The sequence below is a fragment of the Streptomyces sp. NPDC033174 genome, assembly GCF_055577795.1.
In genome coordinates this window covers 606,871-718,214 of record NZ_JBVIPQ010000001.1, presented here as the reverse complement: position 1 = coordinate 718,214, position 111,344 = coordinate 606,871, and the positions used below count along the sequence as shown (strand labels likewise).

General features: G+C 72.1%; 101 protein-coding genes, 4 tRNA genes, 1 pseudogene and 1 riboswitch (1 of these 107 running past the window's edge). Of the genes and pseudogenes, 43 read left to right on the top strand and 63 right to left on the bottom strand.

The genetic code is table 11. From position 1 onward, the window contains the following. Positions 1–1,374, bottom strand: the 5' portion of a protein-coding gene (locus ACZ5VC_RS03365; protein ID WP_469118410.1) for an FGGY family carbohydrate kinase. The gene continues 66 nt to the left of window position 1, outside the view; 1,374 of the gene's 1,440 nt are visible here — the first part of the coding sequence; the start codon lies at positions 1,372–1,374; the stop codon falls past the left edge of the window. 38 nt (positions 1,375–1,412) lie between these two features. Further along, positions 1,413–1,712 (bottom strand): YtxH domain-containing protein, encoded by a 300-nt coding sequence (locus ACZ5VC_RS03360; RefSeq protein WP_469118409.1) that lies wholly within the window; start codon positions 1,710–1,712, stop codon positions 1,413–1,415. Between the two features lie 189 nt (positions 1,713–1,901). Here ACZ5VC_RS03360 and ACZ5VC_RS03355 point away from each other — a divergent pair. The 3 genes from ACZ5VC_RS03355 (at position 1,902) to ACZ5VC_RS03345 (ending at position 2,292) form a co-directional block, all read left to right on the top strand. After that, positions 1,902–1,974 (top strand) — tRNA-Asn (locus ACZ5VC_RS03355). 5 nt (positions 1,975–1,979) lie between these two features. Continuing rightward, a tRNA-Asn gene (locus tag ACZ5VC_RS03350) sits at positions 1,980–2,052 on the top strand. A 166-nt stretch (positions 2,053–2,218) separates the two neighbouring features. Next, positions 2,219–2,292, top strand: a tRNA-Ile gene (locus ACZ5VC_RS03345). 132 nt (positions 2,293–2,424) lie between these two features. Here ACZ5VC_RS03345 and ACZ5VC_RS03340 read toward each other — a convergent pair. Continuing rightward, complete coding sequence (locus ACZ5VC_RS03340) at positions 2,425–2,757, bottom strand: hypothetical protein (RefSeq protein ID WP_469118408.1); 333 nt, start codon at positions 2,755–2,757, stop codon at positions 2,425–2,427. Between ACZ5VC_RS03340 and ACZ5VC_RS03335 the strand changes: the two genes are divergently transcribed. Next, positions 2,748–3,905, top strand: a complete 1,158-nt coding sequence (locus tag ACZ5VC_RS03335) for an RHS repeat-associated core domain-containing protein (RefSeq protein WP_469118407.1) — start codon at positions 2,748–2,750, stop codon at positions 3,903–3,905. The two genes, ACZ5VC_RS03340 and ACZ5VC_RS03335, sit on opposite strands and share 10 nt — an antisense overlap. Positions 3,906–3,979: 74 nt before the next feature. Here the strand turns inward: ACZ5VC_RS03335 and ACZ5VC_RS03330 are convergent, their stop codons facing one another. Next, on the bottom strand, positions 3,980–4,393 hold the full coding sequence (locus ACZ5VC_RS03330) for an organic hydroperoxide resistance protein (RefSeq protein ID WP_468705609.1): 414 nt from the start codon (positions 4,391–4,393) through the stop codon (positions 3,980–3,982). Positions 4,394–4,493: 100 nt separating this feature from the next. On the opposite strand from ACZ5VC_RS03330, the gene ACZ5VC_RS03325 reads away from it, so the two are divergent. Next, entirely contained in the window at positions 4,494–4,997 is a 504-nt protein-coding gene (locus ACZ5VC_RS03325; RefSeq protein ID WP_469118406.1) for a MarR family winged helix-turn-helix transcriptional regulator, read from the top strand. 48 nt (positions 4,998–5,045) lie between these two features. On the opposite strand, the gene ACZ5VC_RS03320 is transcribed toward ACZ5VC_RS03325, so the two are convergent. The 3 genes from ACZ5VC_RS03320 to ACZ5VC_RS03310 form a co-directional block, all read right to left on the bottom strand. Beyond that, on the bottom strand, positions 5,046–6,596 hold the full coding sequence (locus tag ACZ5VC_RS03320) for an MFS transporter (protein WP_469118405.1): 1,551 nt from the start codon (positions 6,594–6,596) through the stop codon (positions 5,046–5,048). Next, positions 6,593–7,282 carry an NAD(P)H oxidoreductase gene (locus tag ACZ5VC_RS03315; RefSeq protein ID WP_469118404.1) on the bottom strand — a complete coding sequence of 230 codons (690 nt, stop codon included), beginning with the start codon at positions 7,280–7,282 and terminating at the stop codon, positions 6,593–6,595. The genes ACZ5VC_RS03320 and ACZ5VC_RS03315 overlap by 4 nt, the downstream gene beginning before the upstream one ends. 96 nt (positions 7,283–7,378) lie before the next feature. Next, positions 7,379–8,128, bottom strand: coding sequence for an SDR family oxidoreductase (locus ACZ5VC_RS03310; protein ID WP_469118403.1), 750 nt, complete (start codon positions 8,126–8,128; stop codon positions 7,379–7,381). Between the two features lie 137 nt (positions 8,129–8,265). Here ACZ5VC_RS03310 and ACZ5VC_RS03305 point away from each other — a divergent pair, with 137 nt between their 5' ends. Then, complete coding sequence (locus ACZ5VC_RS03305) at positions 8,266–11,511, top strand: AfsR/SARP family transcriptional regulator (RefSeq protein WP_469118402.1); 3,246 nt, start codon at positions 8,266–8,268, stop codon at positions 11,509–11,511. 224 nt (positions 11,512–11,735) lie between these two features. Here ACZ5VC_RS03305 and ACZ5VC_RS03300 read toward each other — a convergent pair whose 3' ends face one another. Further along, positions 11,736–13,079 carry a carboxyl transferase domain-containing protein gene (locus ACZ5VC_RS03300; RefSeq protein ID WP_469118401.1) on the bottom strand — a complete coding sequence of 448 codons (1,344 nt, stop codon included), beginning with the start codon at positions 13,077–13,079 and terminating at the stop codon, positions 11,736–11,738. Then, the gene (locus tag ACZ5VC_RS03295; protein WP_469118400.1) at positions 13,072–14,520 is read right to left on the bottom strand and encodes an acyl-CoA synthetase; all 1,449 of its coding nucleotides are present in this window, start codon (positions 14,518–14,520) and stop codon (positions 13,072–13,074) included. Before ACZ5VC_RS03295 ends, ACZ5VC_RS03300 begins: the two co-directional genes overlap by 8 nt. Before the next feature lie 121 nt (positions 14,521–14,641). Here ACZ5VC_RS03295 and ACZ5VC_RS03290 point away from each other — a divergent pair, with 121 nt between their 5' ends. Continuing rightward, on the top strand, positions 14,642–15,340 hold the full coding sequence (locus ACZ5VC_RS03290; protein WP_469118399.1) for an esterase/lipase family protein: 699 nt from the start codon (positions 14,642–14,644) through the stop codon (positions 15,338–15,340). A gap of 79 nt (positions 15,341–15,419) precedes the next feature. Here the strand turns inward: ACZ5VC_RS03290 and ACZ5VC_RS03285 are convergent. From ACZ5VC_RS03285 to ACZ5VC_RS03270, 4 genes and pseudogenes are all read right to left on the bottom strand, one after another. Beyond that, a pseudogene (locus ACZ5VC_RS03285) lies at positions 15,420–15,707 on the bottom strand (MFS transporter); the annotation flags it as partial. Between the two features lie 87 nt (positions 15,708–15,794). Beyond that, complete coding sequence (locus ACZ5VC_RS03280) at positions 15,795–17,393, bottom strand: GAF domain-containing protein (RefSeq protein ID WP_469118398.1); 1,599 nt, start codon at positions 17,391–17,393, stop codon at positions 15,795–15,797. Positions 17,394–17,446: 53 nt separating this feature from the next. Further along, on the bottom strand, positions 17,447–18,496 hold the full coding sequence (locus tag ACZ5VC_RS03275; RefSeq protein ID WP_469118397.1) for a rod shape-determining protein: 1,050 nt from the start codon (positions 18,494–18,496) through the stop codon (positions 17,447–17,449). A gap of 127 nt (positions 18,497–18,623) precedes the next feature. Continuing rightward, positions 18,624–19,193, bottom strand: coding sequence for a hypothetical protein (locus ACZ5VC_RS03270; protein WP_469118396.1), 570 nt, complete (start codon positions 19,191–19,193; stop codon positions 18,624–18,626). Between the two features lie 122 nt (positions 19,194–19,315). On the opposite strand from ACZ5VC_RS03270, the gene ACZ5VC_RS03265 reads away from it, so the two are divergent. Next, on the top strand, positions 19,316–20,128 hold the full coding sequence (locus ACZ5VC_RS03265; RefSeq protein WP_469118395.1) for an SCO2400 family protein: 813 nt from the start codon (positions 19,316–19,318) through the stop codon (positions 20,126–20,128). Between the two features lie 126 nt (positions 20,129–20,254). On the opposite strand, the gene ACZ5VC_RS03260 is transcribed toward ACZ5VC_RS03265, so the two are convergent. Beyond that, positions 20,255–20,683, bottom strand: a complete 429-nt coding sequence (locus ACZ5VC_RS03260; RefSeq protein WP_469118394.1) for a MarR family winged helix-turn-helix transcriptional regulator — start codon at positions 20,681–20,683, stop codon at positions 20,255–20,257. 90 nt (positions 20,684–20,773) lie between these two features. Between ACZ5VC_RS03260 and ACZ5VC_RS03255 the strand changes: the two genes are divergently transcribed. After that, positions 20,774–21,793 carry an NADP-dependent oxidoreductase gene (locus ACZ5VC_RS03255; protein WP_469118393.1) on the top strand — a complete coding sequence of 340 codons (1,020 nt, stop codon included), beginning with the start codon at positions 20,774–20,776 and terminating at the stop codon, positions 21,791–21,793. Between the two features lie 63 nt (positions 21,794–21,856). Then, positions 21,857–22,279, top strand: a complete 423-nt coding sequence (locus ACZ5VC_RS03250; RefSeq protein ID WP_469118392.1) for an organic hydroperoxide resistance protein — start codon at positions 21,857–21,859, stop codon at positions 22,277–22,279. Between the two features lie 69 nt (positions 22,280–22,348). Here ACZ5VC_RS03250 and ACZ5VC_RS03245 read toward each other — a convergent pair whose 3' ends face one another. Continuing rightward, positions 22,349–24,886, bottom strand: coding sequence for a M14 family zinc carboxypeptidase (locus tag ACZ5VC_RS03245; protein ID WP_469118391.1), 2,538 nt, complete (start codon positions 24,884–24,886; stop codon positions 22,349–22,351). A gap of 89 nt (positions 24,887–24,975) precedes the next feature. On the opposite strand from ACZ5VC_RS03245, the gene ACZ5VC_RS03240 reads away from it, so the two are divergent. Then, positions 24,976–25,758, top strand: a complete 783-nt coding sequence (locus ACZ5VC_RS03240) for an EI24 domain-containing protein (protein ID WP_469118390.1) — start codon at positions 24,976–24,978, stop codon at positions 25,756–25,758. A gap of 4 nt (positions 25,759–25,762) precedes the next feature. Here the strand turns inward: ACZ5VC_RS03240 and ACZ5VC_RS03235 are convergent, their stop codons facing one another. Together ACZ5VC_RS03235 and ACZ5VC_RS03230 are read right to left on the bottom strand one after the other, a co-directional pair. Then, positions 25,763–26,479: a carbon-nitrogen hydrolase family protein gene (locus ACZ5VC_RS03235; RefSeq protein ID WP_469118389.1), complete on the bottom strand. Its 717-nt coding sequence runs from the start codon at positions 26,477–26,479 to the stop codon at positions 25,763–25,765. A gap of 19 nt (positions 26,480–26,498) precedes the next feature. After that, on the bottom strand, positions 26,499–27,413 hold the full coding sequence (locus ACZ5VC_RS03230) for a LysR family transcriptional regulator (protein WP_469118388.1): 915 nt from the start codon (positions 27,411–27,413) through the stop codon (positions 26,499–26,501). A gap of 58 nt (positions 27,414–27,471) precedes the next feature. On the opposite strand from ACZ5VC_RS03230, the gene ACZ5VC_RS03225 reads away from it, so the two are divergent. Next, positions 27,472–28,269 (top strand): NAD(P)-dependent oxidoreductase, encoded by a 798-nt coding sequence (locus ACZ5VC_RS03225; protein ID WP_469118387.1) that lies wholly within the window; start codon positions 27,472–27,474, stop codon positions 28,267–28,269. Here the strand turns inward: ACZ5VC_RS03225 and ACZ5VC_RS03220 are convergent. Together ACZ5VC_RS03220 and ACZ5VC_RS03215 are read right to left on the bottom strand one after the other, a co-directional pair. Then, positions 28,266–29,513, bottom strand: coding sequence for a pyroglutamyl peptidase (locus ACZ5VC_RS03220; RefSeq protein WP_469118386.1), 1,248 nt, complete (start codon positions 29,511–29,513; stop codon positions 28,266–28,268). The genes ACZ5VC_RS03225 and ACZ5VC_RS03220 overlap by 4 nt on opposite strands. Positions 29,514–29,588: 75 nt before the next feature. Next, positions 29,589–30,176 carry a TetR/AcrR family transcriptional regulator gene (locus ACZ5VC_RS03215; RefSeq protein ID WP_469118385.1) on the bottom strand — a complete coding sequence of 196 codons (588 nt, stop codon included), beginning with the start codon at positions 30,174–30,176 and terminating at the stop codon, positions 29,589–29,591. Positions 30,177–30,339: 163 nt separating this feature from the next. Here ACZ5VC_RS03215 and ACZ5VC_RS03210 point away from each other — a divergent pair, with 163 nt between their 5' ends. Further along, the gene (locus ACZ5VC_RS03210) at positions 30,340–32,781 is read left to right on the top strand and encodes a glycoside hydrolase family 3 protein (protein WP_469118384.1); all 2,442 of its coding nucleotides are present in this window, start codon (positions 30,340–30,342) and stop codon (positions 32,779–32,781) included. 47 nt (positions 32,782–32,828) lie between these two features. Here ACZ5VC_RS03210 and ACZ5VC_RS03205 read toward each other — a convergent pair whose 3' ends face one another. Both ACZ5VC_RS03205 and ACZ5VC_RS03200 read right to left on the bottom strand, forming a co-directional pair. Next, positions 32,829–33,758, bottom strand: a complete 930-nt coding sequence (locus ACZ5VC_RS03205; RefSeq protein WP_469118921.1) for an aldose epimerase family protein — start codon at positions 33,756–33,758, stop codon at positions 32,829–32,831. 8 nt (positions 33,759–33,766) lie between these two features. After that, positions 33,767–34,678, bottom strand: coding sequence for an SGNH/GDSL hydrolase family protein (locus ACZ5VC_RS03200; RefSeq protein WP_469118383.1), 912 nt, complete (start codon positions 34,676–34,678; stop codon positions 33,767–33,769). 260 nt (positions 34,679–34,938) lie between these two features. Here ACZ5VC_RS03200 and ACZ5VC_RS03195 point away from each other — a divergent pair, with 260 nt between their 5' ends. Further along, on the top strand, positions 34,939–35,433 hold the full coding sequence (locus ACZ5VC_RS03195; RefSeq protein ID WP_468705566.1) for a DUF3145 domain-containing protein: 495 nt from the start codon (positions 34,939–34,941) through the stop codon (positions 35,431–35,433). Positions 35,434–35,466: 33 nt separating this feature from the next. Next, positions 35,467–36,054, top strand: a complete 588-nt coding sequence (locus ACZ5VC_RS03190) for a hypothetical protein (protein WP_469118382.1) — start codon at positions 35,467–35,469, stop codon at positions 36,052–36,054. A gap of 60 nt (positions 36,055–36,114) precedes the next feature. Here ACZ5VC_RS03190 and fabF read toward each other — a convergent pair whose 3' ends face one another. From fabF to fasR, 5 genes are all read right to left on the bottom strand, one after another. After that, positions 36,115–37,377, bottom strand: coding sequence for a beta-ketoacyl-ACP synthase II (gene fabF / locus ACZ5VC_RS03185; protein ID WP_469118381.1), 1,263 nt, complete (start codon positions 37,375–37,377; stop codon positions 36,115–36,117). 63 nt (positions 37,378–37,440) lie between these two features. Further along, on the bottom strand, positions 37,441–37,689 hold the full coding sequence (locus ACZ5VC_RS03180) for an acyl carrier protein (RefSeq protein WP_468705563.1): 249 nt from the start codon (positions 37,687–37,689) through the stop codon (positions 37,441–37,443). Positions 37,690–37,757: 68 nt separating this feature from the next. Beyond that, positions 37,758–38,759 carry a beta-ketoacyl-ACP synthase 3 gene (locus ACZ5VC_RS03175; protein ID WP_469118380.1) on the bottom strand — a complete coding sequence of 334 codons (1,002 nt, stop codon included), beginning with the start codon at positions 38,757–38,759 and terminating at the stop codon, positions 37,758–37,760. A 16-nt stretch (positions 38,760–38,775) separates the two neighbouring features. Next, on the bottom strand, positions 38,776–39,714 hold the full coding sequence (locus ACZ5VC_RS03170) for an ACP S-malonyltransferase (RefSeq protein ID WP_469118379.1): 939 nt from the start codon (positions 39,712–39,714) through the stop codon (positions 38,776–38,778). An 89-nt stretch (positions 39,715–39,803) separates the two neighbouring features. Beyond that, positions 39,804–40,985, bottom strand: coding sequence for a fatty acid biosynthesis transcriptional regulator FasR (fasR, locus tag ACZ5VC_RS03165; protein ID WP_469118378.1), 1,182 nt, complete (start codon positions 40,983–40,985; stop codon positions 39,804–39,806). A gap of 86 nt (positions 40,986–41,071) precedes the next feature. On the opposite strand from fasR, the gene ACZ5VC_RS03160 reads away from it, so the two are divergent. Then, a complete protein-coding gene (locus tag ACZ5VC_RS03160) occupies positions 41,072–41,725 on the top strand; it encodes a pirin family protein (RefSeq protein ID WP_469118377.1) in 654 nt (217 codons plus the stop codon). A gap of 6 nt (positions 41,726–41,731) precedes the next feature. Here ACZ5VC_RS03160 and ACZ5VC_RS03155 read toward each other — a convergent pair whose 3' ends face one another. After that, positions 41,732–42,922 carry a L,D-transpeptidase gene (locus tag ACZ5VC_RS03155; RefSeq protein WP_469118376.1) on the bottom strand — a complete coding sequence of 397 codons (1,191 nt, stop codon included), beginning with the start codon at positions 42,920–42,922 and terminating at the stop codon, positions 41,732–41,734. Positions 42,923–43,119: 197 nt separating this feature from the next. Between ACZ5VC_RS03155 and ACZ5VC_RS03150 the strand changes: the two genes are divergently transcribed. The 5 genes from ACZ5VC_RS03150 (at position 43,120) to ACZ5VC_RS03130 (ending at position 49,010) form a co-directional block, all read left to right on the top strand. Next, positions 43,120–44,316, top strand: a complete 1,197-nt coding sequence (locus ACZ5VC_RS03150; protein ID WP_469118375.1) for a lipid II:glycine glycyltransferase FemX — start codon at positions 43,120–43,122, stop codon at positions 44,314–44,316. Further along, positions 44,313–46,025 carry a murein biosynthesis integral membrane protein MurJ gene (gene murJ / locus ACZ5VC_RS03145; RefSeq protein ID WP_469118374.1) on the top strand — a complete coding sequence of 571 codons (1,713 nt, stop codon included), beginning with the start codon at positions 44,313–44,315 and terminating at the stop codon, positions 46,023–46,025. The genes ACZ5VC_RS03150 and murJ overlap by 4 nt, the downstream gene beginning before the upstream one ends. 74 nt (positions 46,026–46,099) lie before the next feature. Further along, positions 46,100–46,783 carry a response regulator gene (locus ACZ5VC_RS03140; RefSeq protein ID WP_469118373.1) on the top strand — a complete coding sequence of 228 codons (684 nt, stop codon included), beginning with the start codon at positions 46,100–46,102 and terminating at the stop codon, positions 46,781–46,783. 44 nt (positions 46,784–46,827) lie between these two features. Further along, positions 46,828–48,387, top strand: coding sequence for an ATP-binding protein (locus tag ACZ5VC_RS03135; RefSeq protein WP_469118920.1), 1,560 nt, complete (start codon positions 46,828–46,830; stop codon positions 48,385–48,387). Beyond that, on the top strand, positions 48,384–49,010 hold the full coding sequence (locus tag ACZ5VC_RS03130; protein ID WP_469118372.1) for a hypothetical protein: 627 nt from the start codon (positions 48,384–48,386) through the stop codon (positions 49,008–49,010). The genes ACZ5VC_RS03135 and ACZ5VC_RS03130 overlap by 4 nt, the downstream gene beginning before the upstream one ends. A 56-nt stretch (positions 49,011–49,066) precedes the next feature. On the opposite strand, the gene ACZ5VC_RS03125 is transcribed toward ACZ5VC_RS03130, so the two are convergent. Further along, a complete protein-coding gene (locus tag ACZ5VC_RS03125) occupies positions 49,067–49,885 on the bottom strand; it encodes a serine hydrolase domain-containing protein (RefSeq protein ID WP_469118371.1) in 819 nt (272 codons plus the stop codon). A 52-nt stretch (positions 49,886–49,937) separates the two neighbouring features. On the opposite strand from ACZ5VC_RS03125, the gene ACZ5VC_RS03120 reads away from it, so the two are divergent. Further along, entirely contained in the window at positions 49,938–50,384 is a 447-nt protein-coding gene (locus tag ACZ5VC_RS03120; protein ID WP_469118370.1) for a MerR family transcriptional regulator, read from the top strand. Between the two features lie 5 nt (positions 50,385–50,389). After that, complete coding sequence (locus ACZ5VC_RS03115; protein WP_469118369.1) at positions 50,390–51,409, top strand: aldo/keto reductase; 1,020 nt, start codon at positions 50,390–50,392, stop codon at positions 51,407–51,409. Between the two features lie 122 nt (positions 51,410–51,531). Here ACZ5VC_RS03115 and ACZ5VC_RS03110 read toward each other — a convergent pair whose 3' ends face one another. The 7 genes from ACZ5VC_RS03110 to ACZ5VC_RS03080 all read right to left on the bottom strand — a co-directional run bounded on the left by ACZ5VC_RS03110 (position 51,532) and on the right by ACZ5VC_RS03080 (position 59,571). Further along, positions 51,532–52,728, bottom strand: coding sequence for an acyltransferase family protein (locus ACZ5VC_RS03110; RefSeq protein ID WP_469118919.1), 1,197 nt, complete (start codon positions 52,726–52,728; stop codon positions 51,532–51,534). 11 nt (positions 52,729–52,739) lie between these two features. Continuing rightward, positions 52,740–53,735 carry an alpha/beta hydrolase gene (locus ACZ5VC_RS03105; protein ID WP_469118368.1) on the bottom strand — a complete coding sequence of 332 codons (996 nt, stop codon included), beginning with the start codon at positions 53,733–53,735 and terminating at the stop codon, positions 52,740–52,742. Positions 53,736–53,986: 251 nt separating this feature from the next. Beyond that, positions 53,987–54,667, bottom strand: a complete 681-nt coding sequence (locus ACZ5VC_RS03100; protein ID WP_469118367.1) for a response regulator — start codon at positions 54,665–54,667, stop codon at positions 53,987–53,989. After that, on the bottom strand, positions 54,664–56,049 hold the full coding sequence (locus ACZ5VC_RS03095) for a sensor histidine kinase (RefSeq protein ID WP_469118366.1): 1,386 nt from the start codon (positions 56,047–56,049) through the stop codon (positions 54,664–54,666). The genes ACZ5VC_RS03100 and ACZ5VC_RS03095 overlap by 4 nt, the downstream gene beginning before the upstream one ends. A 150-nt stretch (positions 56,050–56,199) precedes the next feature. Next, positions 56,200–57,054 (bottom strand): DUF4429 domain-containing protein, encoded by an 855-nt coding sequence (locus tag ACZ5VC_RS03090; RefSeq protein ID WP_469118365.1) that lies wholly within the window; start codon positions 57,052–57,054, stop codon positions 56,200–56,202. 116 nt (positions 57,055–57,170) lie between these two features. Beyond that, positions 57,171–58,382, bottom strand: a complete 1,212-nt coding sequence (locus ACZ5VC_RS03085; protein WP_469118364.1) for an alpha/beta hydrolase — start codon at positions 58,380–58,382, stop codon at positions 57,171–57,173. A gap of 214 nt (positions 58,383–58,596) precedes the next feature. Beyond that, complete coding sequence (locus ACZ5VC_RS03080; protein ID WP_469118363.1) at positions 58,597–59,571, bottom strand: helix-turn-helix transcriptional regulator; 975 nt, start codon at positions 59,569–59,571, stop codon at positions 58,597–58,599. Positions 59,572–59,706: 135 nt separating this feature from the next. Here ACZ5VC_RS03080 and ACZ5VC_RS03075 point away from each other — a divergent pair, with 135 nt between their 5' ends. Continuing rightward, the gene (locus ACZ5VC_RS03075) at positions 59,707–60,102 is read left to right on the top strand and encodes a RidA family protein (RefSeq protein ID WP_469118918.1); all 396 of its coding nucleotides are present in this window, start codon (positions 59,707–59,709) and stop codon (positions 60,100–60,102) included. A 109-nt stretch (positions 60,103–60,211) separates the two neighbouring features. On the opposite strand, the gene ACZ5VC_RS03070 is transcribed toward ACZ5VC_RS03075, so the two are convergent. After that, positions 60,212–60,865 (bottom strand): TetR/AcrR family transcriptional regulator, encoded by a 654-nt coding sequence (locus ACZ5VC_RS03070; protein ID WP_469118362.1) that lies wholly within the window; start codon positions 60,863–60,865, stop codon positions 60,212–60,214. Positions 60,866–60,981: 116 nt separating this feature from the next. On the opposite strand from ACZ5VC_RS03070, the gene ACZ5VC_RS03065 reads away from it, so the two are divergent. Both ACZ5VC_RS03065 and ACZ5VC_RS03060 read left to right on the top strand, forming a co-directional pair. After that, positions 60,982–62,592 carry an MFS transporter gene (locus tag ACZ5VC_RS03065; RefSeq protein WP_469118361.1) on the top strand — a complete coding sequence of 537 codons (1,611 nt, stop codon included), beginning with the start codon at positions 60,982–60,984 and terminating at the stop codon, positions 62,590–62,592. Between the two features lie 150 nt (positions 62,593–62,742). After that, positions 62,743–63,120 (top strand): peptidase inhibitor family I36 protein, encoded by a 378-nt coding sequence (locus tag ACZ5VC_RS03060; protein ID WP_469118360.1) that lies wholly within the window; start codon positions 62,743–62,745, stop codon positions 63,118–63,120. On the opposite strand, the gene ACZ5VC_RS03055 is transcribed toward ACZ5VC_RS03060, so the two are convergent. Further along, on the bottom strand, positions 63,101–63,868 hold the full coding sequence (locus ACZ5VC_RS03055) for a potassium channel family protein (RefSeq protein WP_469118359.1): 768 nt from the start codon (positions 63,866–63,868) through the stop codon (positions 63,101–63,103). The two genes, ACZ5VC_RS03060 and ACZ5VC_RS03055, sit on opposite strands and share 20 nt — an antisense overlap. A 53-nt stretch (positions 63,869–63,921) precedes the next feature. Then, the gene (aceE, locus tag ACZ5VC_RS03050; RefSeq protein WP_469118358.1) at positions 63,922–66,669 is read right to left on the bottom strand and encodes a pyruvate dehydrogenase (acetyl-transferring), homodimeric type; all 2,748 of its coding nucleotides are present in this window, start codon (positions 66,667–66,669) and stop codon (positions 63,922–63,924) included. A 465-nt stretch (positions 66,670–67,134) separates the two neighbouring features. Here aceE and ACZ5VC_RS03045 point away from each other — a divergent pair, with 465 nt between their 5' ends. The 6 genes from ACZ5VC_RS03045 (at position 67,135) to ACZ5VC_RS03020 (ending at position 71,695) form a co-directional block, all read left to right on the top strand. Continuing rightward, on the top strand, positions 67,135–67,566 hold the full coding sequence (locus ACZ5VC_RS03045) for a DUF3052 domain-containing protein (RefSeq protein ID WP_468705501.1): 432 nt from the start codon (positions 67,135–67,137) through the stop codon (positions 67,564–67,566). A gap of 116 nt (positions 67,567–67,682) precedes the next feature. Then, positions 67,683–68,141, top strand: coding sequence for a peroxiredoxin (locus ACZ5VC_RS03040; protein WP_469118357.1), 459 nt, complete (start codon positions 67,683–67,685; stop codon positions 68,139–68,141). Positions 68,142–68,367: 226 nt separating this feature from the next. Then, entirely contained in the window at positions 68,368–68,943 is a 576-nt protein-coding gene (locus ACZ5VC_RS03035) for a TerD family protein (RefSeq protein ID WP_468705497.1), read from the top strand. Between the two features lie 98 nt (positions 68,944–69,041). After that, positions 69,042–69,617 (top strand): TerD family protein, encoded by a 576-nt coding sequence (locus tag ACZ5VC_RS03030; protein ID WP_469118356.1) that lies wholly within the window; start codon positions 69,042–69,044, stop codon positions 69,615–69,617. Positions 69,618–69,694: 77 nt separating this feature from the next. Continuing rightward, positions 69,695–70,843, top strand: coding sequence for a DUF475 domain-containing protein (locus ACZ5VC_RS03025; RefSeq protein ID WP_469118355.1), 1,149 nt, complete (start codon positions 69,695–69,697; stop codon positions 70,841–70,843). Positions 70,844–70,960: 117 nt separating this feature from the next. After that, complete coding sequence (locus tag ACZ5VC_RS03020; protein ID WP_469118354.1) at positions 70,961–71,695, top strand: TerD family protein; 735 nt, start codon at positions 70,961–70,963, stop codon at positions 71,693–71,695. Between the two features lie 23 nt (positions 71,696–71,718). Here the strand turns inward: ACZ5VC_RS03020 and ACZ5VC_RS03015 are convergent, their stop codons facing one another. Next, positions 71,719–72,648, bottom strand: a complete 930-nt coding sequence (locus ACZ5VC_RS03015) for a TerD family protein (protein WP_469118353.1) — start codon at positions 72,646–72,648, stop codon at positions 71,719–71,721. A gap of 190 nt (positions 72,649–72,838) precedes the next feature. Here ACZ5VC_RS03015 and ACZ5VC_RS03010 point away from each other — a divergent pair, with 190 nt between their 5' ends. The 3 genes from ACZ5VC_RS03010 to ACZ5VC_RS03000 are packed head-to-tail and all read left to right on the top strand — an operon-like array spanning position 72,839 to position 77,693. Further along, the gene (locus tag ACZ5VC_RS03010) at positions 72,839–74,005 is read left to right on the top strand and encodes an HpcH/HpaI aldolase/citrate lyase family protein (protein ID WP_469118352.1); all 1,167 of its coding nucleotides are present in this window, start codon (positions 72,839–72,841) and stop codon (positions 74,003–74,005) included. 44 nt (positions 74,006–74,049) lie between these two features. Continuing rightward, positions 74,050–76,827, top strand: coding sequence for a phosphoribosyltransferase (locus ACZ5VC_RS03005; RefSeq protein WP_469118351.1), 2,778 nt, complete (start codon positions 74,050–74,052; stop codon positions 76,825–76,827). Next, positions 76,824–77,693, top strand: a complete 870-nt coding sequence (locus ACZ5VC_RS03000; RefSeq protein WP_469118350.1) for an HAD family hydrolase — start codon at positions 76,824–76,826, stop codon at positions 77,691–77,693. The genes ACZ5VC_RS03005 and ACZ5VC_RS03000 overlap by 4 nt, the downstream gene beginning before the upstream one ends. A 173-nt stretch (positions 77,694–77,866) precedes the next feature. On the opposite strand, the gene ACZ5VC_RS02995 is transcribed toward ACZ5VC_RS03000, so the two are convergent. From ACZ5VC_RS02995 to ACZ5VC_RS02980, 4 genes are all read right to left on the bottom strand, one after another. Continuing rightward, complete coding sequence (locus ACZ5VC_RS02995) at positions 77,867–78,082, bottom strand: FmdB family zinc ribbon protein (protein WP_469118349.1); 216 nt, start codon at positions 78,080–78,082, stop codon at positions 77,867–77,869. A gap of 22 nt (positions 78,083–78,104) precedes the next feature. Continuing rightward, the gene (locus tag ACZ5VC_RS02990) at positions 78,105–78,719 is read right to left on the bottom strand and encodes a DUF4383 domain-containing protein (protein WP_469118348.1); all 615 of its coding nucleotides are present in this window, start codon (positions 78,717–78,719) and stop codon (positions 78,105–78,107) included. Between the two features lie 319 nt (positions 78,720–79,038). Continuing rightward, on the bottom strand, positions 79,039–80,340 hold the full coding sequence (locus ACZ5VC_RS02985) for a hypothetical protein (RefSeq protein WP_469118917.1): 1,302 nt from the start codon (positions 80,338–80,340) through the stop codon (positions 79,039–79,041). Between the two features lie 221 nt (positions 80,341–80,561). Continuing rightward, on the bottom strand, positions 80,562–81,362 hold the full coding sequence (locus ACZ5VC_RS02980; protein WP_469118347.1) for a DUF4097 family beta strand repeat-containing protein: 801 nt from the start codon (positions 81,360–81,362) through the stop codon (positions 80,562–80,564). Between the two features lie 170 nt (positions 81,363–81,532). Here ACZ5VC_RS02980 and ACZ5VC_RS02975 point away from each other — a divergent pair. Then, positions 81,533–81,607 (top strand) — tRNA-Val (locus tag ACZ5VC_RS02975). A gap of 241 nt (positions 81,608–81,848) precedes the next feature. Here the strand turns inward: ACZ5VC_RS02975 and ACZ5VC_RS02970 are convergent. Next, positions 81,849–83,180 (bottom strand): DUF1254 domain-containing protein, encoded by a 1,332-nt coding sequence (locus ACZ5VC_RS02970; RefSeq protein ID WP_469118346.1) that lies wholly within the window; start codon positions 83,178–83,180, stop codon positions 81,849–81,851. 251 nt (positions 83,181–83,431) lie between these two features. Here ACZ5VC_RS02970 and ACZ5VC_RS02965 point away from each other — a divergent pair, with 251 nt between their 5' ends. Then, on the top strand, positions 83,432–83,680 hold the full coding sequence (locus tag ACZ5VC_RS02965) for a DUF2277 domain-containing protein (RefSeq protein ID WP_469118345.1): 249 nt from the start codon (positions 83,432–83,434) through the stop codon (positions 83,678–83,680). Here the strand turns inward: ACZ5VC_RS02965 and ACZ5VC_RS02960 are convergent. From ACZ5VC_RS02960 to ACZ5VC_RS02940, 5 genes are all read right to left on the bottom strand, one after another. Further along, positions 83,640–84,254 carry a DedA family protein gene (locus ACZ5VC_RS02960; RefSeq protein ID WP_469118344.1) on the bottom strand — a complete coding sequence of 205 codons (615 nt, stop codon included), beginning with the start codon at positions 84,252–84,254 and terminating at the stop codon, positions 83,640–83,642. The genes ACZ5VC_RS02965 and ACZ5VC_RS02960 overlap by 41 nt on opposite strands. Before the next feature lie 115 nt (positions 84,255–84,369). Next, complete coding sequence (locus tag ACZ5VC_RS02955; protein WP_469118343.1) at positions 84,370–84,837, bottom strand: DoxX family protein; 468 nt, start codon at positions 84,835–84,837, stop codon at positions 84,370–84,372. Positions 84,838–84,897: 60 nt separating this feature from the next. Further along, positions 84,898–86,967 (bottom strand): FAD/NAD(P)-binding protein, encoded by a 2,070-nt coding sequence (locus ACZ5VC_RS02950; RefSeq protein ID WP_469118342.1) that lies wholly within the window; start codon positions 86,965–86,967, stop codon positions 84,898–84,900. 93 nt (positions 86,968–87,060) lie between these two features. Then, complete coding sequence (locus ACZ5VC_RS02945; RefSeq protein WP_469118341.1) at positions 87,061–88,809, bottom strand: alkaline phosphatase D family protein; 1,749 nt, start codon at positions 88,807–88,809, stop codon at positions 87,061–87,063. Positions 88,810–88,944: 135 nt separating this feature from the next. Further along, positions 88,945–89,589 carry an HNH endonuclease family protein gene (locus ACZ5VC_RS02940; RefSeq protein ID WP_469118340.1) on the bottom strand — a complete coding sequence of 215 codons (645 nt, stop codon included), beginning with the start codon at positions 89,587–89,589 and terminating at the stop codon, positions 88,945–88,947. Positions 89,590–89,773: 184 nt separating this feature from the next. Between ACZ5VC_RS02940 and ACZ5VC_RS02935 the strand changes: the two genes are divergently transcribed. Continuing rightward, positions 89,774–90,517, top strand: coding sequence for an ABC transporter permease (locus ACZ5VC_RS02935; RefSeq protein ID WP_469118339.1), 744 nt, complete (start codon positions 89,774–89,776; stop codon positions 90,515–90,517). 330 nt (positions 90,518–90,847) lie between these two features. Next, on the top strand, positions 90,848–91,432 hold the full coding sequence (locus tag ACZ5VC_RS02930; protein ID WP_469118338.1) for a TMEM165/GDT1 family protein: 585 nt from the start codon (positions 90,848–90,850) through the stop codon (positions 91,430–91,432). Between the two features lie 66 nt (positions 91,433–91,498). Here ACZ5VC_RS02930 and ACZ5VC_RS02925 read toward each other — a convergent pair whose 3' ends face one another. Both ACZ5VC_RS02925 and ACZ5VC_RS02920 read right to left on the bottom strand, forming a co-directional pair. Continuing rightward, positions 91,499–92,194: an HAD family hydrolase gene (locus tag ACZ5VC_RS02925; protein WP_469118337.1), complete on the bottom strand. Its 696-nt coding sequence runs from the start codon at positions 92,192–92,194 to the stop codon at positions 91,499–91,501. Positions 92,195–92,321: 127 nt separating this feature from the next. Beyond that, a complete protein-coding gene (locus ACZ5VC_RS02920; protein ID WP_469118336.1) occupies positions 92,322–92,999 on the bottom strand; it encodes a peptidoglycan-binding domain-containing protein in 678 nt (225 codons plus the stop codon). 675 nt (positions 93,000–93,674) lie between these two features. Between ACZ5VC_RS02920 and ACZ5VC_RS02915 the strand changes: the two genes are divergently transcribed. Further along, on the top strand, positions 93,675–95,723 hold the full coding sequence (locus ACZ5VC_RS02915) for an MDR family MFS transporter (protein WP_469118335.1): 2,049 nt from the start codon (positions 93,675–93,677) through the stop codon (positions 95,721–95,723). A gap of 86 nt (positions 95,724–95,809) precedes the next feature. Here the strand turns inward: ACZ5VC_RS02915 and ACZ5VC_RS02910 are convergent, their stop codons facing one another. The 5 genes from ACZ5VC_RS02910 to ACZ5VC_RS02890 form a co-directional block, all read right to left on the bottom strand. Next, entirely contained in the window at positions 95,810–96,304 is a 495-nt protein-coding gene (locus tag ACZ5VC_RS02910; protein ID WP_469118334.1) for a GNAT family N-acetyltransferase, read from the bottom strand. Continuing rightward, a complete protein-coding gene (locus tag ACZ5VC_RS02905) occupies positions 96,301–96,651 on the bottom strand; it encodes an antibiotic biosynthesis monooxygenase family protein (RefSeq protein ID WP_469118333.1) in 351 nt (116 codons plus the stop codon). Before ACZ5VC_RS02905 ends, ACZ5VC_RS02910 begins: the two co-directional genes overlap by 4 nt. 17 nt (positions 96,652–96,668) lie before the next feature. Continuing rightward, a complete protein-coding gene (locus ACZ5VC_RS02900; protein ID WP_469118332.1) occupies positions 96,669–97,352 on the bottom strand; it encodes an O-methyltransferase in 684 nt (227 codons plus the stop codon). After that, positions 97,349–98,437 carry a DUF2330 domain-containing protein gene (locus ACZ5VC_RS02895; RefSeq protein WP_469118331.1) on the bottom strand — a complete coding sequence of 363 codons (1,089 nt, stop codon included), beginning with the start codon at positions 98,435–98,437 and terminating at the stop codon, positions 97,349–97,351. Before ACZ5VC_RS02895 ends, ACZ5VC_RS02900 begins: the two co-directional genes overlap by 4 nt. 154 nt (positions 98,438–98,591) lie before the next feature. Further along, a complete protein-coding gene (locus ACZ5VC_RS02890) occupies positions 98,592–99,839 on the bottom strand; it encodes a cytochrome P450 (RefSeq protein WP_469118916.1) in 1,248 nt (415 codons plus the stop codon). Between the two features lie 269 nt (positions 99,840–100,108). Here ACZ5VC_RS02890 and ACZ5VC_RS02885 point away from each other — a divergent pair, with 269 nt between their 5' ends. Continuing rightward, the gene (locus ACZ5VC_RS02885) at positions 100,109–101,278 is read left to right on the top strand and encodes a steroid 3-ketoacyl-CoA thiolase (RefSeq protein ID WP_469118330.1); all 1,170 of its coding nucleotides are present in this window, start codon (positions 100,109–100,111) and stop codon (positions 101,276–101,278) included. Positions 101,279–101,395: 117 nt separating this feature from the next. Here the strand turns inward: ACZ5VC_RS02885 and ACZ5VC_RS02880 are convergent, their stop codons facing one another. The 7 genes from ACZ5VC_RS02880 to ACZ5VC_RS02850 form a co-directional block, all read right to left on the bottom strand. Beyond that, on the bottom strand, positions 101,396–101,821 hold the full coding sequence (locus ACZ5VC_RS02880; protein ID WP_469118329.1) for an aggregation-promoting factor C-terminal-like domain-containing protein: 426 nt from the start codon (positions 101,819–101,821) through the stop codon (positions 101,396–101,398). A gap of 255 nt (positions 101,822–102,076) precedes the next feature. Beyond that, positions 102,077–102,913, bottom strand: a complete 837-nt coding sequence (locus tag ACZ5VC_RS02875; RefSeq protein ID WP_469118328.1) for an ECF transporter S component — start codon at positions 102,911–102,913, stop codon at positions 102,077–102,079. Continuing rightward, positions 102,910–104,718 (bottom strand): ABC transporter ATP-binding protein, encoded by a 1,809-nt coding sequence (locus ACZ5VC_RS02870; RefSeq protein WP_469118327.1) that lies wholly within the window; start codon positions 104,716–104,718, stop codon positions 102,910–102,912. The genes ACZ5VC_RS02875 and ACZ5VC_RS02870 overlap by 4 nt, the downstream gene beginning before the upstream one ends. Further along, on the bottom strand, positions 104,715–105,896 hold the full coding sequence (locus ACZ5VC_RS02865; RefSeq protein WP_469118326.1) for an energy-coupling factor transporter transmembrane component T: 1,182 nt from the start codon (positions 105,894–105,896) through the stop codon (positions 104,715–104,717). Before ACZ5VC_RS02865 ends, ACZ5VC_RS02870 begins: the two co-directional genes overlap by 4 nt. Further along, positions 105,896–106,534 (bottom strand): SCO2322 family protein, encoded by a 639-nt coding sequence (locus ACZ5VC_RS02860; RefSeq protein ID WP_469118915.1) that lies wholly within the window; start codon positions 106,532–106,534, stop codon positions 105,896–105,898. Before ACZ5VC_RS02860 ends, ACZ5VC_RS02865 begins: the two co-directional genes overlap by 1 nt. 74 nt (positions 106,535–106,608) lie before the next feature. Then, positions 106,609–107,979, bottom strand: a complete 1,371-nt coding sequence (locus tag ACZ5VC_RS02855) for a prenyltransferase/squalene oxidase repeat-containing protein (RefSeq protein WP_469118325.1) — start codon at positions 107,977–107,979, stop codon at positions 106,609–106,611. Between the two features lie 129 nt (positions 107,980–108,108). Continuing rightward, a riboswitch (cobalamin riboswitch) is annotated at positions 108,109–108,181 on the bottom strand. Between the two features lie 164 nt (positions 108,182–108,345). Beyond that, positions 108,346–109,383 (bottom strand): MBL fold metallo-hydrolase, encoded by a 1,038-nt coding sequence (locus ACZ5VC_RS02850; RefSeq protein ID WP_469118324.1) that lies wholly within the window; start codon positions 109,381–109,383, stop codon positions 108,346–108,348. A 116-nt stretch (positions 109,384–109,499) separates the two neighbouring features. Between ACZ5VC_RS02850 and ACZ5VC_RS02845 the strand changes: the two genes are divergently transcribed. Further along, on the top strand, positions 109,500–110,960 hold the full coding sequence (locus ACZ5VC_RS02845; RefSeq protein WP_469118323.1) for an aldehyde dehydrogenase: 1,461 nt from the start codon (positions 109,500–109,502) through the stop codon (positions 110,958–110,960). Then, complete coding sequence (locus tag ACZ5VC_RS02840; RefSeq protein WP_469118322.1) at positions 110,960–111,193, top strand: ferredoxin; 234 nt, start codon at positions 110,960–110,962, stop codon at positions 111,191–111,193. Before ACZ5VC_RS02845 ends, ACZ5VC_RS02840 begins: the two co-directional genes overlap by 1 nt. Positions 111,194–111,344: the final 151 nt, after the last annotated feature.

The window sequence follows — 111,344 nt, the reverse complement described above, 5'->3', positions numbered from 1 at the left end:
ACCGACCGCCAGCTCCTCGCCCGCCTCGAACACCTGGGCCGCCGCGCCCTGCCAGGCCGGCGGGGCCTGCGGCGACAGCGTTCCCCGGCTCACCCCGAGCGCCCACGCGGCCTGCCGCGCCGCGCCGAGCGCCGCGTAGTCGGCGGGCTGCGGAACGACGACCTGCGCGCCGAACACACTGGGCGCCACGGCCTGCACGGCCGGCAGCTCGGCCGCCGCTCCCAGCAGGAAAACCCGGCGCACCTCGACCCCACGCCCGCGCAGCACGTCCATCGCGTCCGCGAGCGAGCACAGCATGCCCTCGAAGGCGGCCCGCGCCAGGTGCTCCGGCTTCATCGACTCCCGGCGCAGCCCGCTGAGCGTTCCCGCGGTGTGCGGCAGATGCGGCGTCCGCTCGCCCTCCAGATAGGGGAGCAGCACCAGACCGGACGCGCCCGGGGTCGACTTCATGGCGAGCGCGGACAGCTCCGCCAGGTCGTCGACGCCGAGCATCTCCGCGGTGCCGCGCAGCGCCCGTACGGCATTGGAGGTGTGCACGACCGGCAGGTGCATCCCGGTGGCGTCGGCGAACGAGGTGATCATCCCGCGCGGGTCGGCCAGCGCCTCGTGGTGCACGGCCATCACGGAGCCCGAGGCCCCGAGCGACACGACCGCGTCGCCGACCGCCAGGCCGAGCCCGAACGCGGCGGCCATGGTCTCGCCCGTACCCGCGGAGATCAGCAGGCCCTCGGGCGTCGTCCCGGCGGCCTCGGCGGGACCGAGCACCTCGGGGAGCATCGCCTGGTGGCCCAGCGCCAGTTCGACGAGGTCGGGCCGGTAGGCGCCACTGGCCGCCGACCAGTAGCCGGTGGCCGAAGCCGCGCCCCGGTCGGTGGTCCGCCGCGCGGGCCGGCCGAGCAGCTGCCACACCAGCCAGTCGTGCGGCTGCATCAGTACGGCGACGCGCCCGGCCGCCTCCGGCTCGGTGCGCGCCAGCCACCGCAGCTTCGACACCGTCTGCGAGGCCTGGGGCACACAGCCGACGGCCTCGGCCCACGCCTGCCGGCCGCCGAACGCCTCGATCAGATCCGCGGCGGCGACCTGCGCCCGCTTGTCGTTGCCGACGAGCGCCGGCCGCACCAGGGAGCCCTGGGCGTCGAGGGGTACGAGTCCGTGCTGCTGAGCGCAGACGCCGATGGCCTGCACGCCCTCGAGCAGACCGCCGGTCGCGGCCTCGCCGAGCGAGAGCAGCCAGGCCTGCGGGTCCACCTCGACGGCCTTGGGGTCGACGGGGTGCGGCGCATAGCCCTGCCGCAGCACGGCACCCGTATCCGTGTCACAGACGACGATGCGTGTGAACCCAGACGAACTGTCCAACCCGGCGACTATCCCCATGTCTGGAGATTCTGCCGCACGGGCGGGCATGCTCGCCCTCAGGTGTTGGTGGTTCCCCACTCGTCCTCGGTGCCGTTGCCGCGGTCCCGCAGCGCGCGCACCCGCTGGGTCACCGACGCGGGCACCGCGTCACCGACCTTGTCGCTGACCGCGTGGAACGCCTTGCCCGCCACATCCCGGCTCGTGTGCGCCGCCGTCTCGGCGGCGTTGCGGACGGCCGGGTTGTGCGAGAGCTCGCGGGCCGACTTCTTCAACTGTTCGTAGCGCTCGCGCCCGGCCCGTGTGCCGAGGACGTAACCGAGGGCCAGTCCGGCGACGAACGTGAGCTTGTACCGCATGGCTGCCACCCTTCCCTGATGTCGGTGCAGGTGCAGGCCGCCTACCCTGCGGGGCCCGTGATCACCCGGGCTGAACGCATGGGGATACCGATTGGCGGAGCACCCCCCTGCTTGCGCTAATGTATGTGTCGCAGCGAACGCGCGCCGCCCGGGACACCGGAGATGAGTGCGTTCGAGGCAATGCAGCAATCCCCTGTAGCTCAATTGGCAGAGCAGCCGGCTGTTAACCGGCAGGTTACTGGTTCGAGTCCAGTCGGGGGAGCGCGGTCCCCTGTAGCTCAATTGGCAGAGCATTCGGCTGTTAACCGGAGGGTTGCTGGTTCGAGTCCAGCCGGGGGAGCGGAAAGGAAAGAGGGCCCCTCGGGGTCCTCTTTTCTGTGTCCGGGAACCACCCGGCGCGCACGGCAGTCCTCCTGGACGTGCGTCGCCACATCCGGAGCAGGAGATCGTATGAGCGGCTATGCTGCGGCAGACGGCGCGCACACATGTACGCGCCACGCCGTAAAGGGGCGGTAGCTCAGCCGGTTAGAGCAGCGGACTCATAATCCGTCGGCCGTGGGTTCGAGTCCCACCCGCCCCACCGGGCGTCGCGTGTGCAGAATCGATCTGACCAGCGCAGACGCAAGCATGGTGGTCGCCACGCCGAAGTGGCGACCACCGTTCACCCGCCCGGACCAAGATCCAGGGGACAGCCGGGGGACACGAGGCCGGTTCAGGGGGAAGAGACGCCCTCACGCCGCCTTCCGGCGCCCGTTCGACGTCCGGCCCGGGACGCTGCGGGCGGCAGGCATGTCGGCAGCGCCCAGCCGTCCACGTCGTCCGGAGACTCGGAGCGGGCGATCGTGGAGCGCGTGAGCGAGAAGGCGGCTCGCTGATCTTCCGGGTACCGGTCGTCGAAGTTCTCGACCCGGACCAGCTCCAGATCGTTCGAGGCGCAGTGGTCGCCTATCCATTTGACGGCCGCGTCGGCGGCATCATCCTGGCCCGGGCCAGCCAAATTGATCATGCCGAGGAGCTCGGAGCCCGGCTGGGTCTGTGTTCCCACAGCCCAGGTGCCACCTGACTGCCGGCAAGCGCAACGCCGACGGCACCGAGGAACTCGGCGTCTACGGCTACAACGGCCACACCGACGTCGAAACCCTCACCGACACCAGCGGCGACACCCAGTCCACCTACGGCTGCACCGCCCACGGCACCAACAACGACGCCGAGTTCGCCGGCATCGACAAGCCCGACACCGCCCGGCCCGACAAGGAGGCGTACAACCCCTACCGCTTCGACGCCAAGCGCTGGGACGCCGCCAGCGGCACCTACGGCATGGGCTTCCGCGACTACAACCCCGGCCTGAACCGCTTCACCAGCCGGGGCACGTACAACGGCGCCCTCGCCGACATGCGGCTGGGATCGGCTCCCTTCACAGGGAACCGCTATGCCTCCACAGGCGGCAACCCCCGATCAGCAGCGTCGAAATCGATGGGCACAACTGGTGCGAAGGAAGCGCCTGCTGGCCCTACGGCGAAACCTTTGCCGCTGCTTGGGCCGGCGCCGTCACGACTGCCGCCGACACACTTGCAGGCCGTGATTGCCGCAGAGCCGAGATTTCGAGAGAAGTTCTCTGGATGCTGCGGAACTCCCGGTAATCCCAATGGAGTGGATCTGGGATTAATGGGTCTCGGGCAACGGCCCCAAGAGGCGGTGATCACAGCGCGAACCCGTGATGATCCGGCGCTCGGTTCCGCTGGGACGGCTCCCCGCCCGGCCCCGGCCTTCGGGAACCACACGCCGCCCCTGCCAAGAGCCCCTTCGGCACCCACTCAAAGCCCGAAGCGGGCAATTCGGTCCACCATCCCCCTGTGCCTGTTGGGGATGCGACGGCTGACGGGCGCGGTCGCTGACCACAAGGTCGCCCTGCGGTTCGACAGGGGAGACGAGGGGCTGCTCACCGCCGGCGCGTGGGCGCCCCAAGTGGCAGCTGCGGACGCAGAAGAAGCGGTGTGGCGAACTCCTGACGACCCCCGATCGAGCGGGATCGCGTGGGATGCAGTCGGCCGGAAACGGACAGATGTGTCCGATTCTTCGGCGTCTTCGCAGGTGGGACGCGTCACTGAAATGGGTTCGAGCCCCACCCGCCCCACCGCGGGTCGCGCATGCGGGAACGGGCCAGCTGCCGCGACAAGAATGCCCCCGGAGTGACGTACACCACGTACGACACGCCGGGGGCATTCTTGTGACCGTGGCGCGTCCGAAGTGGCGCGCCCGACGGCTCGTTACTCGACGACGAGCTCCACCTGGATGTTGCCGCGGGTGGCCTTCGAGTAAGGGCAGAACGCGTGGGTCTTCTCCAGGAGGTCGCGGCCCGCCTCGCCCTGGAGGTGGTCGGGGAACTCCGCGCGCATGACGACCGCGAGGCCGAAGCCGCCGTCGGTGTCCTTGCCGATGCTGACTTCGGCGGTGATCGAGGCATCCTTGACGTCGATCTTCTCCTGGCGGGCGACCAGGCCCATCGCGCTGGCGAAGCAGGCCGCGTATCCGGCGGCGAAGAGCTGCTCGGGGTTCGTGCCCTGTCCGTTGCCGCCGAGCGCCTGGGGGTGGGCCAGCGGCAGGTCGATGTGGCCGTCGGAGCTGACGGCGCGGCCCTCGCGGCCGTTGGCGGTGGCGACGGCGGTGTACAGCGCGTTCATGGGATTCCTGTCCTCTCGTCCTGCGGTGCGACCCTCTATTGGTACCGCACAATTTAGTTGTGCACAACTGAATGGCTCGCATGTGACGTAACCTGGAGGCATGGAGACGACGCTCGGCACCGTGCGGGACGAGGACTTCCTCCGTCTCGACCATCAGATCTGCTTCTCGCTGCACGCCGCGTCCCGCGCCTTCAACGGCGTGTACCGCGGCGCGCTCAGGGACCTCGGCCTCACCTATCCGCAATACCTGGTGATGCTGGTCCTCTGGGAGCACGGTGAGCTGCCCGTCAAGAAGATCGGGGAGCATCTGCGGCTGGACTCCGGCACCCTGTCCCCGCTGCTCAAGCGGCTGGAGGGGGCCGGGTACGTCGAGCGGCGGCGCAGCGCCGAGGACGAGCGGTCCGTGAGCGTGCGGCCCACGGAGGCCGGGGCCGAGCTGCGCGAGCGGGCCCTCGGGGTGCCGCGCAGGATCGCCGCCGCGACGGGCATGTCGCTGGAGGAGATCCGTGCGCTCAGGGAGCGGCTCTCGGATCTGTCGGCGCGGCTCGACGCCGTCGGACCCGACCTCGCGTGCCTGACCGAGGGCGACGGAACCACCGCATGACCGAGCGCCCCTCCGGGGAGGGGCGCCGGTGTGTCGTCCGGTCTTCCGTCAGCGGGCCACGGCCTCTTCGTGCTCCGGTCCGTGCTCCGGCTCGTGCTCCGGTTCGGCCGCCGACATCCGCGGAACGTGGCGCAGCAGTACGGTCACCAGCACCGCTGTCACCAGGGCGAATCCCGCGCTCAGCGCCGACGCCGTCTGCAGACCCGTCGTGAAGGCCTCGCGGGCCGTGGCCAGCAGTCCCTCGTCGGCCACCGCGCTCGCCGCGCCCAGCGTGTCGCGGGCCTCGGCCGGGGCGCTCGCCGGGATGCCGTCGCGGTACACGGCGACCGCGACACTGCCGGTGACCGCGATACCGAGGGCCAGACCCAGGTCGTACGCCGTCTGACCGCTCGCCGCCGCCGCGCCGGCCTTCTCCGGGGGCGCCGCGCCGACCGCCAGGGCGGTGCCGAGGACGCTGATCGGGGCCGCCCCGAACATGATCAAGGTCAGGCCGAGCGAGGAGACCATCACTCCCTCGGCCAGGGCGACCGCCGCGTACCCGATCAGGGAGATCAGCAGCCCCGTGAGCAGGACGAACGCCGGACGGATCCGGCGGGCGAGGACCGGTGTGAGCTGGGAGCCGGCGATCAGACCCCCGGCGCCGGGCAGCAGCCACAGCCCGGCCTCCAGCGGCGACTGGCCGGCGACCGCCTGGAGGTACTGCGGGACGAGGTACTCGACACCGTTCAGCGCGGTCATTCCGAGCAGCAGGGTGAGCAGGGCGCCGGTGAAGGCGCGGTCGCGGAAGAGGGTCAGGTCCAGGAGGGGCGTGGCCAGCCGGTTCTGGCGGCGTACGAAGGCGACGGCGAAGGCCGCCCCGAGCGCGAAGGACACCGCCGTGTCCCCGCCCGGACCGTGCGCGGCCAGGCTCTTGACGCCGTACACCACCGGCAGGACGGCGAACAGGAAGAGCGCGACGCTCGCCGCGTCCAGACGTCCGGCGTGCGGGTCGCGGTACTCGGGCAGCAGCGCAGGGGCGGTCAGCAGGGCCAGCAGCATGATCGGCACGCCCATCAGGAACACCGAGCCCCACCACCAGGACGCCAGCAGCACACCGCCGATGACCGGGCCGATCGCCAGCCCGACGGACAGCGCGGTCACCCACATCGCGATGGCGGTCGCTCGCCTGTGGGGGTCGGGGAACATATGGCTGATCAGCGCGAGGGTGGAGGGCAGGACGGCGGCTCCGGCGACACCGAGGGCCGCCCGGGCCCCGATCAGGGTCTCGGCGTTGGGTGCGTAGGCGGCGAGCAGGGAGGCGAGGACGAATCCGGCCGATCCCGCCATCAGCAGCTTGCGGCGGCCGAGGCGGTCGCCGAGGGTGCCCATGATTACCAGCGTGCCGGCGGTGAGGAACCCGTAGATGTCGGTGGTCCACAGCAACTGGGGGGCGGTGGGCCGCAGATCGGCCGCGAGATAGGGGGTGGCGAGCCACAGGACGCCGAGGTCGGCGGTCATCAGGGTCACCGGGAGCAGGAGGACGGCGAGGCCGATCCACGGGCGGGCGTCTGCCCGGAAGGATCGGGCGGCGTTTCGCCGGGAGCGCGGGTGCGAAGTCATGGCAGGACCTTGGCGGAGGGTGTTCCGGGTTCGGCTCGGACGGTGTTCGGGTCGGGCGTGTGGGGACGTGTGGAGGGGGCGGGCCGACCGGGCAGTGCCTCGCTCAGGACGGCGTCCGCGCTGATCAGGATGTTCATGACGCGGACGGGGCGCAGCGGCTGGGGGACGCCCGAGAGTTCGGTGCCGTACAGCAGCCGGACCGAGGCGTCCTCGATCCCGCAGAAGCCCGAGACGCCGACGCGCAGCTGGAGGTCGAGAGCGTCGCCGAGACCCGAGGCCTCGTACGCGGCGGCCGGGCTGCCCGCGAGCCCCAGCCAGAGCATCCGCTTCCCGGCGAGCCGCGGCTTGCTGCGGCCGTACGCGAAGCCGTAGTTCCAGACGCGCTCGATCCAGCCCTTCACGATGGCCGGCGGGGCGAACCACCACACCGGGAAGACGACCACGATGTCTTCGGCGGCCGCGATGCGGTCCATGTGGGCGTGCGCCTCGGGGGAGTAGCGCTTCTCGCGGTTCTCCCAGTCGGGTTCGTCGGACGAGGTGAGCCGGGGGTCGAACTCCTCGGCGTAGAGGTCGAGTACGTCGACGTCGTGGCCGGCGCCCGTGAGGCGGTTGTGGACGCGGTCGGCGACCTGGGCGGTGAGCGAGTCGGGGCGGGGGTGGGCGACGACGAGCAGGGTGCGAGGCATGGGAACTCCTGGATGCCGAGCGGGGGCGGGGCGGCGGTCCGGCCGTCGTGGGGCGGGCGGCGGCGGCCGGACCGAGGGCGATGGAGCGCGGGGCGCTCAGATTCCGAGGCCGGAGCCGCCGCTGGCGTCGATGTTCTGGCCGGTCACCCAGCGCGCGTCGTCGGAGGCGAGGAAGCCGACCACATCGGCCACGTCTCCCGGCTGTCCCACCCGGTCGAAGACCGAGAACGCGGCTGCCTGGGCCTTGGCAACCGGGTCGGCCATCCACGGGTGGATGTCGGTCTCGATGGTGCCGGGGGAGACGGCGTTGACCGTGATGCCCCGCGAGCCGAGGGTCTGGGCGAGCGTCAGGGTCAGCACCTCGACCGCGCCCTTGGAGGCGGCGTACGACGTCATGCCGGGGAAGGCGACCTTCGTGACGCCGGACGAGATGTTGATGACGCGGCCGCCGTCGCGGAGCCGGTCGAGTCCGAGCTTGATGATGAAGAACGGCGCCTTGGCGTTGACGGCGAAGACCCTGTCGTACGCGGCCTCGTCGACCTCCTGGATCAGGCCGGGGCCCGCGATGCCGGCGTTGTTGACCAGGATGTCCACGCCGTCGGCGTGCTCGTCGAACGCCTTCCACAAGGCCTCCGCGTCGCCGGGGACGCCCAGTTCGGCACGGATCGCGAAGGCGCTGCCGCCCGCCGCCTCGATCGCCGTGACCGTCTCCTTCGCGGCCGTCTCGTTCTGTGCGTAGTGGACCGCGACACGGGCGCCGTCGGCGGCGAGGCGCAGGGCGATGGCCCGGCCGATGCCGCGGCTCGCGCCGGTGACCAGGGCCGTCCTGCCGGTGAGCTTGCTCATGATGTTCTCCCGCTGATGTGTGGAGGGGTGTGCGCTGCTGACGGGGAACACCATCCGGCGGGGCGGTTCGGATACGGCTCGGGCGGTGTTGCGGGCCTGTTCGGACAGGTGGGCGAAGGCCGGGATAGCGTGGCCCGATGCGATTCGGGGTGTTGGGGGAGACGGCCGTCTGGACCGATGACGGGCGGCCCGTCCGGGTCCCGGAGCTCAAGGTGCGCACCCTGCTCGCGTCCCTGCTCGTCGAGGCGGGCCGGCCGGTCGCCAGGCACCGTCTCGTCGACGACCTGTGGGGCGAGGAGACGCCGGGGAACCCCGTACGGGCCCTGCAGGCGAAGGTGTCCCAGCTGCGGCGGGTCCTGGAGGTGGCGGAACCGGGAGGGCGCGATCTGGTCGTCTCCCGCGCCCCCGGCTATCTCCTCGCGGTCGGTGACGGCGCACTGGACGCCCACCGGTTCGCGGAGCTGGCGGCCACGGCCCGCTCGGCGGTGGACCCGCGCACCCGCGCCGCGCTGCTCGCCGAGGCCCTGGGGCTGTGGCGGGGGCCCGCGTTCGCCGACTTCATCGAGGAAGCCTTCACCAGAGCGGCCGTGAACCGGCTGGAGGAGGAGCGGATCGTCGTCCGCGAGGAACAGGCCGAAGCCCGTCTCGACGCGGGTGAACACGCCCAGTTGGTGGGGGAGTTGGCCGAGCTGGTGGAGCTGCATCCGCTGCGCGAGCGACTGCGCTCGGTCCAGCTGCGGGCGCTGTACCGCTCCGGGCGTCAGAGCGAGGCGCTGGCCGGCTACGAGGACCTCAGGGCCCGGCTCGCCGATGAGCTGGGCCTCGACCCCAGCCCCGAACTGGCCGCCCTGCACCGGTCGATGCTCAAGCAGGCCCGTGAGCTCGACGCGCCGCCCGCCGCCCCCGCCGCCCCCGCCGTGCCCGCTCCTGCCGTCCCCGCCGCTCCCACCCTTGCCGTCCCCGCCGCCCCTGCCCTGCGGCCGCGCTCCCGCATCCCCGCCCCGCTCAGCGGCCTCATCGGCCGCACCGAAGCGGTCGCCGTGATTCGCGAGCTGCTCGCCACCCGGCGGCTCGTCACGCTCACCGGTCCCGGCGGCGTCGGCAAGACCCGGCTCGCGGTGGAAGCCGCCGCGCAGGTCGGGGAGACCTTCCCCGACGGCGCGTGGCTCGTCGAACTGGCGGGCGTCAATGGCGACTTGGCGGAAGTCGTGGCCGCCGCGACGGAACTGCGGGACGACGGCGTGTGGGGCGTACGGCCCGGGGGTCCGCCGGGCACGGCGGAGCGTCTCGCGGAGGCGCTGAGCGCCAAGCGGCTGCTGCTCGTACTCGACAACTGCGAGCATGTCGTCGACGAGGCGGCCGCGCTGGTCGAGCTGCTGCTCCGGGCCGCGCCGGACCTGGTCGTTCTCACGACCAGCCAGGAGGCGCTTGCCCTGGCCGGCGAGACCCTGTGGGCCGTACCGCCGCTGGAGACGGAGGGGGCCGTCGAGCTGTTCGTGGCACGGGCCGCCGCGGCGGCGCCGGGCTTCCTTCTCAACTCGGACAACAGGGCCGCGGTGGAGGGGATCTGCCGCCGCCTCGACGGCATCCCGCTCGCCCTGGAGCTGGCCGCCACCCGGGTCAGAGCCCTCGGTGTACACCGGCTCCTCGAGCGGCTCGACGACCGCTTCCGGCTCCTCAGCGCCGGACAGCGCGGCGCGCCCGCCCGCCAGCAGACGCTCCGCGCGGTGATCGACTGGAGCTGGGAGCTGCTGTCCGAGCCCGAACGGGCCGTGCTGCGACGGCTCGCCGTCCACGCCGAGGGCTGCACGCTGGAGGCCGCGGAGGAGAGCTGCGCGGGCGGCGGCGTCGCGCCCGAGGACGTCCTCGACCTTCTCGTACGACTGGTGGACCGCTCCCTGGTGGTCGCCGTCGATGGCAAGGACGGGCCGCGCTACCGGCTACTGGAGTCCGTGGCCGTGTACTGCGTGGAGCGGTTGAGCGAGGCGGGGGAGAGCGAGGCCGTACGGACCCGGCACCTCGCGTACTACACAGCCCTGGCCGAGACGGCGGAGCCCGCGCTGCGCGGACCCGGCCAGCGGGAGTGGCTGGCCCGGCTCGACACCGAGAGCGCGAACCTGCGGTGGGCGCTGGACGGGGCGCTCGAACGGGGCGACGAGGACACCGCGCTGCGTCTCGTCGACGCGCTCGCCTGGTACTGGATCCTGCGCGGGCGACTCGGGGAGGCACGGCGGTCGGTGACGGCGGCGCTGGCCCTGGGACCGGCGGCCGGCCCCGCCTCGACGCGACGGGCGCGGGCCGGGGCCTGGCGGACCGGGATCGCCATCCTCACCGGAGACGGAACCGACCGTGTCCGGCGGATCGACGAGACGCTCGCGGCCTACGGCGCCGACGACGTGGCGGGGAAGACCTGGGCGCGGTGGTTCCTGGCCCACGCCCTGTCCGGGACCGGCGACCTCTCCGAGGGCGAGGAGCTGACAGCGCGGGCACTGGAGGGCTTCCGGGCGCTCGGCGACATCTGGGGCGAGGCGGCGGCCCTCTCCGACAGAGCCGTCCAACGCCTCCTGAAGGGCGACCTGTCGGGGGCGGAGGCGGACGCGACCCGCAGTGCGGAGCTGTTCGAGGAGGCCGGGGACACCTGCGGGCAGCTGTGGTCCGTCTACCCGCTGGCCTCCGTCGCCGAGATCCACGGCGACTACACACGCGCCGCTCGGCTCCAGCGCGCCGGCCTTGAGACGGCCGAGGCCTTCGGCTTCTCGCCCCGGTCGGCGGACCTGCTCGCCGGGCTCGGCCGGACCGCGCTGCTCACCGGGGACCTGGCGGGAGCGCGGGAGTACCACGAACGGTCACGGCAGCGCGCCGCCGAACTGGGCTTCGTGGCCGGGGAGATCAACGCGGTGCTGGGGCTCGGTCTGGGCGCCCGGCGCGAGGGACGGCTGGACGAGGCCGAGACGCACATGCGGACGGTACTGGAATGGCACCGGCGGGTCGGTCTGGACGGGGCCAACGCGCTGATCCTCGCGGAGCTGGGGTTCGTGGCGGAGCTGCGCGGCGACGCGCGGGCCGCGCTCGCCCTGCACGAGGAGGGTTACGCGACGGCCCTGACGACCGGCGACCCACGCGCCGTCGCCCTCGCCCTGGAGGGCCTGGCGGCGACCCACGTCCTCTCCGCCCGCCCGTGGTCCGCCGCCCTGCTCCTCGGCACGGCGGCCTCACTGCGCGTCTCCACGGGCGCGCCCCTGCCACCGGCGGAACGCGGCGATGTGAACCGGGCGACGGAGTCGGCCCGGGCCGCGCTGGGGGAGGCGGGCTTCGCGGAGGCGTTCGCCCGGGGGGAGACGCTCACGGCGGGCGAGGCGGTGGAGAGCGCGACGGCGGGGTGAGGGGGAAGGCCAGGCCCGCGGCACGCGGGGAAGTGGGGTGGCGGGGGCGAGCCTCTGGCCGGGTGCGGGTGGCGGGTGCCGTCGAGAGCCCGGGGCCTATGGCCGGCTGCGGCTGCGGGTGCCGGACGCCGGGAGCCGGTGGTGGCCGGTGGCGGGTGCAGCGGCAGCCGTGCGCGGACCGCTGGCCGGGAGCCGGGTGACGTGGGCGGGACCTCTGGCTCGGCTCACTCGCCCGGCGTCACGATTCCGCGGACGACCCCCAGTTCCAGCAGGTCCTGGGGGCGCAGCCGGAGCTGTTCGGCGGTTGCCGGGGCCTGTTCGGGCGGGCGCTTGAGGATGGCCGCGGCCAGCTCCGGCGCGATCACCGAGAAGTAGCTGTCCGGCGTGGCCCAGGTGTTGCCGGGGGCCGCCAGTGCCAGGGCTCCGCCCGAGCCGCCCTCGCCGATCAGCAGCGTGGTCACCGGGACCCGCGCCGCCGCGACGGCCGCGAACGTCTCGGCGATCGCGGCGCCCGCGCCGGACCGCTCGGCCTCCGCGTCGTTGGCCGCCCCGGGGGTGTCGACCAGGGTCAGGACCGGGATGCCGAGCCGGTCGGCGAGCCGCAGCAGCCGGGTGGCCGTCCGGTAGCCCGCGGGGCGCGTCGCCGACCCGCACTGGGCGGCGTACGCGACGACCTGCCCGCCCCGCAGACCGAAGCCACAGAGCATTCCCTCGTCCGTGCCACCGCAGCGGTCGCCGCGGATGTCCCGCCGGACGTCGAAGTACGCGTCCAGATACGCGCCGGCGCGAGGCCTTCGCGTGTCCCGGGCCCGCTCCACGGCCTCCCACCCGGTGGCCGGCGGGGGAGTGCCGGCGAGCGCGGCCGGCGGGGGCGCGGGGTGTGCCGCCCCGCCCGTGAGCAGCGTCAGCCACAACCCGGTCGTCTCCCGCAGCTCCCCCGGCTCGACGATCGCGTCGATGTGGCCGGCCGCCCACTGGCCCTCCGCCGTGTACGCCGACGGGTCCGCGTCGGCGGGCCGCACCCGGGACCCGGCGAAGCCGATCTGGGCGCCGGGCAGGGCGAGGACCACATCGGCGCCCGCCCCGACCGTCGCCCAGCCGCCGCCGGTCGCCGGATCGCGCAGGACCGCCACATGCGGCAGACCCGCGTCCCGCAGCAGTACCGACTCCCTTGCCACGCGCTGGAGTTGAGTCAGGGCGATCATGCCCTCCTGCATCCGGCTGCCGCCGGTCGCGACCAGCGACACCAGCGGGAGCCGCCGTTCACGGGCCGTGCGGTAGGCGGCGACCAGCAGATCGCCGGCCCGCTCGCCCAATGAGCCGCCGAGGAAGCGGAATTCGAAGGCGACGATCACACACGGACGGCCGCCGACGACGGCGGTGCCGTGGACCACGGACTCCGACTCACCCGTGCGCTCCACCGCCCGCGCGTGCAACGTGTCATAGCCCGCCCAGGCCACCGGCCCGTCCGGCGCCGCGGCCGGGGCGGTGACCCACGCCGCGTCCGTGAAGTCGTCCGTGAGCAGCGCGATCGCCTCGCGCGCGGTGAGCCTCGGCCCGTCAGCCATGGAGGGCCCGCTTCATGATCTTGCCCATGTCGTTGCGCGGCAGGGAGTCGAGGAACCGCACCGTCCGGGGCCGCTTGTGCGGCGCCAGTTGCGTGGCGACATGGTCCGTCAGCTCCCTCTCGGTCGGTGGCGCTTCCGGATCCGCCACCACCACCCAGGCGACGATCCGCTCACCGAGATCGGGATCCGGCTCGCCCGTCACGGCGGCCTCCCGCACTCCGGGGTGGTCGAGGAGCGCGTTCTCGATCTCGCCCGCGCCGATCTTGTAGCCCCCGCTCTTGATGAGGTCGGTGGCCTTGCGGCCCACGATCCGTACGTACCCGTCGGGGTCGCGGACCGCCATGTCGCCGGTCCGGAACCAGTCGCCGTCGAAGGCCGCCGCGGTGGCGTCCGGCCGGTTCAGATACTCGGTGAAGAGGTTCGGCCCCCGCACCTGGATCTCGCCGACCGTCTCCGCGTCGTACGCCTCGATCGGAGCGCCGTCCTCCTCCACCAGCCGCAGCTCGACGCCGGGCAGCGGCAGCCCCACGGACCCGGGGCGGGGCTTCCCGTCGACGCGGATGCTCGTGTTCATGAGCGTCTCGGTCATGCCGTACCGCTCGACGACCCGCCGCCCGGTCGCCGCCGTGATACGGGCGTGATCATGGAGGGGCAGCGCGGCCGACCCCGACACCAGCAGCCGCGCCCCGGCCATCGCTCGCGCCAACTCCTCGTCGAATTCCAGGACTTCGGCGAGCCGGTGATACATCGTCGGTACGCCGAAGAGCATCGTCCCGCCGTTCCCGAGCTCCCGTGCCACGCCCTCGGTGGAGAACTTGCCCAGGTGCCGCACCTCGCCGCCGCGGCGCAGCGGGCCGAGGACGCCCAGGATCAGGCCGTGCACATGGAACAGCGGCAGGGCGTGCACCAGGACGTCGTCGGCCGTCCACGCCCAGGCGTCCTCCAGCGCGTCCAGGGAGGCGGCGACGGCCCGCCGGGGGAGGACCGTGCCCTTCGGCGGTCCCGTCGTCCCGGAGGTGTAGACGATCAGGGCGGGATGCTCGGGTCCGGGCTCCTCGGGAAGCGCGGCCGTGGCCGTCCCGTCCGTGTCGGTGACGTGCAGGTCCAGGCGCTTCAACCCAGCGAGGCCCGCCGGAAGTTCGTCCGAGGGTCCGGCCAGGACCACGGACGGGGCGCTGTCCCCGAGGATGTGCGCCAGTTCCCGTTCGCCGGTCCTGGGGTTGAGCGGCACGGCCGGCACTCCGGCCAGCAGCGCCGCGACCACCGCGACGGCCGTCTCCAGCGTCGGTGTGGCCCAGACGGCGACCCGCCCGGCCCCGTCGATCCTGGCCGCGGTCGAACCGGCCGCCGCGGCGAGTCCGCCGTAGGTCAGAGCGCGGTCGCCGAAGCGCAGGGCGGGCCGGTCCGACCCGGGGGTCAGGGCCGGGAAGAGTGAGCTCACCCGTCGTCCTCCTCGTGTCGCGGCAGAAGGTGCCGCATGGGGCTGTTCATTCGCACGCACAAGCCCCAGCATTCTCCCCACACCTCGCGTACTCGTGCGTAACTTCGCCGAAGGGGAAGCGATGCAGGCCCTGTCCAGACGACTGATCCCGCTCCTCGCCACGCTGCTGACTCTGCTGATCCCGGCCACGGCCGCCACTGCCGCCGGCGCCGCCGCGCCGCGGTCCGCCCGCGACCCGGTGGTCCTCATCCACGGCTACAACGCCGACCCGGGCGTCTGGGGCGGCCTGCGCGACGATCTGAAGGCGGACGGCTACGCCGACGCGGAGCTGTTCTCCTGGAGTTATGACACCCACCAGTCGGTCAACGAGACCCTCTCCGGCCGGCTCGCCGCCTATGTGGAGGAGGTCCGCCGGCAGACCGGGGCCGCCCGGGTCGACCTCGTCGCCCACTCCTTCGGCAGCCTCGTCGGCCGCTGGTACGTGAAGCACGGCGGCGGGTCCGCGACCGTGGACCGCTGGGTCTCGCTCGCCGGCCCCAACCACGGCACCAGTACGGCGTGGGCCTGCGCCCTGTGGGACCAGGCCTGCCGGGACATGACCCCCGGCTCCTACGTCCAGAAGGGCCTCGCGGAAGGGGACGAGACCCCGGGCACGGTCCGCTACGCCACCTGGTGGTCGAACTGCGACGAGATCGTCAACCCGGACAACAGCGTCCCGCTGAGCGGCGCCGCCAACCACGCGGCCGGCTGTCTGGACCACAACGCCCTCCTCGGCGACGACGGGGTCTCCCAGGGCGTCCGCGCATTCCTCAGGAGCTGAGGCCCACGGCTCCCCGGGTCCCGCTCGGCCGGATGTTCCGCATCCGGCCGTACGCGTACGCACAGCCGGCGAGCGCCAGGTCCGGCATCCGGCCGCCCAGCGGCCGGAACACCACGGTCACCAGCGCGAACCCGGCGGCCTTGGTCCCCGCGTCGGTCGGCGGGAGCGCGTACCAGGTCTTCAGACAGGTCCGTAGGTAGACGCCGAACGCGACGATGCCGCCGAAGCCGATCGCGTACAGCGCCGACAGCTCCCGGGTGACCCGCAGCCGCCCGGCCTGCCCGAGCCGCTCACCGAGCGAGGCGGTCGGCACCGGCCGGTCGGGCCCGTCCGCGATCAGCAGCGCGGCGAGGGCGGCGCACGCGACGCGGCGGCGGTTTCGGCGACGGTGTCCACGGATCCAGTCAAGAACCCCGCCGAGGCCCGGGCGCGCCGGACTGGGCCGTACGTGCGGTCAGCCCGGCAGCTCCCACGCCCAGGAACCCGCGGACTCCCGCTCGTCGTCCCCGCTCTCCCCGCCGTCCCCCTTCCCGCGGTCGTCCTCCTTCCCGCCGTCGTCCGACACGCGTAGTTCGGCGCGCCCGGGGGCGGCGGTGATCTCGACGTCGATCAAGGAGACGCCCGGCCGCCGGTGCGCCGCCGCCAGCGCGCCGCGCAGGGCGGCCAGCAGCCGGCCGGCGACGGGCTCGCCGATCAGCGTGTCCACCGCACCGGAGAAGTGCACGGACGGCTGGAAACCCAGCAGCGCCGCCGCGCCGCCCGTCTCCCGCAGGACCCGACCCCGGAACGAGGCCGGCGCCTCGGCCGGCGGCTGCTGGAGCGCGAAGATGGCGGTGCGGACCTCCTGGATGGTGGAGTCGAGCTCGTCCACCGCCCGCCCCAGCAGAGTGTTCTCGGCGGACGGGGCGGCCGCCCGGCGCCGGGTGGACTCCAGCATCATCTCCGTGGCGAACAGCCGCTGGACGACGAGATCGTGCAGATCGCGGGCGATCCGGTCACGGTCCTCGTAGACCGCCAGCTGCTCCCGGTCGTGCTGCGCGTCCGCGAGGACCAGGGCCAGCGCGGCATGGGAGGCGAACTGCGAGGCCAACAGCCGTTCCACGGCCGTGTAGGGCGCGCCGCCCCGCCGCCGTGGCAGGGCGAGCGTGCCGATGAGCTTCCCGCCGCTCTGCAGCGGCAGCATCATGGAGGGCCCGAACCGGGACCGTACCTCCGTCGTCATCCTGGGATCGGTCGCCGAGTCGTCGATGAACACCGGCTCGCCGCCGAGGAGTTGCTCCAGTACCGGCGAACCCGGCGCGATCGTGGTGCCGACCAGGACGCCCGGATCGTCCCTCGTCGACGCGGCGACGATCTCCATGCCGCCCCCGGCGGTCGGCTGGAGGACGACACCGGCCGAGGCGCCGGCCAGCAGCCGGGCCCACTCGGCGACGGTCATCAGCGCGTCGGCGGCCGGCTCACCGGCGAGCAGCGCTGTGGTGACCGCGGCCGCGCCCTCGATCCAGCGCTCGCGCTGCCGGGCGGTCTCGTACAGACGGGCGTTGCCGATCGCGATTCCGGCCTGGGAGGCGAGGACCCGCACCATGGCCAGGTCCTCGTCGGTGAAGGAACCGCCGCTCTTTTCGGTCAGGTACAGATTGCCGAACACCTCGCTGTGGACCCGGATCGGGACCCCCAGGAAGGACCGCATCGCGGGGTGGCCGCTCGGCAGGCCCGAGGAGCGGGGGTCCGTGGTCAGGTCGTCGAGCCGCAGCGGCCGGGGATCCTGGATCAGCGCGCCGATGAGACCGGTGCGGCCGTCGGGGAGCCGGCCGATCCGCTGCCGCTCGGTGTCCGTCATTCCGGCGGTGAGGAGTTCGGTGATCAGGCCGCGGTCGGGGTCGAGGACCCCGAGCGCCGCGTACCTCGCCGCGGTCAGCTCGGCGGCCGTGTCGACGATGTGCTGGAGGGTGGTCCGCAGCTCGAGGTCGCTGCCGACACCGAGGACCGCCTCCAGCAGCATCGGCAGCCGGCGGGCGGGGTCGTGTCCGCCCGGAGGGCCGGCCGGCTCCATCCGCCCTCACCCCCTTCTCGAACACGTCGTACGCGGGGGCGGGGGCGGCGGGGTCACTCCGGGGTTTCGGCCTTGAGGGGGGCCAGCGTCATGGGCTGGATCCTGCCCTCCAGCATCGCGCCGAGGCCCAGGACGGCGCACACGTCGGGCCGTTCCGCGATGTGCACCTCCATGCCGGTCGCCTCGCGCAGCATCTGGTCGAGTCCGGGCAGCAGCGCGCTGCCGCCGACCATCATGATGCCGCGCTCGCCGAGGTCGGCCACGAGGTCGGGCGGGCAGTCGCGCAGGATCTTGCCGATGCCGTCGAGGACGGCGGTCAGCGGGGTGTGGATGGCGTCGCGCACGGCGGCGGTGTCGACCCGGACCGAGCGGGCGAGGCCGGTGGCGACGTCACGTCCGTGGATCTCCGTCTGCTCGGGGCCCTGGACGGTGAGGCCGTTGCCCCGCAGCGCGAGCTGGAGCGGGCGCACGGACTGGCTGGGCAGCATCAGCTCGTGCTGGTGGCGCAGGTGCTGGATGACGGCGTGGTCGATGGCGTTGCCGCCGACCGGGATCCGCTCGGCGGTGACGATCGCGCCGAGGGAGAGGACCGCGACCTGGGTGGTCGCCGCGCCGCACACCATGATCATCGTCGCGGTGGGCTGTTCCACGGGCAGCCCGCAGCCGACCGCGGCCGCGATCAGGGTGTCGACCAGCTCGACCCGCCGGGCGCCGAGTCCCACCAGCGTCTCGGTGGTGGCGCGCTGGGCGAGCGGGTCGGCGTCGTGCGGGGTGCAGGCCGCGGCGCGCAGCCGGGGCTTGCGGCGCAACTGGCGGCGGAGCTTCTCGCCGAGAAGGTGGCGGAGCATGCGCTGGGCCATGTCGATGTCCACGACGGTGCCGCCGGAGACGGGCCGCACCACCCGGATGTAGTCGGGCGTACGGCCGGTCATCTTCTCTGCCAGCGCGCCGACGGCGATCAGCGCGCCGGTGCGGGTGTTCACGGCGGCGACACTCGGCTCGTCCACGACGAGACCGGCTCCCTTGACGAAGACCCGGGTCCTGGCGGCTCCCAGGTCGACGGCGACATGGCAGCGGCGCAACTGCTCGAGACTGACGGTCACGGCGATCCTCCCAAGAGGCGGTAGTTGTTCGCATCGTCGGGTCGCGGGGCGCCGGGCGCGCGCTGGGCTGCGCCGGTCGGGGGTGCGAGGAGCTGACGGTGCGCCAGACGGGTCGTCGTCCCCGGGATCACAGCACGCGCTGCAGCAGTCCCCAGGTGAACTCGGCGACGCGGGGCGGCCCGTCCGGCGGGGTGAACGCCAGCCGCCACCGCGTGGGCGCGCTGCCCTCCATCGGCCGGACCGGAGCGAAGGCCCTGGCCACCTCGTCCACCGTGCACGACCAGGGCCGCAGATCCGCCGTCCCGCGCAGCTCGGGGCCGGGTAGGCCAGGGGCCCTGACCAGCCATTCGTTCCATACGGCACCGCCCGGGGCGACCAGTACCTCAAAGCGCAGATCCGGCCACAGCGGTACGGGCCACAGCAGCGCGTCGCACTCCAGGTCGCCGATCCGGCGGCGGGTGCTGGACTCGGGTTCGCCCAGGACCGAGCGGTAGCGGCGGAACGCCCCACGGCCGCGCGGTGCACGCACCATGGCCTGCCAGCGGCGATTCGCCTCGCGCATGTCGGCGAGGGAGACGCCCAGTTCGTGCCGTGCGTCCTCGACGAGCCCCGGTTGGTGGTCGGCCATCCGGCGCAACAGGACCAGTTGGAAGTCGAGCGGCCCGAAAGGAGCCGGTTTCGGCGCGGCTGTGTTCATACGGCCATCCTGCCCGGCGCCGTCTCATCGAGTGGGCGCGCCGTGACGGAATGGAGTCCACACAGGATCCACACAGTCCCGGGTATCTCTGTTGTCCCGTGCCCGCATAATCTGCGGGCGCCATGGATTACTGCCTCCAGTGCCGACGGCATCTCAACGGAGCCCTGGCCTGTGCCGGGTGCGGTACCCCCGTAGAGGAGCTCCGGTACCACAGCCCCCTCGCGCCCGAGGCCGGCGCGGCGCCGTCAGGCCCGCCACCGGCCGAGGTCTTCGAGCTGGATCCGGTCGAGCGGCCGTCCGCCGGTCACCGCCGGCCGGTGTCGCGTGCCGACGCGCGCCGCGCCCGGGGCCCGGTGCGCGCCCGCCGTGCCCGGCGCAGGCGCGGCCGCAAGGTACTGATCGGTACGGTCGGGCTGCTGATGGCCGCCGGTGCGCTGAGCCTGGCCGAGCTGGCCCTGGAGCATCCGGGCGAGGGCGGTCCGGCGACCGCCGTACGGCAGGAGGACGTCGTCGAGACGGAGCCTCTGCCGGAGCCGTCGGGCGACACTGACCTTCCCGAGGGCCCGAGCCCGGTGAACGAACCCGCCGCGGCGACCTCGTCGGCCGCCCGTCCCACGGCGACCGGCACGGTGCGCGCCGGCGGTACGGTCGAGGGCACGGGCGACCCGGGCACGGCCCCCGGCACCGGAGACGGCATACCCGGCGGGGACGGCCCGCCCGCCCCCGGCGAGGCCTCAGGGCCGGCGGCTTCCGAGCCCGCCCCCGGCCCCAGCAGCTCACGCCCCCCGGCCGGAAACCCCTCGTCCACGCCGCCCGGGAACCCCCCACCGCCGAACCAGCCCCCGCCGAGCCAGACCGCGGGCAATCCGCCGCCGCCGAACCCGCAGCCGAGTCCGACGCAGACGTGCAGCTGGTTCCTCTGGTGGTGCGTGTAGGTCTTCCTGGCCGGCGCACGCGGTCCGGCCCTGCGGCGCGGCCCCGGGCTCCCCACGATCCGGGGATGCGGGGATGAGGGGATGCGTCAGAGGCTGATCCGGGGATGCGGGGATGCGCCAGAGGGGCTAGCCCTCGCCCAGCATCCGCCTCAGCAGATCCCGCAGGACCGTCCGCTCGTCCTCGGAGAGCTGTGCGAGCGGCTCGCGGGCGAAGCCCAGTGATTCCCGCAGCTCCCGTGCGGTCCGGCGGCCCTCGTCGGTGGCCGCGGCGAGCTTCACCCGCCGGTCGGCGGGGTCCGGGCGGCGTTCGACCAGGCCACGGGTCTCCAGGCGGTCGACGATTCCCGTCACGTTCGACGGCTCGCACTTCAGCTTCTGGGCGATCCTGCGCATGGGGACCGGCTCGAGGGACAGCAGTCCGAGGACCCGCGCCTGCGCGCCGGTCAGGGCGTGCTGGGCGGCCGCCTGCTCGTACTCCTCGTAGTAGCGGGCCACGACTGCGCCGATGAGCTCGACGACCTCGAGGGTCAGGGGATCCGTACGTGTGCTGGCCATGGGCACCAGGATACCCAGATACTTGACAACGTGAAATATCCAGGAGCATGGTTGTTTCAGGTAGTGAAGCTTTTCTAGGAGGCCCCGCACATGTCCGCACTTCCCGCGTCCAGCCGTGAATGGCACCTCGTCGCCCGCCCGCACGGCTGGCCCACGCCGGAGGACTTCGCCCTTCGTGAGGCGCCGGTGACCGCGCCCGCCGAGGGCCGGATCCTTGTTCGCAACCTGCACTTCTCCGTCGACCCGTACATGCGCGGCCGGATGAACGACGTGAAGTCGTACATCCCGCCCTTCAAGCTCGACCACCCCATGGACGGCGGAGCCGTCGGCGAGGTCGTCGCCTCCAACGCCGAGGGCTTCGCGGTCGGCGACCACGTCCTGCACGGCCTCGGCTGGCGCGAGTACGCGGACGTCCCGGCGCAGCACGCCACCAAGGTCGACCCCGACCTGGCGCCGCTCTCCGCCTACCTCGGCGTCCTCGGCATGACTGGTCTGACCGCCTACGCGGGCCTCTTCGAGGTCGCCTCCTTCAAGGAGGGCGACGCGGTCTTCGTCTCCGGCGCGGCCGGCGCCGTCGGCAGCCAGGTCGGCCAGATGGCGAAGCTCAAGGGCGCGTCCCGGGTGATCGGCTCGGCCGGCTCCGACGAGAAGGTCAAGCTCCTCGTCGAGGAGTACGGCTTCGACGCCGCCTTCAACTACAAGAACGGCCCGGTGCGCGACCAGCTCCGCGAGGCCGCCCCCGACGGCATCGACGTCTACTTCGACAACGTCGGCGGCGACCACCTGGAAGCCGCGATCTCCTCGCTCAACGTGCACGGCCGCGCCACCATCTGCGGCATGATCGCGCAGTACAACGACACCGAGCCGGTCCCGGGCCCGCGCAACATGGCCATGATCATCGGTAAGCGGCTGCGCCTCCAGGGCGTCCTCGTCGGCGACCACGCGGCGCTCCAGCCGCAGTTCGTCCAGGAGGTCGGCGGCTGGCTGCGCTCGGGCGAACTGAAGTACCGCGAGACCTTCGTCGAGGGCATCGAGAACGGCGCCGAGGCCTTCCTCGGACTCCTGCGCGGCGACAACACCGGGAAGATGATCGTTTCGGCGACCAGCTAGTCTCGTTCCCAGCCGTCGCGATCGTGGGCGCGAGTCGCGGCGAACCACAGGAGGAAATCCCAGATGACCATCCAGCACACCGACGTCCTGTACACCGCTGTCGCCACCGCGGAGAACGGCCGTGACGGCCGGGTCGCCACGGACGACGGCCAGCTCGACGTCGTCGTGAACCCGCCGAAGGCCATGGGTGGCTCGGGCGCGGGCACCAACCCGGAGCAGCTGTTCGCCGCCGGCTACAGCGCCTGCTTCCAGGGTGCGCTCGGCGTGGTCGCCCGCAACGAGAAGGCCGACATCTCCGGCTCGACGGTCACCGCCGAGGTCGGCATAGGCAAGAACGACGACGGCTTCGGCCTCATCGTCAAGATCTCCGCGACCATCCCGAACGTGGACGTGGAGACCGCCAAGAGCCTCCTCGAGAAGGCCCACCAGGTCTGCCCGTACTCCAAGGCGACCCGCGGCAACATCACCGTCGAACTGGCCGTCTGAGCCGGTCCGCCGAAAAGCCGAAGGGCCGCACCCCGACCGACCGGGGTGCGGCCCTTCGCCGTTTCCGTCCTAGCGGGCCAGCAGGGCCCGGCCGACCTGGGCGAACACGCCCTTCGGGTGGTCCCGGAACAGCGGCTCCGTACCGAAGAGCACCACCGGGACGCCCTTCGCCCGGCCGCTGATCACGGACGCCTTGCCGGCCGCGTCACCCGGACCGCCCTTCCCGTCGGCGTCCGCCCGCCAGTGCCCCGAGACGAGCGGGCTGCCCGTGCCGTACGACTGGTCGGCGCGCACCCCGGCCCCCAGCCCCGTGAACCAGAGCGGCGAGTAGACGAACGTGTGCGCCGGAGCGCCGCCCGTGAGCGGGCCGCCCGCGTTCCTGACCCGTACGACACCGTTCGCGTCGCCGTTGCCCGCGACCGCCGTCACCTTCAGCAGCCCGGCGGCCTTGTTGAACGCGGCGCCGTCCGCGCCGAGCCCCACGACGCCGGCCCCGCTCGCCCCGAACGCCTGCCGCGCGGCGGGCGTCAACTCCCCGTGGTCCAGGCCCTGGGACACGTACAGCACATCGGCCCGTGACCAGTCGAAGCCCGCGTTGAGGATCTCCGTCGACACCGGCACGACCTCGAAGCCCATCTCCCGCAGCGCGAACAGCTCACCGGCCGTCACCGCCGCCGCGACCCTGGTCCGCCTCAGCGGCGTCGCGCCGCGCTCCTTCGTGGCCGTGAAGGCCACGCCGAGCCGGTCGGCCACCACCCGCGCCGCGCCGCGCGCCGACGCCGGTACGATCGCCGCCCCGTCCGCCGTGGCGCGCACGGTCACGCCCTGCGCGAGCAGGGAGTTGAGGGCGGCCAGCTCCCTCGGGTCGTCGAGCCGCAGCCGCAGATCGCCACGCGGCGCCACATACCCGGTCGGGGCGGCCGCCAGTACCCGCCGGCCCGTCACCTTCAGCTCCCCGCGCGCCACCTTCTCGACGCTCGCGCCCCACAGCAGCCCGAGGGACCACCCGGAGATGTCGTACATCGTGGAGACGTCCGCGCTGATGTCCCGGCCCTCGGCCAGGATCACATTGGCCAGACCGCGCTTCGGCTGGCGCATGTCGACGACGTACGACCCCGCGGAGTAGGAACGCCCGCCCAGCGCGAAGCCCTTGGCCGCCCGGATCACCCGCACGTCATTGGCGACCAGATGGTCCACGAGCCGCGCCGCAGCCGTCGCCGAACGCTGCGAGCGCCCGGCCGGAATCACGTAAGCGCGCGGGAACGAGGTCGTGTACACATCCTCCGGACCGATCCCCGGCACGCCGGGAACGGTCTTCTCGGACACCGGCCGCTGCGCCTCGCCCGCCGCGGCCCGCCGGAACGTCTCGATCTGGTCGGCGATCAGCGAGGCGCGGTGCGCGTACGTGTGGTCGAGGGCGGCCGTCATCGCCGCGCCCGCGATGGCCGTGTTGATGACGGCCCTGCGGCGCAGCTCGGCGGCGGGCAGGGTGTCGTACTCCTCGTTGTTCACCGTCATCGGGAACTCGATGGTGTGCGCGGCCACCGCGCCCTGGAACGGCATGTACTGGGGCGTGAAGATCGGCGGCCAGTCGTCCCAGCCCTCCTTCTGGTCGCGGAACGGGATGATCGCCGGTTCGACGCCGTCCTTCGCGGGCGTGTAGCCGAGGCCGTTGACGGCCTTCTCCATGCCCAGCGCGTTAGCGTAGGAGTTCTTCAGGAAGAGGTCGTACTCGTAGTTCTCGCCGTGGGGTGGGGTCGTCGGCTCGATCAGGGTGCCGTTGACGTACCCGTGCAGATCGAGCATCACGGCCGGCTGCTTGTCGATGGCGATCCGCCGGATCGCACGCGCCTCGGGCTGGGAGCCGGTGATGAAGTCCCGGTTGAGGTCGAAGCCGTTGCCGTTGGCGCGGGTGCCGGCGATGCGGCCGTCCGGATTGGCCGTCACGTTGAGATATATCCGGGTGTGGCCCAGCAGGTCGGCCGTCCTGCGGTCCTTCGCCTTCGCCAGCCGCTCGATGAGTTTCAGGGCGGCGTCGGTGCCCTCCCACTCATTGCCGTGGATGTTGTTGTTGAAGAAGACGGGTGTCTTGTACGCGGCCTTCACGCGCCGGTCCTTGGCGGCGGCCCCGGGCGCGTTCTCGATGAGCTCCCGCATCCGCTCCTGTTCACGCGCGGCGGCGGCACTCTCCGGAGCGGTGACCGTGACCAGATACAGCTCGTGGCCGGCGGCCGAGTGCCCGGCGACCTCGACGCTGACCCGGTTGCCCAGCCGCTGCAAGGCGTTCAGCCGTGGGGCGAGCGAGTGGTACGGCGCGAGGCCCAGCTTGATGGACTTGTCCGCGGGGTTCACGGGCGGGGCGGTGAGAACCGTCCTGCGCGGATAGCCGGTGTCTCCCCGCAGAGTGGGCGCGGAACGTTCGGCCGCCCTGAACCCGGCGGCGGACGGCACAACCGGAGGGGCGACGGTGTCGCGGCCGGCTCCTTCGCGTACCGGGTGCGGGGTGTCGCGGCCCGGCGCCGCCGTAGCGGGCAGCGGGGCGAGCAGCAGCGCGCCCACAACAGCGGTAGAGGCGGTGGTGATCAGAACTGGTCTCCGTAACGCCATGTGTGCACGACCTCCGCATGTAAGTGATCAGTACGGAGGGGTCTACCGTGTCGACTCCGGAACAACAAGAGGGCCATAGGATGAGTCGCATGCGTGATCTTGGGGTGGGTTTCGGCTATCTGATGAAGGGCCAGCGCTGGGTCGCCGGACACGGCCGGCGGTTTGGGCTCGGGCTGCTGCCCGGTCTGATCACCCTGGTGCTGTACGTGGCCGCGCTCATCGGCCTCGGCTACGGCGCCGACGACCTGACGGCCTGGGCGACGCCGTTCGCCGACGACTGGTCCTCGCCCTGGCAGGGACTCTTCCGGGGCTTCCTCACCGCGCTGGTCTTCGTCTTCGGCCTCTTCCTCGCGGTCATCACCTTCACCGCGGTGACCCTGCTGGTCGGGCAGCCCTTCTACGAGTCGCTCTCCGAGGCGGTCGACCGCAGCGAGGGCGGCGAGGTCCCCGAGTCGGGGCTCCCGCTCTGGCGTGAACTCTGGATCTCCGCGCGGGACAGCCTGCGGGTGGTCCTGAGGGTCGCGCTCTACGGGATCGTGCTCTTCGGCCTCGGCTTCGTCCCGGTCCTCGGCCAGACCCTCGTCCCGGCGCTCGGTTTCTGCGTCTCCGGGTTCTTCCTCGCCGAGGAGCTGACGGCGGTGGCACTCCAGCGGCGCGGCATCGAACTGAAGGAACGCCTCGGACTGCTGCGGGGCCGCCGGATGCTCACCCTCGGCTTCGGCGTCCCGCTGGCCCTCGCCTTCCTGGTGCCGTTCGTCGCGGTCTTCCTGATGCCGGGGGCCGTGGCGGGCGCGACGCTCATGGCCAGGGACCTGGTGGCGCCGGCGGAGCCCGAGCCCGAGCCCGCTCCCTACGCCCTGCGCAAGGACTGACCGACTAGAGCGCGAGCTCCGCGACAGCCAGGGCCGGCGCGGCCGTTCCGGCGTCGGCGAGCATCGTGCCGTTCGGCCCCCAGACGGCGCTGCCGCCCAGGCACTCGCCCTCCTCGCTCCGCCCGACGGCATTGCCGAGCACCACGTACAGGGCGTTGTCCCGGGCCCGTACGGGATAGACCTTCTCGAACGAGTCGTTCTCGGTGTTCAGCACCGAACTCGCCAGGTAGGCCCGGCAGCCGTCGGCCGCAGCCCGCTCGGCGAGCTCCGGAAAGCGGTTGTCGTAGCAGGTCGCCAGCGCGAAGCGGACACCGTCCAGGGCGAAGCGGCCGTCCTCGGCGCCGGCCGCGAAGACGTCGTGTTCGATCCCGTGCAGGTGCGCCTTGTCGTAGCGGGCGAGGAGTTCGCCGTCCGGCCCGATGACGAGTGTGGTGATGCCGGGGCGTCCCTCGCGCGTGCGGACCGCGCCATTGACGACCGCCGCGGTGGAGGCGGCCCGGCACGCCTCGCGCAGCGGCTCCAGACGCGCGTCGTCCTCGGCCAGCCACAGCGCCGGGTCGTCACCGATCAGCGTCGGCTCGTACCCGGTCGTCGCCAGCTCGGCGAACACGATCACGCGGGCGCCGCGCTCACCGGCGGCCCGGATCAGGCCCTCCATCTGCCGGACATTGGCCTCGATGTCGCCCGCCACGGGCGCGAATTGAGCTGCCGCAATCTTCATGCGCCCCATCATCGCCGTCTCACCGGCCGGGCGGAACCGCGTCGAGCAGCGCGGTCGCCGTCGTCCGGAGGAGGCCGAGGAACGCCTTCGCGGCCTCGGTGGGCGCGGCCGGTGTGGCCGCGTGGACCTGCCGGTACGGCACGTCGTCCGGATGGACCGGGACGAGCATGACGTCCCGCCGTACGCTCAGCGCCGCCAGCGCGGGCAGCAGGGTGACTCCGAGGCCGGCGGCGACGAAGCCCAGTTTGGCGATCCAGTCGTGGGCGATGAGCCCGGTGCGCGGCCGCAGGCCCGCGGCGGCCACCGGGCGGAGCAGCGTGTCCTCCAGCCGTTCGCTGCCGGTGATCCACTCCTCGTGCGCCAGGTCGGCGAGCCGCACCGAGTCCTCTCCCGCGCGGGCGTGCCCCCGCGGCAGGGCCACCAGCATCGGCTCGTCCAGCAGGTGATGGAGCGTCACCCCGTCCGGCAGCCGTCCGCCCGCCGCCGGGCTGACCACCGCCAGATCCTCCTCGCCGGCCACCAGAAGCCCCAGGTGCTTGCGCGAGGGGCCTTCGGTGTGGGTGAGGGCGACGGCCGGGTGGCGGGACCGGAAGGCGGCGAGTGCGCGCGGTACGAGCGCCGCGTTGGCGCTGGAGAACGATCCGAGCCGCAGTCGCCCGCCGTCCAGGGTGCGCAGCGCGGCCAGTTCGGTACGCGCCGAGGCCAGCCGGTCCCGTACCGCCTCGGCGTGCGGCAGCAGCACCCGGCCGGCCTCGGTGAGCCGCACCCCGCGCGGCAGCCGGTCGAAGAGTTCGGCCCCGACCTCCTCCTCCAGCGTCTGGACCTGACGGGACACGGCGGACTGGGTGTAGCCGAGGGACCGGGCGGCGGCGGTGAAGGAGCCGTCCCGGGCGACGGTCAGGAAGACCTCGTACAGACCATGCGAGAGCTGCATGGCAGCCATGCTAGACATTCGCTTGTCGCATGACAGGGGCCCGTCTAGCGTCGAAGCCATGGAGAAGACGCAGAAGATCGCATTCCTGGGCCTGGGTCACATGGGCGTGCCGATGGCCCGCCGACTGCTCGCCGCGGGCCACCCGCTGACGGTGTGGAACCGTACGGCCGCGAAGGCGGACGCGCTGGTCGGCGCCGGCGCGACGCTCGCAGGGAGCCCCGCCGACGCCGTCCGGGACGCCGATGTGGTCCTCACGATGCTCGCCGATCCGGCGGCGGCGCTCGCGGTCGCGGACGCCATGGCTCCCGCACTGCGGCCCGGCGCCGTGTGGATCGACACCTCGACCATCGGCCCGGACACCACCGCCGAGCTGACGGAACGTCTGCCCGACGGCGTCACGCTGATCGACGCGCCGGTGATGGGCAGCGTCGACCGGGCGGCCGCCGGCGAGCTGCTGATCCTCGCGGGCGGCGCCGTGGAGCCCCCGGCCAGGGACATCCTCGCCCGGCTCGGCACGGTCGTCCCGTGCGGTGCGCCGGGCTCGGGCGCCGCCCTGAAGCTCGTCCTCATCAACGCCGTGATCGGCGGGGTCGCCGTCATCGCCGAGGCCCTGCGCCTCGGCGGAGCGCTCGGCCTGCCCGAAGGCCTGGTGGTCGACGCGCTGTCCAAGGGGCCGCTGGCCGGAGCCGTCGACCGGGCCCGGGCGACGGGGTCCCTCTACCCCGTCGCCCTCGCCGCCAAGGACGTCGCCCTGGCGACGGCCGCCGCGAAGCTGCCCGTCCTGGAAGCCGTGCACCTCGGACTCGCGGCGGACCCGTCGCTGGCGCGGCAGGACCTGTCGGCGATCGCGCGCTAGGACGCGGCCGCCACCCCGATGACCGCGCGGACCTGGGCGATGATGTCCAGGCGGTTGCGGACGAACTCCGGATCGGTCACCGCGCCCGTCGCCGGGTCCGTGTTCCCCGCGCCGAACTGGAGCACCGGCGTGTGGACATGCCCTCCGGGCAGGGCCGTCAGGCCCAGCTGGTCGCGCAGCAGGGTGGCGCGATAGGCGATCTCATTGGAGAGGTAGTTTCCGCCGCCACCCGCCCGCGCCGCCGAACCCGCCGTCGGCCCGTCGGGCCGGGCCACCGGCTCGCCGCCACCCGCCGGGATCTCGGTCACCGCGGTGTTGTCGTACACCGGGAAACGGCCGGTGTCCGCGGCGACGATCGCCCGGTACGGAAGCGTCGTCACCGTCCACTGCGGCTGCGACGCCGGATCGGCGACGGGGACCGTCTCCGTACGGCTCAGGTTGGCGTTGTCCGGGAACCCTCCCCGCCAGGCCCCGTTGAACCGCTCGATGTCGAACCGGCCGACCCGTCCCTGGCTCACCGTGGTGAAGAGGTCCACCCGGGGCAGCTGAGGGCGCAGGGTCCGCTCGACCGTGCCGTCGGCGAAGTCCTCCCAGCGGACGGGGAAGACCGCCGTCTCGATCCGCGCCAAGGCGCCGTCGGCGGTACGGACGAGGGTGCCGTCCAGGGCCAGCGCGGTCGCCCCCGACGGGTTGCTGATCCGGGCGTCCCGGTCGAGCGTGAACGGGTCGAAGCCGGTCATCACGATCCGCTTGAGGCCCTTGCCGGCCGGGAAGTTCATCGTGTCCTGGCCGCGCGAGGTCACTTCGAGCCGGTCGAGGAGCCGGGCCCGCGCCTCGTCGGTGAGGGCGAACGCTGGTGTCCAGGCCCGCAGTTCACGGGTCAGGGCGAGCCGCGCCCAGTACAGCGGACGGTCGTCGTCCCGGCTCAGATCGCCCCCGACGGGTCCCCGGCCCTGCGCCCGGTCCACCGCGCGCCGCCACAGCCGCGCGCCCTGCCCCTCGACGGTCCGCTCGGCCTCCCGGTAGGAGTCCGCGTGCCGCAGCGCCCGCGCGAACCGGGGCGCCGCGGAGTCGAATCCGCTGCGCCGCAGGATCTCTCGCGGCGCGGCCCGGTCGAGCCGCGCCTCCTCGACCGTGGTGGCGGGCGCGGGAGCGGGAGCGGAGGCAGGAGCCGCCGCCGACGCCGGGGGTGTCCCGATCACGAGGGTGGTGGCGGCGAGGGCGAGACCGAGCGCGGTGCGCATCCGTGACACGGGAGTCCTTCCGTAGCGGGTCCCGGGCAGTATCCTCGCCCGTCCGCAAATCCCGCTACACCGCCCTCACTTGCCCGTACGGTCCCCCTCACCCCGCAGCAGGGTGAGGAAGTCCCGGAACGCCGCCGGCATGTCGACCGACTCCGGGTCGAGCAGCCACTGGTACTGGAGACCGTCCATCACTGCCGTCAGCAGCGGCGCCGCCCGCTCCGGGGTGAGGCCGCCGGGCAGCCGGTCGCCGTACTCCGCGCGCAGGACGTTCGCCATCTCCCCGCGGACCTGGGCGTAGCGGCGGGTGAAGAACTCCCGGGCCGGATGCCCGTCGGTCACGCTCTCGCCGAGCAGCGCCGAGAAGGTCTGCACGATGCCCGGCCGCATCGCGTTGTACTCGACGAGGGAGTCGAGGAGGTCGAGCCGCCAGCCCTCCCGCCCGCCGGTCCCGCCGCCGCCCGTGTCCCACTGGTCGCGCTCCTCCAGGACCGCGACGAGCAGGGCCTCCTTGGTGGGGAAGTAGTGGAGCAGCCCCTGCTGGGTCAGGCCGACCCGCTCGGCGACCGCGCCCAGCGAGGCGCCGCGGTAGCCGCGCTCGGCGATCACTTCGAGGGCCGCGCGCAGGATCTCCGCCCGCCGCTCCTCGCTCCTGGCCCTCGCCATCACCCCTGCGCCCCTTCCCTGAGTCCTGCCTGAGGACCGTACGCCATCCTCAAGATAACGAGATAGTAACGAAGCCTACCGCTCTACAGGTAAATGGGTCCACCATGGGGCCCACCCGCAGCAACAGCCCACCCCAGCGGGATTTCCACGAGGAGGCACGGCCGTGGCAGACACGAACCAGGAAGACGTCCGCGAGCAGGCCGTCGAGGCGGCGCTCGGCAAGCTCGACCTCGACACCAAGGCGCGGCTGCTCGGCGGCCAGGACATGTGGTCGCTCACGGCCCTCCCGGAGATCGGCCTGAAATCCCTTGTCATGTCCGACGGCCCGATCGGCGTCCGGGGCGTGCGCTGGACCGCCGACGACCCCTCCATCGCCCTCCCGTCCCCGACCGCGCTGGCCGCCACCTGGGACCCGGCCCTCGCCCGCCGCGCCGGCCGCCTCCTCGCCCAGGAGGCCCGCCGCAAGCGGGTCCACGTGCTGCTCGCGCCGACCGTGAACCTGCACCGTTCCCCGCTCGGCGGCCGCCACTTCGAGGCGTACAGCGAGGACCCCCACCTCACCGGCGAGATCGGAACCGGCTACGTCCGGGGCGTCCAGGACGGGGGCGTCGGCACCACCGTCAAGCACTTCGTCGCCAACGACGCCGAGACCGACCGCTTCACCGTCGACAACGTGATCGCCCCGCGCCCTCTGCGCGAGCTCTATCTCGCCCCCTTCGAGGCGATCGTCAAGAACGCCCACCCCTGGGGCATCATGACCGCCTACAACCAGGTCAACGGCGTGACCATGACCGAACACCGCTACCTGGTCAACGAGGTCCTGCGCGGCGAATGGGGCTTCGAGGGCTACAACGTCTCCGACTGGATGGCCGCGCGCTCCACCACCGGTGACATCGAAGGCGGCCTCGACGTCGCCATGCCCGGACCGCGCACCGTCTACGGCGAGGCGCTCGCCGCCGCCGTCAGGGACGGTGAGGTGGAGGAGTCCGTCGTCGACGACGCCGTACGCAATGTGCTGCGCCTCGCCGCCCGCGTCGGTCTGCTGGACGGCGCCCCGCCGGCCGTCACCGAGACCCCGGCCCCCATCGACGGAGAGGCCCTCGCCCGCGAGGTCGCCCGTCGCGGCTTCGTCCTCGTACGCAACGAGGGCGAGGCCCTGCCACTGCGTCCCGGTGGCACGGTCGCCCTCATCGGCGCGGCCGCCCGCGACGCCCGCGTCCTCGGTGGCGGCTCTGCCCAGGTCTTCCCCGACCACATTGTCTCCCCGCTCGACGGGCTCACCGCCGCGTTGCCCGAGGGCGCGCTGACCTACGCGACCGGAGCCGACCCGAGCGACGAACTGGGCCCAGCCGACCAGGGCTTCGTCCTGCGCGCCGTGTGCCGCGACGCCGAGGGCGGGATCCTCGGCGAGGGGACCCTGCCGAGCGGTCAGCTCCAGTGGATCGGCGACGACCTGCCCGCCGGTGTCACCCACGAGACCCTGCACTCCGTCGAGATCACGGGCAGCTTCACCCCGCGCGAGTCCGGCGAGCACGCCTTCGGCACCCGCGGCCTCGGGGCCTTCACCCTCACCGTCGACGGCGAGATCCTCTACGAGGGCGTCCAGCAGATGGGGGAGGAGACCGACCCCTTCGAGGCGTTCTTCGGCGCCCCGGTCGAGCGCGCCAGGGTCACCCTCACCGCCGGCGAGACGGTCGAGGTGTCCCTGCTCCACCCGCTCGACGAGGAGTTCAGGGCCCCGCTTCCCGGGGTGATGTTCTCCTTCGTCCACCTCGGTCCGCGCCGTGACCCCGACGAACTGATCGCCGAAGCCGTCGAGGCCGCACGCTCCGCCGACACGGCCGTCGTCGTGGTCGCGACCACCGAGCGGGTCGAGTCCGAAGGCTTCGACCGCAAGGATCTCGCCCTACCCGGTCACCAGGACGCACTCGTGCGGGCCGTGGCCGCCGTCAACCCGAACACCGTCGTCATCGTCAACTCCGGCTCCCCGGTGGAGATGCCTTGGCGCGAAGAAGTCGCCGCCATCCTGCTCAGCTGGTTCCCCGGCCAGGAGGGAGGCGCCGCGCTCGCCGACGTCCTCCTCGGCGCCGAGGAGCCCGGTGGCCGCCTGCCCACCACCTGGCCGGTCTCCCTGGCCGACGTCCCGGTCGCCGGGGTCACCCCGACGGACGGCGAACTCGCCTACGACGAAGGCGTGTTCATCGGCTACCGGGCCTGGGACAAGGCGGGCACGGCCCCCGCGTACGCCTTCGGGCACGGCCTGGGCTACACCAGCTGGTCGTACGACTCCCTGGAGGCCACCCCGGCCGCGGCCACGGTCACCCTCCGCAACACCGGCACCCGTACCGGCCGCGAGGTCGTGCAGATCTACCTCGCCCCGCGCTCCGACACGGTCGAGCGCCCGGCCCGCTGGCTGGCCGGCTTCGCGAGCGTCGAGGCAGGACCGGGCGAGAGCGTGGAGGTCGAGATCCCCCTCGCGCGCAGGGCGTTCGAGATCTGGGACGAGGAGGCCGGCGACTGGTCCTTCGTCGCGGGTACGTACGAGGTCAGGGCCGCGCACTCGCTCGCCGACGAGCGGCTGAGCGTCACGCTGACGGTCGTCTGACCCGGTGGACCGGCCCCGGGGCGGTCCCTGACAGCCGCCCCGGGGTCCTACCGCACACCGAAGGCGTACGTCGTCCGCGACGTGTACACCTCGCCCGGCCGCAGCACCGTGCTCGGGAACTCCGGCCGGTTCGGCGAGTCGGGGAAGTGCTGCGATTCCAGCGCGATGCCGGGAAGCCCCTCGGCCGCGTACACCTGAAGTCCCGGCTCGGTCGTGAAGAGCGTCAGCACCCGCCCCGACACGCCGGAGTACAGCTCCGCCGCCGGGCCGCCGCCACGGTCCTCGTCCAGGACGAAGTTGTGGTCGAGGCCCACGCCGACCGGGCGCCGCTCACGGAAGTCCAGCCGCGTCCCGGCCACGGGCGACAGCTCCCCGGTGGGGATCGCCCGCCCGTCCACCGGTGTCCACCGCGCGGCGGCGACCCGCATCTCGTGCCCGCCCCCCAGGTCCCAGTACGAGTGGTTGGTCAGGTTCACCACCGTCGGCGCGTCCGTCACCGCCCGGTACGCGATCCGCAGCGCGCCGCCCGCGTCCACGGTGTAGGTCGCCGAGACCTCCAGGCGGCCCGGGAAGCCCTCCTCGCCGTCCTCGCTGACCCGGGACAGCCGCACGCCGTGCTCGACCGGCTCCGCGTCCCACACGCGCTTGTCGAAGCCGCGCGGGCCGCCGTGCAGCGTGTTCGGCCCAGCACCGCGCTCCAGCCGGTGGCGGCGGCCGTCGAGCGAGAAGGAGCCGCCCGCTATCCGGTTCGCGTAACGCCCCACCAGCGCGCCGAAGTACGGGTCCGGATTCTTCAGATAGCCCGTCAGGTCCTGGAAACCGAGCGCCACATGGGACACCGTGCCGTCGCGGTCGGGAGTGGTGACCGACTGCACGATCCCGCCGTAGGTCAGCACCCGCACCCGCGTACCGCCCCGCTCCAGTGTCCAGCGGTGTACGACCGTGCCGTCGTCCAGCTCTCCGAAGAATTCCATGATCAATAATCCTAGGCCGGGGGCTGCGCGGCCGTCACATTGCGATAGGCGATCTCGGCCAGCCGGCGCTGGCCGTTCCTGCTCGGATGGAACCAGTCGATCTGGCTCAACTGCTCGCCGTCGAACCGGAACTCGAAGACAGCCCCGCCGTCGTACCGGCAGCGTGTGTCCCGCGCGCAGACCTCCTTCAGCGCCTTGTTGTACGCCACCACCCGGGCCTGCACCAGAGCCCGCCGGCGGTCGGCCGCTTCGCTCAGATCGTCCGCGTCTCCCAGCATCGACGCGCAGATCCCCAGCTTCCAGATCTGCTTGCCCAGCGGGTTGTCCCGCCCGGTCGACCACAGACGCCTCAGGTCGGGCACGCTCGACACGTACACCTGGGCCTTCGGGGCCGACGCCCGCAGCCGCTTCATCGCCGCGGCGAACGTGGACGTGAACTCCGAGACGGGTGTCATCAGTTCGGCGCTGTCCCGGCAGGCGTCGTTCGCCCCGACCATCACCGCCACCAGCTCGGGCCGCAAGGCGCCCGCCCGCTCCATCTGGGCGGGCAGATCCGCCATCCGCGCCCCGGTCCGCGCCAGGTTCCAGCTGCGCTCCGCCGCGCCCGACGTGCCGAGCAGCCTCAGGGCCAGGCTGTTGACGCCGGCGTCCGTCCCGGTCGCCCAGGACACCTCGGGGCAGTCGGCGAGCAGCGTGCAGGCGTCGAAACCCCGGGTGATGGAGTCGCCGACGGCGGCGACCGAACCGGGGGAGCGGTCCCAGAGCGGGGTGGGCCTCGGGGACGGAGAGGCGGACGCGGACCTGCCGGGTGCCCCGGTGCCCGCGGCCGTGCAGCCGGAGAGCGCGGTCACCGCCAGCAACGCCGCAGCGGTCAGTGCGGTGACCGTCCGTGAACGGCGACGCTCCCCTCGGTTCTTCCGCATTCCCCGGCCCCCTCCATCGGCTCCTCCGGCGTCCTGGCGAGTGAAAGCTTGGTGTCTACCGGCCCCTGGAGCGGTCGTACGTCACCCCAAGGGCGGCGCAGCACGGTAGCTTTTCCCCCGTCGAACCAGAGGCACCTTTGCCGGCCGGCTCCGGTAAATTACATCACGTCACATGCTGTCCCTTTTGCGGAGTTTTGCTCCCGATGCTGTTTACTGAGGCCGCTGGGAAAGGCGAACCTCGTCCCACACTGGAGGTCCCGGTGACGACACGTGGAGTCCTGTACGTACACTCCGCACCCCGCGCGCTGTGCCCGCACGTCGAATGGGCAGTGGCGGGTGTTCTCGGTGCGAGAGTCCAGCTCGACTGGATCCGTCAGCCTGCCGCCCCGGGCACCTGGAGAGCCGAGTTCTCCTGGAAGGCCGAATCGGGGACCGCCTCCAAGCTCGCCTCCGCCCTGCGCGGCTGGCAGATGCTGCGCTTCGAGGTCACCGCGGAGCCCTGCCCGGCCGCCGAGGGCGAGCGCTACAGCGCCACGCCCGAGCTGGGCATCTTCCACGCGGTCACCGGCATCCACGGCGACATTTTGATCCCCGAGGACCGGCTGCGCGCCGCCCTGGCCCGTTCGGCGCAGGGCGAGACGAACCTGGAGGCCGAGATCGCCAAACTCCTCGGCAAGCCCTGGGACGACGAGCTGGAGCCCTTCCGCTACGCGGGCGAGGGCGCGCCCGTGCGCTGGCTGCACCAGGTGGTCTGACCCGGCCCCACCCCTCGGGATGGATTCCGTCCCATGGTGCACAGGGGGTGCGCCGCCGGTGGGGGCTCGCGTGCGTATCCGTACGGTGGCCGGAATCATCGCCACCTTCGTCTGCTCGGCCACGATCGGCTGGGCCGTTCTCTTCCATGTTCTCGGCTGGGCCCGCTCTCTCGCGAGAGCGGCGGCGCCTGTGAGGACACCGACCGCCCCGAGGGCCTGCCGGCCGTCCTCATCCTGGCGTTCGTCTTCACCTTCGGCGGCTTCATCCTGGTCGCCGCGTCCCAGTCCTGGGCACAGGTGCTGCAGGGCGAGAACGGGCCGCAATGGGTGGCCGCGTACTCCGTCAAGGACGGCAAGGAGCGGTGGCGCACCCGGATCGGCGGCAGGATCGCGGCACTTGCCCAGGGGGAGGACGGCCGCACGTCCGTGCTGATGGAGGCGGGCTGGCGGCGCGCGCGGCTCTTTCAGCTGGGCGAGGACGGAGCCGTACGGGAGGACGTCCCCGTCCGGCAGGAGATGACGCTCTCGCTCGACTCCGAACTGATCCCCGCGCAGGGCGGCCATGTCGTCCTGAACCGGTTCCCGGAGGCCGGCCGGCCGCCGGCCTTCGCCCTGCGCTGACCTCGTACGAACACGCCGAAGGCCCCGCCGGAATCCCGTCGGGGCCTTCGGTCAGTGCGCTCAGACCGTACGGAAGGCGAGAACCACGTTGTGGCCGCCGAAACCGAACGAGTTGTTGATCGCCGCGATCGTGCCCTCGGGCAGCGCGCGGGGCTCGTCGCGCACGATGTCCGCGTCGACCGTCTCGTCGAGGTCGTCGAGGTTGATCGTCGGCGGAGCGGTGCGGTGGTGCAGCGCCAGGACCGTCGCGACGGTCTCGATGCCGCCCGCGCCACCCAGCAGGTGACCGGTCATCGACTTGGTCGCGGAGATCGCGACATGGTCGAGGTCGTCGCCGAGCACCTTGCGCAGCGCCTTCAGCTCCGCGATGTCACCCTGCGGGGTGGACGTGGCGTGGGCGTTCAGGTGGACGACCTCCGACGGCTTCAGGTCCGTCGTGTCCAGCAGGTTCTGCATGGCCGCGGCGATACCGCGACCGGTCGGCTCGGGCTGCGCGATGTGGTGGCTGTCGGCCGACAGGCCCTGGCCCAGCACCTCGCAGTAGACCCGGGCACCGCGCGCGGCGGCGTGCTCGGCCGACTCCAGGACGACGACACCGGCGCCCTCGCCCAGGACGAAGCCGTCACGGGCCTTGTCGTAGGGGCGCGAGGCCTTGGTCGGCTCGTCGTTGTTCTTCGACATCGCCATCATGTTGGCGAACGCCGCGATCGGCAGGGGGTGGATGGCCGCCTCGGTACCGCCGGCGACGACCACGTCGGCACGGCCGGTACGGATCATCTCGACGGCGTAGCCGATCGCCTCGGCACCCGACGCGCACGCGGACACGGGGGTGTGGACGCCCGCGCGGGCGTTCACCTCCAGGCCGACGTTGGCGGAGGGGCCGTTGGGCATCAGCATGGGCACGGTGTGCGGGGAGACGCGGCGTACGCCCTTCTCCTTCAGCACGTCGTACTGGTCGAGCAGGGTCGTCACGCCGCCGATGCCGGAGGCGATGACGGCGCCGAGCCGCTCGGGCAGGATCTTGTCGTCCTCACCGGCGGGGGCGTCGTAACCCGCGTCCGCCCACGCCTCGCGGGCCGCGATCAGCGCGAACTGCGCCGAGCGGTCCAGCTTGCGCGCGAGGGGCTTGGGCAGCACCTCACCGGGGTCGACCGCGGCGAGCGCGGCGATCCGGACGGGCAGTTCGGCGAAGCGTTCGCCCTCGAGTGGCCGGACGCCGGAGCGCCCCGCCATCAGACCTTCCCAGGTCGATGCCGTGTCGCCACCCAGCGGTGTGGTTGCGCCGATACCGGTGACGACCACGGTGCGATTGGTCGAGCTCACAGGAATTTTCTCCACGTGTGTAATGGTCGAATGCCGGCGCCACCGCTGGGTGGCGGACCGAGATCAGGCCTGGTGCTTCAGGATGTAGTCCGCGGCGTCGCCGACCGTCTTGAGGTTCTTGACGTCCTCGTCCGGGATCTTGACGTCGAAGCGCTCTTCGGCGGCGACGACGACCTCGACCATGGACAGCGAGTCGACGTCCAGGTCGTCGGTGAAGGACTTGTCCAGCTGGACGTCCTCGGTCGGGATACCGGCGATCTCGTTCACGATCTCGGCGAGACCTTCGACGATCTGCTCCTGCGTGGCGGCCATGTTGGCGCTCCTTCGATGTGTATCAGAGGGTGAAACGGCAAATCCGTCCGGAAGATCCGTACGGCTGCCTAGGGGAGGGTAACGACCGTCGCGGCGTAGACGAGACCCGCCCCGAAGCCGATGACGAGTGCGGTGTCGCCGCTCTTCGCCTGTCCGGTCGCCAGGAGCCGCTCCATGGCGAGCGGAATCGAGGCGGCCGAAGTGTTGCCCGTCGTCTCCACGTCACGGGCGACCGTGACGTGCTCCGGCAGCTTGAGAGTCTTCACCATCGAGTCGATGATCCGCATGTTGGCCTGGTGCGGAATGAAGACATCGAGGTCGTCCGCCGAGATTCCGGCGGCGTCCAGGGCCTGCTGGGCGACCTTCGCCATCTCGAAGACGGCCCAGCGGAACACCGCCTGGCCCTCCTGCGTGATGGCCGGGAACTTCTCGGGACGGCCTGTACGGTAGTCGTCCCACGGCACGGTCTGCTTGATCGTCTCGGACTTGTCGCCCTCCGAGCCCCACACGGTCGGGCCGATCCTCGGCTCCTTCGAGGGGCCGACGACGACCGCGCCCGCGCCGTCACCGAACAGGAAGGCCGTGGCACGGTCCTCCAGGTCGGTCAGGTCGCTCAGCCGCTCCACACCGATCACGAGCACGTACTCGGCGGAACCTTCCACCACCATGCCCTTGGCGAGCGTCAGGCCGTAGCCGAAGCCCGCGCAGCCCGCCGAGATGTCGAACGCGGCCGGCTTGTTCGCGCCGATCTTGTCCGCGATCTCGGTGGCGACGGCCGGGGTCTGCTTGAAGTGCGAGACGGTGGAGACGATCACGCCGCCGATCTGGGCGGGCGTGATGCCGGCGTCGGCGATGGCCTTGCCCGCCGCCTCGATGGACATCGCGGCCACGGTCTCCTCGTCGGAGGCCCAGTGGCGGGTCGCGATGCCGGAGCGGGAGCGGATCCACTCGTCCGAGGAGTCGATCGTCTCGAGGATCACCTCGTTCGGCACGACCCGGGTCGGCCGGTAACCGCCGACGCCCATGATCCGCGCGTACGGGGCGCCCTGACTGGGCTTGATCTTCGACATGCTCTACGGCTCCTTGTCAGGCGCCCGCCGCGTCAGCGGCAGGTGCACCGGTCTCGGCGAGCAGCGTGCGGGCCGCGTCGAGGTCGTCGGGGGTCTTCAGCGCGAGCGTCTTCACGCCCGGCAGAGCGCGCTTGGCGATACCGGTCAGGGTGCCACCGGGGCACACCTCCAGGAGAGCGGTCACGCCCAGTTCCTTGAACGTGTCCATGCACAGGTCCCAGCGGACCGGGTTGGCGACCTGGCCGACCAGGCGCGAGAGCACCTCGGCGCCGGTGGCGACGGTCCGCCCGTCCTTGTTGGAGACGTATGTCACGGCCGGGTCGGCGAGGGAGAGACCCGAAGCGGCCTCCTCCAGCGCGGCGACCGCGGGAGCCATGTGGTGCGTGTGGAACGCGCCGGCCACCTTCAGCGCCACGACCCGGCGGACGCCCTCGGGCTTGTCGGCCTCCAGCGCGGCGAGCTGCTCCATCGTGCCGGCGGCCACGATCTGCCCGGCGCCGTTCACATTGGCGGCGGTCAGACCCAGCTTCTCCAGGTGCGGGACGGTCACCTCGGGGTCGCCGCCCAGCAACGCCGACATGCCGGTCTCGGTGACGGAGGCGGCCTCGGCCATCGCCACGCCACGGGTGCGTACGAAGCGCAGCGCGGCGACGTCGTCGAGGACGCCCGCGAAGGCGGCGGCGGTGATCTCACCGACGCTGTGCCCGGCGACGGCGCCGGGGGTGATGTCACCGAGCGCCGAAGCGGACAGCAGACCGGCGGCGACCAGCAGCGGCTGGGCCACGGCGGTGTCGCGGATCTCGTCCGCGTCGGCCTTCGTGCCGTAGTGGGCGAGGTCCAGCCCGATGGCCTCGGACCACGCGGCGACGCGGTCGGCGGCGCCGGGGAGTTCGAGCCAGGGAGTCAGGAAGCCGGGCGTCTGAGCGCCTTGGCCGGGAGCGACGAGTACGAGCACCCTCACACTCTCTCTTGTGGACGGTCCTGGGCGCCCGTGGGGACTGGGACGAAGAACCGTCAGGGGAATTGTCGATGTCTGACAAAAGTCTAGGACTGCGAATCCGCGTCGGCCAAGCGCCCCAGGATCAGCGCGATCCGGAGCGTGAAGGCGGAGCGCACATCGGAGGGTGACCAGCCGGTGACGTCGGTCACACGTCGGAGCCGGTAGCGCACGGTGTTGGGGTGGACGAAGAGCATCCGCGCGGCGCCCTCCAGGCTGCTGGCCTGCTCCAGATAGACACTCAGTGTTTCCAGGAGCGCCGAACCCGCTTCCTCCAGTGGTCTGTAGATCTCCTCCACCAGCTGCTCGCGCGCCGCGGGGTCGGAGGCGATCGCGCGCTCCGGCAGCAGATCGTCCGCGAGCACCGGCCGGGGGGCGTCCTGCCAGGCCGAACACGCCTTCAGGCCGGCGGCGGCGGCCTGCGCGGACCGGGTCGCGGCCAGCAGGTCCGGGACCACGGGACCGGCGACCACCGGACCGGCCGCGTACGGGCCGATCAGCGACTTCGCCACATGCAGCGGGTTGTCGCTGCCGCCCGCGATGACGACCAGACGGTCGCCGAGGACCCCGGTCAGCACCTGCAGCTTGGCGTGCCGGGCGGCCCGCCGGATCGCCTCCACGGTCAGTTCGCTGTCGCCGTCGGGGGCGGTGCCGAGCACCACACAGACATGCTCCGGCGAATTCCAGCCGAGGGCCGCGGCGCGGGAGACCGCGCCCTCGTCGGCCTCACCCGACAGCACCGCGTTCACGACCAGCGACTCCAGCCGGGCGTCCCAGGCACCGCGTGCCTCGGCGGCCTGGGCGTACACCTGGGCGGTCGCGAACGCGATCTCACGGGCGTACACCAGCAGCGCCTCGCGCAGCACCGACTCGTCACCCGGAGCCGCGACCTCCTCGATCGCCGACTCCATGACCTCGATGGTCGTGCGGACCATCTCGACGGTCTGGCGCAGGGTGATCGCCCGGGTGAGCTCGCGCGGAGCCGTACCGAAGACATCGGTGGAGATGGCCTGGGGGGTCTCCGGATGCCGGAACCACTCGGTGAAGGCGGCGATACCGGCCTGGGCGACCAGGCCGATCCAGGACCGGTTCTCGGGAGGCATCGCCCGGTACCACGGAAGCGTCTCGTCCATGCGCGCGATGGCGTTCGCGGCGAGCCGCCCGGAGGACTGTTCCAGGCGTTTGAGAGTGGCGGCGTGCGGGTGGGCGGCGTTCACGGGTTCTGGCACGGGGACAAGACTGCCTTATCGGGACGGTGCCATGTCCGGGCGGGGCGGTTTGTCCGCGCCCCGGGCGGGGCTACGGTGGGCCGGTGATGTCAGTGCAGCGCTCAGCGGACCGCTACGCCGGGGGCGACCCGGCGGCCGGGATCGAGACCCGGCACGCCTTCTCCTTCGGCCGGTTCTACGACCCCGACAACCTCCGCTTCGGCGCCGTCCTGGCGTGCAACGAGGAACGGCTCGCACCGGGCGCGGGCTTCGACGAGCACCCGCACAGCCACACCGAGATCGTCACCTGGGTCGTCGAGGGCGAGCTGACCCACCGCGACTCGGCCGGGCACGCCACCGTGATCCGTCCCGGCGACGTCCAGCGGCTCAGCGCCGCCTCCGGCGTGCGGCACGTGGAGCGCAACGACGGTGATGTCCCGCTGGTCTTCGTCCAGATGTGGCTGGCCCCGCTGGACCCCGGCGGCGAGCCCGCGTACGAGGTCGTGCGCGGCATCGCGGACGCCACCCCCTACGCCCTGCCGGAGGCCGGCGCGATGCTGCACGTCCGGCGCCTGGCCCCCGGCGAGCGGACCGCCGTGCCCGACGCGGACCTGCTGTACGCCCATGTCGTGGGCGGCGAAGTGTCCCTGGCCGGGGAGTACTTGGGGCCGGGCGACGCCGCACGCGTCACGGCGGCGGAGGGCCTGGAGCTGCGGGCCGACACCTCCTCGGAGGTACTGCTCTGGGAGATGAAGGGCTGACGCCCCTCAGCCCCGCAGGGCGCTCTTGGCCCGCCACTGGTCCCAGGTGAGGTTCCACGCGCCGTAGCCGTTGCCCTCGGCGACGGTCCCCTTGGTGTTCTCGCCCTTGATCTCGAACGGGTCGCCGGCCCGTACCTGCCCGTAGAGGTCCGCGGCGTTCGCCTCGCTCATGCCGATGCAGCCGGAGCTCCTGTTGGCCCGGCCGAAGTGGGCGGAGTTCCAGGGGGCCGCGTGGGCGTACATCCCGGACCAGGTCAGCCGCATCGAGTAGTCGACCATCTTGTCGTAGGCGTTGCCGAGGCCCACCGTCTCCGAGTTCATGTTGATCGTCCCCTCCTTCGCCATCAGGACCGCCGTGCCCCTCCAGGACCGCTTGTCGCCGCCGGGAGTGCCGCCGGACACCGGTATCTCCCGCACCTGCCTCCCGTCCCGCTCGAGGATCAGCCTCTTGCGGTCGAGGTCGACCCGGACGATCTGCCGGGCGCCGACGGTGAACCCGGTCCGGTAGTCGCGCACGAACCAGCCCCCGGCCCCGCCGGAGTCGGTGCCGTTCAACCGCGCGTCGAGCGTCACCTTCGTGCCGGTCTTCCAGTACTCCTTCGGCCGCCAGTCGGCCCTGTCCTTGCCGGACCAGTCGCGCACCCAGCCCCACGAGCCCACGGTGTTGTCGGATGTGGTCACCTTCAACTGCTTCTCGACCTCCGCCTTGTTCGCGACCGGGTGGTCGAAGACGATCGACAGCGGCTGGGCGACACCCACGGTGGTGTTCTTGCCCGGCGCCAGGGTCAGCTTGTTGACCCTCTCCGCCTCGGCGGTGGAGAACGTCGCCCGGGTCGTGTCGGTGCGGCCGCTGCCCGTACGGGTCGTCACCTGCACCGTGTACGAGGCGCCGGGTGCCGCCTTCCGGTCCGACGTCCACGTCGTCCGGTCCGCCGACGGGCGCCCGGTGAGCGCCGCGCCCCGGGCGTCGACGACCGTCACCGTGCCCAGCGTGCCGCCCTTCGCCGTGACGACCACCGGCCTTCCGGCGGCGACGCCCTTCCCGGTGGGCGTCACGGTCACGGTGGCCGGAGCGCCACCGCCGGGCTTGGCGTCGTCCGGCGCGGCACCGGCGGCGCCGCCCCCGCCCGAACAGGCACTGAGCGCCGCGCCCAGAACGACCGCCACGACTGCCGGGCGCATGCGGACAGGACTCATGGAGACCTCCAGAAAGTGGGGAATTGCCGGGACTCTAAGCCGCGGAAAGCGCCGGAAACGGACTCGCGAGCCATGTGACGGCGGCTGCGGAGAAACGGTCATCGTCCGGTCACACACGCCGCGCGACACGGTCATGGACGGCTGTGAACCTCCGGTACGTCCTCCCAACGAGGGGACGGAACACGGAGGCTCACGTTGTGTCAGCGCTGCTCGTGACGGCCGGCCGCGGCCAGGAAACGCGGCTGGGCCCCATCACCGCCGGGACCTACCGCGCGTACATCGCATCCCGCGCGGCGGAATCCGGAGGTCCCAGTTTTCTGCAGTGCCCGTCCTGGGCCGAGGTGAAGGAGGGCTGGCGCCCCCACTTCGTCGGCTGGGAGTCCGCCGGCCGGGCGGACACGCCCGGCGGGCTCTCCGGGGCCGCCCTCGCACTGCTGCGTCCCTTCCCCGGCACCCGCAAGTACTTCGCCTACCTCCCCGAAGGGCCCGTCGTCGACTGGTCCGACCCGGACATCGACGGCTGGCTCACCCCGCTGCTGCGGCATCTGCGGGCCGCCGGTGCCTTCGCCGTCCGTATCGGCCCCTCACCGGCCTTCCGGCGCTGGGACGCCGCCCGGCTCAAGTCCCTCACCGGCAACGGCCGGAGGCTTTCCGACGTCCTCGCCTGCGAGGTGGACCCTCTCGGCACCGCCGTGGCCGAACGGCTCCGCGCCCGCGGCTGGCGGCGCTGCGGGGGCGACAGCCCCGACGGGCCCGCCGACGGCGACGCGCAGCCCCGCATCGTCTTCCAGGTCCCGCTGGCCGGACGCACCGCCGACGACCTGTGGAACGGACTCAACCAGGAGTGGCGGCGCAACGTCCGCCGCGCCCGGAAGTCCGGTGTCGAGGTGGTCGTCGGAACCGCCGCGGACCTTCCCGACTTCTACCGGCTGCTGCGTGTCACCGAGGAACGCGACGGCTTCCGGCTCGGCCGCTCCCTGGCGTACTACCAGCGGCAGTACGTGGCCCTCAACGCCGAGGAGCCGGGCCGGATGAAGCTCTACCTCGCCCGCCACCAGGGCGAGACCCTCGCCGCGCACACCATGATCACGGTGGGCCGCCGGGTCTGGTACCAGACGGGCGCCTCCGCCGACCACCGCCGCGAGGTCCGGCCCTCCAACGCCCTGCAGTGGCGCATGATGCTCGACGCCCACGCCCTCGGAGCCGACGTCTACGACATGCGCGGTGTACCCTCCACCCTCGATCCGGACGACCGCGGATACGGGCTTATGCGCTGGAAACTGGGCACCGGGGGACAGGTCGTCGAAACGCTGGGGGAGTGGGAGACACCGTTGGCAGGCACGACCAACCACACGCTGTACCGGGCGTTCCAGGCCTATCTGGCCCGTCGATGAGCGGGCGTACGGGCACCGCCCCGGAGACGGGTCCGGCGAACACGGCCACGGACACCGCCCCGCAGGCCTCGGCGGCGGGCGCCGACGCCCCGGAACCGGCCGCCCCCGCCGCGTCCGCACTGCGCAGCGGGGCGGTGATGGCCGCCGGGTCCGTGGTCTCCCGCGCCACCGGTTTCGTGCGGTCCGCCACCGTCGCCGCGGCCCTCGGGACGGGGCTGGTCGCCGACGGCTACGCGGTGGGCAACTCCGTCCCCACGATCGTCTACACCCTGCTCATCGGCGGCGCCCTCAACGCCGTCTTCGTGCCCGAACTGGTCAAGGCCGCCAAGGAACACGCCGACGGCGGCCGCGCCTACACCGACCGGCTGCTCACGCTCAGCGTGAGCGCCCTGCTGCTGATCACCGCGGCAGCGGTGCTCGCCGCGCCCGCGCTCGTGGACGCCTACACCGACTACACCGGAGCGCAGGAGACCATGACGGTCGCCTTCGCCCGCTTCTGCCTGCCGCAGATCCTCTTCCTCGGTGTGTTCACGCTCCTCGGCCAAGTGCTCAACGCCCGTGGCCGGTTCGGCGCCATGATGTGGACACCGGTCCTCAACAACATCGTCGTCATCGCCGTGTTCGCGCTGTACCTGACGGCCGTCGCCACCTCGCCCGACGGCACGCTCACCCCCGGCGCCACCGCGCTCCTCGGCTGGGGCACCACCGCCGGCATCGTCGTCCAGGCACTCGCGCTCCTGCCCGCCCTGCGCGCCGCCGGCTTCCGTTTCCGTCCCCGGTTCGACTGGCGCGGCAGCGGACTGACCCGGCCCATGCGCGCGGCCGGCTGGCTCGTCCTCCTCGTCCTCACCAACCAGGCCGTGTACTGGGTCACCACCCGTCTGGCGACGGCCGCGGGCCAGCACGCGGCGAGTCGGGGCATCGACGGCGGCGCGGGCTTCAGCGCGTACAACAACGCCTATCTGCTGTGGATCGTCCCCCACGGGATCGTGACGGTCTCCCTCGTCACCGCGCTGATGCCGCGTATGAGCGGATCGGCCGCCGACGGGGACACCGCGGCCCTGCGCGGCGACGTCTCGTACGCGCTGCGCACCAGTTCCGCGGCCGTCGTCCCCGCGGCCTGTGCGCTGTTCGCCCTCGCCGGACCGGTGATGGCGCTGGTCTTCCAGTACGGCCGGACCGACGCCGACGCCATCGCCGTGATGGCCCCCATCCTGATGGCCTTCGCGCCCGGACTGATCGCGCTGTCGGGCCAGTACGTCCTCTCGCGGACCTTCTACGCCCTGCGCGACACCCGCACGCCCTTCCTCCTCAACCTGGTGATCGCCGCCCTCAACGCAGGGCTTTCGGTGGCCGCTTACCACCTGCTGCCCGCGCGCTGGGCGGTCACCGGCATGGCCGCGGCGTACTCGCTGGCGCTCTGGGCGGGTTGGGCGCTGACCGCGTACGTCCTGACACGACGGCTCGGCCCGGGGGAGGGCCGTGCCCGGTCCGCGCTCACCAGGCTGCTCGCCGCCGCGCTGCCCGCCGCCGCGCTCGGCCTGCTCGCCGCCGCCAAGTCGTCGGGGGCCGGCCCCCTCGTGTCCGCGGCGGCCGGCGCGGCGGTGATCCTCGCCGTCTTCGCGCTCCTGGCCCGCCCCCTGCGGCTGTCGGAGGTCGACGCCCTGCTCTCCGCGGTGGTACGGCGTCTGCGCCCCGCGCGTCGCTGACCCGCTCCCTCGCCGACCACCGCGAACGACCCGACGACCCCGACGACCCCGACGACCCCTGGGATACTGCGCCGATGCCACGCGTGCTGCTGATCGAAGACGACCCCTCGGTCCGGGAAGGAGTCGAACTCGGGCTGCGCCGGCGCGGTCACGAGGTACGGACCGCCGGCACCGGCGAAGCCGGGCTCGCCGCCCTCGGGGAGTTCCGGCCCGACCTGCTCCTCCTCGACCTCATGCTCCCCGGCATGAACGGCGTCCAGGTCTGCCACCGGGTCCGCGAGAAGAGCCAGCTGCCGATCATCATGCTCACCGCGCGCGGCGACGACTTCGACGTCGTCGTGGGCCTGGAGGCGGGCGCCGACGACTACATCGTCAAGCCCGCCCGTACCGAGGTCATCGAGGCGCGGATACGGGCCGTCCTGCGGCGTATCGAGGAGCCGGGCGGCGGCCGGCCCAGTGTCGAGTTCCACGGTGAACTCGCCCTCGACCGCACGGGACTCACCGTCGCCAAGTGCGGCGAGCGGATCGCCCTCGCCCCCTCCGAGCTGAAGCTGCTGCTCCACCTCTCCGCCGCCCCCGAGCAGGTCTTCAGCCGCCAGCAGCTCCTCGAACACGTGTGGGAGCACAGCTATCACGGGGACGCGCGCCTGGTGGACGCCTGTGTCCGCAGACTGCGCAACAAGATCGAGGACACACCCGGCAGCCCCCGCTACATACAGACCCTGCGCGGCTTCGGCTACCGCTTCGGACCGCTGTGAGAACCCCTGGCCGCCGGACGGACACCCGCACCCGGCGCAGGCCGCTGCCCACGCTCGCCGGGCTCCGCCGGCGGTGGCGGCTCGCGCGGTCCGGGTTGCGCACGCGGCTCGTCCTCGCCTTCCTGCTGGTCGCCGCCGTCGGCTGCGGAACCACCGCCACCCTCACCTACCGCGAGGCCCGCAACTCCGTCCTCGAACACGCTCAGGACACCGCGGTCTCCTCGTTCCGCGACCAGATCCAGAGCCTCGGCCTGGTCCTGCCCGTCGACCGGGAAGCCCTCCAGTTCACGCTGCAGCAGATGGCCCGACAGGGGAAGCCCCGCCCGTGGAGGGTCTTCGCCGAGTACGGCTCGCTCCGCGTCTCCTCCAGTACCAGCCCGACGTCCACGGTGATCACGCCCGAGCTCCGCCGCGCCGCCGCCCTGGGCGATCCGCACGGCAGCTTCCAGCGGGTGATCAGCGCCGGCAGACCGTACCTGACCATCGCGGTACCGGTCGTCTTCTCGCCCCGGGCGAAGGTGGGCGCCGACCCCCTGCGCACCGGTCTCGTCCTGTACGCGGTGATGGAACTGGACGCCGAGGAGGCCAACGTCCGGGCCATGCTCCTCGCCGCCCGGGACGGCGCCCTGCCCGCCCTCGCGGTGGCCCTGATCCCCGCACTGCTCGCCGCCCGCAGTGTGCTGCGCCCGGTACGGGAACTTCGCCGCGCCGCGCACCACATGGGGCAGGGCCGGCTCGACACCCGCATCCAGGTCCGGGGAGGCGACGAACTCGCCGACCTCGCCCACACGTTCAACGAGTCCGCCATCGCGCTCGAACGTTCCGTGGAGGAGCTCCAGCGCGCCGAGGCCCGGGCCCGCCGTTTCGCCTCCGACGTCTCCCACGAACTGCGCACCCCGCTCGCCGGGATGCTCGCCGTCACCGAACTGCTCGACGAGGACGCCGAGGGGCTCGATCCGGACACCGCCGCCGCCGTCCGGCTGATCAGCACCGAGACCGGCAAGCTCGCCGTCCTGGTCGAGGACCTGATGGAGATCTCCCGGTTCGACGCCCGCGCCGCAGAGCTGAACACCGACGAGATGGACGTGGCCGAGACCATCCGCCGGACCCTGCTCAACCGTCACTGGACCGACCCCGAGCAGGTGGTGACCGACCTGCCCGACGGCATCCGCGCCCGGCTCGACCCCCGCCGCTTCGACGTGATCGTCGCGAACCTCGTCGGCAACGCGCTCCGGCACGGCCGGCCCCCGGTCACCGTCCGGCTGCGCGTCGGACAGCGGCCGCGGGACCTGGCCGGTGTGCTCGTCATGGAGGTCGCCGACCGGGGGCCCGGTATCCGGCCCGAGGCCCTGCCCCATGTCTTCGACCGCTTCTACAAGGCCGACGGGGCCCGTACGCGTTCGGTGGGCAGCGGGCTCGGGCTCGCGATCACCCACGAGAACGTACGGCTGCACGGCGGCACGGTCAGGGCCATGAACGGCCCTGACGGGGGCGCCGTCTTCCTCGTGGAAATCCCCCTGATCCGTCATGAGCCGAACGGCCGTGAGCAGAGCGGCCGGAGGGCGACCGACCACGAGCCGGCCGGAGACGGGGCGCACACATGAGGCGGACGGCCCGCGGGGCCGCGCTCGCCGGGACGCTGATGTTCACCGGAGCCGTGGGCCTCACCGGCTGCGGGATCCAGGAGAGCGACGTCGTGGAGGCCGGAGGCGCCGTGACCGTGCAGGTGTTTCCCCATCCGACCGACCGCATGCTGCTCTTCTTCGTCGACGAGAACGGCACGGTCCTCCCGGTGGTGCGGCCGCTCGCCGGCTCGTCCCTGCCCGGCGAAGGAGGCTCGGTCGGGCCCGGCGAGGAGGGGACGACGGGCGGCAGCGGTACGGAGGACCGGCCCGTGGCGACCGTCAAGGTGCTCGCCGCGCTGGCATATGGCCCGACCGAGACCGAGCGTGCGGCGGGCCTCACCACCCGGCTGCCTGCCCGCGGGTGGGTCGGCCGGCTGCTGGAAGTCCGCACCACAGAAGGAGTGGGGGAGGGGGAGGTCCCGGACACCACCGGCACGCCACGGGAGATCCGGATCCGGACCGCAGCCGACGTCAAGGACCTGTCGGCGGCCGCCGTCCGGCAGATCGTCTGCACGGCGGTGTACGCGGAGGACCCGTCGGGCCTGGCCTCCGTCGTCCTCACCGGCAACGACGGCCGGCTCCCGGCGAGCCGCTGCACGTAGGGCCTCTCGTTCGGACCTTGGTGGGCTCGCGTGCCCGGCAAGATCCGAACGAGGCCCTAGGCGGCCCGCAGCTCCGCGAGCACCGCGTCCGTGAACGGCGGCCACGCCTCGATGGCCCACGGGCCGAACGGCCGGTCCGTCAGCGCGACGCACGCCGCCCGCGCGTCCGGGTCGACCCACAGGAACGTGCCGGACTGGCCGAAGTGCCCGAAGGTCCGGGGAGAGGACGAACCGCCCGTCCAGTGCGGCGACTTGGAGTCCCGGATCTCGAAGCCCAGACCCCAGTCGTTGGGCTTCTGGTGTCCGTAGCCGGGGAGGATCCCGGTCACTCCCGGATGGACGACCGACATGGCCTCCAGGACGGTACGGGCGTCGAGGAGCCTGGGCGCCTGCACCTCCGCGGCGAACCGCACCAGATCGTCGACGGTCGAGACGCCGTCCTTCGCGGCCGAGCCGTCCAGCGTCGTCGACGCCATCCCCAGCGGTTCCAGAACGGCCTGGCGCAGATACTCGGCGAACGGAATGTCCGTCGCCTTCGTGACATGGTCGCTCAGCGCCTCGAAACCGGCGTTGGAGTAGATCCGCCGGGTGCCCGGCGCGGCCATGGTCCTCGGCTCGTCGGGAGCGAGCCCGGAGGTGTGGGCAAGGAGATGGCGGACCGTGGACCCCTCGGGCCCGGCCGGCTCGTCGAGATCGACCGCGCCCTCCTCGTACGCGACGAGGACCGCGTAAGCGGCGAGCGGCTTGGTGACCGACGCCAGCGGGAAACGCCGGCCGGTCGGGCCGTGCATGCCGACAACGGTCCCGTCCGCGCGTACGACAGCGGCCGCCGCGGTGGGGACCGGCCAGTTCTCGATCATCGCCAGGCTCTGCATGCGGACGAGCCTACTTGCTTGGAGTGCACTCGAAGGTTCTAGCGTGGTGGTCATGACGGTGATCGAGAGCACCCCCCTGGCCCCGGCCGCCATCGACGTCTGCGCCGCCCGGCCGCCGGCCCATCCGCGACCCGACGGGCAGGACAAGTACACGATCAGCGAGGTCGCCGCGTGGACCGGGCTCTCCGCCCACACCCTGCGGTGGTACGAGCGGATCGGCTTGATGCCGCACGTCGACCGGTCGCACACGGGCCAGCGCCGCTTCACCAACCGGGACCTCGACTGGCTCACCTTCGTCGGCAAGCTGCGGCTGACCGGCATGCCGGTGGCCGGGATGGTCCGGTACGCGGAGCTGGTCAGGGAGGGTGACCACACCGTCGGGGAGCGGCGTGAGCTGCTGGAGGCCACGCGGCGGGACGTACGGTCCCGGATCGCGGAGCTCCAGGACACGCTCGCCGTTCTCGACCGCAAGATCGACATGTACTCGGAGAGGGCTTGACACCGATGAGCACGCAGAAGATCGACACAGCACGGCTCGGTACGGACGGCCCCGAGGTGGGAGTCCAGGGCTTCGGCGCCATGGGCATCAGCGAGTTCTACGGCGACACCGACGAGGCCGCCGCCCGGGACACCCTGGACGCGGCGCTGGAGGCGGGCGTCACCCTGATCGACACGGCGGACGTGTACGGGCGGGGCGCCAACGAGGAGTTCCTCGCGCCGTTCGTCGCCGCTCACCGCGACGAGATCACCCTGGCGACCAAGTTCGCCATCGAGCGCACCGACGACCCGCACTACCGCAGGGTCCGCAACGACCCCGCGTACATCAAGTCGGCCGTCGAGGGCAGCCTGCGCCGCCTGGGGGTCGAGACCATCGACCTCTACTACATGCACCGCCACGACCCGGCCGTACCGTTCGCCGAGTCGGTGGGCGCGATGGCGGACCTCGTCAAGGAGGGCAAGGTCCGGCACCTCGGGCTGAGCGAGGTGACCGGCGCGGAGCTGCGCGAGGCGCACGCCGTGCACCCGATCACCGCGCTCCAGTCGGAGTGGTCCCTCTTCTCCCGTGACGTGGAGCGCAGCGCGGTCGGCGCCGCGGCCGAACTGGGCGTCGCCTTCGTGCCGTACTCACCGCTCGGCCGGGGCTTTCTGACCGGGGCGTTCGCCGACGCGACGAAGGACCTGTCCGGCGGCGACTTCCGCCAGTTCCAGCCCCGTTTCTCCGGCGAGAACGCGCAGCGCAACGCGGCGCTCCTGGAGCCGGTCCGCAAGATCGCGGCGGCGCACGGTGCGACGGCCGCGCAGATCGCCCTGGCGTGGGTGCAGCAGCGGGCGGCGGTGCACGGCCTGACCGTGGTGCCGATCCCCGGCACCCGCAAGCGGTCCCGGCTCCTGGAGAACGCGGCGGCGACCCGGATCACGCTGAGCGAGTCGGAGCTGGCGCTCCTGGAGCCGATCGCGGAGCAGGTGACGGGCGACAGGTACCCGGACATGTCGTCCACCTCGGCGGCGCGCGAAAACGTCTGAGGCGAAGCGTCCGACGGGAAGCCGTCCGACGCTCATCCGCCGGAGACTCATCCGCCTAGGCTCATCGGCCCGACGCTCATCCGCCCGAGGCCGGGACATCTCTCCCGGAGAGTTGTCCCGGCCTATGCCAGCCCGAGTGCGAAGACGGCGAAGCCCGCCGCGAGCAGCCCCGCCGCTGCCCGGAGGGCTCCGCCCGCCGTCGTCCAGGGCGACTCGAACCCGCGCGCGTACCGTCCGACGAGGACGAGCAGCCCGGCGAAGAGCGGCATCCAGGCGAGCCGCGCGAGGACCCAGCCGAGGCTGTCCGGGCCGGTCGTCAGCCCCGGAACCGTGCCGAGCGTCAGCGACGCGGGGATCGCCGCCGCGAGCATCGCCGTCTGGTGCCAGCACAGGATCGTCATCGCGCAGAGGTTGACGACGACGACCGGCGCCCACAGCGCGGGACGCCTGAGAAGCGTGCCGATGCGGTCCCGCAGCAGGATCGCGGCGCCGCTCTGAGCGGCGGCCAGCGCCAGGACCAGCAGCGACGGCGGGTGGGAGTTGGTGCGGGCCTCGCCGGGGACGCCGACCATGGACGAGGGGTAGTCGAAGACGGCGAGGAGCGCGGTGAACAGCGCGGCGCCGCCGATCAGCAGCGCCCAGGCGTGACGCCTGCCGAGCCGGCCCTCGCCCCAGGAAACACCGATCTGGTAGGCGAACATCCAGCCCGGAAGGATGTTGACGACGCTCAGCCAGGACGGCACGGCGTCGGCGTACGGGCCGTAGCGCAGGAAGTCGACGACCGCGACCGAGCCGAGCAGCGGGGCGGCGGCCCAGGCGCCGAGGCGCCGTGCGGCACGGACGCAGTACGGAGTGAGCGCGGTGACGACCGCGTACACGCCGACGAACCACAGGGGTTGGACGACCAGCGTCGACGCGGTGCGCAGCGTGTCGCCGGGGACGCCGAACCCGTACTGGAGGAGGGGGATCAGGGCGGCCCAGACGGCGGTGACACCGAGTACGGGCCTGCCGAGCCGGGCCAGCCGCCCCTTCAGCCAGTCGCCCGTGGAGCCCTCGCGCCGGTGGTACGAGAGGACGGAGGCGTACCCGCCGACCAGAAAGAAGATGCCGAGCATCTGGAGCACCCAACTGACCGGCGCCAGGGAGCCGAAGGCCGAGAGCGGGCTGGCGTTGTGGAGGGCGCCGCCGCTGTCGAGGGTGAACCCGCCCAGGAGCCAGTGCCCGGTGGGGACCGCGAGCAGGGCGAGGGCGCGGAGCCCGTCGACCGCGCGGTCCCGGTGGGCCGGCGTGCGGGTCTCGATCGCCCCGGCGGCCGCCATCAGTCGGCGCTTCACCGCTCGTCTCCCCGCGCGATCGCGGCGAAGGTACGGAGGGACGCGGTGCCGGGCGTGAAGTAGCCGTCGTGGCCCTGCGCGTCGGCCGCGGGGACCGCGCGGGCACCGAAGTCCGGGGAGGTGGGGTCGGTGCCGTGGCCGAGGCCGAGGAACCGGACATGGGGGACGCGCGAGATCCAGTCGGAGGGGTTCCTGGCCGCCCAGACGCGCGCGCCGGTGTGCAGATCGGCGACGTTCTCGGCGCGCATCCCCGGGGAGCCGAAGACCACCAGGTCCTTCGCCTTGAGCTGCGGGGCGGCGAGCCCGCACACCACGGAGCCGTAGCTGTGGCAGAAGAGCGACGGCTCGGGGGCGCCGGTCGCCACGAGCCCGTCCGCGAACCGGACCAGCCGGTCCGCCCCGGCCTCGGCGAGGTCCCCGGTGGCGGCGTCGAGCCCGACACCGACCGGCGTGGTGTAGCCGGCCCACGCGACCACCGCCGCCCGGCCGTGGGTGGCGACCCGCAGCGCCTCGGCCTGGGCGTTCAGCGGCGCGCTGTTCCCGGCGTCGATGTCGGAGCCCGGCACGACGACGGCCACGTGCGCCGCGTCCTCCAGATCCCCGAACACCTCGGCGACCTGGCCGCGGCCGCGGGGGTCGAAGGCGAGTATCCGGTGCCCGGCGAGCCGGCTGTACCGCGCGTCGCCATTTACGGCGAGGGAGTTGGCCTCGTACCGCAGAGCCAGGGGAGCACCGTCGAGATTCCCGACGACGCCGGGGTGCCGCCGTACGAGCTCCCGCTGCCGTTCCGCCGACAGCCCCCGGAAGAACCGGGCGACCTCCTGCGGCGTACTGCTCCCCGGATCGGGAAGCCCCTCCGCCACCCAGGCACCGCTCCCGGGCGGCGGCCCGGTCACGACCTGCTGCGCACCCCCGGACGCCCAACCGACCGTCCCCGCGACCACGGTGGTCGCGAGCGCGACGGCGATCAAGGTCCTCTTGTAGCGGCGCATGGGGGTTCTCCCTCTTCGTGTTCCTCGGCTGCGGCGAGAGGAAGGTAGGAAGAGGACGGGCGACGACACGTCACACCGGAGGGCCAACTGACGGGTGATACCTGGGTAGGGGGCGTACGGGGTACGAGAGTTGGCGGGTGCGGGTGCGGGTGCGGGCGCTTTCGGGGCCCCGGCCGGGCGTGCGCGGACGGCGGCCCGGCGTCGTCGCCTGCCCTCGGCGCGACCGCGCGCCCCTGCGGCCCGACGGGCCGCTACGCGGTGTCGCCCGGGGTCACCACGCCCGACTCGTACGCGAAGATGACCGCCTGCGCCCGGTCGCGGAGGTCCAGCTTCGCCAATACGCGGCCGATGTGGGTCTTCACCGTCTGTTCCGCGAGGATCAGATGGTCCGCGATCTCCTGGTTGGACAGGCCCCGGGCGATCAGCTCCAGGACCTCCGTCTCACGCGGAGTCAGCCCGTTCAGCCGAAGGGAGCGGTCCTTGCGGGGAGCCGGGCGCTGCGCCGCGAAGTCCGCGATCAGGCGGCGGGTCACGGACGGGGCGAGCAGCGCCTCGCCGCCCGCCACCACCCGTACCGCTCCGATGAGATCGGCCGGCGGCGCGTCCTTCAGCAGAAAGCCCGACGCGCCCGCGCGCAGCGCCTCGTACACGTAGTCGTCAACGTCGAACGTGGTCAGCATGAGCACCTTCGGCCGGTGGACCACCCCCGGCGGGGGGCTCAAGATCTCGCGCGCCGCCGCCAGACCATCCATCTCCGGCATCCGTACGTCCATCAGCACCACGTCCGGATGCGTCGACCGTGCCACGTCCACACCCTGCCGCCCGTCCGGCGCCTCGCCCACCACATCGATGTCGGCCTGCGCCGACAGCAGCGCGGCGAACCCCGCCCGCACCATGGCCTGGTCGTCGACGATGATCACGCGGATGGTCACAAAGCGTCCTCGGAGGTCAGGGGGAAGCGGGCCGAGACCCGGAATCCGCCGTCGGGCAGCGGCCCGGTGTCCAGCGTGCCGCCGGTCAACCGTACGCGCTCCCGCATGCCGACCAGCCCGTGGCCCGTCCCGGTCGTCTCCAGCGGCGAAGTGAGCCTGTCCGACGGCCCGTTGACCACCAGGACCAGCAGCCACGTGTCGGCGACGGTCACCGAGACCCGCGTCCGCGCCCCCGGCGCGTGCCGCACCACGTTCGCCAGCGCCTCCTGCACGATCCGGTACGCGGAGAGGTCCACGGCCGGTGGTACATGGCCCAGTTGGGCCGGGATCGACAGCTCGGCCGGAACCCCGGCCCGTACCGTCGCCTCCACCAGCTGCTGCACCCGGTCGAGGCCGGGCTGCGGCGCCCGCTCGCCCTCCGTCCCCTCGCTGCGCAGGACGACGAGGAGCCGCCGCATCTCGGCCAGGGACTCCCGGGCGCTCGCCGCGATCGTGGAGAACTCCTCGCGTGCGGCGTCCGGCAGCCCCTCGATCCGGTAGGGCGCCGAATCGGCCTGCACGGTGATCACCGACATGTGATGGGCGACGACGTCGTGCAGCTCACGGGCGATCCGGGCACGCTCCTCCAGCAGGGTGCGCCGGGCGCGCTCGGCCTCGCTGATGGTCTCCTGCTCGACGAGCCGGCGCTGCGCGTCGCCGCGCTCCCGCAGGGTCGCCGTGAGCAGGAGGAGGACACCGGACAGGACGAAGAGAAGGAGGTGGATGCCGTCGCTGTGCTCCTGCGAGAGCAGTTCGCACAGGAAACCGGCGATGCCCGTCACCAGCCAGACGCCGATCAGGGTCCGTCGCGGCTCGCGCAGGCCGAGGGCGAGCATCAGGGCGAGGTAGCCGACGACGATCATCGGCGTCCACGGCCAGGACCTGTCGTCGACACCGCCCGCGCCCAGGAGGACCACCGCGCCCAGGACGTCGGCGCCCAGGATGATCCACCAGGCCTGGAGCGGCCGGGTCACCGCGAGGAGCAGCGGCGCGGTCTGGGCGGTGGCCAGCGCACCCGCGAGGGCGCCGTTGACCTTGTAGTCGCTGACGAGGACGGTGACCGTGACCGGCAGGAGCGCGCAGACGAAGCAGAACGCGAGGACGTACGGGAGCCTGCGCAGCCACCGCGACGAGGCCTGCGCGAGCAGCGGCGCGCCCGGCTCGGTGGGGGTGGCGAGCGCGACCCCGAAGGCGTGCAGCGAGTCCCGTGTCTCGGGCGACGGCAGCATGAACCGCCAGGTGGCGCGTACGGGCGCGAGACGGGCGAAGCGCGCGAGGCGGTCGCCCGGCCGGGAGGGCCCGGCGGACTCGGAGGACTCGGGGGAGGGGGTATCGGTACGCATGGCCCGATCAGCGTAGGCAGAGCGGTACCGGCGGTCGTCATACCGGGGGGTCGAGTGCCGTGTCATACCGAGGTATGAGCGCCCGGAACTCGTGGACGCGTGACCGCATACGACATGAACTCGGGGACGCACGGCCCGGGAACGCGTGTACTAGAGCTCGGCCAGCAGCTCCGCCTTCTTGGCCGTGTACTCCTCGTCCGTCACCAGCCCCGCGCTGTACAGCTCCCCGAGGTGATGCATCCGCTCCGCGATCACCGCCGGGTCGCGGCGCCCGGTCCCCTGCTCCACCACCGGCGCGGGAGAGGCACCCCGGGAGGCCGCCAGGACCGCCGCCGCGAACGGCAGTGACTCGTGCACCGGGCCGTAACCGAGCCCGAAGACCACCGCGTACGGGTCCTGGTCCGCCTGGGCCGGCTGGGGGCCGCCGTCCCGGCGCAGCAGGCGCAGATAGCCGTCGAAGACGTCCGGCGAACGCCACTCGACACCGCTGAGCTCATGGACCGGGAAGCTCTGGTCGCCCGCCTTCCACTTCGCCGACGACGCCCCCGTCCAGAACCATCGGAACGCCACGCGCTTCCCGTCGAAGGACGCCTTGGCGTCGTACGCCTTGAAGTGGAGCGGGGTCGGCGGCGCCGTCACCAGGAAACGCTCGGAGGGCTCCCCGGCCCGTGGCCCGAGGAGGGCCCGCAGTTCGTCCGCGTAGTACTCGGCGAGGGTCTCGCGCTCGGCGGGCAGTACCAGCCGGTACGGATCGCACCCTTCCTTCAGCTGCCCCGCCGCGGCCTCCATCAGCGGATCCGCGCCGGGTCTCGGCACCGCGTGCAGGACCACCGTGCCCCGCTTGCCCGGGGAGAGGGTCACCGACGCCAACGCCTCGTGGGGGACGCGCCGCTCGCGCAGGGACTGAAACAGCTTCGGCGTGCGGATCCCCCGTTCGAAGCGGATGAGCACGGCGTCGGTCTCGAACTCCCAGGTGGCATGAATTCCGGCCAGCACATCACCCATACGCCTCATCGTATGCGGCGAGGGCCCGCGCGTCGCCCCTCGCATCCGGGCGAAGGAGCCCGAAGAAGTCCCGAAGAAGTACGGAGGGGAGGTCGCCGCGCGGCGCTCTACACGTGTCAGGCGTCCGCTCCACCGGAAATTCCACTGCGACAGGCGCTCCCGGCGCCCGCGCACGTGAGGTCGCCGTAGGAACCGACCCCTATCTCGGCGAAGTTGCTGAGGCTCTCCGTACCCGGCTCGAAATAGCCGGCGTGACCGACCGCGCCGGCCGCCGACAGCAGCCGCGCCCCGAACTCCGGCGCCACCGGGTCCGCCCCGTGCCCGACCCCGCCGACCGCCACGTACGGCACGTCCTGGATCCAGTCGTCGGCGTCCCGCATGGCCCACACGCGCGCCCGGGTCCGCAGTTCCGCCGCGCTCGCGACCCGCATCCCGGGGCTGCCGGCCACCGCGACGTCGGTCACCCGCGCGGGCAGCCGGGGCGCCGCGACGCCGCACACCACGGAGCCGTAGCTGTGGCAGAACAGCGAGACGGGAGCCTCGCCGGGCAGCGCGCGGGTCAGGGCGAGCAGCCGCAGGGCACCGAACGCGGCGAGTCTGCCGGTGGCCGCGTCCATGCCGACCCCGACGGGCGCGGTGTAGTCGGCCCAGGCGATGACGGCGGTGGGGGTACGCGGGGAGGCCCGGCGTTCGGCCGCGTACAGCGACTGGGCCATGCCGACGGGGGCGCTGTACCTGCGGTTGGTCTTCTGGAAGGTGAGCAGGTTCGTGTCCACGCCCGGGACGATCACCGAGACCCTCTTGGCCCGGTCGAGGTCACCGAACACTTCGGCGGTCCTGCCCGTGCCGGACGGGTCGAAGGAGAGGATCTGCCGTCCCTTGCGCAACAGCGACTCGAAGCGGTTCATCCGGCGGACCGCCTCGTGGTGGCCGTCGGCGGTGAGCCTGCGGTCCTCCACCCGGCTGCGCTCGGTCCGCAGCGCCCCGTCGAGGGCGGCGCGGTTGGCGCGGTAGCGCAGCGTGACGGGGGCGCCGTTCAGATTGCCGACGACGTACGGGTGCTCGTCGGCGAGCCTGGTGCGCTGGGCGCGGCTGAGCGAGTCGAAGAACGCGGCGAGCGTACGCGGCGGGGAGGCGGGGTCGGGCAGGGCCCGTCCGTCGACCCGGCCGACGCGCCAGGCGGTGAGCGCGGCCTGCGGTGAGCCGTCTGACCCGCGGTGTTCGCGCAGCGCGGTCCAGCCGGTGGTGGCCAGCATGACGAACACGACGGCGAGTGCGAGCAGCATGCGCCAGACGGCGAGTGTGGGGGAGGAGTCGAAGGAAGTCACTGCGGGACACCCTAGGAGACCGGCGAGGGGCGCCGCGAAGACAGTGACGGGGATCACGTCCGTTCGCGGGAATGTGATGGGGGAGTGGTCACTTTCCGTGCCCGTGCCCGGTACCCTCCCGGCGCGCGCGAAGGCAGGGGGCGAGCCCGCTGAGCCCGCGCGCCGCAGATCATGCAGTCACATGAGTTCGCTTCTCGCTCTTCGCTCCTCATTCTCAGGATGAGTCTCCGTAGCGGGTGGCAATCGCGGCGGCTCGGTTGCGCAGGGAGGTGCGCAACGACCGCGGGGACAGGGCTTCCGCGTCCGTGCTGAGCTGCCACAGCGCCCATTCGGCGTGTCGTGAATCCTGGAAGGTCGCCTCCAGTCGCAGCCAGCCGTCTGCGTCGGGTTCTTCCGCGCGGACGGCCAGCGCGGTATCCAGCAGGTCCTCCCGCCGCGCCGGGTTCACCCGTACCAGCACGGTGATGTGGTCGCCGCCGGAAAGAAACCGCGCGGAGCGTTCCCGCCAGATCCGGTCCAGATCGATCCGGTTTGGTCGCTGTGCCGTTTCGGGGAGTTCCTCGGCGGCCAACACCCGCGACAGCCGGTAGGTGCGGTCCGCGCCGGATCTCGTGGCCAGCAAGTAGCCCCGGTCGCGTACGGTGACCAGCCCGATCGGGTCCACCGTGCGCCACTGCGGTGGCCGGCCGGCGGGCGCGTAGTGGATGCGCAGCTTGTGCCCGGCGAGCACCGCGCGCCTGACCTCGATCATCGTGGTCCCGGGCACCTCCTCGGCACCCGTCCGGCGTGAGAGCAGGTCGGTCTCCGGGTCGACGAGAAACCGCTGGGCCGCGTCGCTCGCGGAGGCCCGATGGCTCTCGGGCAGCGCGTCGACCACCTTCCGCATGGCCGAAGCGAGCGCCGAGCCCAGGCCGAACACCAACTCGCCGCGCGCCGATCCGGCGGTCAGCAGGGCGAGGGCCTCATCGTGGTTCAGCCCGGTCAGCTCGGTCCGGAAACCGGGCAACAACCCGAACCCGCCGTGCCTGCCGCGTTCCGCGTACACCGGGACGCCCGCCGCGGACAGCGCCTCGATGTCACGCAGCACGGTACGGGTGGACACCTCCAGCTCCCTGGCCAGTGTGTCCGCTGTCATCCGACCGCGCTGACGCAGCAGCAGCACCAGCGACACCAACCGGTCGGCACGCATGCGTGGACCTTAACGGAATACCTGACTGAGGGTGTCGTGATTCGTTGGGAGGCTCATTGCCGCGACGTCACAGCAGGTGGCTACCGGGCCGAGGGCGTGCGTACTTCCGATGAATCGAATGGAGCTGATGTGGCAGTGGAACGAACGGCGGTCAACCCGGTGTCGTGGTCGGTGGAGTTGGGGTTCAACCAGGGCGAGATCGTCTCCGGGCACACCCGGACCCTGTACATCTCGGGGCAGACCGCGATGAGCGGCGACGGCAAGCCACAGCATGATGGTGACATGGCGGCGCAGTTGACACTGAGCATCGACAACGTGGAGGCCGTGCTCGGCGAGGCCGGCATGGCTCTCGCGAACCTCGTCAGGCTCAACGTCTACACGACCGACGTCGATCTGCTCTTCCAGCACTACGGCGTACTGGCGGCGCGGTTGGGCGCCGTCGGGGTGGCGCCGGCCACCACGATGCTCGGGGTGACGCGGCTGGCGATCCCCGGCCAGATGGTCGAGCTCGAGGGGACCGCCGTCGCGTAGTGCGACCTCGCCGCCCCTGCTACTGGTGCCGGTTGAACCGGCACCAGTAGCAGGCAGAGGGACGATCACCTGTGCCCAGAACCTCATCTGCTCGAGGCGGCTGCCAGTCTCATTCCGAAACGATGCCTTGGGCCCGCGTGCGCCAGTCTGCAGCCAGTGACGGTCCCAGGTGGTCCAGATACCGTTCCGTCAGATCCCGGATCGCGTCGAGCGTCAGGTCCTCGCCCCGGCCCCACAGCTGTCCCGTCACCCGCATCACCCCGCTGAACGCCGCCACCGCCACACGCGGCCGTGGGTCCGTGTCCAGGTCGAGGCCCTCGCGTTCGGCGATCAGGCGGGCGATGCGCTCCTCCATCTCCGTGGAGCGGCGCAGATGGACGGCGAGCAGCGCGGGCGTCGACTCGATCATCCGGAACGTCCGCAGATACAGCTCGACGGGCACGACCTCCATGATCGCCTCACCGATGGTGTCCCAGGCGCTCAGCACCGCGTTGCGCATCGCGTCGAAGGGGCCCTCCTCCGGGGGCCGTTCGCACAGAGCGTCGAAGAAGCGCTCCTCCACCATCTCCTGGACGGCGAAGGCGACCTCCTCCTTGCTGGCGAAGTACCGGAAGAACGTGCGCTGGGAGACATCGACGGCCTCGGTGATCTCGTCGACGGTCGTCCTCTCGTATCCCTTGCTCGTGAAGAGCTCCAGGGCCACCCGCAGCAGCGAGTCGCGGGTGCGCTGTTTCTTCCGCTCGCGCAGGCCGGAAACCGTCACTTCAGGGTCCTCTTTCCGCCACCTCGACCCGCTCAGCGTACCTGTGAGCTAGATGACAGTTACCGACGTGTGAATTGCTTTGTCAATTGTCAGTGGCTGACATTAGCCTCGACGGCATGACTAGTCAGACCACCGTCGACAAGGCGTCGCAGGACCGGAGCACCGTCCCGGCGCCGCCCAAAGGACTGCGCGGCCATCCCTGGCTGACGCTCTTCTCCGTGGCCATCGGCGTGATGATGGTCGCGCTCGACGGCACGATCGTCGCGATCGCCAACCCCGCCATCCAGAAGGACCTCGGCGCCTCGCTCGCCGACGTCCAGTGGATCACCAACGGCTACCTCCTCGCGCTCGCCGTCGCACTGATCACCGCCGGCAAGCTCGGTGACCGCTTCGGCCACCGCCAGACCTTCCTGATAGGCATCGCGGGCTTCGCCGCCGCGTCCGGGGCGATCGGACTCTCCGACTCCATCGCCCTGGTGATCGCCTTCCGGGTGCTCCAGGGCCTCTTCGGCGCCCTGCTCATGCCGGCGGCGCTCGGCCTGCTGCGCGCCACCTTCCCCGCCGAGAAGCTGAACATGGCCATCGGCATCTGGGGCATGGTCATCGGCGCCTCGACCGCGGGCGGCCCCATCGTCGGTGGTCTCCTCGTCGAGCACGTCAGCTGGCAGTCGGTCTTCTTCATCAACGTGCCGGTCGGTGTGCTCGCGCTCGTCTTCGGCCTGGTGATCCTCAAGGACCACCGCGCCGAGAACGCGCCGCGCTCCTTCGACCTGCTCGGCATCCTGCTGCTCTCCGCCGCCATGGCGTCCCTCATCTGGGGCATCATCAAGGCCGGCGAGTCCTGGGGCTGGGCGAGCGGCAACACCTGGGGCTTCCTGGGCGGCGCGGTCGCGCTCTTCGCGATCTTCGCCTTCTGGGAGACCCGGGTGAAGGAGCCGCTCATCCCGCTGGGCATGTTCCGCTCCGTCCCGCTGTCGGCCGGTGTCGTACTGATGGTGCTGATGGCCTTCGCCTTCATGGGCGGCCTCTTCTTCGTGACCTTCTACCTCCAGGGCGTGAAGGGTCTGAGCCCCGTCGACAGCGGTCTGCACCTGCTGCCGCTGACCGGCATGATGATCGTCTCCTCGCCACTGGCGGGCGTCCTGATCACCAAGTTCGGTCCGCGCATCCCGCTGGTCGGCGGCATGGTCTGCACGGCGGTTGCCATGTTCGGCATGATCAGCCTCACCGCAGGTACCGGCACGCCGGCCATGTCGCTCTGGTTCGGCCTCCTCGGCCTCGGCCTCGCGCCGGTCATGGTCGGCGCCACCGAGGTCATCGTCGGCAACGCCCCGTTGGAGCTCTCCGGAGTGGCGGGCGGCCTCCAGCAGGCCGCGATGCAGGTCGGTGGCGCACTCGGCACGGCCGTCCTCGGCGCCGTCATGTCCTCCCGGGTCAGCAGCGAGTTCGCGGAGAACTGGCAGAAGGCGGGCATCCCCGTCCCGGCCGACCCCAAGCTGGAACAGGCCGCCGAGTTCGGCATCGTCCCGGCCGAGCTGGCCAAGGCGCCCGGTATGACCCCGGACCTGTTCGCCAAGATCGGCGGCGTCATCCACGACACCTTCATGTCGGGCATGGGCCTCGCCTTCACCGTCGCCGGTGTCGTGGCGGTCGTCGCGGCGCTCGTCGCCACGCTGACCAAGCGTGGCGCCAACGCGGAGGCCGGCGCGGGCGGAGCCCACATCTGACGTCAATCGCGTACGTGCCACAGCCCCGCCGGGCCCTCCGGCGGGGCTGTCACCTATCCGGGTGGATCACCCGGAACCCCCTTCCCGGCGGCCCGCCGGCACCCCCAGGCTCACGCCAAGTGATCAACAACGACACGGGGGTTCACCGACATGCGTACGAAGACCGTCCTCGCCACGGCCGCCATCGCCGCCCTGGCCGCCACCCAGCTCCTCACCGGCACGCCCGCCGCCGCCGCGCCTCCCCGCCTCGGCGCCTGCGAGGCGGGACAGCTCTGCCTCTGGCCGAGGAACGACTTCCGGGGCGCGGCCCTGGTCCATGAGCTGACCGACACCGACATCGAGAGCTGTGTCGTCCTGCCGGCCGGCACCACCGCCCAGGCCCTCGCCAACCGCACCGGCCGTCCCGTCACGACCTACCAGTCCGCGGAGTGCGGCGAGACCGGCGAGTTCGAGACCTATCCCGGCGGCGGTACGTGGGTGCCCCGGTCTCCCTATCAGGTAAGGGCGTTCAAGATCTGGGAGACATAGGAGCGGGCTCGTCCTGCTCGGGGACGACGGCGCCCGCCGTCGTCCCGGCCATCCGCGCGACCTCCGCCCGCAGCTCCCTCACCTCATGGGTCAGCGCTTCGAGGAGCGCCGTCTGCCGGCGCTCCGCCTCGTCGTCCCGGTCGAAGCGGGAGATGAACCAGGCGGCGATGTTCGCGGTGACCACACCGAGCAGGGCGATCCCGGACAGCATCAGGCCCACCGCGAGGACCCGCCCCAGTCCGGTGGTCGGCGCGTGGTCCCCGTACCCGACGGTCGTCATCGTGGTGAAGGACCACCACACCGCGTCGCCCAGCGTCTTGATGTTCCCGTTCGGCGCGTTGCGCTCCACATGGAGCACGGCCAGCGACCCGAACATCATCAGACCCACCACCGCGCCCGCCACATAGGTGGTGAGCGTGATCTGCGGGGCCATCCGGGCCCGCCGTCCCACCAGGAGCAGGGTGGAGACCAGCCGCAGCAGCCGCAGCGGCTGCACCAGCGGCAGCAGTACGGCCACCAGGTCGAGCGGATGGCTGCGGACGAATGGCCACTTGGCGGGCGCCAGCGCCAGCCGTACGAGGTAGTCGACGGCGAACGCGGCCCACACCACCCACTCCACGGTGGTGCAGACCGTACGCACCCAGGGCTCCGCGTCGGGCGCGACGACCGGCACGGCGTAGGCAAGGCCAAACGCCACTGCCAGGATCAGCAGTGGCGTTTGCATGCGCTCTTCCCAGCGTTCCTTCATGCCGGGAATGCTATGGGGGGTGCGGGGGGTCGAAATCCCCCCCCGCACCTTCACTACGCGTCGCCGCCGGCGGCGCCCGGGTCGGCCGCCGTCACATCGAGCAGCTGGTAGCGGTCCACGGCCTGCTTCAGCACCGAACGGTCCACCTTGCCGTCCCGCGCGAGCTCCGTGAGCACCGCGAGGACGATCGACTGGGCGTCGATGTGGAAGTAGCGACGGGCCGCGCCCCGCGTGTCCGCGAAGCCGAAGCCGTCCGCGCCCAGCGAGGTGTACGTGCCCGGAACCCAGCGCGAGATCTGGTCCGGAACCGAGCGCATCCAGTCCGAGACGGCCACGAACGGCCCCTGGGCGCCGGAGAGCTTCTGCGTCACGTACGGGACGCGCTGCTCCTCCTCCGGGTGGAGCAGGTTGTGCTCGTCGGCCTCGACGGCGTCGCGGCGCAGCTCGTTCCAGGACGTCGCCGACCAGACGTCGGCCTTGACGTTCCATTCCTCGGCGAGGATCCGCTGGGCCTCGACGGCCCACGGCACGGCCACGCCCGACGCCATGATCTGCGCGGGGATCGCGCCGGCCTCGCCCGCCTTGAAGCGGTGGATGCCCTTGAGGATGCCCTCCACGTCGACGTCGGCCGGCTCCGCCGGGTGCTGGATCGGCTCGTTGTAGACGGTCAGGTAGTAGAAGACGTCCTCGCCGTGCGGGAATTCGGCCGTCGAGCCGTACATCCGCTTCAGGCCGTCCTCGACGATGTGCGCGATCTCGAAGCCGAAGGCCGGGTCGTACGAGACACAGCCCGGGTTCGTCGAGGCGAGCAGCTGCGAGTGACCGTCCGCGTGCTGGAGACCCTCACCGGTCAGAGTCGTACGACCGGCGGTCGCACCCAGCACAAAGCCGCGCGCGAGCTGGTCGGCCATCTGCCAGAACTGGTCACCGGTCCGCTGGAAACCGAACATCGAATAGAAGACGTACACCGGGATCAGCGGCTCGCCGTGCGTGGCGTACGCCGAACCGGCGGCGATCAGCGAGGCGGTGCAGCCGGCCTCCGAGATGCCGTCGTGCAGCATCTGACCGGTCGGCGACTCCTTGTACGCGAGCAACAGCTCACGGTCCACCGCTTCGTACTGCTGACCCAGCGGGTTGTAGATCTTGGCGCTCGGGAAGAACGCGTCCATGCCGAAGGTGCGGTACTCGTCGGGGGCGATCAGCACGAAGCGCCTGCCGATCTCCTTGTCCCGCATGAGGTCCTTCAGGATGCGGACGAACGCCATGGTCGTGGCGATCGACTGCTGGCCCGAGCCCTTCTTGGCCGCCGCGTAGGTCTTCTCCCCGGGCAGGGCCAGGGGCTTCGAGCGCACGACGCGGGTCGGGACGTACCCGCCCAGCGCCTTGCGGCGGTCGTGCATGTACTGGATCTCCTCCGAGTCGCGGCCCGGGTGGTAGTACGGCGGAGCGCCTTCCTCGAGCTGCTTGTCGGAGATCGGGATGTGCAGCCGGTCGCGGAAGCGCTTCAGGTCGTCGACCGTCAGCTTCTTCATCTGGTGCGTGGCGTTGCGGCCCTCGAAGTTCGGACCGAGCGTCCAGCCCTTGACGGTCTGGGCGAGGATCACCGTCGGCTGGCCCTTGTGGGCCTTGGCCGCCGCGTACGCCGCGTAGACCTTCTTGTGGTCGTGGCCACCGCGGCCCAGGTGCTGGATCTGCTGGTCGGTCATGTTCTCGACCATGGCGCGCAGCCGGTGGTCGTCGCCGAAGAAGTGGTCGCGGATGTACGCGCCGGTCTCCGTCGCGTACGTCTGGAACTGGCCGTCCGGCGTGGTGTTCAGCTTGTTGACCAGGATGCCGTCGCGGTCCTGCGCGAGCAGCGGGTCCCAGGAGCGGTCCCAGACCAGCTTGATCACGTTCCAGCCGGCACCCCGGAACTGCGACTCCAGCTCCTGGATGACCTTGCCGTTGCCGCGCACCGGGCCGTCGAGGCGCTGCAGGTTGCAGTTGACGACGAAGGTGAGGTTGTCGAGGCCCTCACGGGCGGCGATGGAGAGCTGGCCGAGCGACTCGGGCTCGTCCATCTCGCCGTCGCCCAGGTAGGCCCAGACGTGCGACGCGGAGGTGTCGGCGATGCCGCGCGCCTCCATGTAGCGGTTCATGCGCGCCTGGTAGATGGCGCCGAGGGGGCCGAGGCCCATCGAGACGGTGGGGAACTCCCAGAAGTCGGGCATCAGCCGCGGGTGCGGGTACGACGACAGACCGTTCGGGAACTTCGACTTCTCCTGGCGGAAGGCGTCGAGCTGGGTCTCGCTCAGCCGGTCCAGCAGGAAGGCGCGGGCGTAGATGCCCGGCGAAGCGTGGCCCTGGAAGAAGATCTGGTCGCCGCCGTCGCCCTCGTCCTTGCCGCGGAAGAAGTGGTTGAAGCCGACGTCGTAGAGCGAGGCGGAGGACGCGAACGTGGCGATGTGACCGCCCACGCCGATCCCGGGGCGCTGCGCGCGCGACACCATCACGGCCGCGTTCCAGCGGGTCGCGTTCAGGACCTTGCGCTCGATCTCCTCGTTCCCGGGGAAGAACGGCTCGTCCTTGGTGGCGATCGTGTTCACGTAGTCCGTGCTGCGCATCTCGGGCACGGCCACGCGCTTCTCACGGGCCCGCTCGATCAGCCGGAGCATCAGGTAGCGGGCCCGCTCGCGGCCCCGCTCGTCAACGGCGGCGTCGAGGGAGTCGAGCCATTCCTGGGTCTCTTCGGGATCAAAATCCGGGACCTGACTGGGAAGGCCGCCAATGATGATCGGGTTGCGATCGGATCCGGAAGCCACGCTGTTCCTTCTGTTCGGTGGTGCCTACGGGGTGTCTGCGAGCGTTCTGCACAGCTGTCGCGCCGCCACCATCGTGTACCCCGGGGACGCAAACGTCATCTCTACCGAGGGGTAACCCTCACGGTCGAGACATCCCGTCCGAACGCCGGTTCTGGGTTCGGCCAAATCGCAACCTTACGCCCAAGCCGACCATGTGTTCCGTCCGCCCGTTCGGCGCTCACACGGCCGGGGGCGGCATACTGAAGCTGAAGAAGCGCGCAAAGCGGGGCAAGTGGAGTGGCATGGCTCACGGACCGGGCGGGGCGCGCGCCGGAAGTTGCGGCGAGACGGCCCCAAACGTCACCGTTTCGGCGGTCTCGGCGGCCGGGTACTTGCGCGATCCGCCCAGCCCGTGTGGACTACGGCCAACGCCACGCGTACGCGCGCGGCCGCAGCATTTTTCCGAACACGATCAGGAGGCAAGCCGTGAGCGCGACCGCGGACCACGCGGAGGAGCGGACCAACCCGGCCACCAGGCTGGGGTTCGAGCCCGGACAGGTGGTCCAGGAGATCGGCTTCGACGATGACGTCGACCACGAACTCCGTGAAGGTATTGAGGCCATCACCGGCCAGGACCTCGTCGATGAGGAGTACGACGACGTCGCCGACGTCGTGGTGCTCTGGTTCCGCGACGAGGACGGAGACCTCACGGACGCGCTGGTGGACGCCATCGGTCTGATCGAGGACGGTGGAGTCGTCTGGCTGATGACGCCCAAGACGGGCCGTGACGGCTACGTCGAGCCCAGCGACATCAGCGATGCCGCCCAGACCGCGGGTCTCTCCCAGACCAAGAGCGTCAGCGTGGCCAAGGACTGGTCCGGCAGCCGCCTGGTCACTCCCAAGGCCGGCAAGCGCTGAGCCCACCCCTCTAGCCATGAGAGCCCCCGCCGATTTTCGGCGGGGGCTCTGTGTGTGGGGGCCGAGTGCGTAGGGTGGACTTCACCAATTCGGCCCAGCGAAGGGAAACGTTTGTCATGGCGATCGAGGTCGGCACCAAGGCCCCGGACTTCGAGCTCAAGGACCACCACGGCCGCACCGTGAAGCTCTCGGACTTCCGCGGCGACAAGAACGTGGTGCTCCTCTTCTACCCCTTCGCCTTCACCGGGGTCTGCACCGGCGAGCTGTGCGCGCTCCGGGACGAGCTGCCGAAGTTCGTCAACGACGACACCCAGCTGCTCGCCGTCTCCAACGACTCCATCCACACCCTGCGCATCTTCGCGGAGCAGGAGGGCCTGGAGTACCCGCTCCTGTCCGACTTCTGGAAGCACGGCGAGGCCTCGCGCGCCTACGGCGTCTTCGACGAGGAGAAGGGCTGCGCCGTGCGCGGGACCTTCATCATCGACAAGGACGGCGTGGTGCGCTGGAGCGTCGTCAACGGCCTGCCGGACGCCCGCGACCTCAACGACTACGTGAAGGCTCTCGACACTCTCTGAGCCCTCTGGGCCCTCTGAGCGCTGGGGTCCTCGGGGGGCCTCTGAGGCCTCTGCGTCTTTTGCACCGGACCGTCCGGCGGCCGCTTCCGGCCGCTGGCGGCCGACACCCGCGATCGCCGTGGTGAAGTGCCTGTTTCGGACGGGAACCGGTCACTAGGATCCAATCGTTGATCCGATTGCCAACGCACGACGGGGGCGCTGCCCCTGAAAACCAATGGAGGGACTCGTGGGAGTCAGCCTCAGCAAGGGCGGCAACGTCTCGCTGACCAAGGAGGCGCCCGGTCTGACGGACGTCACCGTCGGTCTCGGCTGGGACGTCCGCACCACCACCGGTACGGACTTCGACCTGGACGCCAGCGCCATTCTGGTCAACGCGGAGGGCAAGGTCCGCAACGACCAGGACTTCGTCTTCTTCAACAACCTGAAGAGCGCCGACGGCTCGGTCGAGCACACCGGTGACAACCTCACCGGTGAGGGCGAGGGCGACGACGAGCAGGTCAAGGTGAACCTGGCGGGCGTACCGGCCGATGTCGCCAAGATCGTCTTCCCGGTGTCGATCTACGACGCCGAGAACCGCCAGCAGTCCTTCGGTCAGGTCCGCAACGCGTTCATTCGCGTCGTGAACCAGGCCGGCGGCGCCGAGATCGCCCGGTACGACCTCTCCGAGGACGCCTCGACCGAGACCGCCATGGTCTTCGGCGAGCTGTACCGCAATGGCGCGGAGTGGAAGTTCCGCGCCGTCGGTCAGGGTTACGCCTCGGGCCTGCGCGGCATCGCGCAGGACTTCGGCGTCAACGTCTGAGTCATCGACAGTTCCGTCCGGCGCCGCACGCTCCGTGCGGCGCCGGACGTGCCTCATCAGGCACATCACGCGCGTTTTCACCGGGGAGGACCATCGTCATGGGCGTCACGCTCGCCAAGGGAGGCAACGTCTCCCTCTCCAAGGCCGCACCCAATCTGACCCAGGTGCTGGTCGGGCTCGGCTGGGATGCACGTTCCACCACCGGAGCCGACTTCGACCTGGACGCCAGCGCCCTGCTGTGCCAGTCCGGCCGCGTCCTGGGCGACGAGTGGTTCATCTTCTACAACAACCTGACGAGCCCCGACGGCTCGGTCGAGCACACCGGCGACAACCTCACCGGTGAGGGTGAGGGCGACGACGAGTCGCTGATCGTGGACCTCACCAAGGTCCCGGCCCATGTCGACAAGATCATCTTCCCTGTCTCGATCCATGACGCGGACAACCGCGGCCAGACGTTCGGCCAGGTCAGCAACGCCTTCATCCGTGTGGTGAACCAGGCGGACGGCCAGGAGCTCGCCCGCTACGACCTCTCCGAGGACGCCTCGACCGAGACCGCGATGATCTTCGGCGAGCTGTACCGGTATGGAGGCGAGTGGAAGTTCCGTGCGGTCGGACAGGGGTACGCGTCGGGCCTGAGGGGCATCGCTCTAGACTTCGGGGTCAACGTTTCGTAAAGCCGCGTGCGGCGCGGGGGGAGACCCCTCTCCCAGGCTCCGCCTGGGGTGACCCCCATACAAGGATTGGGTAGCCAGTGGTCCTGAAAACCTTCGGCTGGTCGTTCGCCATCACGGCGCTCGGCCTGGCTGCGGCGGCGCTCTACGGGGGGTGGACCGCTTTCGGTATCGTGGCGATCCTCTCCATCCTCGAGATCTCGCTGTCCTTCGACAACGCGGTGGTCAACGCCGGAATCCTGAAGAAGATGAATACCTTCTGGCAGAAGATCTTCCTCACCGTCGGTGTCCTCATCGCCGTGTTCGGTATGCGACTGGTCTTCCCCGTCGTGATCGTGGCGGTCACCGCCAAGCTCGGGCCCATCGAGGCCGTCGAATTGGCCCTGACCGACGAGAACCAGTACAAGCAGCTCGTCACGGACGCCCACCCGGCGATCGCCGCCTTCGGTGGCATGTTCCTGCTGATGATCTTCCTCGACTTCATCTTCGAGGAGCGGGACATCAAGTGGCTCGCCTGGCTGGAGCGTCCGCTGAGCAAGCTCGGCAAGATCGACATGCTGTCGGCCTGCATCGCGCTGATCGTTCTGCTCGTCACCTCGATGACCTTCGCCGTCCATGCCCACCAGCACGGCGGCGCGCATGTCGACAAGTCCTCGACCGTCCTGATCTCCGGTATCGCCGGTCTGATCACGTACATGATCGTCGGCGGCCTCTCCGGCTACTTCGAGAACAAGCTGGAGGAGGAGGAAGAGCGCGAGCAGGAGGCCGAGGAGGAGGCCCGCAAGAGCGGCAAGCAGGTCTCGGCCGTCAAGCTGGCCGGCAAGGCCGCCTTCTTCATGTTCCTCTACCTCGAAGTCCTCGACGCCTCCTTCTCGTTCGACGGAGTCATCGGCGCCTTCGCCATCACCAGCGACATCGTGCTGATGGCCCTCGGCCTCGGTATCGGCGCCATGTACGTCCGGTCGCTCACGGTCTACCTGGTCCGCCAGGGCACCCTCGACGACTACGTCTACCTGGAGCACGGCGCGCACTACGCGATCGGCGCGCTGGCCGTCATCCTCATGGTCACCATCCAGTACGAGATCCACGAGGTCATCACCGGCCTCGTCGGCGTCGTGCTGATCGGCTGGTCCTTCTGGTCCTCGGTCCGCCGCAACAAGCGGCTCGCGGCCGCCGAGGGAAAGGCTGACGCCTCGGGCGACAAGGCAGAGGTGTCGTCCGGGGTCTGACACCCTCGTCCCCGGGGGTGTGACACCCCCGGGGACGAGGAACGCTTCTGAGCGGGGCGGCCGGTGCACCCGGCCGCCCCGCCGCATATCCGGTCGGCGTCAGTAGGGGTGGGGAGCATGGCCTTCTGGGACAACTTGTGGCGGGGCAGGGCGGCGCAGTTCGACTCCGGGAGCGCCGCGACCAACTCGATCGACCTGACGAAACGGCGCCCGACGGTCTCGCTCACCAAGCAGGGCGCCGCCACCGGAAACCTCCGGGTCAACCTCTCGTGGCGCATGCGCACCTCGGACATCGAGGGCCGTTCCCGCCAGAGCGGCCTGCTGCGGAACCCGTCCAAGCTCTTCAAGCCCGAGGTCGTCCAGGCGCACACCCAGGGCGTCGTCAACGTGGACCTGGACATCGGCTGCATGTACGAGCTGGCGGACGGCAGTAAGGGCGTCGTACAGCCCCTCGGCGGCTTCTTCGGGAGCCTCAACGACGCGCCCTACGTCAAGCTCAGCGGCGACGACCGGTTCGGTTCACCGTCCGGCGAGACGATCTTCGTCAATCTCGATCACCGCGACGACATCAAGCGGCTGCTGTTCTTCGTCTACATCTACGACCAGACGCCGGCCTTCGACCGGACGCACGCCACGATGACGCTCTACCCGAGCAACGGCCCGCGGATCGAGATAGAGCTGGACGAGCGGGCGCCCCAGGCCCGCTCCTGCGCCGTGTTCACGGTGGAGAACGTCAAGGGCGAGCTGGTCGTGCGGCGCGAGGTGAAGTTCGTGTACGGCTTCCAGGCGGAGCTGGACCGGCTGTACGGCTGGGGGCTCCAGTGGGGGCGCGGCTACAAGAGCAAGCTCTGACGCGGCGCCTCCCGGCGGCCGGATCAGGGACGGACGAACTGGGGACCCATCGGGGGCAGCTTGAAATTCGGGTCGGGCGCGGGAGCGGCCGCCGCCGCGGGCTGCGGATAGCCGTACGCGGGCTGCGACGGCGCCGGGGGCGCCGAGGAGGGCTGCGGATAGCCGTACCCCGGGCCCGACCCCTCGGGGGCCGGTGCGGCGGCGTGCGGGTACCCGTACGTGGGCGGTGTGGCGGGCGCGGGCGGCGCCGCCGGCTGCGGCGGGACGGGGAGCGGGGCCGGGGAGGGCATGTGCGCGGTGGCGGCCTCGGCGGCCGTGGCCGGAGCGCCGGTGGCGGCCCCGGCCGTTCCCGCGGGAGCGGTCCCGGTCGCGGACTGCTCCGGGGCCTGGGCGGCCTCCGCCGCCTCGTCCACAGAGATGCCGAAAGCCGTCGCCAGCCCGACCAGGCCCGTCGGATAGCCCTGTCCCACCGCGCGGAACTTCCACCCGTCCCCGCGCCGGTACAGCTCGCCGCAGATGATCGCGGTCTCCTCGCCGGTCTCCGGCTTCACGTCGAAGACCGCCAGTGGCTCCCGGTCGGCAGCGCCCGCGTCGTACAGCAGGATCCGCAGATCCTGTACGCGGCGGAAGGTGTCGCCGTCCGAGGAGGCGGCGATCACCACCTGGTCCACGGACGGGTCCAGCGCCGTCAGGTCCGCCTCGACGGTGTCGGTCAGTCCCTCGGGAAGCCGCTTCTTGGACAGCCGCCGGACCAGGCCGGAGGGGTGCCGCGGCTGGTTGTAGAAGACGAAGTCCTCGTCGGAGCGCACGCGCCCGTCGGCGCCGAGCAGCAGTGCCGAGGCGTCCACGTCCGGGACGCCGGCCCCCGGGGTCCAGCGCAGCACGGCCCGTACGGCCGCTGCGTCGAGAGGGACGTTGGAGCCCTTCAGCATCGCGTGCGTCATGGCGGTCATCCTGCCTTCCCGTGGACCCACTGGACAACGCGGGGCCCCGACCCCACTCTCTCCCCATGCACGTCACACGGGCGAGAAGTACACGAGTTACCTGAAATTCATGCACGTGGGGGAACTCCGGACACTCGTCCCTACGTACTATTACCGGCCACATGTTGTCAGGGCCATCACGGCAGTTCGGGGGATCCACATGCGTCATTTCGGACATATCCCGTCCTCTGCCCGGGCCGGGCTGTTCCATCAGGAGCCCGGGGAATTCGACGCGGGCTCGCCCGCGTCCACGCTGGCCGCTGCCCTCGGCGCCACGCTCTACAGCCCGGCCACCCGGCCGCGGCTCGCCGACGACATCCACAAACAGGCTGCCCGGGGAGTCGTCTCCATGGTGCTGTGCCTGGAGGACTCCATCAGCGACGGCGAGGTGGAAGCGGGCGAGGCCAACCTGATCAGGCAATTCGCCGACCTCGACGCCCGGGGCGGCGAAGTGCCGCTGCTCTTCGTGCGGGTCCGCGAGGCCCGCCAGATCACCGACCTGGTCCGCAGGCTCGGCCCGTCCGCCCGGCTGCTCTGCGGGTTCGTCCTGCCGAAATTCACCGAGGAACGCGGCGTTCCGTTCCTGGAGGCGCTCGCCGCGGCCGAAAACGACAGCGGGCGGCGGCTTTTCGCCATGCCCGTACTCGAGTCGCCCGAGCTGCTCCACCTGGAAACACGGGCAGAAACCCTCACCGGAATCGCCCGGACCGTCGACAAGTACCGCGACCGGGTCCTCGCCCTGCGCCTGGGCGTCACCGACTTCTGCTCGGCGTACGGACTGCGCCGCTCGCCCGACATGACCGCGTACGACGTCCAGCTCGTCGCCCATGTCATCGCCGACGTCGTCAACGTCCTCGGCCGCTCCGACGGCACCGGCTTCACCATCACCGGACCCGTCTGGGAGTACTTCCGCCTCCAGGAGCGGATGTTCAAGCCGCAGCTGCGCCGCAGCCCGTTCATGGAGGGCCGGGCCGAGGAGCTGCGCACCGCGCTGATCGAGCACGACCTCGACGGTCTCCTCCGCGAGATCGAACTCGACCGGGCCAACGGCCTGCTCGGCAAGACCTGCATCCACCCCTCGCACGTCCTGCCCGTGCACGCCCTGTCCGTCGTCAGCCACGAGGAGTACAGCGACGCGCAGGACATCCTGCGGCCCGAGCGGGGCGGCGGAGGCGTCCTGCGCTCCGCGTACACGAACAAGATGAACGAGGTGAAGCCGCACCGCGCCTGGGCCGAGCGGACCCTCCGGCGCGCCGAGGTCTTCGGCGTGGCGAACGAGGACGTCGGCTTCGTGGAGCTGCTCACGGCCGGACTCGCCGGCCGGTGACCCGGCCGGTGGCCCCAGAGATGAACCGAACGATGACCCCAGCGATGACCCGAGGAAGAGAGATACGCGACGTGGTGTGGTCCGGAACATGGGTCGCCGAGCGGCTGAACGTCGAACTGGTCGGCGACGACAGGCTGCGCGACCTGCTGGGCCTGGCCCTGCGCCGCAATCCCAAGCGGGCGCATCTGCTCGTCTCCCAGGTCCTCGGCAAGCATGTGCCGCAGCGCCCCACGGTCGTCTGGCGCTCCGGCTACGACCTGGGTGTCCGCGTCCGTGACCTGCTCGGGCCCGACGCGGCCCGCGCGGTCGTCCTCGGGTACGCGGAAACCGCGACCGGCCTCGGCCACTCGGTCGCCGACGGCGTGGGCGTCGCCCCGTACCTGCACTCCACCCGCCGCCCGGTCGAGGGTGTCGAGCGCGCGGGCGGCTTCGAGGAGTCCCACTCCCACGCCACCTCCCACCTGCTGCTCCCGGAGGACCCGGAACTGCTGGGGGGCGACGGACCACTGGTCCTCGTCGACGACGAGTTCTCGACGGGCAACACGGTCCTGAACACGATCCGCGCCCTCCACGAGCGTTACCCGCGCGACCGGTACGTGATCGTCGCCCTCGTCGACATACGCAACGAGGAGGACCGGGCCCGCCTCGCCGGGTTCGCGACGGAGATCGACGCGCGGGTGGACCTCATAGCACTGGCGTCGGGCAGGGTCCGGCTGCCGGAGGACGTACTGGAGCGGGGGCGGGAGCTGGTGACGGAGTACGAGTCGGCGGCCGCCCCCGGGCCGCGGGGGCAGCTGGGCGCGGGCGCCGCGCCGGGCGATTCCCGGACCGGACAGCTCACCGCCGGCCCCATCCGCGTCGACCTCGGCTGGCCGGAGGGCCTCCCGGACGGCGGCCGTCACGGCTTCACCCCGGCCCACCGGGCCCGCCTCGAAGCCGCCCTGCCGGCCATGGCCTCCCGCGTCGCGCAGGCGCTCGGCCTGGGGGGCGGAGGCGACGAGGTGGCGGCGGGAACGAGCGCCGCCCGCGAGAGCGGCGGCCCCACGGCCGCCGCCAGCGAGGCGGGCCCGGGCGCACCCGGCGTGGTACCGGCCGAGGGGCCCACGCCCGCCGCCGGCCCCCGCGTCCTCGCGCCCACGCCGGCCGCCACCCCGGTGAGGGGCCCGGGCGCACCCGGCGTGGTACCGGCCGAGGGGCCCACGCCCGCCGCCGGCCCCCGCGTCCTCGTTCTCGGCTTCGAGGAGTTGATGTACGCGCCGCTGGCGCTCGCCGTCGCCCTCGAACGCGGCGGCGTCGACGTGCGGTACTCCACCACCACCCGCTCGCCCGTCCTCGCCGTCGACGACCCCGGGTACGCCATACGGACCCGGCTCGTCTTCCCCGCCCACGACCGGCCCGCCGACGGACCGGGTGACCGGTACGCGTACAACGTCGTCGGCGGCGGGTTCGACGCGGTCGTCGTCGTGGTCGACTCCGCCGCCGACACCCCCGAACTGCACGGCCCCGACGGCCTGCTGGCCCAGCTCGCCGCGCACATATCGCGCGTCGCCCTCGCCGTCGTCCCCTCGTACACGCCGGCCCACGCGCCCGCGTCCACCACCGCGCCGGCCCATGCTCCCGCGCACACCCTCACGCCCGCGCACGACTCCGACCGCGCACCCGAAAGGGCTTCCATGCCGCGCCTGCCCGAGCCCCTCCGTGGCCCCGCCTTCTCCTCGTACGCCCCTGATGAGGTCGGCTGGCTGCTCCAGGACCTCTCCGGCGTCGAGCTGGAGGCGCCCACGGAGGAGCGCGAGGAGGCCATACAGAGCGGCGGCGCCCATTACGCGGAGTCGCTGCCAGTCGAGTACCAGCCGAGCCCCGAGTACCAGGAGCTCTTCCACGCGGCGCTGGAGACCTCCGCCGCCCGGATCGCGCGGGCCGTCGGCACGGTCACCGAGACCGTCCTCGCCGAACGGTCCCCGCGGCCCGTCCTCGTCTCGCTCGCCCGCGCCGGGACGCCCGTCGGCATCCTGATGCGCCGCTGGGCCCAGTACCGCCACGGCCTGGACCTGACGCACTACGCCGTCTCCATCGTGCGCGGCCGGGGCATCGACGCCAATGCGCTGCGCTGGCTCCAGCAGCACCACAACCCCGCCGACGTGGTCTTCGTCGACGGCTGGACCGGCAAGGGCGCCATCACCCGCGAGCTCGCCGACGCGCTGAAGGACTTCGACGGCTTCGACCCCGAGATCGCCGTCCTGGCCGACCCAGGCTCGTGCGTCCGCACCTACGGCACCCGCGAGGACTTCCTCATCCCCTCCGCCTGCCTCAACTCCACCGTCTCCGGCCTGATCTCCCGCACGGTCCTGCGCGCCGACCTCGTCGGCCCCGACGACTTCCACGGCGGGAAGTACTACCGCGAGCTCGCCGCCGCCGACCTGTCCGGCCACTTCCTCGACGCGGTCGCCGCCCGCTTCGACGAGGTCACGGACGCGGTCGACGCCGACGTCAAGGAACTGCTCTCGGCCGACCGCGCGCCCACCTGGGAGGGCTGGGCGGCCGTCGAGCGGATCAGCGAGGAGTACGGCATCCACGACGTCAACCTGGTCAAGCCCGGCGTCGGCGAGACGACCCGGGTGCTGCTGCGGCGTGTCCCCTGGAAGATCCTGGCCCAGCGCGGCGCCGGCGCCGACCTCGACCATGTACGCCTGCTCGCGCGGCAGCGCGGCGTACCGGTCGAGGAGGTCGACGAACTCCCCTACACCTGCGTGGGGTTGATCCACCCCCAGTACACGCGGGGCGCCACCGGCGCCGACGGCAGGGCGGTGACGGCCAAGTGAGTACCGCCCCCACCGTCCTGGTCGCCAGCGATCTCGACCGCACCCTGATCTACTCCTCCGCCGCACTCGCACTCGCGATGCCCGACGCACAGGCGCCCCGGCTGCTCTGCGTCGAGGTGCACGAGAGCAAGCCCCTGTCGTACATGACCGAGGCCGCGGCCGCGCTGCTCGCCGAACTCTCCGCCGACACCGTCTTCGTCCCCACGACGACCCGCACCCGCAAGCAGTACCAGCGCATCCAACTTCCCGGCCGTCCGCCGAAGTTCGCGATCTGCGCCAACGGCGGGCATCTCCTCGTGGACGGCGTCACCGACCGCGACTGGCACGCGGGGGTCGTGAAGAGGCTGGCCGCCGAGTGCGCGCCGCTCGCGGACGTACGGGCCCGGCTCCTCGCCACCACCGACCCGTCCTGGGTGCGCAAGCACCGCGTGGCCGAGGACGTCTTCACCTATCTCGTCATCGAGCGGGAGCTGCTGCCGCCGGAGTGGCTGAAGGAGTTCTCGGAGTGGGCCGAGGAGCGCGGCTGGACGGTCTCGCTCCAGGGCCGCAAGGTGTACGCCGTGCCGAAGCCGCTGACCAAGAGCGCGGCCATGCGCGAGGTCGCCCACCGCACCGGCGCCACGCTCACCCTCGCCGCCGGGGACTCCCTCCTGGACGCCGACCTGCTGCTCGCCGCCGACCGCTCCTGGCGGCCGGGCCACGGCGAGCTCGCCGACAGTGAGTGGACCGCCCCGCAGCTGGACGTCCTGCCGCAGCGCGGTGTCGCGGCGGGCGAGGAGATTCTGCGCCGCTTCGGCAGGGCCGGCCGGGACCACCGGGCGGGGCCGGCGGTCATCCCCGCGGTGCGCCGGTCCGCCCCGGCCTGAGCGGCTCCGGCGGTCGTCCGCGCAGTGTTCCGGGCCGCCTGGAGCACGGCCGTCATCGCCGCGTGCGCTGGCCGCCCCGCCGGAGCACGGCCGTCGTCGCCGTCGTGCACCGGGCCGCCCTAGTCCGAACGGGTCCCTGGCCGGCCGACGGTCCGGGTCCCGCAGGTACTCCGCTAGCCGCAGCAGCCCCCGCCGCAGCAACCGCCCCCGCCGCCACCCGCGCCGGGGGCGGGCCCGGACGCGGTGCCGCCGACCGCGACGGCGGAGAGCAACTTGACGGTGTCGTCGTGCCCGTCGGGGCAGGAAGCGGGGGCGGCGGACTCGGCCATGGGCCGGTTCAGCTCGAACGTGGAGCCACAGGTGCGGCAGCGGTATTCGTAACGAGGCATGGCCCCAGGTTAGCGGCGCTGTCTACCGCGACCGGCTGCTCTCCCGTGCGGCCCTGGCCCGGGCCGCACGCGCGGCCAGGCGACGCTCCGTGGCGTCCTGTTCCGGGTGGCGGGCCCGCCAGTAGGGGTTGTCGTGCGGAAGCGTGCCGCTGACCCGCCCGTACATCCCGAAGAACATCAGCATCAGGCCGACGGCGAAGCTGAAGAGGACGTTCTGGATGTGGAAGGCGAGGAAGTTCAGTCCGGTGTCCAGCAGGGCGAGATTGACGAAGCCGCTGAGGATGAAGGCGATGCCGAGGACCATGTTGAGCGTCGAGGCGAAATTGCCGCCGATGACCATGCCGACGAAGAGCAGCAGCCCCACGCAGATGGAAAGGACACTCAGCGCGCCGTTGGTGTTGAGGCCCGCGACCGTGTCGCCGTGGGTGTCGAAGAACCCCGTCCTGTCGAGGAGACCGAGGATCCCGAAGGCGAGGAGGACGAGCCCGGTGAGGCCGGCGCCCACGCGGTAGACCCGGCTGAGGCGGTGGTCGACGGGGAGGTGCTCGTCGAGGCGTACGCGTCCCGCGCGATGCGGGGCGGCGTGGCGCACGGAGCGGGTGGTGCGGCGGCGAGGGTGGAGAGCAGGGGTGGCCATGGCGGCCTCCTGACACCGACGGAACGCGGAACGCGGGCACTTCCAGCATCCGCGCAGGCGGGGGCGGGAACAAGTCAGGGGGCGTGAGGCTGGGGGCCTGGCGCGGGGCGGGGCGGGGTGGCGCGGGAAGAGCGCAGGGGAGGGGAGCGCCCGGGAGTGGGGCTGTCAAGGCCATGGCGGCGCCGGGCTCAAGGGCGCCGAGGCTGGGGCGCGGGGCGGCGCGGAAACGGCGCAGGGTCGCCCGGGAGTGGGGCTGTCAAGGCCATGGCGGCGCCGGGCTGAGGGGGGCCGAGGCTGGGGCGCGGGCGCGGGGGCCGGCTCAGGAGCCGCCCGCGCCACGCTCCTCCCGGATGAGCTCGACGACCCGGGCGGCGGCGGCCCGGACGGCCTGGGTCTCGGTGAGGAAGTGCCAGTAGTCGGGGTGCCGGCCCTCGAGACCGGCGATGGCCCGCTCCAGACGGGCCACGGAGTCGTCGAGAGGACGCGCGTGGCGAGGGTCGGGCGTGTTGCGGCCGGCCATGGCGAGGCGCTGGGCGTCGCGGATGGCGAAGCGGGTGCGGTCGACCTCCTGCTGGGGGTCCTTGGAGACGGCGTTGAGCCGCTGGAGCCGGTCGCCCGCGGCGGAGACGGCCTCGTCGGTGGCGTTGAGCAGGGCGCGCACGGTGGCGAGGAGGGCGGTGGCGTCGGGCCATCGCTGCTCGTCGCGGGCCTTGGCCGCCTCCTTGAGCTTCTCCTCGGCCTGCCGGACACTCTCCGCGGCATGCCCGGGGACGGACTGGAGGTCCTGCCAGCAGGCGGCGGAGAAACGGCGCCGGAGCTCGCTGAGGACGGGCTCGACGGCATCGGCGCGATTGCCCAGCGCCTGGGCACGGGTGCGCAGGGAGACCAGGCGCTTGTCGATCTCGGCGGCGCGCTCGGGAAGCCGCTCGGCCTCGGCGCGTACGGCTTCGGCGTCCCGCAGGACCTGGTCGGCGCGCCGGAGCGTCTCGGGGACGCCGTGCCGGCCCGCGCCTTCGTTGAGTTTGGTGAGCTCGGGACCGAGGGCGGCGAGGCGGGCGGCGAGATCGTCCGCTCTCAGACCGGAGCCCCGCACCGCATCGAGAGCAGTGCTCGCATTGCGGAGCGCCTGTCGCGCCCGCTCGACGGCCGGCGCGAGCCGCGCCAGCTGGGTCTCCGCCGTGTCGAGGAGCGGCGCGAGCCCCTGCTCGAACCGGTCCAGCTCCCCCTTGACCCGTACGAGATCGTCCTTGGCCCGGCTCAGCTCCGTACGGGCCCGCACCGCCGTCGACGCGTCCAGATCGTCCCGGTCGAGGTCGTGGCTGTCGACGGCGGTGATGTAGCGATGACTCACCTCGTCGATCCGCCGCCCCAGCTCCGCGAAGTCGTCCACGGCCCGGCGGGCGCCGGGGGAACTGTCCACGGCCGTGATCGTCTCGATCGAGATCCGAAGATCGCGCTGGGCGGTGTCGAGCTCGTAGAAGGCGGCGGCGGCGTCGTCCTTGGCGGCCTGGGCCTCGGCCCGATGGCTCTCTCCGCGCCCACCGAACCAACGGCGCGTACCCCCACCGGCGAAGGCGCCGGGCAGTACGGCCAGGGCGAGCGGTAGGGCGAGGAGTGTCAGTCCGGCAACGTCACCGACGCCGTTCCAGAGGCTTCTCCCGAGGCCGGTCCGGGGGCGAGCCGCGACGCCGGTCCCGACGCCCTTCCCGAGGACAGCTCTGACGGCACTGACGGCACCGCTCGCACTCGGCCTCGCGTGTGTCGCCGCCACATCCCTCTCCCGTGCCGTGTCCACCCTGCCGGTTCATTCTCCCACCAGGTAAGGACGAACACACGGGCCGGTTAGTTCGCGGTTCGCACGGTGACTTCCCCGTTGTGGCTCTGCGCCTTCACCACATGCGCGCTGCTGTCGTCGGTCGGAACGTCGACGGCGACCTCGCCGTTACGGCTGTCGGCGGTGACCGCGTAGCGGGTGCTGCCGCGCGGCAGATCGATCGTGACGGCACCGTTGTCGCTGAAGGTCTCCACCCGGTCGGGCACGGCGCTCAGACCGAGCCGCACCTCTCCGTTGTCGCTGCGCGCCACGACGCTCTTCGCGGTCGACCGCTCCACGGTGACCTGCCCGTTGTCGCTCTCCAGCTTCAGCGGGCCGCCGGCGTTCCGTACCCTCACCTCCCCGTTGTCCGACCGGACGTCCAGCGCGGTGGCGAACCCGTCCGCGGTCACACGGCCGTTGTCGTTCCGCACCACCACGGCCACCCCGCGCGGCACCTTGATCCGGTGCCGGGAGTCACAGTCGGCCGCGAGCCCGTCGCACTCCACGCGCAGTGTCAGCGTCCCGTCCTCCAGCTTCCACGTGGCGTCGGGCCCGCTCCCCATGACCACCCACCCGTCGACCTGCCGCGTCACCTGGACGTCCTTCACATCGGCCGGCACGAGCTCCAGCTCGGAGTTTCCGGCATCGACGGTGAGCGCCTTCCCCTCGAACGCGAACGCCTTCCTCTCGACGGGCGCCGCGTCCAGATCCCCACTCCCACACCCGGTCACCCCCAGCACCCCGACCACGACGGCCACGCCGGCGACGAGCGTGCGATGACGGGTGCCGGCGCCGGTACGTACGAGATGTGCGGCCACGATGATCATTCCCCCAGGTAGCGCGTTCGAAGACCCCCTCAAGGTAGGAAGAACCCCACCGCCCCCACGATCCGGCGGCCCACCGTCTCGAGGTGGGGCTAGCCCCCCGGTCCCCGGCGCCCCGTGTATCGGTTTGCAGGACATACCCGGGGGCCATGTACGCTGTTGCCTCATTCCACGGGTGCGTAGCTCAGGGGTAGAGCGCTGCTCTTACAAAGCAGATGTCGGCGGTTCGAAACCGTCCGCGCCCACCAGTACGAAGACCCCCAGCCGATCAAGGCTGGGGGTCTTTGACATCCGTGCCTGACATCAACGGGCGTGGTCACTGGCGGCCGGGACACCTCCTGAGCAGCCGGTCCACTCGGCCCAGTGCCACTACCCCGCATGACCGAGCCCCGCCCCCCGGCGACTGACGGCGACGACCCCGTCGCCGCATCGGTCCGTGCCCACCGTCACGGCCCCATGCCCCTCAGGCCGGAGACCATCCGGCGTTCGTCAGGCATGCCGCTCGATGCCCGGCAGGCGGTAAGCGCCCTCCAGGATCGGTTCCCCCGGGATGTAGAGGCGGAGCATCGGGCGGAAGGTTCCCTTCGGGGTCGGGAGCCAGTTCGCCGTTTCCGTCGGGTGGGACGGTGGGGGGTGTTGGAGGGTGATCGTCAGGCCGCCGTCCGGGTCGGGGATGAGGCCCGGCGTGTGGGAGCCGAGGGAGTAGCGGTCGATCGGGTTGGGCACCAGGTAGTAGTCGGGGGAGTCGTACATCGTCAGCGACCAGAAGGCGCCGGCCGGCGGGGGCTCGGGGAAGCGCAGGCGGTAGGAGCGCGTGCCGGTCAGTTGGTGGCCGTGGGTGTCGGTGAAGGCCTGGGCGTAGACGGCCTCGTAGCCGTGGTTGCCCCAGAGTGCCGCCCGGGCGGCCGCGGCCCGCAGCAGGTAGGAGGAGGGGCGGTCGGGGGCCTTCCACAGGGAGGAGTCGATGGTGCCGACGCCGAAGTGGTCCAGGTTGTAGTCGAAGAGATGGGGGTTCATCTCCCACGCGCCGGGCGCGCGTTCGTCCCCCTCGGGTGGTCGGGCCGCCGCCTCGACGCGGGCCCGGCCGGCCGCGAGGCCCTCCGTCAGGGCCCGTACGAGAGCGGCGCCCGGGGAGACGTACGGCGAAGGGCCCTCCTCGAGGAGCCCGAGGGGCTGGAAGCGTTCCTGGTACTCCTGGTCCGGGGGTGAGGGCGGGAAGTCCGCCATCCAGACGCGGAGTTGTTCGAAGAAGCGGAGCTCGGCGGAGACGTCCGGGTCCGGGAGGGGCAGTTCGCCCGTCGTGCCGCCCGCCGTCAGCGTGAAGCCGGACTGGAGCGCGCGCACCCGTGCCAGGTCCGCCGGGCCGGCGCAGGCGGTGCGGCCGACGATCGACACCACCGCCGTCGGGGCGTCGATCACTCCGCGTACGCCCTCGGGCTCCGCGCCCGACCAGCCCGGCGGCACGATCAGCCAGTCGCTCTCGGCCGTCCCCGTCGCCCGCGCGCCGATGTAGGCGAAGTTGTTGGTCCAGGCGTCCACCAGCTGGAGGACGTAGTACGCACCGTCCGTGTCCGGTGCGTGGAGCCGGACCGGGCCGCCGGAGAGGTCGAGCTGGGCCATCGAGTACAGGGTGTCGTTGTTGACGGAGACGAGGTGGTCGTGCGGCCCGGCGAGATCGGTGGCGTGGGCGAAGCGGTTGAAAGGGGTGGGCGGGAGCGTTCCGAAGCCCTTGTGCTTGAACGCGTCCACCATCTCCAGGCCGTAGACCAGGGGATATCCGTACACGTACGCCTCGGCCGCCAGGGCGGAGAGCTCGTTCACCGGTCGCACCCCGTGCTCGGCGTGCGGCCCGGGAACCGGCCGTCGGGCACTGCCGCCGTACCGCGCGCCTCGGCGGGCGTCCGATCCGTCATCGCACGGCACCTCCGGTCACGACCCGCGATCATGGGACATCCCGCTCAAACCTCGCACGGACGGGAGCACGCCGCATCCGATGTCCGCCCGGACGGGCGCCTCGCGGCCCGGGCGTCGCGCCCGCCCCGGATGTCAGTGGTGCGCGCCACACTGGAGGCATGTGCCGAAGCATCAAGACTCTCCGACCGCCCGCCCTGCCCGAGAAGGCCACCGAGGAGGACTTCCGGGCCGCGGCCCTGCAGTACGTGCGCAAGGTCTCCGGTTTCCGGGCGCCCGCCGCGCACAACAGGGAGGTGTTCGAGCAGGCCGTGGAGGAGATCACCGAAGCGACCCGCAGGCTGCTCGAAGGGATAGAGGTACGAGGCGTCAGGACGCCGCAGCCGGAGCCGCAGCCGGACGCCGCATGAGGTAGGCGGCGAGCGTCCCCGCCAGGAAGAGGGCGAGGACGGAGACCGCCGCGCCGAACCACGTCGCGCCCAGCCACTGGCCGCCGAAGTACCCGAGGCCCACGCTGTAGCCCGCCCAGGCCACGCCCGCCAGCGCGGACCAGGGCAGGAACTCCTTGATCGTGCGATGGGCCGCGCCCGCGCCCAGTGAGACGACCGAGCGGCCGGCCGGGGCGAAGCGGGCGATCACCACGAGCGCTCCGCCGCCCCGGGCGAGCGCCGCGCCGAGACGTTCCTGCGCGGTGGTGAGGCGGCGCGAGCGGGCGATGGCGCGGTCCAGGCGCGCGCCGCCGCGCCAGGCCAGCCGGTATGCCACCAGGTCACCCAGCACCGAGGCGGTGGCCGCGCAGAGTGTCAGGACCAATAGCGAGGGGGCGTCCTGCGCCACCTCGGCGCCGGCGGCCGCGGCGGTCGCCGCCGTGATCACGAGGACGCCGCTCGGCAGGACCGGCAGGAAGACGTCGAGAAGGATCGACAGGGCCACCACGGCATAGATCCATGGGCCTGCGACCAGCGGCCCCACGCTGTCGAGCACCTTGACTCCCCGTGACGCACCGCCTGACAGCAAGAGAGCGTACGCCTGGCGATCTTCCGGGAACGGAGCAGGGCCCGGAACCGTCGCTGCCGGTTCCGGGCCCTCGCTGCGTGGGTCACGCGGCGACCGGGGACTTCCGCTCCTCGCGCAGGTCCTCGGCGTGCTCGTCGGCTCCGCGCGCCCCGAACAGCCGGTCCGCCGCCAGCGCGCCCGGGCCCGTGAAGACCAGCAGCAGGAACGACCAGCAGAACATGGCGGAGGCCTCGCCGCCGTTCTGCAGCGGGAAGAGGGCCTCGGACTGGTGGACGTAGAAGTAGGCGTACGCCATCGAGCCGGACGCGGCGAAGGCCGCGACACGCGTGCCGATGCCCAGCAGCACCAGGCCGCCGGCGACCAGCTGGATCACCGCCGCGTACCAGCCGGGCCAGGTGCCTGCGGCGATCGTGCCGCCGCCCACCGCGCCGCCGAGGACGCCGAAGAGGGAGGCGGCGCCGTGGCAGACGAAGAGGAGGCCGACGACGATGCGGAAGAGGCCGAGCGCGTACGGCTGAGCCTGGTGGAGACGGTGGGGCAGGGTGGACATGGGGGAGGACTCCCTCGGTCGTGGGGACGGAAACCGACGAGGGCGTCAGGTTAGGCAGACCTAATCAATACTTGCAAGTTCAACATTCGCTGCTCGGGCGGATTCCGCCGTATGGCTCGGCTCGGTGGCCGCACGTCGGATGGTGACGCGTAGCGCGGCACGGGCGACCGCGTCGGCGTCCGTGAGCATCACCGAGTCGACGCCGGGACGGGCGCCGGCCGCCGTGACCCAGTGCACGCCCTCGGTGGGCACTCCCACTGCGAAACGCCGCGGGTGGGGGCTGCCCTGGCGGTCGATCAGGTGGTACGGGCGCGGGGTGACGTCCAGTCCGCCGGTCGGGTACCCGTCGACGGTGTGGGTGCGGCACTGGTCCGCCCTCAGCAGTCGCGCGAGCAGTTCGTCGCCGGTACGGGTCAGGTCCGGCTCGGGCAGGCGGGCCTCTATGAGGGTGGTGACGGCCACCGTCGAGTCCGGCACGTCGGGGGAGTGCGCCAGGAAGACCCCGCCCTCCGCCCGCACCTCCAGGCGCGGACCGACCACCTCCAGAACGCCCGCCTCGATCAGGGCGGTCATCTCCTGGATGCGGCGGCGCGGCGGACCGATGGAGAGGAACGCGTTCAACGGGGTGTACCAGCGGTCGAGTTGGTCGCGCCGGGAGATGCCCGAGAGGCCGGCGTGGTCCACGATCCGGCGCAGCTCGTTGCGGATGTCGCGCAGGACGTCGAGGGCCGCCTTGACCGGCCCCGTGACGTTGCCGCGCGCGGCCTCGGCCGCGTCGCGACGCAGGTGGGCCAGCAGGCGGCCGCGGTGGTCGGCGGGCGAATGGAACGTTTCGTCGGCGTAGGGCCGCGAGAGCCGGTCCCATGACCAGCGGTCCTTGCCCGGTACGCCGAAGTCGTCCAGTACCGCCGCCTCTTCGGGGCTGCCGTGCGGCGCCTCGAGGAAGCGCCGGCGGAAGTCCGGCGCGCCGGGCAGCCGCGCCTCGTAGAAGACCGTTTCGACCTCTTTGGCAACCAGCGGCCATATCTCCCGCAGGAAATCGGGCGGATCACCGGCGTCCGCGCGCTTGCGGAACACCTCGATCGCGTCGTCCGTCAGTACCAGCGGCTCGTGGCGCTCCGACGGCCCCTTCTCGTTGTCGCCCCGCGCCTGGTACGGGACACCGCGACGCGAACCCGCGTACAGCCGCGGCTCGCGGCCGGACGGCCGGTAGACCAGCCGCCCGTCCTCCGCCCGCCCGAAGACGCCGCCCCGGCCTGCCGTCAGCAGGGCCATGTGGTCGAAGAAGTTGAGCCCGAGGCCGCGCAGCAGGACCGGTTCTGCCGGTGCGACGACCGAGAGGTCGAGATCGGCCGGGTTGGCCGGCGGGAAGTGGCGCAGGCCGTGACGCGTGGCGTGCTCGGTGAGCCGCGCCTCCGACGGGCCCGGCTTCACCGGGAGGTGGCCCTGCGCGAGGACCACCGCGCCGAGGCCGGACAGGATCGTTCCGTCGGAGAGGACGAGCCGCTGGAGTCCCTCCTCCCCGTCCTCCAGGCGTACGGCACGGGCTCGATGCACGTGTACGGTCACCGACTCCGGCGCACCGCGTACGGTCCGCTCGAACGCCCAGCGCAGATAGCGGCCGTAACAGGCCCGGGTCGGATAGTCGTCGGGACCGAGCCCGCCGTCGGGACCGGGCCCGCCGTCGGGACCGGGCCCACCGCCGAAGCCGAGCCCGTCGTCGTGACCGGTCCCGCCGCCCCGACTGCCGTCGTGTCGGACGCCGTCCTGCCGCGCTCCGTTGTCGGGACCGCCCTCCCCCAGGGCCTCGCCCATGGCCTCACGCCGGGTCGCCGCCCACTCGTACAAGCTCGGCCCCGGGCGTATCGGCCCCTCGCAGCGCACGCTGTCATCGGTGTACACCGTCACCTGTGATGCCACCGTGTTCATGAGCAGTTCGCCGGACTGGTCGGTGCGCCAGACCTGACCGGCGCCCGGGGGTGCCGGGTCGACGACATGGACGGTCAGCCTGGCGTCCGGGGACAGTTCGGGCGCGGAGGCGCAGAGTCTCTCCAGGACCGATGTCCCGCGCGGGCCCGCGCCCACCAGGGCGATGGCGCTGTCGGAGACGTGGGGGCGTACATCGGACAAAGCGGTGACTCCCGGGGCATGGGTGCTGCTGGAAGCGGAACGTCCGCCTCATCATGCCGTTGTAGCGCCCGGAGTCGAACCCCTGGCGGAGGATCAACCTCCGCTGTGGGACGCCTCACGAGCCCCCGCTTCCCCTTCCGCCTCACTGCCCGGGCCGGTTGCTCCGCCCGTGTCCTCCGCGAGGGTCCGCTCCTCCACCGTGACCAGCCGCGCGCCGGCATCACCCGAGCGCTTCCAGCCCCGTTCCGCGCGGGCCTGGTCCAGTCGCAGCACCGCCGAACGCCCGCTCAGATCGAGGGACATCAGCTGGTTCGCGAACCAGGGGCCGCCCGTCTTCTCCCAGGTGATCGAGGGTTTGCCCGTCCCGCAGTGCCCGGCCAGGGCGTGCCCGAGCCGCCGCCCCGCCCCGCTCCAGCCGAAGCGGAAGCCGAGCTGGACGGACCGGTGGATGGCGTTGTGCACGGGCGAGCAGGTCAGTTGCAGCACGCGTGACACGGGCCCGCCGGACGTCCACTCCGGCTCGGCGACATACGCGTGGTGCACATCGCCCGAGAGCACGCACACCGTCGCCGGGGCGTGCGGACCGCTGCCCGCCTCACGGATCAGCTCCGTCAACTCCTCGAAGGAGGAGGGAAAGGCCGCCCAGTGCTCCAGGTCCGAGCGCCGGCGCAGATCCTCGGCGAAGCGTGCCCAGCGCGCACCCCGCTCACCGCGGCAGAGCGCCGCGTTCCAGCCCTCCGCGTCATGGATGAGCGGCGGCAGCAGCCAGGGCAGTGAGGTGCCGATCAGCAGATGGTCGTACGTTCCCCGGCCGGCCAGCGCCTGCTCCCGCAGCCAGTCGGTTTCGGCCGGGTTGAGCATCGCGCGGCCGCGTTCGTCCAGTACGCGCGCGCTGCGGGTGTCGACCATCAGCAGCCGGGTCCGGCCGAAGTCCCGCCGGTAACTCCACCGCACACGGGCCGGATCGTCGTCGGCCCCGGCGGCGAACCGGCGCAGCGGCTCGGTCCCGTCGGGTGTGGCACGCACCGCCGCGAACAGTTCGTCCGTCTCCAGTTCGGCCGGGGAGAGATTGCCCAGCTGCTGATAGACCCAGTACGACATCAGGCCGCTGAGCACCCGCTCCCGCCACCACGGGGTGGCCCGCATGTCGGCGACCCAGGAGGCGCTGGTGTTCCAGTCGTCGATGACGTCGTGGTCGTCGAAGATCATGCAGCTGGGGACGGTGGAGAGCAGCCAGCGCACCTCGGGATCCAGCCAGGACTCGTCGTAGAGCCGGGTGTACTCCTCGTAGTCCGCGACCTCGGCGCCCGGTGGTTCGCGCAGATCGCGGCGGGCGGCGAGCCAGCGACGGGTGGCCTTGGACGTCTGGTCCGCGTACACCTGGTCGCCCAGCAGAAGGAGGACATCGGGTCCGGGCGCGTCCGGGTCGGCGGCGAGCCTCGCCGCGAGCGTGTCCAGCGCGTCGGGGCCGACCGGGTCCTTCTCGTCGGCGGGCGGCGCGGCCCAGCGGCAGGATCCGAAGGAGACCGAGACTCCGGCGGAGGGCACGTCGGGGGTGCGGATCACGCTCGCCGGGAAGCGGGAGCCGGGCAGCGGCCACACCGCGCGTCCGTCGAGCCGGACTTCGTACGCCGTCGCCGTGCCGGGAGTCAGGCCGGTCACCGTTATCAGCGCGTAGTGGTGGCCCGCAATCTGGAACGTCCGGGCTTCACCGCCCGCCCCGTCCGCGCACCGGACCTCCGTGGTGCAGGGCCGGTCGGTCTCGACCCAGATGGTCGCGGCGTCGCCCGCCTCCCAGTCCACGTACCGCAGCAGTGGTCCAAGCCGCAGCCCGGCTGCCATGAGTGCCCCCTCCGTCGCCCCGCACGTACGGTACGGAACGACGGAGGAGACCGGCTAGGTTCCAGCCGGCGGCGGAGCCGGCGACAGAGACGCCGGGGAGCCGGCAGCCGGGCCCGCGGCGGACTCGCCGCGGTGTCAGCAGCCGTTGAGGACGGACTGCAGGGCGCTCTTCTCGGCCGGGTCGACCGTCAGGGCCCAGTACTGCTTCACCTGCACCCACATACGTGCGTACGTGCAGCGGTACGCGGTGCGCGACGGCATCCACTCCGCCGGGTCGAGGTCGCTCTTGGCCTGGTTGACGTCGTCGGTGACCGCGATGAGTTGCGGGCGGGTCAGGTCGTTGGCGAACTGCTGGCGCTTGGAGGTGGTCCACGAGTTGGCACCGGAGCGCCACGCCTCGGCGAGGGCGACGACATGGTCGATGTCGAGGTCCGAGGCAGCCGTCCAGGTGGCGCCGTCGTACTCGGAGTACCAACTACCGCTCACAGCCGCACAGTTGGAGTCCTGGGTGACGTTCACGCCGTCGCGCTTGAGGACGACCTCGCGGGTGTTGCAGGCGCCGGACTGGGTGCTCCAGTGGGGGAAGAGGTCACGGCTGTAACCGCTGGAGGAACCTTCCGCCTGGACGGTCAGCTGGCCGAGGTACGTACGGGCGGTGGCGGCGCTGATGGGGGTCGGCGGGGACGCCTGGGCGGCCGGGGCGGTGGCCAGCAGGCCGGTTGCGGTGAGAGCGGCGGAGGCGAAGAGCACTGCTATTCGACGCGCGTAGACACCGGACATACGAACTCCCTGGTCGTGGGGGGACTTGGCCGTGCGACCCGGCGGGGTGGCTGGGCGGCTCGGCCATCGTGGCGGCGCGAGGTTTCCGTGAGGGGAGCGCCAGGTAACAGAGTGGCGACATGGGCACGTCACATCAAGGGGTTGACACACCAACAGTTCACCTGCCTCGCCATAGGGTTGGGCCGTGCTGCTGCCCGTGAACGCCACACTCGGCGCCGTGCTCGCCGTCCTTCTCGCCGTCGGCGCCACCGTGGCCGGCCTCGCTCACCTGGGCCGGGCCCGCGAACTCGTCGTCGCGGGGGTGCGCGCGGCCGCCCAGCTGGTGGCCGTGTCCCTGCTCATCGGCTGGGTCGTCCGATCCGTACCGCTGCTGCTCGCGTTCCTGCTGCTGATGTATGCCGTCGCGGTACGGACCGCCGGTCGCCGCATCACCCCGAACGCCACCTGGGGGTGGGCCGCCCTGCCGCTCGCGGCCGGCGTCGTCCCGGTCGTCGCCGCGCTGCTGCTCACCGGACTCGTCCCGGTCAAGGGCATCGCGCTGATCCCGGTCACCGGCATCCTCATCGGCGGCGCTCTCACCGCGACGGTCCTCGGCGGCCGGCGCGCGCTCGACGAGCTGGCCACCCGCCACGGCGAGGTCGAGGCGGGTCTCGCGCTCGGGCTCCTCGAACGGGACGCCCGGCTGGAGATCGCCCGGCCCGCCGCCTCCGACGCGCTGCTGCCCGGACTCGACCAGACCAGGACCGTGGGCCTCGTCACCCTCCCGGGCGCCTTCGTCGGCATGTTGCTCGCCGGCTCGTCACCGCTGCTCGCCGGGGTGGTGCAGCTGTTCGTCCTGGTCGCGCTGATGGCGGTCCAGGCCGTGGCGGTGGCCGTCGTGCTGGAGCTGGTGGCCCGGGGGCGGCTCGACCGGGACGCCCGGCCCTGACCGGCCCGCCGGGACCCGGGCTCTCACCCGCCCGACGGGGGCGTCCGCCCTGACCCGCCCGACCGGGACCTCCGGCCCTGACCCGCCCGCACAGGGGTGACGTACCCTGTACGGAGCAGAAGGGGAGTAGCTCTTCGCCGGACCGTCGACATACTGCTGAGCGCGTCTCAGCCGGCGCCCGGAGGCAGGACCCGTCAGGGACCGGCCAGCGAGACCTTCGGCCACAGCATCCATGCCTGTTCTTTTCATGGTGCTGTCGTGCCGAAGCGACCCCTGAAACGCTCAGGACTCTCGGCAGGGCAGCGCCCGACCGATTGAGGAATCCATCCCGTGCTGAGCTTCACGATCATGGCGATCACCTTCGGCGTCGTCTTTCTCGCGGAACTCCCCGACAAGACCGCGCTCGCCGGCCTCATGCTGGGCACCCGCTACCGCGCCTCGTACGTCTTCGTCGGTGTCGCCGCCGCCTTCGCCGTCCACGTCGCCCTCGCCATCGCGGCGGGCAGCGTGCTGACCCTCCTGCCGCACCGGCTCGTGCAGGCCGTCGTGGGCGTGCTGTTCCTCGCGGGCGCCGCGATGCTCCTGCTCAAGAAGAACGACGACGAGGACGACGAGATGAGGACCCCGGCCGACCAGTCCTTCTGGAAGGTGTCCGGCGCGGGCTTCATGCTGATCCTCGTCGCGGAGTTCGGTGACCTCACGCAGATCATGACGGCCAACCTGGCCGCGCGTTACGACAATCCGCTCTCGGTCGGCGTCGGCGCGGTGCTGGCGCTCTGGGCGGTCGCGGGTCTGGGCATTCTGGGCGGGCGCACCCTGATGAAGTACGTACCGCTGCGGCTGATCACCAAGGTCGCGGCGTGCCTGATGGTGGCCCTGGCGGGCTTCAGCCTCTACGAGGCGATCGCGCCGTGACGCGCCGGGGGTGACGGGCGACGTGTGACGCGCCCCGACCCTTGGTGTGGGGGGCGGGGTGTGGCACTACACCGTGACGTGGAGGCGGAACGTGCCGTCGGCCGCCGTCTCCACTCGCAGGGCTGTCAGGTCCGGCACCTGGACGTCCGGGCCGAAGGCCGCCGCGCGGGGGCCGACGCCCACGACGCGCATGCCGGCGGCGCGGCCCGCCTCGATGCCCGCCTGGGAGTCCTCGAAGACCAGGCAGTCCTCGGGGGCGAAGCCCAGCTCGGCCGCGCCCTTCAGAAAGCCCTCGGGGTCCGGCTTGCTGGCGCCGACACGCTCGGCGGTCACCCTGGTCCGCGGCATGGGCAGACCGGAGGCTCCCATCCTCGCCCGGGCGAGGGCCTCGTCCGCCGAGGTGACCAGGGCGTGCGGCAGCCCGGCTATGGCGGCCAGGAAGGCGCGCGCCCCGGGCACCGGGACCACGCCGTCGAGGTCGGCGGTCTCCTCGGCGAGCATCACCCGGTTGTCCGCGTGGTTCTCCTCCATCGGGCGGTCCGGCAGGAGGACGGCCATCGTGGCGTAGCCCTGGCGGCCGTGGACGACCTTGAGGGCCTCCTCCGGGTCCAGACCGTGCCGCTGCGCCCAGCGGCGCCAGCAGCGCTCCACCACCGCGTCGGAGTTGACGAGCGTGCCGTCCATGTCGAGCAGGAAGGCCTTGGCGGCCAGGACGACAGGGGCGGCGGGGGCGGGGCTGGCGGCGGAAGGGGTGGGCGGCATCGGCGGGTCTCCAAGGCGCGGGAGCAGGAACAGAGTGGTCCCGCCCGCCGGTCAGGGAAAACGGGCGGGGCCACTTTGTTCATCCACGATACAAAACGCGGGCGCGGATACCAACCCGGGGGGTCGGTCATCGCCCCCGTCTGTCCCCGCCGCCGTCGGTCTCCGCCTCCAGCGCCCGCCGCGTATTGGGTCCGTAGACGCCCTCCGGATCGCCCTCGACGCTCTGGTAGGACTGGTAGACGGCGACGCCCTGCTCGACCTTGTCGTTGTACTTGCCGTTGGTCGGACCGCTGTACAGACCCAGTTCCGCCAGACGGTTCTGGAGCTCGACCACCTCCGGGCCGCTGTCGCCCCGCTGGAGCGTGCCGTCCGGCGCCGGCGCGGTCGGCGGCCGGGAGATCACGCCCGTCGCCGACTCCGTACGGGTCGGGGCGGCCGCCGGCAGCGTGGACCGCCCGGCCGCCGGCGCGGAGACCCTCGACGCGGAACGGGTCGGCGAGGCGGAGGACGACGTCGCCGCCGAGGCGGACGCCGACACCGATGCCGAGCGAGTGGCCCGGAGCGACCCGGACGGGGTCGGCGCCTCGGACACCAGGGCGGCGCTCTCGGAGACCGTCGGAAGCACGCGCAGGTTCTCGTCGTCGTCGTTGTTGTCGAACAGGCCCCCTGCGAAGGCCGCCGCGCACACCGCCACGACGGCGACCGAGGCCGCCGCGGCGACGGCCAGCGGGCCGTGCCGCCGGGGCGCCTCCTGACGGGAGTCCGGGGTCAGGTCGTGGATCGCGTCACCGAGGAACAGTGGCATCGTCTCCTCCGCGGGCGCGACGGGACGATGGCCACCCGTCCACGCTCCGGCCGGTACGCCGCCGCCCTCGACCGAGGGTGGACCGTCCGTCCACGCCCCTGCCGGTACGCCGCCGCCCTCGACCGAGGGTGGACCGTCCGTCCACGCCCCTGCCGGTACGGGAGGCGGACCACCCGTCCACGCTCCCGCCGATGCGCCGCCGCCCTCGACCGGGGGTGGACCGTCCGTCCACGCCCCTGCCGGTACGGGAGGCGGACCACCCGTCCACGCTCCCGCCGATGCGCCGCCCTGGGCCCCCGTCGCTCCCGGTGGCGTCGGCAGCCGCACGGTCGACGGGCCGTCACCGTTCGCCGCCTGCGCACCACCTGGAACCGGCGGAGCACCGAGGTTCACGTACGGCCGAATCCGCAGCGGATTGAAGTCCTCCGCCTCCGCCGTCGCGGCCGTCCGGGCGCAGCCGCAGCCGGGCCCCGGTCTGCCGTCCGGGCTCAGCGGCGCGCCGCATGCGGGACAGACGTGTCCGGTCACAGTGTTCCCTCCCCTTGAACTGCGAGCGATTATGCAGCCCGCGCGCTCCAGGCCCCAGGCCGCTCCACCGCTCGGCAGGCCATAACCACGCATAAACCTCACGATGGAGGGTGAGACGGAGGGTGTAGCGCAGCGAAGGGGATGTTCATGGCCCAGGAAGTACGCACCCCGGCCGCCCGTTCGGGGCCCGGCGAGGGGCAAAGTCACCGCACCGTCCTGATCGCCATCGGGGCGCTGCTGCTGGGCATGCTGCTCGCCGCGCTCGACCAGACCATCGTCTCCACCGCGCTGCCGACCATCGTCAGCGAGCTCGGCGGCATGGACCATCTGTCGTGGGTGGTCACCGCCTACCTGCTCGCCTCGACCGCCGCGACACCCCTGTGGGGCAAGCTCGGCGACCAGTACGGCCGCAAGAAGCTGTTCCAGGCCGCCATCGTCATCTTCCTCATCGGCTCGGCGCTCTGCGGCATCGCCCAGAACATGCCGCAGCTGATCGCCTTCCGCGCGGTCCAGGGCCTGGGCGGCGGCGGTCTCATGGTCCTGTCGATGGCGATCGTCGGTGACATCGTCCCGCCCCGGGAACGCGGCAAGTACCAGGGCCTCTTCGGCGCCGTGTTCGGCGCCACCAGTGTCCTCGGACCGCTCCTCGGCGGCCTGTTCACCGAACACCTCTCCTGGCGCTGGGTCTTCTACATCAACCTGCCCATCGGAGTCGTCGCGCTCTTCGTCATCGCCGCCGTGCTGCACCTCCCGGCGAAGGGCACCCGGCACACCATCGACTACCTGGGCACCTTCCTCATCGCGTCGGTCGCCACGTGCCTGATCCTCGTCGCCTCCCTCGGCGGCACCACCTGGGACTGGGGCTCGGCGCAGATCATCGCGCTCGCGGTACTCGGAGCCGTACTCCTGGTCTGGTTCGTGGTCGTGGAGCGGCGGGCCGCCGAACCCGTGCTGCCCCTGAAGCTGTTCCGGATCCGGACCTTCACGCTCGTCTCCGTCATCAGCTTCATCGTGGGCTTCGCGATGTTCGGCGCGATGACCTATCTGCCGACGTTCCTCCAGGTCGTCCAGGGCGTCACCCCGACGATGTCCGGCGTGCACATGCTGCCGATGGTGCTCGGGATGCTGCTCACCTCCACGGCGTCCGGCCAGATCGTCTCCCGCACCGGCCGCTGGAAGGTCTTCCCGATCGCCGGCACCGCCGTCACCGCCCTCGGCCTCGGGCTGCTCGGCGAGTTGAAGGAGACCAGCTCCACCTGGGAGATGAGCGCCTACTTCTTCGTCTTCGGCGCCGGACTCGGCCTGGTCATGCAGGTGCTCGTGCTGGTCGTGCAGAACGCCGTCTCGTACCAGGACCTCGGCGTCGCCACCTCCGGGGCGACCTTCTTCCGGTCCATCGGGGCGTCGTTCGGCGTCGCCATCTTCGGCACCGTCTTCACCAACCGGCTCACCGACAAACTGGCCGACGCGCTCGCGGGCCAGGATCTCCCGCCCGGCGTCGGCGCCGAACGGCTCGCCGCCGACCCGCGCTCGATCGCCGCGCTGCCGCCCGCGCTGCGCCCCTCGGTCCTGCACGCGTACGCGACCTCGATCACCGACGTCTTCGTGTACGCGGCGCCGGTCGTCGTCGTCGCCTTCGCGATCGCCTGGTTCCTCAAGGAGGACAAGCTGCGCGGCTCCGTCACCGCCCCCGAACCCAGCCAGACGCTCGCCTCCAACCCGGTCGAACGCTCCTCGTACGACGAGTGCGCGCGGGCCCTGTCGGTGCTGGGGTCCCGGGAGGGCCGCAAGGCGATCTACGAACGGATCACCACGAAGGCCGGGCTCGATCTGCTTCCCGCCGCCAGCTGGCTGCTGCTGCGGATCAAACGCCACGGCACGGTCGAGCCCGCCCGGCTCGCCGACGTCACCCCCGTGCCGCTGCGTGCGATCACCGAGGCATCGCGGCAGCTCGAGGAGCGGCGCCTGGCCCGGCGGGAGGGGATCCAGCTGATGCTCACCGACGAGGGCGTGGAGGTGGCGGCCAAGCTGGCGAAGGCGCGTGAGGAGTCCCTGGCCGAGCTGCTCGGCGACTGGTGGGGGCCGGAGCGGCCGACGGACCTGGTGCAGCTGGTCGAGGAGCTGACGGCGGAGCTGGGCGGCTCCGACGACGACCGGCCGCACACCCCGCCGCCACCCCGCGACCACCACCGCTGAAACCGCCTGGCGCGGCTCCGGCCCTCGGCCTCGGCACCTCCGGACGAGGGGCGCGGTGCCGGGCCGGCCCTGGGGCAGGGCGGGCCCTACAGCTCCTTGCCGTACCAGATCTCCATGTACGGGCCCCGGCAGTACGCCGGGATCTCCGCGTAGCCGTGACGGGTGTACAGCGTCCGTGCCTCGATGAGGTCGAGGCGGGTGTTGAGCACCATCCGGCGGGCGCCGAGGCGCCGCGCCGCGTCCTCCAGCCCCCGCATCAGGAGCCCGGAGCCGCCGGAGCCGCGGAAGCCGGGCCGTATGTACACCCGGGTCAGTTCGGCGCGTTCGGCGTCCAGCATCAGCACGCCACCGCAGGCCGCCGGCCTGCCGCCCCGCCGGCCGACGAGGAACTGGCCGGTCGGCGGGGTCAGATGGCCGACCCCGTCGTCGGCGAGGCCCTCGTCGATCTCCGCCTCCGTGGCGGGGCGCTTCCAGTAGCGGCCCGCCACCTCGCCGTAGTAGTCGCGCCGCAGCGCGGTGGAGTCGGCGGAGTCGACGGGCTCGGGCCCCAGGGACCAGCCCACGGCGCCGCCGACGGTCACTTGGGTGCCGCCTGCTGCACGACCTCGAAGGACCACAGCGTGGAGCCCGACGCCGCGGGCTTCGGACGCCCGCCGCCCCCACCCTGTCCGGCGCCCGCTCCCTGCCCCGCACCGCCGCCCTGGTGCGCCGCCTTCATGGGGCCTTCCATCCACTTCTGGAAGTCCTCCTCGCTGCGCCAGCGCGTGTACACGAGGTACTGGTCGGTCCCCTCGACGGGCCGCAGCAGCTCGAACCACTCGAACCCGTCGGAGCCCTCCACCGCCCCCGCCCGCGCGGCGAACCGCTGCTCCAGCACCTCGCGCTGCTCGTCCGGCACAGTCAGGACATTGATCTTCACGATGCTCATGAGGGCAGGATAGGAGTTCAGGCGACGACCCGGGCGATCAGCAGGCCGTCGTGGCCCTTCACCCCGACCGTCTGGAGCGCCGTCGCGTCCAGGCGGGGTTCGCGCGCGACGAGGTCGAACATCTCCCGCGTGCCCCTGACCGAGGGGTCCTCGCCGGCCGCGTCGACGACCGCTCCGCCGCGTACGACGTTGTCGACGACGATCACGCTGCCCGGCCGGGTGAGCTTCAGCGACCACTCCACGTAGCGCGGGTTGTTGGGCTTGTCGGCGTCGACGAAGACGAGATCGAAGGGGCCCGCGTTCTCCGTGACGAGCCGGTCCAGGGATTCCAGGGCCGCGCCGGTACGGACCTCGGCGACCGCGTCGAGCCCGGCGCGGGCCAGATTGGCGCGGGCGACGTCGGCGTGGTGCGGGTTGTACTCCAGGGAGATCAGGCGGCCGTCCGGCGGGAGCGCCCGGGCCAGCCAGATCGTGCTGTAACCGCCGAGCGTGCCGATCTCCAGAATCGAGCGCGCGCCCTGGATACGGGCGAGCAGATGCAGCAACTTGCCCTGGTTCGGCGCCACGTTGATGGCCGGAAGCCCGGCCGCGTCGCTCTCGGTGAGCGCCGCGGCCAGGGCGTCGTCGTGCGGGGCGAGGAGACCGGCGAGATAGGCGTCGACGGCGGTCCACCGCTCCTGTGCAGTGTCTTCCTGAGTCATGCCGGCGAACGTACACCGGAGCGCCGGTGCCGCAGCCGCAGCGCCACGGCCGCCCCGCCCACCGCCACCAGGACGCCCGTGACGGTCAGCAGCCAGACGGGGATGTCGTCGCCCACGGTCAGCAGCCGGTCGTCGTAGACGGCCTGCCGGTAGGGGGTGTCGGTCTCCGTCGGCCGCAGCTCGTGGTCGCCGTCGATCCGGCCCGGCACGGGGAACCGCTGGTCGATGGCGGTCAGGAAGACCGGCCCGCCGCCGGTCAGTTCGCTGAGCGAGCCCTTCGGGTCGACCGTCCCCGCGAAGGTCACCTCGGGCGGCGCGCCGCCGATGGCCGTGCGCGGCTCCATGCGGTGGTCCGCCAGGACGTACAGACCCAGCGACTGGGGCGTCTTCGCCAGGCGCGACAGCCGCATCGGATAGACGAGCCGCTCGCTGGCGAAACGGATCTTCAGCGGATCCAGGGTGCCGCGCAGCACCGTGCCCTTCTCCTTGGGGGCGAGGCGCACGGCGACGTACTCCCACTTCTGCTCGACATACGGCTTCAGCTCGGTGGCGAGCCGGTCCGGCAGCTGGAAGCCGTTGCTTTCCAGCCAGTCGCGCAGGGCGTCCGGGTCGGTCGCGGTGAGGCGGGCGACATCGAAGTCGCCGAGCTGTTCCCGGCCGACGACGCCGACCGGAGGCGCGCCCGGGGTGGGCGGCGCGGCCGCCGCCCCGTCCGTGACCTCACCGCCGAAGGGCCAGTCGCTGCCGCGCGGCCAGAAGTAGTGCCGGGTCTTCTCCTCGGGCCGGGTGAGCCATGCCAGGTCGCCGAACATGCCGCCGTCGGCCTGCTCGACCGTCGCTCGCGTGGGTACGGGCATGACCCAGGCGGCCCGGGGCGCGTCGCCCACGACGGTGAAGCGCATCACGATCTGTTCCGTGCGCCCGTCCCAGTGCACGATGGACGTCTCCCGGTCGACGCCGATCCGGGACGTACGGTCGGGGACCATGGCCCCGCAGCCGCAGGCGTACGCCGGGCTGATCAGCGATCCGAGCTGCATCGCGATCAGCGCGAACAGCAGTGTCAGAATTCTTCGTTTCCCCCGCATGCGCATTCAGACGACGGAGGGGAAGATCCGGTTCCGGCGTCTCCGGGAGCCGACGGGCCGCCGGGGTGTTCGTCGGGGAGGCGAGGGCGGGGCGTAGGGGGAGTTGCCCCCGCCTCCCACGTCGTGAGGGCGGATCGTCCTGTCGGGGGTCCCCTCAGTCGCCCACCCGCACCTGGAGTTCCTTGATGCCGTTGAGCCAGGCCGCGCGCAGCCGGCGCGGGTCGCCGGCGGGCTTCAGACCGGGCAGGGCGTCGGCGAGGGCGTTGAAGATCAGGTCGATCTCCTGGACGGCGAGGGACTTGCCGAGGCAGAAGTGCGGGCCGCCGCCGCCGAAGCCCAAGTGCGGGTTGGGGTCGCGGGTGATGTCGAAGTCCTCGGGGCGGTCGAAGACGTCGGGGTCGTTGTTGGCGGAGGAGTAGAACAGCCCGACCCGGTCCCCCTTCTTGATCTTCTGGCCGCCGAGTTCGGTGTCCTGGGTCGCCGTGCGCTGGAAGGAGACCACGGGGGTGGCCCAGCGGACGATCTCCTCGGCGGTGGTGGCAGGGCGCTCGCGCTTGTAGAGCTCCCACTGGTCGGGGTGGGTGAGGAAGGCGTGCATGCCGTGGCTGATGGCGTTGCGGGTGGTCTCGTTGCCCGCGACGGCGAGGAGCAGGACGAAGAACCCGAACTCGTCGGAGGACAGGTTGCCTTCACCCTCCGCCGCGACGAGCTGGGACACGATGTCCTTGGCGGGGCACTCCTTGCGGGCGGCGGCCATGTTCATCGAGTAGCCGATGAGCTCCATCGCGGCCTCGGCGCCGACTTCTTCGGTGATCGCGTACTCGGGGTCGTCATACGCGATCATCTTGTTCGACCACTCGAAGATCCGCGACCGGTCCTCCTGCGGGACGCCGATGAGCTCGGCGATGGCCTGGAGGGGCAGTTCGACGGCGATGTTGGTGACGAAGTCGAATCCGCCGGTGCTGTCCGCGCTCTTCTTCGCCTCGGCGACGATCTTGGCGGCGCGATCGCGCAGTGCGGTCTCCAGGCTCCGTATCGCCCGTGGGGTGAAGCCGCGCTGCACGATCTGGCGGACCCGGGTGTGCTCGGGCGGGTCCATGTTCAGCATGATCAGCTTCTGGACGTCGATCTGGTCGCGCGTGATGTGCTCGTTGAAGCGGATGACCGCCGTGTTGGCGGTGGAGGAGTAGAGCTCCGGGTGGGTGGACACGTACTTGACGTCCGCGTGGCGCGTGACAGCCCAGTAGCCCTCGTCGTCGAAGCCGGTGATGCCGCGCGGCTGGGCGCACCACCACACCGGCGCGGTCTGCCGCAGCTGGGCGAACTCCGGGAAGGGGATGCGGCTCTGGAGCAGATCGGGATCGGTGAAGTCGAACCCTTCGGGGAGCGCGGGGCAGGGCATCGGCAACTCCATTGTCTGACGGCCCATCAGATAGTGCCGTGAAGGTAGTAACGAGTTCTATAAGTGGCAAGGGGTGCGGGCGGAACTGTTGCGCGCTGGATCCGGCCAGGAGGCGTGCACAACCCTTGCGTACCGGGGGTAGCACTCATAAGACTGCACTCAGAACTAGAACGCGTACTACTTCGGGGGATTCGGGGTCGCTCCCGAAAGGACACAGTCGTCGCCGGGTGCCGGGACACCTGGCCGATGTGCGAGGAGAGGACGAGCTCATGGCCGCGGAACCCGTCATCGTCGAAGCCGTACGCACCCCCATTGGCAGGCGCGGAGGTGCGCTCGCCAATCTGCACCCCGCCTATCTGCTGGGTGAGACCTACCGTGAACTCCTCGGCCGCACCGGCATCCACGCCGACTGCGTCGAACAGATCGTCGGTGGCACCGTCACCCACGCCGGTGAGCAGTCCATGAACCCGGCGCGCAACGCCTGGCTGGCGATGGGCCTGCCGTACGAAACGGCCGCCACCACCGTGGACTGCCAGTGCGGCTCCTCGCAGCAGGCCAGCCACATGGTCGCCAACATGATCTCCGGCGGTGTCATCGACATCGGCATCAGCTGCGGCGTCGAGGCCATGTCGCGCGTACCGCTGGGCAGCGGCTCCAAGCACGGGCCCGGAAAGCCGTGGCCCGACGAGTGGAACGTCGACCTGCCCAATCAGTTCGAGGCCGCCGAGCGCATCGCCCGGCACCGCGGCCTGACCCGTGAACGCGTCGACTCGCTCGGCCTGCTGTCCCAGGAGCGGGCCGCCGTCGCCTGGGCCGAGGAGCGCTTCAAGCGCGAGACCTTCGCGGTGCAGGTGCCCACCACCGAGGAGGAACAGGCGGCCGGGCAGGGCATGTGGCGGCTCGTCGACCGCGACGAAGGGCTGCGGGACACCAGCATGGAGGCCCTGGCCCGGCTCAAGCCCGTCATGCCGACCGCCGTGCACACCGCCGGCAACTCCTCCCAGATCTCCGACGGCGCCGCCGCCATCATGTGGGCGTCCAAGCGCATGGCCCGCGCCCTGAAGCTGAAGCCGCGCGCCCGGATCGTCGCCCAGGCTTTGGTCGGATCCGACCCGCACTTCCATCTCGACGGACCCATCGACGCGACCCGCGCGGTCCTCGGCAAGGCGGGGATGTCCCTGAAGGACATCGACCTGGTCGAGATCAACGAGGCGTTCGCGTCCGTCGTGCTGAGCTGGGCGCAGGTCTTCGACCAGGACCTGGAGAAGGTCAATGTGAACGGGGGCGCGATCGCGCTCGGTCATCCGGTGGGTGCCACGGGAGCGCGGCTCATCACCACCGCCCTGCACGAACTGGAGAGGCGGGACAAGGAGTTCGCTCTGATCACCATGTGTGCGGGCGGGGCGCTGGCGACCGGCACGATCATCCAGCGGCTGTAGGCGGCAGTAGGCGTCCGCGGACCCGGGGATACGCGAAAGGCCCCGGTGGGGCGACCTGGGAAGGTCGCCCCACCGGGGCTTCGAAGCGTGCGGCGGCCATTCGGCCGGCTGGGCGGCTCAGTACCAGCCGTGGGACTTCCAGAAGTTCCAAGCGCCGTTCGGGCTGCCGTAGCGCTCGTTCATGTACTTCAGGCCCCACTTGATCTGGGTGGCCGGGTTGGTCTTCCAGTCCTTGCCGGCCGAAGCCATCTTGGAGCCGGGCAGAGCCTGCACCAGGCCGTAGGCGCCGCTGGACGCGTTGGTGGCGGTGTGCTTCCAGCCGGACTCGTGCTCAACGATCCTGTTGAACGAGTCGAACTGGTCCGCCGGGACGATCTTCCGGGCGAGCTCCTGAGGAGTCGCGGCCGAAGCCGGCGCAGTCGTGCCGAGCACCGCTCCCGAAGCACCCAGCAGGACGACTGCGGTGGCGGCGACGGACTTCTGGCGGGTGGAGACACGAGCGACGAGCGAGCGGAACACAGATCGACCTAACGTCGGGGACATGGGACGTCGCCAGGCAAGCCGGAACCACACCGGGGGGTGGGGGAGTTGGCTGCCGGCACCACGCTGCGGCGGTGCCCGGCGACTCATCCAGAGAAGCAGGGCGGTTCGGTCGCCGCAATGCCCCCTGTTACTAGCCTCTTTCGCATCCCGGCCCATCGGCACCCGCCGGGGCGCAATGACGTAGCCGCAGGTCAGGGCAGGTATCGGCCCCCAGGGTCGGGGCCCTGAGTGCCTACTACCGCGCATAGGGCAGGACTAAGGTCCTGTGGGGCGCCTCACCACGTCGGGCCCCTCAAATGTGACCTGGGCCTCGAAGTTGGCTCTCCGTGTGGCCCGACGAAGGGCCTTCAGGAGCGTCCCGCCGATGGTCAGGATCAGCACCACGGTCAGCGACGCGCGCCCCAGGTCCCAGCCGAGCGAGGTCGCCGCGCAGTACGCCAGGAAGCGCACCAGGTTCTCGTGGACCGGGTCGCCCGGCTGGAAGGAGACCCCGCCACTCATGCCCTGCAGCAGCACCCAGCCCTGCAGATTCATGACCGTGCCGTACGCGAACGCCGCGAGCGCCCCGTACAGGGACAGGAGCAGGAGCTCGGCCCGCCCCCGCAGCCGCTCCGCGCCCGGCAGCAGCCCCGCGCCCATCGCGAACCAGGCCAGCGCCAGCATCTGGAATGGCATCCAGGGGCCCACACCGCCCGTGAGCAGGGCGGACGCGAACATCGTCACCGCGCCCAGGACGAAACCGAAGCCTGGCCCGAGGACCCGGCCGCTGAGCACCATCAGGAAGAACATCGGCTCCAGACCCGCTGTGCCCGCGCCCAGGGGCCGCAGCGCCGCGCCCACGGCGGCCAGCACACCGAGCATGGCCACGGCCTTCGCGTCCATCCCGGAGTCGGTGACGGTCGCCACGACGACGGCGGCGAGCAGCGGAAGCAGCGCCGCGAAGAGCCAGGGAGCGTCGGCGGCGTGCCCCGTGAGCGCGCTGTCACTGTCCGCGAGCAGCGGCCAGCCGAACGCGATCACCCCGATGGCGGTGACCAGCCCCAGGGCCACGGCGGAACGGGGCCCCAGACGGACCGGGCGCGGCGCGCTCATCGCAGGGCCTTCGCGACCTGGCCCACGGTGAGCCACGGCTGCGGAGCGAGGATCTTCGCCACCTGCGGCGCGAAGGCGGGCGAGGAGACGACGACCTCGGAGGTCGGTCCGTCCGCGACGACCTCGCCGTCCGCCAGGATCAGCACCCGGTGCGCCAGCTCGGCGGCCAGCTCCACATCGTGGGTCGCCAGCACGATGCCGTGCCCGGCCGCCGCGAGACTCCGCAGGTGGACGACGAGGCGGGCCTTGGCGGCGTAGTCGAGCCCACGCGTCGGCTCGTCCAGGAGCAGCAGCGACGGCCGCCCCGTGAGGACGACGGCGAGGGCCAGGGCGAGCCGCTGCCCCTCGGACAGGTCCCGGGGGTGAGTGCCGTCCGCCACGCCCGGCAGCAGCTCCGAGACCAGGGCCCGGCAGGTCCCGGGCCCGGCCCCAGCGTCGGCGTCGGCGGCCGCGCACTCGGCGGCGACGGTGTCGGCGTACAACAGGTCCCGTGGCTCCTGCGGTACGAGCCCGACCCGCCGGATCAGCTCGCGCGGCGCGGTCCGGTGCGGGGCGAGGCCGTCGACGGACACCGACCCGGCCCCGGGCTGGACCATGCCGACCAGCGCCCCGAGCAGCGTCGACTTCCCGGCCCCGTTGCGCCCCATCAGCGCGACGGTCTCCCCGGCGCCGACACGCAGAGCGACGCCCCGCAGCGCCTCCACGCGGCCCCGGCGCACGCTGAGGCCCCGTACGTCGACGAGGGGGCCGGTCAGGGCGGCGCGGGCCGCCCGCGGGGGCTCGGCCGCCTCGGCTCCGGCACGGCGCCCGAGCCACCCGCGGACGGCCCGCAGGGCCCACGGCCCGCCGGAGGCCGCCTGGGCCGAGGCGGGGTCCACCGGGCCGCCGGAGACCGCCTGCGCGGTGTCCGGTGTCCCGGCGTCCACCGGGCCGCCGACGTTCGCCCCCGGGTCGGCCTGCGGGTGCGGCGCCGTCGTGCCGGGGACCCGGTCCGCCAGCCGCTCGCGCAGGTGGGCCGCCCGGCGGCGCGCGTCGCGGACCGAGAGCGGCAGCGGGTCCCAGCCCGCCAGACGGCCCAGGGCGACCACCGGCGGGTGGACGGGGGAGCGGGACATGATGTCGGCGGGGGTGCCCGTCACCGGCGCGGCTCCGGGCGCGGGGAGGAGGATGACGCGGTCCGCGTACTGGACCACGCGCTCCAGGCGGTGCTCGGCCATCAGGATCGTCGTACCGAGGTCGTGGACGAGGCGCTGGAGGATCGCCAGTACGTCCTCCGCCGCCGCCGGGTCCAGCGCGGACGTCGGCTCGTCGAGGACGAGCACCTTCGGATGCGGGGTGAGGACAGAGCCGATCGCGACGCGCTGGCGCTGGCCGCCGGAGAGCGTGGCGATCGGGCGGTCCCGCAGCTCCGTGAGGCCGAGCAGGTCCAGGGTCTCCTCGACGCGGCGGCGCATGACGTCGGGCGCGAGACCCAGGGACTCCATGCCGTAGGCGAGCTCGTCCTCGACGGTGTCGGTGACGAAGTGCGCCAGTGGGTCCTGCCCCACCGTGCCGACCAGATCCGCCAGTTCGCGCGGCCGGTGGGTACGGGTGTCGCGGCCGTCGACCGTCACCCGGCCCCGCAGCGTCCCGCCCGTGAAATGGGGGACGAGCCCGGACACCGCACCGAGCAGAGTCGACTTGCCGACACCCGAGGGGCCCACCAGCAGCACCAGTTCGCCCTCGGGGACGGTCAGATCGACGTCCGCCAGCGTCGGTACGGCCGCGTCGCCGTACGTCACCGAGACGTTGTCGAACCGGATCACTGCGACTCCTTGGCGGGGGAAGGGACCTTGCTCGTCGATGCCGGGGACTCCGGCGCGGCAGGGGGAGGGGACGGGGTGTGCGGCGGGGCGGGGACGGGGGCCACGAACGCCGGGAGCAGGCCCACCAGAACGGACAGCGCCGGCCACACCGGCAGCCCGGGCGCCGCCGGCGGTACGACACCGGGCCGCAGCGCCCCGGGATCGTACGACGCCGCCCAGATCATCAGCGCGGCCACCGCCACGCCCGAGCCGGCGACCAGCCAGGCGCGCGCGCCCCACCGGTCGGGCCGATAGCGAGTACGGGCGGAGCGCCGCCCGCCGAGGCGGAGCCCCGCCATCGCCGCGACCAGACCGGCCAGCAGCAGCGGCAGCCCGTACCCGGCTCCGGACGACGCGAGCAGCCCGTAGGCGCCGACGCACACACCGAACAGCCCGCCCAGCGTCAGCGCGGTCGTGGTGCGCCGCACCACCGGGGGCACCGGCGCCGTACGGCCGTACCCCCGCGCGTCCATCGACGCCGCCACCGCGATCGACCGCTCCAACGCGCCCTCCAGGACCGGCAGTCCGATCTGGAGCACCGCCTTCACCCCGCCCGTGGGGCGGCCCCGCAGCCGCCGGGCCGTCCGCAGCCGCATCACATCGGCGACCATGTGGGGGGCGAAGGTCATGGCGACCACGACCGCGACCCCCGCCTCGTACAACGCGCCCGGCAGCGACTTCAGCAGCCGCGCCGGGTTCGCCAGCGAGTTCGCCGCGCCCACGCAGATGAGAAGCGTCGCCAGCTTCGCCCCGTCGTACAGCGCGAACACCAACTGCTCGGCCGTGAACCGGCCGCCGATCCGCACTCCCTGCGCCCAGTCGGGCAGGGGCACTTCGGGCAGCGTGAACAGCGGATGCGTGCCCGGGACCGATGAGCCGAGCACCATGGTGAAGACCAGCCGGATCGCGACGACGAACAGTCCCAGCTTCACGAAGGCGCCGTAGGAACGCGCCCAGGGCGCGTCCGTCCGCCGGGCGGCCACCACATAACCCGCCACGCCGACGAGCAGCCCGAGCAGCAGGGGGTTGGTCGTCCGCGACGCGGCCGTGGCGAGACCCAGCGCCCACACCCACCACGCCCCGGCGTGCAGGGCATTGGCGCGGGTCGCCCCGGGAGCGCGCAGAGAGCCGGTCGTCATCATCCGCGGCGGCGGCGGGCCTGCCAGAAGGCCGCTCCGCCGAGGACGAGCACGGCGGCGGCGCCCGCGACGAGCCCGAGCGACGGCCCGCCGTTCTCGGATCCCCGGGAGTCCCCCGCCTCACCGGGGTTTTGGGCGGTCGCCGGGCCGGAAACGGTCGCGGAGGGGGCCGGGCGCCCACCCGTCACCTGCTCGCCGCATCCCGTCCTCGGAAAACCGGCGATCCCGCACAGCAGCGCCTCGCCGTTGTAGCGCAGCGGCGGGGCGAGCGCTGCCAGCGCCTCGGCGCTGGTCGCGTCCTCACGGACCTGCGCGCAGCCGGTGCGCTGTGCGGGCGGGGTCTCGCCGGCCGGCGCGTCGGCGGGTGTGCCGAAGTCGATGACGACGCCGACCCGCTTGCTGCCCTCCCTGGCCGGAGTGGCGGCGCAGATCGTGGTGAAGTCCGGTGCGGTACGGGGCCGTGCCGAGTCGCCGGAGTCCGCGCTGACGGAGAACCGGTACCCGTCGACCTCGCCGTCGGCGGGGCGCGCCGTCGCCGGCCCCTGTGTCGCATAGGTCCAGGCCGAGGAGGCGGGTGCCGACTGCCAGAACGACCAGTACCGGTATCCGGCGGCCTGCGCGGGCCCGGCGCCGAGCATCGTCAGCGCGGCGGCGAGTGCCAGAGCCGCCGCCAGGACCAGAGCCGGGGCGGGGGACAGCGACCGGGCACGGATCACAGCTGCTTGTCCTTGCGGCGGCCGCTCAGCAGGAAGCCGACCCCGACGCCGACGACCAGACCGATGCCGACGATCCACCACACGTTGAAGCCGGACTCCTCGTCCTGCGCCGGTGCGACCGGGCCGGCGGCGGTGAGCGGCGCGGGCCCGGTGGCGTTGAGTTGCTGGACGAGGTCGACACCGCCGAAGTCGCGGATGTCCGCGCCCATCGTGTTCGCGGCGAAGATCAGCTGGGCGTAGGCGGCCGGACCGTTCTCCTTCGCCCAGGGGGCGGAGTTCTTCTCCAGCCAGGTCAGCGCGGTCAGCGCCTTGCCGCTGTGACCGGCGGCGGCGAGCGCGACCACGGCGTCGGCGGTGTTGCCGAAGTCGGGCCGGGGGGCCGGGTCGGCGGCGCCGGGCATCGGCGGAAGGTCGAGGTGTCCGGTCGCGGCGAGCGCGCCGGCGAGGTACGAGGCGCCGTTGCGGGCGGCCCGCTCCGGCGTCGGCTTCGCCCCGTCCTGGCAGCTCGGCTCCTGGTCCGGCTTCACCCCACGGGTCTGAAGGCTCTTGCCGAGCCCGGCGAGAGTGGCGGCGGCGGTCGCGTCAGCGTTGGCGACGAGCTTGCCGGCCGGGTCCGGCTGGTAGGCGAACGCGCCCGGGCCGTCCGTGTCGGCGCACGGCTTGGCGAAGGTGAGCAGCGCGTCGTACGGGGTCCTGCCCTCGGCGGACTTCACCCCGCCCGGCTGCTGGCCGATCCCCACCAGCGCGCCGATGACGATCGACGTGGAATTGGCGTCGCTGGGGCTGCCGGGGTTGTAGCCCCAGCCGCCGTCCTTGTTCTGTACGCCCTTCAGCCAGCCGATGCCGGCGGCCACGGCGACGGCGGCGGGGTTGGGTGCGGGGGTGGCCGTGGCGCTCGGCGCGCCGGTCGTGGCCTGGGGCGCCCGGGCGATCCCGTTCAGCGCCTGCACGGCGACGGCTGTCGCGTTGGTGTCCAGCAGCGTGGACGGGTCGCAGGGCTTGGCCGGCTCCGGACGGTAGGACGCGAAGGCGCCGCTGTCGCACTGCTGGTCGAGGAGCCAGGTCAGCGACTCCGGCGCGGGCGTCAGGCCGGCCGTCTTCTGTGCCATGAAGGCGAGCGACTGCCGCCAGACACCGTCGTACGTGGGGTCCTTCGTGCCGTAGAGCCCGGCCGGTACGACGGGCTTCGGCGTCGGGGAGGGGGACGCGGGCGGGGCCGGAGCGGACGGGGCCGCGGAGGTGGGCGCAGGGGACGGTGAGGCGGGGGAGGGCGCCGCGGACGCGGCGGGGGCGGCGGCTCCGGCGGCCACCGTGCACAGCAGTGCGGTGGCGACGAGCGTGGCGGCGCTGCGGCAGACGGTGGTCATGGCGGAACTGGCCTCTCCTGCGTGGCCGGGCACCGGCACACGGAGGCACCAGGCTCCGGCTCCGTATACCTCGACGGTGCCGCTCACCGGGCGGGTCCCGGGGAGCACGAGCCGGTCACGTCGCGTCCGGGGCATTCCGGCTCGCCGCCCCCGGGGGCGACTCACGGTTGCGGGTCAGTGCCGGATTCGCACCGGCTTCCCCCCGTACGGGCATGATGACGACGCGCCCACTGTACCGGCCCGTAGAACAGGCTTCCGGGGGCGGCCGCCCTCTGCCGAAGGTCCCAGCGCGCGCCCTGCCACAGCGCCCGGGCCGGCGGTCGGCGCGCCGGCCCGGGCGCCGCCGCCGCGTCCCGTGCCCGGCCGTCACACCGCCACGTACGTCACCGGCTCGCTCCCCGGCACCGCCTCGGCCCGGCCCAGCTTCACCAGGCGCCGCAGGTGCGCCTCGGCCTCGCTCACCGCGATGTTCCGTGACCCGTACGGGATCTGCTCCCACGGGCGGTTCCACTCCATCCGCACGGCGAGCTGCCACGGCGTGAGTGGGGTGGCCAGCAGACCGAGCAGCCCGGTCAGCCGCTCCTCGTGATGGTCCAGCAGCTCCCGCACCCGTCCTTCCGCGTCCGCGAAGGCGTGCTGGTGCGCCGGCAGGACCTCCGCGACGCCGAGCCGGCCGATCCGCTCCAGGGAGTCGAGGTAGTCGCCGAGGGGATCGGTGACGGTGAGGTCCTCGGGGTCCTCGTACAGGCCGATGTGCGGGGTGATCCCGGGGAGCAGATGGTCGCCGGAGAAGAGCCGCCCGTGCCCGGGCAGCCGGGCCGGGTGTTCCTCCTCCAGGTGCAGGCAGACATGGCCGGGCGTGTGGCCCGGTGTCCAGATGGCGCGCAGCCGCCGCCCGGCCAGGTCGAGGAGCTCTCCGGGCACGATCTCCCGGTCGGGGAGCGCGGAGCGCAGCCCGGGCAGGGTACGCATCCGCCCGGCCGCCCGGGCGGCGAGCAGGGGAGCGGTGTGGTCCTCGGGGGCGCCGACGGCGGCGAGTTTGCCGGCCAGGTAGTCGAGCCAGGCGCCCGGCTCTGACGCGCGGGTGCGGCGTACGACGGCGGTGTCGGCGGCGTGCATCGCGATCCAGGCGCCCGACGCCTCGCGCACCCGGCCGGACAGGCCGTGGTGGTCGGGATGGTGGTGCGTGATGACGACGCCGTGGACGTCGGCCACCGATGTGCCGAGCTCCGCCAGCCCTTCGCCGAGTTCGGTCCACGACCGCGGGTCGTCCCAGCCGGTGTCGATCAGGACCGGTCCTCGGTCGGTGTCGAGGAGATGGACGAGCGTGTGCCCCAGCGGGTTGTCCGGAATGGCGACTTTGATGGACCAGACTCCTCCGCCGTGCACGGTCACCTGTGACATGAGTCCTCGTCTCTCCCGGGCGCTCCCGGGCGGCACGGCCATTGCTCACTATAACTAGAACTGGTATCAGTTCTGAAACAGTGTCAGGAGATCTCCGGGGCGGGAAGGCAGCAGCCATGACCGAGCTTGTGGAACACGGAAAACTGTTCATCGGTGGGGAGTTGACCGATCCGAGCGGCACCGGCGTCATCGAGGTGATCTCCCCGCACACCGAGCAGGTCATCGGCCGCGTCCCCCATGCCGCCGAAGCCGATGTCGACCGGGCGGTCGCCGCCGCGCGGGAGGCCTTCGACCACGGGCCCTGGCCGAGGATGCCGCTCGACGAGCGGATCGCCGTCGTCACCAGGATCAAGGACGCGATCGCCGTACGGCACGAGGAGATCGCCCGGCTGATCAGCTCGCAGAACGGCTCGCCCTATTCCTGGAGCGTCCTCGCCCAGGCGCTCGGCGCGATGATGGTCTGGGACGCGGCGATCACCGTCGCCCGCGACTTCCCGTACGAGGCCGAGCGCGCCGGTGTCCTCGGGCCCATCCTCGTCCGGCGCGAGCCGGTCGGTGTGGTCGCGGCCGTCGTGCCCTGGAACGTCCCGCAGTTCACCGCGGCGGCCAAGCTGGGGCCCGCGCTCCTCGCCGGATGCGCGGTGATCCTCAAGCCCTCGCCCGAGTCTCCGCTGGACAGTTACGTCCTCGCCGAGATCGCCCGGGAGGCGGGGCTGCCGGAGGGCGTGCTGTCGGTCCTGCCCGCCGACCGCGAGGTCAGTGAGTACCTGGTCGGTCACCCCGGCGTCGACAAGGTCTCGTTCACCGGTTCCGTCGGCGCGGGCAAGCGCGTCATGGAGGTCGCCTCCCGCAATCTCACCCGCGTCACGCTGGAGCTCGGCGGCAAGTCGGCCGCGGTGATCCTGCCGGACGCCGATCTGGAGGCGGCGGTCGCCGGGATCGTCCCGGCCGCCTGGATGAACAACGGCCAGGCGTGTGTCGCCCAGACCCGGATCCTCGCGCCGCGCGGCCGGTACGACGAGATCGCCGACGCCCTCGCGGCGGCGGCCGGAGCGCTGGCGGTCGGCGACCCGCTGGACCCGGCGACGCAGGTCGGGCCCCTGGTGGCCCAGCGCCAGCAGCAGCGCTCCCTCGACTACATCCGCATCGGCCAGGAGGAAGGCGCGAAGATCCTCTCCGGGGGCGGGCGGCCCACCGGCCTGGACCGTGGCTGGTACGTCGAGCCGACACTCTTCGGCGGTGTCGACAACGGGATGCGGATCGCCCGCGAGGAGATCTTCGGCCCGGTCATCTGCCTCCTGCCGTACGGCGACGAGGACGAGGCCCTGCGGATCGCGAACGACTCCGACTACGGCCTCAGCGGCAGCGTCTGGACCGGGGACGTGGAGCACGGCATCGACTTCGCCCGGCAGGTCAGGACGGGCACCTTCAACGTCAACACCTTCAGCCTCGACATGCTGGGGCCGTTCGGCGGCTACAAGAGCTCCGGCCTGGGACGCGAGTTCGGGCCGGAGGGCTTCAGCGAGTACCTGGAGCACAAGATGATCCACCTCCCGGCCGGACACGGAGGCGAGTGATGGGCGACCGCTGGCACGTCGAGGTCGACCGGAGCGTCTGCATCGGCTCGGGGATGTGCGTGAACCACGCGCCGGACGGCTTCACGCTCGACACGGCCCGGCAGTCCCATCCAAGGCAGGCGGAGTCCGACGCGAACGAGAAGGTGCTGGCCGCGGCGGAGGGCTGCCCGGTCGAGGCGATCACGATCACCCTCCTCGACTCGGAGGAGCCGGTCTTCCCGCCGGAGGACTAGGTCGTGTCCGGGACAGGTGAGGGGTGGGGGGGGGGGGGGGGTCCCCCCCCACCCCCCCCCTTCCCCGTACCCGCCCCGCACTCACCCCCCCCCCCCTTTCCTCCCGCCAATCCCCCCCGTCTACCAACCCGCCCACCCTCCCCATCTTCAT

Excerpts from the sequence above, each read along its gene's own strand:
- ACZ5VC_RS03360 (WP_469118409.1), bottom strand. The coding sequence starts at position 1,712 with ATGCGGTACAAGCTCACGTTCGTCGCCGGACTGGCCCTCGGTTACGTC.
- ACZ5VC_RS03330 (WP_468705609.1), bottom strand. The coding sequence starts at position 4,393 with ATGAACGCGCTGTACACCGCCGTCGCCACCGCCAACGGCCGCGAGGGC.
- ACZ5VC_RS03325 (WP_469118406.1), top strand. The coding sequence starts at position 4,494 with ATGGAGACGACGCTCGGCACCGTGCGGGACGAGGACTTCCTCCGTCTC.
- ACZ5VC_RS03320 (WP_469118405.1), bottom strand. The coding sequence starts at position 6,596 with ATGACTTCGCACCCGCGCTCCCGGCGAAACGCCGCCCGATCCTTCCGG.
- ACZ5VC_RS03315 (WP_469118404.1), bottom strand. The coding sequence starts at position 7,282 with ATGCCTCGCACCCTGCTCGTCGTCGCCCACCCCCGCCCCGACTCGCTC.
- ACZ5VC_RS03310 (WP_469118403.1), bottom strand. The coding sequence starts at position 8,128 with ATGAGCAAGCTCACCGGCAGGACGGCCCTGGTCACCGGCGCGAGCCGC.
- ACZ5VC_RS03305 (WP_469118402.1), top strand. The coding sequence starts at position 8,266 with ATGCGATTCGGGGTGTTGGGGGAGACGGCCGTCTGGACCGATGACGGG.
- ACZ5VC_RS03300 (WP_469118401.1), bottom strand. The coding sequence starts at position 13,079 with ATGGCTGACGGGCCGAGGCTCACCGCGCGCGAGGCGATCGCGCTGCTC.
- ACZ5VC_RS03290 (WP_469118399.1), top strand. The coding sequence starts at position 14,642 with ATGCAGGCCCTGTCCAGACGACTGATCCCGCTCCTCGCCACGCTGCTG.
- ACZ5VC_RS03280 (WP_469118398.1), bottom strand. The coding sequence starts at position 17,393 with ATGGAGCCGGCCGGCCCTCCGGGCGGACACGACCCCGCCCGCCGGCTG.
- ACZ5VC_RS03270 (WP_469118396.1), bottom strand. The coding sequence starts at position 19,193 with ATGAACACAGCCGCGCCGAAACCGGCTCCTTTCGGGCCGCTCGACTTC.
- ACZ5VC_RS03265 (WP_469118395.1), top strand. The coding sequence starts at position 19,316 with ATGGATTACTGCCTCCAGTGCCGACGGCATCTCAACGGAGCCCTGGCC.
- ACZ5VC_RS03260 (WP_469118394.1), bottom strand. The coding sequence starts at position 20,683 with ATGGCCAGCACACGTACGGATCCCCTGACCCTCGAGGTCGTCGAGCTC.
- ACZ5VC_RS03255 (WP_469118393.1), top strand. The coding sequence starts at position 20,774 with ATGTCCGCACTTCCCGCGTCCAGCCGTGAATGGCACCTCGTCGCCCGC.
- ACZ5VC_RS03250 (WP_469118392.1), top strand. The coding sequence starts at position 21,857 with ATGACCATCCAGCACACCGACGTCCTGTACACCGCTGTCGCCACCGCG.
- ACZ5VC_RS03245 (WP_469118391.1), bottom strand. The coding sequence starts at position 24,886 with ATGGCGTTACGGAGACCAGTTCTGATCACCACCGCCTCTACCGCTGTT.
- ACZ5VC_RS03240 (WP_469118390.1), top strand. The coding sequence starts at position 24,976 with ATGCGTGATCTTGGGGTGGGTTTCGGCTATCTGATGAAGGGCCAGCGC.
- ACZ5VC_RS03235 (WP_469118389.1), bottom strand. The coding sequence starts at position 26,479 with ATGAAGATTGCGGCAGCTCAATTCGCGCCCGTGGCGGGCGACATCGAG.
- ACZ5VC_RS03230 (WP_469118388.1), bottom strand. The coding sequence starts at position 27,413 with ATGCAGCTCTCGCATGGTCTGTACGAGGTCTTCCTGACCGTCGCCCGG.
- ACZ5VC_RS03225 (WP_469118387.1), top strand. The coding sequence starts at position 27,472 with ATGGAGAAGACGCAGAAGATCGCATTCCTGGGCCTGGGTCACATGGGC.
- ACZ5VC_RS03220 (WP_469118386.1), bottom strand. The coding sequence starts at position 29,513 with ATGCGCACCGCGCTCGGTCTCGCCCTCGCCGCCACCACCCTCGTGATC.
- ACZ5VC_RS03215 (WP_469118385.1), bottom strand. The coding sequence starts at position 30,176 with ATGGCGAGGGCCAGGAGCGAGGAGCGGCGGGCGGAGATCCTGCGCGCG.
- ACZ5VC_RS03200 (WP_469118383.1), bottom strand. The coding sequence starts at position 34,678 with ATGCGGAAGAACCGAGGGGAGCGTCGCCGTTCACGGACGGTCACCGCA.
- ACZ5VC_RS03190 (WP_469118382.1), top strand. The coding sequence starts at position 35,467 with ATGGTGCACAGGGGGTGCGCCGCCGGTGGGGGCTCGCGTGCGTATCCG.
- ACZ5VC_RS03180 (WP_468705563.1), bottom strand. The coding sequence starts at position 37,689 with ATGGCCGCCACGCAGGAGCAGATCGTCGAAGGTCTCGCCGAGATCGTG.
- ACZ5VC_RS03175 (WP_469118380.1), bottom strand. The coding sequence starts at position 38,759 with ATGTCGAAGATCAAGCCCAGTCAGGGCGCCCCGTACGCGCGGATCATG.
- ACZ5VC_RS03160 (WP_469118377.1), top strand. The coding sequence starts at position 41,072 with ATGTCAGTGCAGCGCTCAGCGGACCGCTACGCCGGGGGCGACCCGGCG.
- ACZ5VC_RS03155 (WP_469118376.1), bottom strand. The coding sequence starts at position 42,922 with ATGAGTCCTGTCCGCATGCGCCCGGCAGTCGTGGCGGTCGTTCTGGGC.
- murJ (WP_469118374.1), top strand. The coding sequence starts at position 44,313 with ATGAGCGGGCGTACGGGCACCGCCCCGGAGACGGGTCCGGCGAACACG.
- ACZ5VC_RS03140 (WP_469118373.1), top strand. The coding sequence starts at position 46,100 with ATGCCACGCGTGCTGCTGATCGAAGACGACCCCTCGGTCCGGGAAGGA.
- ACZ5VC_RS03130 (WP_469118372.1), top strand. The coding sequence starts at position 48,384 with ATGAGGCGGACGGCCCGCGGGGCCGCGCTCGCCGGGACGCTGATGTTC.
- ACZ5VC_RS03125 (WP_469118371.1), bottom strand. The coding sequence starts at position 49,885 with ATGCAGAGCCTGGCGATGATCGAGAACTGGCCGGTCCCCACCGCGGCG.
- ACZ5VC_RS03120 (WP_469118370.1), top strand. The coding sequence starts at position 49,938 with ATGACGGTGATCGAGAGCACCCCCCTGGCCCCGGCCGCCATCGACGTC.
- ACZ5VC_RS03115 (WP_469118369.1), top strand. The coding sequence starts at position 50,390 with ATGAGCACGCAGAAGATCGACACAGCACGGCTCGGTACGGACGGCCCC.
- ACZ5VC_RS03110 (WP_469118919.1), bottom strand. The coding sequence starts at position 52,728 with ATGGCGGCCGCCGGGGCGATCGAGACCCGCACGCCGGCCCACCGGGAC.
- ACZ5VC_RS03105 (WP_469118368.1), bottom strand. The coding sequence starts at position 53,735 with ATGCGCCGCTACAAGAGGACCTTGATCGCCGTCGCGCTCGCGACCACC.
- ACZ5VC_RS03095 (WP_469118366.1), bottom strand. The coding sequence starts at position 56,049 with ATGCGTACCGATACCCCCTCCCCCGAGTCCTCCGAGTCCGCCGGGCCC.
- ACZ5VC_RS03090 (WP_469118365.1), bottom strand. The coding sequence starts at position 57,054 with ATGGGTGATGTGCTGGCCGGAATTCATGCCACCTGGGAGTTCGAGACC.
- ACZ5VC_RS03080 (WP_469118363.1), bottom strand. The coding sequence starts at position 59,571 with ATGCGTGCCGACCGGTTGGTGTCGCTGGTGCTGCTGCTGCGTCAGCGC.
- ACZ5VC_RS03065 (WP_469118361.1), top strand. The coding sequence starts at position 60,982 with ATGACTAGTCAGACCACCGTCGACAAGGCGTCGCAGGACCGGAGCACC.
- ACZ5VC_RS03060 (WP_469118360.1), top strand. The coding sequence starts at position 62,743 with ATGCGTACGAAGACCGTCCTCGCCACGGCCGCCATCGCCGCCCTGGCC.
- ACZ5VC_RS03055 (WP_469118359.1), bottom strand. The coding sequence starts at position 63,868 with ATGAAGGAACGCTGGGAAGAGCGCATGCAAACGCCACTGCTGATCCTG.
- ACZ5VC_RS03040 (WP_469118357.1), top strand. The coding sequence starts at position 67,683 with ATGGCGATCGAGGTCGGCACCAAGGCCCCGGACTTCGAGCTCAAGGAC.
- ACZ5VC_RS03030 (WP_469118356.1), top strand. The coding sequence starts at position 69,042 with ATGGGCGTCACGCTCGCCAAGGGAGGCAACGTCTCCCTCTCCAAGGCC.
- ACZ5VC_RS03020 (WP_469118354.1), top strand. The coding sequence starts at position 70,961 with ATGGCCTTCTGGGACAACTTGTGGCGGGGCAGGGCGGCGCAGTTCGAC.
- ACZ5VC_RS03015 (WP_469118353.1), bottom strand. The coding sequence starts at position 72,648 with ATGACCGCCATGACGCACGCGATGCTGAAGGGCTCCAACGTCCCTCTC.
- ACZ5VC_RS03010 (WP_469118352.1), top strand. The coding sequence starts at position 72,839 with ATGCGTCATTTCGGACATATCCCGTCCTCTGCCCGGGCCGGGCTGTTC.
- ACZ5VC_RS03005 (WP_469118351.1), top strand. The coding sequence starts at position 74,050 with ATGACCCGAGGAAGAGAGATACGCGACGTGGTGTGGTCCGGAACATGG.
- ACZ5VC_RS02995 (WP_469118349.1), bottom strand. The coding sequence starts at position 78,082 with ATGCCTCGTTACGAATACCGCTGCCGCACCTGTGGCTCCACGTTCGAG.
- ACZ5VC_RS02990 (WP_469118348.1), bottom strand. The coding sequence starts at position 78,719 with ATGGCCACCCCTGCTCTCCACCCTCGCCGCCGCACCACCCGCTCCGTG.
- ACZ5VC_RS02980 (WP_469118347.1), bottom strand. The coding sequence starts at position 81,362 with ATGATCATCGTGGCCGCACATCTCGTACGTACCGGCGCCGGCACCCGT.
- ACZ5VC_RS02965 (WP_469118345.1), top strand. The coding sequence starts at position 83,432 with ATGTGCCGAAGCATCAAGACTCTCCGACCGCCCGCCCTGCCCGAGAAG.
- ACZ5VC_RS02955 (WP_469118343.1), bottom strand. The coding sequence starts at position 84,837 with ATGTCCACCCTGCCCCACCGTCTCCACCAGGCTCAGCCGTACGCGCTC.
- ACZ5VC_RS02945 (WP_469118341.1), bottom strand. The coding sequence starts at position 88,809 with ATGGCAGCCGGGCTGCGGCTTGGACCACTGCTGCGGTACGTGGACTGG.
- ACZ5VC_RS02940 (WP_469118340.1), bottom strand. The coding sequence starts at position 89,589 with ATGTCCGGTGTCTACGCGCGTCGAATAGCAGTGCTCTTCGCCTCCGCC.
- ACZ5VC_RS02925 (WP_469118337.1), bottom strand. The coding sequence starts at position 92,194 with ATGCCGCCCACCCCTTCCGCCGCCAGCCCCGCCCCCGCCGCCCCTGTC.
- ACZ5VC_RS02920 (WP_469118336.1), bottom strand. The coding sequence starts at position 92,999 with ATGCCACTGTTCCTCGGTGACGCGATCCACGACCTGACCCCGGACTCC.
- ACZ5VC_RS02915 (WP_469118335.1), top strand. The coding sequence starts at position 93,675 with ATGGCCCAGGAAGTACGCACCCCGGCCGCCCGTTCGGGGCCCGGCGAG.
- ACZ5VC_RS02905 (WP_469118333.1), bottom strand. The coding sequence starts at position 96,651 with ATGAGCATCGTGAAGATCAATGTCCTGACTGTGCCGGACGAGCAGCGC.
- ACZ5VC_RS02900 (WP_469118332.1), bottom strand. The coding sequence starts at position 97,352 with ATGACTCAGGAAGACACTGCACAGGAGCGGTGGACCGCCGTCGACGCC.
- ACZ5VC_RS02895 (WP_469118331.1), bottom strand. The coding sequence starts at position 98,437 with ATGCGGGGGAAACGAAGAATTCTGACACTGCTGTTCGCGCTGATCGCG.
- ACZ5VC_RS02890 (WP_469118916.1), bottom strand. The coding sequence starts at position 99,839 with ATGCCCTGCCCCGCGCTCCCCGAAGGGTTCGACTTCACCGATCCCGAT.
- ACZ5VC_RS02885 (WP_469118330.1), top strand. The coding sequence starts at position 100,109 with ATGGCCGCGGAACCCGTCATCGTCGAAGCCGTACGCACCCCCATTGGC.
- ACZ5VC_RS02880 (WP_469118329.1), bottom strand. The coding sequence starts at position 101,821 with ATGTCCCCGACGTTAGGTCGATCTGTGTTCCGCTCGCTCGTCGCTCGT.
- ACZ5VC_RS02875 (WP_469118328.1), bottom strand. The coding sequence starts at position 102,913 with ATGAGCGCGCCGCGCCCGGTCCGTCTGGGGCCCCGTTCCGCCGTGGCC.
- ACZ5VC_RS02865 (WP_469118326.1), bottom strand. The coding sequence starts at position 105,896 with ATGACGACCGGCTCTCTGCGCGCTCCCGGGGCGACCCGCGCCAATGCC.
- ACZ5VC_RS02860 (WP_469118915.1), bottom strand. The coding sequence starts at position 106,534 with ATGCTCGGCGCCGGGCCCGCGCAGGCCGCCGGATACCGGTACTGGTCG.
- ACZ5VC_RS02855 (WP_469118325.1), bottom strand. The coding sequence starts at position 107,979 with ATGACCACCGTCTGCCGCAGCGCCGCCACGCTCGTCGCCACCGCACTG.
- ACZ5VC_RS02850 (WP_469118324.1), bottom strand. The coding sequence starts at position 109,383 with ATGTCACAGGTGACCGTGCACGGCGGAGGAGTCTGGTCCATCAAAGTC.
- ACZ5VC_RS02845 (WP_469118323.1), top strand. The coding sequence starts at position 109,500 with ATGACCGAGCTTGTGGAACACGGAAAACTGTTCATCGGTGGGGAGTTG.
- ACZ5VC_RS02840 (WP_469118322.1), top strand. The coding sequence starts at position 110,960 with ATGGGCGACCGCTGGCACGTCGAGGTCGACCGGAGCGTCTGCATCGGC.